Origin of the sequence: Paraburkholderia fungorum (genome assembly GCF_900099835.1) — a bacterium.
Taxonomy (GTDB): Bacteria; Pseudomonadota; Gammaproteobacteria; order Burkholderiales; family Burkholderiaceae; genus Paraburkholderia; species Paraburkholderia fungorum_A.
The window spans coordinates 922,745-1,038,087 of the sequence record NZ_FNKP01000003.1 but is presented as its reverse complement, the minus strand read 5'-3'; the positions used below and the strand labels follow the sequence as shown (position 1 = coordinate 1,038,087).

At 60.0% G+C, this 115,343-nt stretch carries 109 protein-coding genes and 1 pseudogene (2 of these 110 running past the window's edge); 62 read left to right on the top strand and 48 right to left on the bottom strand.

The features are described 5' to 3' along the window. Both BLS41_RS33845 and BLS41_RS33840 read right to left on the bottom strand, forming a co-directional pair. Positions 1–761, bottom strand: partial view of a TRAFs-binding domain-containing protein gene (locus BLS41_RS33845; RefSeq protein ID WP_074772250.1) — the 5' portion only. Its footprint begins 1,237 nt before the window's first position; 761 of the gene's 1,998 nt are visible here — the first part of the coding sequence; it begins with the start codon at positions 759–761; its stop codon lies off the left edge, out of view. Position 762: 1 nt separating this feature from the next. Then, positions 763–1,941, bottom strand: coding sequence for a patatin-like phospholipase family protein (locus BLS41_RS33840; RefSeq protein WP_074772248.1), 1,179 nt, complete (start codon positions 1,939–1,941; stop codon positions 763–765). Positions 1,942–2,153: 212 nt separating this feature from the next. On the opposite strand from BLS41_RS33840, the gene BLS41_RS33835 reads away from it, so the two are divergent. Further along, a complete protein-coding gene (locus tag BLS41_RS33835; RefSeq protein WP_074772246.1) occupies positions 2,154–2,384 on the top strand; it encodes a valine--tRNA ligase in 231 nt (76 codons plus the stop codon). A gap of 389 nt (positions 2,385–2,773) precedes the next feature. On the opposite strand, the gene BLS41_RS33830 is transcribed toward BLS41_RS33835, so the two are convergent. Then, positions 2,774–3,409 carry an SGNH/GDSL hydrolase family protein gene (locus BLS41_RS33830; protein WP_074772244.1) on the bottom strand — a complete coding sequence of 212 codons (636 nt, stop codon included), beginning with the start codon at positions 3,407–3,409 and terminating at the stop codon, positions 2,774–2,776. A 369-nt stretch (positions 3,410–3,778) separates the two neighbouring features. Between BLS41_RS33830 and BLS41_RS33825 the strand changes: the two genes are divergently transcribed. After that, positions 3,779–4,420, top strand: a complete 642-nt coding sequence (locus BLS41_RS33825; RefSeq protein ID WP_074773410.1) for an HAD family hydrolase — start codon at positions 3,779–3,781, stop codon at positions 4,418–4,420. A gap of 359 nt (positions 4,421–4,779) precedes the next feature. On the opposite strand, the gene BLS41_RS33820 is transcribed toward BLS41_RS33825, so the two are convergent. Both BLS41_RS33820 and BLS41_RS33815 read right to left on the bottom strand, forming a co-directional pair. Beyond that, positions 4,780–5,565 carry a metallophosphoesterase gene (locus BLS41_RS33820; RefSeq protein WP_074772242.1) on the bottom strand — a complete coding sequence of 262 codons (786 nt, stop codon included), beginning with the start codon at positions 5,563–5,565 and terminating at the stop codon, positions 4,780–4,782. Between the two features lie 128 nt (positions 5,566–5,693). Continuing rightward, positions 5,694–6,182 (bottom strand): hypothetical protein, encoded by a 489-nt coding sequence (locus BLS41_RS33815; protein ID WP_074772240.1) that lies wholly within the window; start codon positions 6,180–6,182, stop codon positions 5,694–5,696. 205 nt (positions 6,183–6,387) lie between these two features. Between BLS41_RS33815 and BLS41_RS33810 the strand changes: the two genes are divergently transcribed. The 6 genes from BLS41_RS33810 (at position 6,388) to BLS41_RS38725 (ending at position 12,123) form a co-directional block, all read left to right on the top strand. Then, on the top strand, positions 6,388–6,750 hold the full coding sequence (locus BLS41_RS33810) for a helix-turn-helix domain-containing protein (RefSeq protein ID WP_143026451.1): 363 nt from the start codon (positions 6,388–6,390) through the stop codon (positions 6,748–6,750). Positions 6,751–7,613: 863 nt separating this feature from the next. Then, on the top strand, positions 7,614–8,555 hold the full coding sequence (locus BLS41_RS33805; RefSeq protein WP_074772235.1) for a DNA-binding protein: 942 nt from the start codon (positions 7,614–7,616) through the stop codon (positions 8,553–8,555). Beyond that, complete coding sequence (locus BLS41_RS33800; protein WP_074772233.1) at positions 8,552–10,174, top strand: tyrosine-type recombinase/integrase; 1,623 nt, start codon at positions 8,552–8,554, stop codon at positions 10,172–10,174. The genes BLS41_RS33805 and BLS41_RS33800 overlap by 4 nt, the downstream gene beginning before the upstream one ends. A 322-nt stretch (positions 10,175–10,496) precedes the next feature. Beyond that, a complete protein-coding gene (locus tag BLS41_RS33795; protein WP_143026450.1) occupies positions 10,497–10,925 on the top strand; it encodes a hypothetical protein in 429 nt (142 codons plus the stop codon). 132 nt (positions 10,926–11,057) lie between these two features. After that, the gene (locus BLS41_RS33790; protein ID WP_074772229.1) at positions 11,058–11,813 is read left to right on the top strand and encodes a hypothetical protein; all 756 of its coding nucleotides are present in this window, start codon (positions 11,058–11,060) and stop codon (positions 11,811–11,813) included. Continuing rightward, complete coding sequence (locus BLS41_RS38725) at positions 11,806–12,123, top strand: hypothetical protein (protein WP_143026449.1); 318 nt, start codon at positions 11,806–11,808, stop codon at positions 12,121–12,123. Before BLS41_RS33790 ends, BLS41_RS38725 begins: the two co-directional genes overlap by 8 nt. 33 nt (positions 12,124–12,156) lie before the next feature. Here the strand turns inward: BLS41_RS38725 and BLS41_RS33785 are convergent, their stop codons facing one another. Further along, the gene (locus BLS41_RS33785) at positions 12,157–13,233 is read right to left on the bottom strand and encodes a hypothetical protein (RefSeq protein ID WP_074772227.1); all 1,077 of its coding nucleotides are present in this window, start codon (positions 13,231–13,233) and stop codon (positions 12,157–12,159) included. A gap of 679 nt (positions 13,234–13,912) precedes the next feature. On the opposite strand from BLS41_RS33785, the gene BLS41_RS33780 reads away from it, so the two are divergent. Genes BLS41_RS33780 through BLS41_RS38720 form a run of 3 tightly spaced genes read left to right on the top strand, consistent with a single transcriptional unit; the run spans position 13,913 to position 16,000 of the window. Next, entirely contained in the window at positions 13,913–15,211 is a 1,299-nt protein-coding gene (locus tag BLS41_RS33780; protein WP_074772225.1) for a hypothetical protein, read from the top strand. A 31-nt stretch (positions 15,212–15,242) separates the two neighbouring features. Beyond that, positions 15,243–15,692, top strand: a complete 450-nt coding sequence (locus tag BLS41_RS33775; RefSeq protein WP_074772223.1) for a hypothetical protein — start codon at positions 15,243–15,245, stop codon at positions 15,690–15,692. A 17-nt stretch (positions 15,693–15,709) separates the two neighbouring features. Then, entirely contained in the window at positions 15,710–16,000 is a 291-nt protein-coding gene (locus BLS41_RS38720; protein WP_074772221.1) for a hypothetical protein, read from the top strand. A 684-nt stretch (positions 16,001–16,684) separates the two neighbouring features. On the opposite strand, the gene BLS41_RS33765 is transcribed toward BLS41_RS38720, so the two are convergent. From BLS41_RS33765 to BLS41_RS33755, 3 genes are read right to left on the bottom strand one after another with little or no spacing between them, the layout of a single operon-like run. Then, a complete protein-coding gene (locus tag BLS41_RS33765) occupies positions 16,685–17,332 on the bottom strand; it encodes a Gfo/Idh/MocA family protein (protein WP_074772219.1) in 648 nt (215 codons plus the stop codon). 25 nt (positions 17,333–17,357) lie between these two features. Continuing rightward, a complete protein-coding gene (locus tag BLS41_RS33760) occupies positions 17,358–18,335 on the bottom strand; it encodes an ABC transporter permease (RefSeq protein ID WP_083380211.1) in 978 nt (325 codons plus the stop codon). A 4-nt stretch (positions 18,336–18,339) separates the two neighbouring features. Then, the gene (locus tag BLS41_RS33755) at positions 18,340–19,404 is read right to left on the bottom strand and encodes an ABC transporter substrate-binding protein (protein ID WP_171910373.1); all 1,065 of its coding nucleotides are present in this window, start codon (positions 19,402–19,404) and stop codon (positions 18,340–18,342) included. 333 nt (positions 19,405–19,737) lie between these two features. Between BLS41_RS33755 and BLS41_RS33750 the strand changes: the two genes are divergently transcribed. After that, complete coding sequence (locus tag BLS41_RS33750; protein WP_143026448.1) at positions 19,738–20,538, top strand: IclR family transcriptional regulator; 801 nt, start codon at positions 19,738–19,740, stop codon at positions 20,536–20,538. Between the two features lie 120 nt (positions 20,539–20,658). Here the strand turns inward: BLS41_RS33750 and BLS41_RS33745 are convergent, their stop codons facing one another. The 3 genes from BLS41_RS33745 to BLS41_RS33735 all read right to left on the bottom strand — a co-directional run bounded on the left by BLS41_RS33745 (position 20,659) and on the right by BLS41_RS33735 (position 23,256). Then, positions 20,659–21,021: a translation initiation factor Sui1 gene (locus BLS41_RS33745; RefSeq protein WP_074772213.1), complete on the bottom strand. Its 363-nt coding sequence runs from the start codon at positions 21,019–21,021 to the stop codon at positions 20,659–20,661. A 131-nt stretch (positions 21,022–21,152) separates the two neighbouring features. Further along, positions 21,153–22,394, bottom strand: a complete 1,242-nt coding sequence (locus BLS41_RS33740; protein WP_074772211.1) for an NAD(P)/FAD-dependent oxidoreductase — start codon at positions 22,392–22,394, stop codon at positions 21,153–21,155. A 73-nt stretch (positions 22,395–22,467) separates the two neighbouring features. Next, the gene (locus BLS41_RS33735; protein WP_074772209.1) at positions 22,468–23,256 is read right to left on the bottom strand and encodes an ABC transporter substrate-binding protein; all 789 of its coding nucleotides are present in this window, start codon (positions 23,254–23,256) and stop codon (positions 22,468–22,470) included. A 266-nt stretch (positions 23,257–23,522) separates the two neighbouring features. Here BLS41_RS33735 and BLS41_RS33730 point away from each other — a divergent pair, with 266 nt between their 5' ends. The 5 genes and pseudogenes from BLS41_RS33730 to BLS41_RS33710 form a co-directional block, all read left to right on the top strand. Further along, positions 23,523–24,497 (top strand): ornithine cyclodeaminase family protein, encoded by a 975-nt coding sequence (locus BLS41_RS33730; RefSeq protein WP_074772207.1) that lies wholly within the window; start codon positions 23,523–23,525, stop codon positions 24,495–24,497. Between the two features lie 148 nt (positions 24,498–24,645). Next, entirely contained in the window at positions 24,646–25,290 is a 645-nt protein-coding gene (locus tag BLS41_RS33725) for a helix-turn-helix transcriptional regulator (protein WP_074772205.1), read from the top strand. Between the two features lie 182 nt (positions 25,291–25,472). Then, on the top strand, positions 25,473–25,883 hold the full coding sequence (locus tag BLS41_RS33720; RefSeq protein WP_074772203.1) for a BON domain-containing protein: 411 nt from the start codon (positions 25,473–25,475) through the stop codon (positions 25,881–25,883). Positions 25,884–26,362: 479 nt separating this feature from the next. Next, on the top strand, positions 26,363–27,937 hold the full coding sequence (locus tag BLS41_RS33715) for a methyl-accepting chemotaxis protein (protein WP_074772201.1): 1,575 nt from the start codon (positions 26,363–26,365) through the stop codon (positions 27,935–27,937). 371 nt (positions 27,938–28,308) lie between these two features. Then, a pseudogene (locus tag BLS41_RS33710) lies at positions 28,309–28,494 on the top strand (MFS transporter); the annotation flags it as partial. 798 nt (positions 28,495–29,292) lie between these two features. Here BLS41_RS33710 and BLS41_RS39250 read toward each other — a convergent pair. Next, positions 29,293–29,709 carry a hypothetical protein gene (locus BLS41_RS39250; protein ID WP_171910372.1) on the bottom strand — a complete coding sequence of 139 codons (417 nt, stop codon included), beginning with the start codon at positions 29,707–29,709 and terminating at the stop codon, positions 29,293–29,295. A 239-nt stretch (positions 29,710–29,948) separates the two neighbouring features. Between BLS41_RS39250 and BLS41_RS38120 the strand changes: the two genes are divergently transcribed. From BLS41_RS38120 to BLS41_RS33670, 9 genes are all read left to right on the top strand, one after another. Next, the gene (locus tag BLS41_RS38120) at positions 29,949–30,509 is read left to right on the top strand and encodes a PAAR domain-containing protein (RefSeq protein ID WP_083380210.1); all 561 of its coding nucleotides are present in this window, start codon (positions 29,949–29,951) and stop codon (positions 30,507–30,509) included. A 2-nt stretch (positions 30,510–30,511) separates the two neighbouring features. Further along, the gene (locus BLS41_RS38115) at positions 30,512–31,024 is read left to right on the top strand and encodes a PAAR domain-containing protein (protein ID WP_083380209.1); all 513 of its coding nucleotides are present in this window, start codon (positions 30,512–30,514) and stop codon (positions 31,022–31,024) included. Further along, positions 31,024–31,602, top strand: coding sequence for a lysozyme (locus BLS41_RS33700; protein WP_171910371.1), 579 nt, complete (start codon positions 31,024–31,026; stop codon positions 31,600–31,602). Before BLS41_RS38115 ends, BLS41_RS33700 begins: the two co-directional genes overlap by 1 nt. After that, a complete protein-coding gene (locus tag BLS41_RS33695) occupies positions 31,589–31,999 on the top strand; it encodes a hypothetical protein (RefSeq protein ID WP_074772195.1) in 411 nt (136 codons plus the stop codon). The genes BLS41_RS33700 and BLS41_RS33695 overlap by 14 nt, the downstream gene beginning before the upstream one ends. Next, complete coding sequence (locus tag BLS41_RS33690) at positions 31,882–32,649, top strand: DUF7079 family protein (protein WP_436972071.1); 768 nt, start codon at positions 31,882–31,884, stop codon at positions 32,647–32,649. The genes BLS41_RS33695 and BLS41_RS33690 overlap by 118 nt, the downstream gene beginning before the upstream one ends. Then, the gene (locus BLS41_RS33685) at positions 32,642–33,154 is read left to right on the top strand and encodes a hypothetical protein (RefSeq protein WP_143026447.1); all 513 of its coding nucleotides are present in this window, start codon (positions 32,642–32,644) and stop codon (positions 33,152–33,154) included. The genes BLS41_RS33690 and BLS41_RS33685 overlap by 8 nt, the downstream gene beginning before the upstream one ends. 66 nt (positions 33,155–33,220) lie before the next feature. Then, positions 33,221–33,724: a lysozyme inhibitor LprI family protein gene (locus BLS41_RS33680; RefSeq protein ID WP_083380207.1), complete on the top strand. Its 504-nt coding sequence runs from the start codon at positions 33,221–33,223 to the stop codon at positions 33,722–33,724. 62 nt (positions 33,725–33,786) lie between these two features. Beyond that, the gene (locus BLS41_RS33675) at positions 33,787–34,260 is read left to right on the top strand and encodes a lysozyme inhibitor LprI family protein (RefSeq protein WP_074772189.1); all 474 of its coding nucleotides are present in this window, start codon (positions 33,787–33,789) and stop codon (positions 34,258–34,260) included. Positions 34,261–34,456: 196 nt separating this feature from the next. Continuing rightward, a complete protein-coding gene (locus tag BLS41_RS33670; RefSeq protein WP_074772187.1) occupies positions 34,457–34,990 on the top strand; it encodes a hypothetical protein in 534 nt (177 codons plus the stop codon). A gap of 96 nt (positions 34,991–35,086) precedes the next feature. Here BLS41_RS33670 and BLS41_RS33665 read toward each other — a convergent pair whose 3' ends face one another. Both BLS41_RS33665 and BLS41_RS33660 read right to left on the bottom strand, forming a co-directional pair. Further along, positions 35,087–35,395 carry a helix-turn-helix transcriptional regulator gene (locus BLS41_RS33665; protein ID WP_074772185.1) on the bottom strand — a complete coding sequence of 103 codons (309 nt, stop codon included), beginning with the start codon at positions 35,393–35,395 and terminating at the stop codon, positions 35,087–35,089. A gap of 2 nt (positions 35,396–35,397) precedes the next feature. Continuing rightward, complete coding sequence (locus BLS41_RS33660; RefSeq protein ID WP_143026445.1) at positions 35,398–35,607, bottom strand: hypothetical protein; 210 nt, start codon at positions 35,605–35,607, stop codon at positions 35,398–35,400. A gap of 449 nt (positions 35,608–36,056) precedes the next feature. Here BLS41_RS33660 and acpA point away from each other — a divergent pair, with 449 nt between their 5' ends. Further along, on the top strand, positions 36,057–37,820 hold the full coding sequence (gene acpA / locus BLS41_RS33655; RefSeq protein WP_074772181.1) for an acid phosphatase: 1,764 nt from the start codon (positions 36,057–36,059) through the stop codon (positions 37,818–37,820). A gap of 79 nt (positions 37,821–37,899) precedes the next feature. On the opposite strand, the gene BLS41_RS33650 is transcribed toward acpA, so the two are convergent. After that, positions 37,900–39,357 carry a DEAD/DEAH box helicase gene (locus tag BLS41_RS33650; protein WP_074772179.1) on the bottom strand — a complete coding sequence of 486 codons (1,458 nt, stop codon included), beginning with the start codon at positions 39,355–39,357 and terminating at the stop codon, positions 37,900–37,902. Between the two features lie 385 nt (positions 39,358–39,742). On the opposite strand from BLS41_RS33650, the gene BLS41_RS33645 reads away from it, so the two are divergent. Next, positions 39,743–40,363, top strand: a complete 621-nt coding sequence (locus tag BLS41_RS33645) for an NADPH-dependent F420 reductase (protein ID WP_074772177.1) — start codon at positions 39,743–39,745, stop codon at positions 40,361–40,363. A 54-nt stretch (positions 40,364–40,417) separates the two neighbouring features. Here the strand turns inward: BLS41_RS33645 and BLS41_RS33640 are convergent, their stop codons facing one another. From BLS41_RS33640 to BLS41_RS33590, 11 genes are all read right to left on the bottom strand, one after another. Beyond that, complete coding sequence (locus BLS41_RS33640) at positions 40,418–41,380, bottom strand: helix-turn-helix domain-containing protein (protein ID WP_171910370.1); 963 nt, start codon at positions 41,378–41,380, stop codon at positions 40,418–40,420. A 168-nt stretch (positions 41,381–41,548) separates the two neighbouring features. Then, positions 41,549–42,469, bottom strand: a complete 921-nt coding sequence (locus BLS41_RS33635; RefSeq protein ID WP_074772176.1) for a LysR family transcriptional regulator — start codon at positions 42,467–42,469, stop codon at positions 41,549–41,551. After that, positions 42,466–43,545 (bottom strand): acetamidase/formamidase family protein, encoded by a 1,080-nt coding sequence (locus BLS41_RS33630; protein ID WP_074772175.1) that lies wholly within the window; start codon positions 43,543–43,545, stop codon positions 42,466–42,468. The genes BLS41_RS33635 and BLS41_RS33630 overlap by 4 nt, the downstream gene beginning before the upstream one ends. 33 nt (positions 43,546–43,578) lie before the next feature. Then, the gene (locus BLS41_RS33625) at positions 43,579–44,547 is read right to left on the bottom strand and encodes a PDR/VanB family oxidoreductase (RefSeq protein WP_074772174.1); all 969 of its coding nucleotides are present in this window, start codon (positions 44,545–44,547) and stop codon (positions 43,579–43,581) included. Beyond that, positions 44,544–45,362 carry a 4,5-DOPA-extradiol-dioxygenase gene (gene ygiD / locus BLS41_RS33620; RefSeq protein ID WP_074772173.1) on the bottom strand — a complete coding sequence of 273 codons (819 nt, stop codon included), beginning with the start codon at positions 45,360–45,362 and terminating at the stop codon, positions 44,544–44,546. Before ygiD ends, BLS41_RS33625 begins: the two co-directional genes overlap by 4 nt. 4 nt (positions 45,363–45,366) lie before the next feature. After that, positions 45,367–47,208 (bottom strand): ABC transporter ATP-binding protein, encoded by a 1,842-nt coding sequence (locus BLS41_RS33615; protein ID WP_083380267.1) that lies wholly within the window; start codon positions 47,206–47,208, stop codon positions 45,367–45,369. Positions 47,209–47,213: 5 nt separating this feature from the next. Next, positions 47,214–48,128 carry an ABC transporter permease gene (locus tag BLS41_RS33610; protein WP_074772172.1) on the bottom strand — a complete coding sequence of 305 codons (915 nt, stop codon included), beginning with the start codon at positions 48,126–48,128 and terminating at the stop codon, positions 47,214–47,216. Then, a complete protein-coding gene (locus BLS41_RS33605; protein WP_171910369.1) occupies positions 48,125–49,189 on the bottom strand; it encodes an ABC transporter permease in 1,065 nt (354 codons plus the stop codon). Before BLS41_RS33605 ends, BLS41_RS33610 begins: the two co-directional genes overlap by 4 nt. A gap of 13 nt (positions 49,190–49,202) precedes the next feature. After that, positions 49,203–50,450, bottom strand: coding sequence for an aromatic ring-hydroxylating oxygenase subunit alpha (locus BLS41_RS33600; protein ID WP_074772170.1), 1,248 nt, complete (start codon positions 50,448–50,450; stop codon positions 49,203–49,205). A 39-nt stretch (positions 50,451–50,489) separates the two neighbouring features. Continuing rightward, on the bottom strand, positions 50,490–52,046 hold the full coding sequence (locus tag BLS41_RS33595) for an ABC transporter substrate-binding protein (protein WP_083380204.1): 1,557 nt from the start codon (positions 52,044–52,046) through the stop codon (positions 50,490–50,492). Positions 52,047–52,187: 141 nt separating this feature from the next. Beyond that, positions 52,188–53,303, bottom strand: a complete 1,116-nt coding sequence (locus tag BLS41_RS33590) for a porin (RefSeq protein WP_074772166.1) — start codon at positions 53,301–53,303, stop codon at positions 52,188–52,190. A 293-nt stretch (positions 53,304–53,596) separates the two neighbouring features. Between BLS41_RS33590 and BLS41_RS33585 the strand changes: the two genes are divergently transcribed. From BLS41_RS33585 to BLS41_RS33560, 6 genes are all read left to right on the top strand, one after another. Next, positions 53,597–54,322 carry an SDR family oxidoreductase gene (locus BLS41_RS33585; RefSeq protein ID WP_074772164.1) on the top strand — a complete coding sequence of 242 codons (726 nt, stop codon included), beginning with the start codon at positions 53,597–53,599 and terminating at the stop codon, positions 54,320–54,322. 20 nt (positions 54,323–54,342) lie between these two features. After that, on the top strand, positions 54,343–55,548 hold the full coding sequence (locus BLS41_RS33580) for a multidrug effflux MFS transporter (protein WP_074773390.1): 1,206 nt from the start codon (positions 54,343–54,345) through the stop codon (positions 55,546–55,548). Between the two features lie 107 nt (positions 55,549–55,655). Beyond that, positions 55,656–56,729, top strand: a complete 1,074-nt coding sequence (locus BLS41_RS33575) for a TauD/TfdA family dioxygenase (protein WP_074772162.1) — start codon at positions 55,656–55,658, stop codon at positions 56,727–56,729. Positions 56,730–56,783: 54 nt separating this feature from the next. Further along, on the top strand, positions 56,784–57,740 hold the full coding sequence (rbsK, locus tag BLS41_RS33570; RefSeq protein WP_074772160.1) for a ribokinase: 957 nt from the start codon (positions 56,784–56,786) through the stop codon (positions 57,738–57,740). A 165-nt stretch (positions 57,741–57,905) separates the two neighbouring features. Beyond that, on the top strand, positions 57,906–59,138 hold the full coding sequence (locus BLS41_RS33565) for a DUF1444 domain-containing protein (RefSeq protein ID WP_074772158.1): 1,233 nt from the start codon (positions 57,906–57,908) through the stop codon (positions 59,136–59,138). A gap of 851 nt (positions 59,139–59,989) precedes the next feature. Beyond that, a complete protein-coding gene (locus BLS41_RS33560) occupies positions 59,990–61,747 on the top strand; it encodes a M30 family zinc metallopeptidase (RefSeq protein ID WP_074772156.1) in 1,758 nt (585 codons plus the stop codon). A gap of 427 nt (positions 61,748–62,174) precedes the next feature. Here the strand turns inward: BLS41_RS33560 and BLS41_RS38715 are convergent, their stop codons facing one another. The 3 genes from BLS41_RS38715 to BLS41_RS33540 all read right to left on the bottom strand — a co-directional run bounded on the left by BLS41_RS38715 (position 62,175) and on the right by BLS41_RS33540 (position 63,997). Continuing rightward, positions 62,175–62,546: a class I SAM-dependent methyltransferase gene (locus BLS41_RS38715; protein WP_253189875.1), complete on the bottom strand. Its 372-nt coding sequence runs from the start codon at positions 62,544–62,546 to the stop codon at positions 62,175–62,177. A 109-nt stretch (positions 62,547–62,655) separates the two neighbouring features. After that, the gene (locus tag BLS41_RS33545) at positions 62,656–63,081 is read right to left on the bottom strand and encodes an OsmC family protein (RefSeq protein ID WP_253189874.1); all 426 of its coding nucleotides are present in this window, start codon (positions 63,079–63,081) and stop codon (positions 62,656–62,658) included. Positions 63,082–63,607: 526 nt separating this feature from the next. Continuing rightward, on the bottom strand, positions 63,608–63,997 hold the full coding sequence (locus tag BLS41_RS33540) for a hypothetical protein (protein WP_074772147.1): 390 nt from the start codon (positions 63,995–63,997) through the stop codon (positions 63,608–63,610). 516 nt (positions 63,998–64,513) lie between these two features. Here BLS41_RS33540 and oxlT point away from each other — a divergent pair. The 4 genes from oxlT to BLS41_RS33520 all read left to right on the top strand — a co-directional run bounded on the left by oxlT (position 64,514) and on the right by BLS41_RS33520 (position 69,462). Then, positions 64,514–65,845 carry an oxalate/formate MFS antiporter gene (gene oxlT, locus BLS41_RS33535; protein ID WP_074772145.1) on the top strand — a complete coding sequence of 444 codons (1,332 nt, stop codon included), beginning with the start codon at positions 64,514–64,516 and terminating at the stop codon, positions 65,843–65,845. Positions 65,846–65,909: 64 nt separating this feature from the next. Further along, positions 65,910–67,652: an oxalyl-CoA decarboxylase gene (gene oxc, locus BLS41_RS33530; RefSeq protein WP_074772143.1), complete on the top strand. Its 1,743-nt coding sequence runs from the start codon at positions 65,910–65,912 to the stop codon at positions 67,650–67,652. A 25-nt stretch (positions 67,653–67,677) separates the two neighbouring features. Then, positions 67,678–68,928: a formyl-CoA transferase gene (frc, locus tag BLS41_RS33525; protein WP_074772141.1), complete on the top strand. Its 1,251-nt coding sequence runs from the start codon at positions 67,678–67,680 to the stop codon at positions 68,926–68,928. Between the two features lie 102 nt (positions 68,929–69,030). Further along, complete coding sequence (locus BLS41_RS33520) at positions 69,031–69,462, top strand: PAS domain-containing protein (protein ID WP_074772139.1); 432 nt, start codon at positions 69,031–69,033, stop codon at positions 69,460–69,462. Between the two features lie 232 nt (positions 69,463–69,694). Here BLS41_RS33520 and BLS41_RS33515 read toward each other — a convergent pair whose 3' ends face one another. Together BLS41_RS33515 and BLS41_RS33510 are read right to left on the bottom strand one after the other, a co-directional pair. Then, the gene (locus BLS41_RS33515) at positions 69,695–70,000 is read right to left on the bottom strand and encodes a putative quinol monooxygenase (protein WP_074772137.1); all 306 of its coding nucleotides are present in this window, start codon (positions 69,998–70,000) and stop codon (positions 69,695–69,697) included. 210 nt (positions 70,001–70,210) lie between these two features. Then, positions 70,211–71,275, bottom strand: coding sequence for a DMT family transporter (locus BLS41_RS33510; protein WP_143026442.1), 1,065 nt, complete (start codon positions 71,273–71,275; stop codon positions 70,211–70,213). 77 nt (positions 71,276–71,352) lie between these two features. Between BLS41_RS33510 and BLS41_RS33505 the strand changes: the two genes are divergently transcribed. Then, entirely contained in the window at positions 71,353–72,258 is a 906-nt protein-coding gene (locus tag BLS41_RS33505; RefSeq protein ID WP_074772133.1) for a LysR family transcriptional regulator, read from the top strand. Between the two features lie 340 nt (positions 72,259–72,598). Here the strand turns inward: BLS41_RS33505 and BLS41_RS33500 are convergent, their stop codons facing one another. After that, positions 72,599–73,384 carry an AraC family transcriptional regulator gene (locus tag BLS41_RS33500; protein ID WP_074772131.1) on the bottom strand — a complete coding sequence of 262 codons (786 nt, stop codon included), beginning with the start codon at positions 73,382–73,384 and terminating at the stop codon, positions 72,599–72,601. Positions 73,385–73,754: 370 nt separating this feature from the next. Between BLS41_RS33500 and BLS41_RS33495 the strand changes: the two genes are divergently transcribed. From BLS41_RS33495 to BLS41_RS33475, 5 genes are all read left to right on the top strand, one after another. Next, positions 73,755–76,010, top strand: a complete 2,256-nt coding sequence (locus BLS41_RS33495) for a TonB-dependent siderophore receptor (RefSeq protein ID WP_074772129.1) — start codon at positions 73,755–73,757, stop codon at positions 76,008–76,010. A gap of 133 nt (positions 76,011–76,143) precedes the next feature. Then, positions 76,144–77,079, top strand: coding sequence for an ABC transporter substrate-binding protein (locus BLS41_RS33490; protein ID WP_074772127.1), 936 nt, complete (start codon positions 76,144–76,146; stop codon positions 77,077–77,079). Between the two features lie 8 nt (positions 77,080–77,087). After that, a complete protein-coding gene (gene fhuB / locus BLS41_RS33485; protein WP_171910368.1) occupies positions 77,088–79,085 on the top strand; it encodes a Fe(3+)-hydroxamate ABC transporter permease FhuB in 1,998 nt (665 codons plus the stop codon). Then, positions 79,082–79,918, top strand: a complete 837-nt coding sequence (locus BLS41_RS33480) for an ABC transporter ATP-binding protein (RefSeq protein ID WP_083380202.1) — start codon at positions 79,082–79,084, stop codon at positions 79,916–79,918. Before fhuB ends, BLS41_RS33480 begins: the two co-directional genes overlap by 4 nt. A 59-nt stretch (positions 79,919–79,977) precedes the next feature. Next, the gene (locus BLS41_RS33475) at positions 79,978–81,696 is read left to right on the top strand and encodes a cyclic peptide export ABC transporter (protein WP_074772123.1); all 1,719 of its coding nucleotides are present in this window, start codon (positions 79,978–79,980) and stop codon (positions 81,694–81,696) included. A 615-nt stretch (positions 81,697–82,311) separates the two neighbouring features. Here the strand turns inward: BLS41_RS33475 and BLS41_RS33470 are convergent. The 3 genes from BLS41_RS33470 to BLS41_RS33460 all read right to left on the bottom strand — a co-directional run bounded on the left by BLS41_RS33470 (position 82,312) and on the right by BLS41_RS33460 (position 85,369). Then, on the bottom strand, positions 82,312–83,298 hold the full coding sequence (locus tag BLS41_RS33470) for a hypothetical protein (RefSeq protein ID WP_074772122.1): 987 nt from the start codon (positions 83,296–83,298) through the stop codon (positions 82,312–82,314). A gap of 62 nt (positions 83,299–83,360) precedes the next feature. Next, complete coding sequence (locus tag BLS41_RS33465) at positions 83,361–84,038, bottom strand: carbonic anhydrase (protein WP_074772120.1); 678 nt, start codon at positions 84,036–84,038, stop codon at positions 83,361–83,363. A gap of 17 nt (positions 84,039–84,055) precedes the next feature. Next, positions 84,056–85,369, bottom strand: coding sequence for a DUF2254 domain-containing protein (locus BLS41_RS33460; protein WP_074772118.1), 1,314 nt, complete (start codon positions 85,367–85,369; stop codon positions 84,056–84,058). 411 nt (positions 85,370–85,780) lie between these two features. On the opposite strand from BLS41_RS33460, the gene BLS41_RS33455 reads away from it, so the two are divergent. Next, positions 85,781–86,749 (top strand): PDR/VanB family oxidoreductase, encoded by a 969-nt coding sequence (locus tag BLS41_RS33455; RefSeq protein ID WP_074772116.1) that lies wholly within the window; start codon positions 85,781–85,783, stop codon positions 86,747–86,749. A gap of 3 nt (positions 86,750–86,752) precedes the next feature. Here BLS41_RS33455 and BLS41_RS33450 read toward each other — a convergent pair whose 3' ends face one another. Beyond that, positions 86,753–87,676, bottom strand: a complete 924-nt coding sequence (locus BLS41_RS33450) for a LysR family transcriptional regulator (protein ID WP_074772114.1) — start codon at positions 87,674–87,676, stop codon at positions 86,753–86,755. 178 nt (positions 87,677–87,854) lie between these two features. Between BLS41_RS33450 and BLS41_RS33445 the strand changes: the two genes are divergently transcribed. The 3 genes from BLS41_RS33445 (at position 87,855) to BLS41_RS33435 (ending at position 90,078) form a co-directional block, all read left to right on the top strand. Then, positions 87,855–89,138, top strand: a complete 1,284-nt coding sequence (locus tag BLS41_RS33445; protein WP_074772112.1) for an aromatic ring-hydroxylating oxygenase subunit alpha — start codon at positions 87,855–87,857, stop codon at positions 89,136–89,138. After that, on the top strand, positions 89,135–89,635 hold the full coding sequence (locus tag BLS41_RS33440; protein ID WP_074772110.1) for an aromatic-ring-hydroxylating dioxygenase subunit beta: 501 nt from the start codon (positions 89,135–89,137) through the stop codon (positions 89,633–89,635). The genes BLS41_RS33445 and BLS41_RS33440 overlap by 4 nt, the downstream gene beginning before the upstream one ends. Positions 89,636–89,703: 68 nt before the next feature. Beyond that, positions 89,704–90,078 (top strand): tautomerase family protein, encoded by a 375-nt coding sequence (locus BLS41_RS33435; RefSeq protein WP_074772108.1) that lies wholly within the window; start codon positions 89,704–89,706, stop codon positions 90,076–90,078. Between the two features lie 19 nt (positions 90,079–90,097). Here the strand turns inward: BLS41_RS33435 and BLS41_RS33430 are convergent, their stop codons facing one another. Then, positions 90,098–91,576 (bottom strand): two-component system sensor histidine kinase NtrB, encoded by a 1,479-nt coding sequence (locus BLS41_RS33430; RefSeq protein ID WP_083380201.1) that lies wholly within the window; start codon positions 91,574–91,576, stop codon positions 90,098–90,100. Between the two features lie 242 nt (positions 91,577–91,818). On the opposite strand from BLS41_RS33430, the gene BLS41_RS33425 reads away from it, so the two are divergent. From BLS41_RS33425 to BLS41_RS33405, 5 genes are all read left to right on the top strand, one after another. Next, positions 91,819–92,988 carry an acyl-CoA dehydrogenase family protein gene (locus BLS41_RS33425; RefSeq protein WP_074772106.1) on the top strand — a complete coding sequence of 390 codons (1,170 nt, stop codon included), beginning with the start codon at positions 91,819–91,821 and terminating at the stop codon, positions 92,986–92,988. A gap of 38 nt (positions 92,989–93,026) precedes the next feature. Beyond that, on the top strand, positions 93,027–93,422 hold the full coding sequence (locus BLS41_RS33420) for a hypothetical protein (RefSeq protein ID WP_074772104.1): 396 nt from the start codon (positions 93,027–93,029) through the stop codon (positions 93,420–93,422). Positions 93,423–93,427: 5 nt separating this feature from the next. Continuing rightward, positions 93,428–93,967 carry a nuclear transport factor 2 family protein gene (locus BLS41_RS33415; RefSeq protein ID WP_074772102.1) on the top strand — a complete coding sequence of 180 codons (540 nt, stop codon included), beginning with the start codon at positions 93,428–93,430 and terminating at the stop codon, positions 93,965–93,967. Then, positions 93,964–95,100, top strand: coding sequence for an amidase (locus BLS41_RS33410; RefSeq protein ID WP_074772100.1), 1,137 nt, complete (start codon positions 93,964–93,966; stop codon positions 95,098–95,100). The genes BLS41_RS33415 and BLS41_RS33410 overlap by 4 nt, the downstream gene beginning before the upstream one ends. A 66-nt stretch (positions 95,101–95,166) precedes the next feature. Next, positions 95,167–95,910 (top strand): SDR family NAD(P)-dependent oxidoreductase, encoded by a 744-nt coding sequence (locus BLS41_RS33405; RefSeq protein ID WP_074772098.1) that lies wholly within the window; start codon positions 95,167–95,169, stop codon positions 95,908–95,910. Here BLS41_RS33405 and BLS41_RS33400 read toward each other — a convergent pair. Then, positions 95,907–96,539: a response regulator transcription factor gene (locus BLS41_RS33400; protein WP_074773381.1), complete on the bottom strand. Its 633-nt coding sequence runs from the start codon at positions 96,537–96,539 to the stop codon at positions 95,907–95,909. The genes BLS41_RS33405 and BLS41_RS33400 overlap by 4 nt on opposite strands. A 259-nt stretch (positions 96,540–96,798) precedes the next feature. On the opposite strand from BLS41_RS33400, the gene hpaC reads away from it, so the two are divergent. Continuing rightward, positions 96,799–97,335 (top strand): 4-hydroxyphenylacetate 3-monooxygenase, reductase component, encoded by a 537-nt coding sequence (gene hpaC, locus BLS41_RS33395; RefSeq protein ID WP_074772096.1) that lies wholly within the window; start codon positions 96,799–96,801, stop codon positions 97,333–97,335. Between the two features lie 97 nt (positions 97,336–97,432). Here hpaC and BLS41_RS33390 read toward each other — a convergent pair whose 3' ends face one another. Both BLS41_RS33390 and BLS41_RS33385 read right to left on the bottom strand, forming a co-directional pair. Beyond that, the gene (locus BLS41_RS33390; protein WP_074772094.1) at positions 97,433–97,708 is read right to left on the bottom strand and encodes a DUF2164 domain-containing protein; all 276 of its coding nucleotides are present in this window, start codon (positions 97,706–97,708) and stop codon (positions 97,433–97,435) included. A 123-nt stretch (positions 97,709–97,831) separates the two neighbouring features. Continuing rightward, positions 97,832–98,125 carry a DUF4148 domain-containing protein gene (locus tag BLS41_RS33385; protein WP_074772092.1) on the bottom strand — a complete coding sequence of 98 codons (294 nt, stop codon included), beginning with the start codon at positions 98,123–98,125 and terminating at the stop codon, positions 97,832–97,834. Positions 98,126–98,312: 187 nt separating this feature from the next. Here BLS41_RS33385 and BLS41_RS33380 point away from each other — a divergent pair, with 187 nt between their 5' ends. The 3 genes from BLS41_RS33380 (at position 98,313) to BLS41_RS33370 (ending at position 100,965) form a co-directional block, all read left to right on the top strand. Then, positions 98,313–99,287: an alpha/beta hydrolase family protein gene (locus BLS41_RS33380; RefSeq protein ID WP_074772090.1), complete on the top strand. Its 975-nt coding sequence runs from the start codon at positions 98,313–98,315 to the stop codon at positions 99,285–99,287. A 241-nt stretch (positions 99,288–99,528) separates the two neighbouring features. Then, entirely contained in the window at positions 99,529–99,960 is a 432-nt protein-coding gene (locus BLS41_RS33375) for a hypothetical protein (protein WP_074772088.1), read from the top strand. 63 nt (positions 99,961–100,023) lie between these two features. After that, positions 100,024–100,965: an alpha/beta hydrolase family protein gene (locus BLS41_RS33370; RefSeq protein WP_083380200.1), complete on the top strand. Its 942-nt coding sequence runs from the start codon at positions 100,024–100,026 to the stop codon at positions 100,963–100,965. A 40-nt stretch (positions 100,966–101,005) separates the two neighbouring features. Here the strand turns inward: BLS41_RS33370 and BLS41_RS33365 are convergent, their stop codons facing one another. The 6 genes from BLS41_RS33365 to BLS41_RS33340 form a co-directional block, all read right to left on the bottom strand. Then, a complete protein-coding gene (locus BLS41_RS33365; RefSeq protein ID WP_074772084.1) occupies positions 101,006–101,293 on the bottom strand; it encodes a hypothetical protein in 288 nt (95 codons plus the stop codon). Positions 101,294–101,477: 184 nt separating this feature from the next. Further along, a complete protein-coding gene (locus BLS41_RS33360; protein ID WP_074772082.1) occupies positions 101,478–102,668 on the bottom strand; it encodes a YncE family protein in 1,191 nt (396 codons plus the stop codon). A gap of 31 nt (positions 102,669–102,699) precedes the next feature. After that, entirely contained in the window at positions 102,700–103,233 is a 534-nt protein-coding gene (locus tag BLS41_RS33355) for a GlcG/HbpS family heme-binding protein (protein ID WP_074772080.1), read from the bottom strand. A gap of 55 nt (positions 103,234–103,288) precedes the next feature. Next, positions 103,289–104,827 (bottom strand): cytochrome c, encoded by a 1,539-nt coding sequence (locus BLS41_RS33350; protein ID WP_253189873.1) that lies wholly within the window; start codon positions 104,825–104,827, stop codon positions 103,289–103,291. A gap of 1 nt (position 104,828) precedes the next feature. Continuing rightward, entirely contained in the window at positions 104,829–106,481 is a 1,653-nt protein-coding gene (locus BLS41_RS33345) for a GMC family oxidoreductase (protein ID WP_074772079.1), read from the bottom strand. A 2-nt stretch (positions 106,482–106,483) separates the two neighbouring features. Next, a complete protein-coding gene (locus BLS41_RS33340; protein WP_074772077.1) occupies positions 106,484–107,110 on the bottom strand; it encodes a sugar dehydrogenase complex small subunit in 627 nt (208 codons plus the stop codon). 509 nt (positions 107,111–107,619) lie between these two features. On the opposite strand from BLS41_RS33340, the gene BLS41_RS33335 reads away from it, so the two are divergent. The 4 genes from BLS41_RS33335 to BLS41_RS33320 all read left to right on the top strand — a co-directional run bounded on the left by BLS41_RS33335 (position 107,620) and on the right by BLS41_RS33320 (position 112,885). Continuing rightward, on the top strand, positions 107,620–108,360 hold the full coding sequence (locus BLS41_RS33335) for a gluconate 2-dehydrogenase subunit 3 family protein (RefSeq protein WP_074772075.1): 741 nt from the start codon (positions 107,620–107,622) through the stop codon (positions 108,358–108,360). Further along, positions 108,360–110,138 (top strand): GMC family oxidoreductase, encoded by a 1,779-nt coding sequence (locus BLS41_RS33330; RefSeq protein ID WP_074772073.1) that lies wholly within the window; start codon positions 108,360–108,362, stop codon positions 110,136–110,138. Before BLS41_RS33335 ends, BLS41_RS33330 begins: the two co-directional genes overlap by 1 nt. Before the next feature lie 2 nt (positions 110,139–110,140). Next, complete coding sequence (locus BLS41_RS33325; RefSeq protein WP_436972075.1) at positions 110,141–111,502, top strand: c-type cytochrome; 1,362 nt, start codon at positions 110,141–110,143, stop codon at positions 111,500–111,502. 189 nt (positions 111,503–111,691) lie between these two features. Continuing rightward, a complete protein-coding gene (locus BLS41_RS33320) occupies positions 111,692–112,885 on the top strand; it encodes a porin (RefSeq protein ID WP_074773374.1) in 1,194 nt (397 codons plus the stop codon). Positions 112,886–112,907: 22 nt separating this feature from the next. Here the strand turns inward: BLS41_RS33320 and BLS41_RS33315 are convergent, their stop codons facing one another. Continuing rightward, on the bottom strand, positions 112,908–114,302 hold the full coding sequence (locus tag BLS41_RS33315; RefSeq protein ID WP_074772069.1) for an aminotransferase-like domain-containing protein: 1,395 nt from the start codon (positions 114,300–114,302) through the stop codon (positions 112,908–112,910). 221 nt (positions 114,303–114,523) lie between these two features. Here BLS41_RS33315 and cyoA point away from each other — a divergent pair, with 221 nt between their 5' ends. Continuing rightward, positions 114,524–115,343, top strand: partial view of a ubiquinol oxidase subunit II gene (gene cyoA, locus BLS41_RS33310; RefSeq protein WP_083380199.1) — the 5' portion only. It continues 182 nt past the right edge of the window; only the first 820 of its 1,002 coding nucleotides appear in the window; it begins with the start codon at positions 114,524–114,526; its stop codon lies off the right edge, out of view.

Sequence of the window (115,343 nt, the reverse complement as noted above, 5' to 3'; positions counted from 1 at the left end):
AGCAAAATGCCTTTCTCCTGACGACTTTCGAGATCATCCGGTGCGACTGCGAGTGCATGCTCAATCTGTTCGAGCGCAAAACTATGCTGCTCGGTACGTCGCAACGCTTTTGCTGCAGTGCGGTAGGCTTCGAGTCTCAGACCCTGGATTGGTGCTTCTTCGGCGAGAACCAGAATGTCGCCGGGCCGCTGCTTGCGCCGCGCGACGTTCACGCGCGATTCCCACTCCTTTTGCAGATTCCAGAACTCTTCTGAGCCGCCGACGATCAGCGTTTTCCAGTTGGGCTCTTGCAGGTAGGGCAGCAGCGAGTACACGGGGCTGACGACACGCCCGTGCCACGCTGCCACCGTCTCGCGAGCCATCTCGGCGAGAGCTGCCCGATCAGACTCCAATTTCGCCGCATCAGGGACACCGTCCTTCAAGTGATAGCGCAGCTTGCGGTCAGTGACGATATCAAACGGCGAAGCGCCTTCTCTTGCGCTCAGCAGAATCACTCCACGCTTGCGCAACGCATGCCGGACACCAAGTTCGTACCACGCGTTAGGATTGTCGATCGTCAGATCGGCGACCACGATATCTGCCAGCAGGAGCTCCTGAAACATATCGCGGCGAATGTCACCAGCGCGCTTTTCCTCGTCCGCGCGGAACACTGTGAAATCGTGGCCCAGCAAGGCAGGGCGGATCAGCGCGTCGTAGACGCTATCGAAGTCGATCCCTTGCTTGATACCAAATGGCATTGCGACGAAGACATGGTGACCCATCTTATCTTTCTCCGAGGAAGCCCCTGAAGTGGTCGAGACGCACTTGCTGCTCGGCCACGGCTACTCCAATGCGTCTCAGCGCGTCCTTGTGCGCTGTTGAGTCGAGCTTCTGGACGTCGTGTGGCTCGATATCGGGAAGTCCAAGCGCGTCCAGCCCCTGCCTTGTGAGCTCGGCGTTGTATCGAAGATAGGTGAAAAGTTTGGGATCAACCGGGCCACCGCTACCGTGCGCGCCTTTGCCATGCACCATGCTTCCCAACTCGCGGTCTAGCACGTCGCCGACCAGACACTTTCCGAACAGCCTGCAAAGCAGGTCCTGCTCGTTCAGCGATGCGAACATGAGGGCGGAAGGGATTTGTGTAGCGTTGAATAGCAGATTCATGTCTTCCGGCGCGAGCGTTCCGTTTTGGTACGGGCTGGTTCCTGTGCCAATCGAAACGAGCAACATATCTTCTGGTCGCTTCGTCTTCCAGCCAAGTCGATAGGGCTCTGCGGTCGACATAATGAACAACTGGAAGGCGGGATTGTTGTAGGGCGTAATGCCGCCGTCGACGAACACGAACTGCTTCCCTCCGATAGTAATCTGCTCTGGTGGAAAGTACGTGGGTGCGGCCGTGCTTCCTCGCATGACTTGCCACAGCGGTAGGTGCAGATTGGTGTCGGGACGTTCGGGAGTGGGGTTGTATTTCGCTCGCGGGTTGTTGCTTAGCGGCCAGGGAGAATCTGTGCTCGCGTTGCGTAGTACCATCATCAAGAGTGTCTTGAGACCGGAGGAGCCAAGGGACGGCTCCGCTTCGCCCGTTTTGCGGGAAAGGACTTCCTGAAGTTTGCGAGCGAGTGGCTCATCATCATACTTGTAGCGCAGACGCTGCAGGATAGACGCCCGGTCGAACATCAGATCGGCGCTCTCCAGATACATTTTGCGGATTTCTTCGACCCGCATGCCGAGAGACACACAGGTAGCAATCACCGCGCCAGTGCTTGTCCCCGCGACATAGTCAAAAAAATCCGCGAGCACTAGCGGCTTGCCAGGTTGCAGTGCCGACTCCAGTAGTGCCTCAATCTGGGCAAGCACTTCAATGGTGACAAGTCCGCGAATGCCGCCTCCATCAAGCGCGAGAAGTCGATACGGCGGGGCCTTGCCAACGATCGCGTCGAACGTTAATGCCTCGGATAACATGACACGCTCCTCATCGGTGTTTAGGATCAGGGCACTCCGGATTGTTGTTGTCCTGAATCTTGCCCCTGGATAGGGCAGCGTAATACATACAGTCAGGATCGAGTGCCATATGAAAAGACAGTTGTTGCGTTAAGACGGGATAGTCGCGCCCGCGCGGTCGCCGAATACCTATGCCAAGATTTGAGGATCAGTCTGCGATTCGCGTGCGCCCTATGAACCCGATCTTCGGGCACTGGATGCAGTGCCCAAGCAACGCGCAGCGTTCAAAGAATCAGCCGCCGCATTTCATCGAACTGTGCCTCCGATTGACCGCTATCGACGAGGCCGCGTTTCGCGAGTTGTTTGTGCGCCTCGGGGTGATTGTACTTTCTGTGCGTTTTCTAGCGGTTTTCGCGAAAAGTCGCTTTCAAATCAACGAATTGCAGATCCGACGGGTGGCATAGGGATGCGAGATCGCACAGCCTTGCTACAAGCGGCTTCTCACGCCGTTACCGCCAGAAAATGCACGGAAAGTACGATCACCCCAATGCGCTCGACATGCGCCCACTGACCAAACAGATCGGCAAGCGCGCTGCGATGACGCGACGAGTGACATCGTAGCCGCAGTGTCCCTTAACTGAGTGAAACGGACTTTCCAACGTCCGCCTGGGCGTGCAGTCGACCGGCCGAAACTGGCCGGAAGTACTCGGTCGCAGTAGCAGCGTGGAAGCAGCTATTGATATCCTAAGCGGCTGCAATCCGCTCGACGAACCGGTGCTGTCGGCCAGATGCAATCGGCGACGCCAACGACACGAGTATCGGCCAGCTCTGATGAGTGGGCCGAACCCGCCTCTTATTGCGGATTCGACTTGAGCGCCTCCTGAATAAGCTTTTCGACAAAAGGACGCACCTGTTCTGCCAGCTTTTGATAGCCCTCCGGAGTCAAATGCTGACCGTCGGCCTGCTTCATGTCTTCGAGCCCTGCGCTGATCTTCCCGTAGTACATCGCGCCATACTTGGCGCTTTCTTCCTCGAGCACACCGAAATGACAACCTCCGTCCATGGCAAGTACCAGTAGATGATGCGCTTGCATCCAGCTGAGCGCGGCATCGATGCCTTCCCGGAAGTCCGATTGGCTGATGTGACTCCGCTTCCCGCAGTCGTTTGTCCCAGGCTGATATAAAACGATACGTGTGGTCGGCGGAAGTGCCGTCTCTAATCTGCGGGCTTCGTCGGCGAGCCTGTCACCACTCACGCCTTGATTTTCGACCGTGACGTCAAAGCCGTCGTTCTGAAGCAAAACCGCGAGGCGGGCGGGATAGGCATCATCAGGAGCCACGCCCTTTCCGGCTGTCTGACTTGCTCCGAATGCTACGATCTTCAGCGGAGTCGGGCTGCTTTGCGCTGTCGCAACGCTAGGTGTCACTGCGACCAGGAGAAACGCGCTGCAGATTGACGCAAAAGAAATCAACGGTCGATTTGCTTTCATATTATTTGATTTATACGTTCGTTTTACCTTGCACCCCGAACAGACGCCTGCTGCATGACGTTGCTCTCGAAATTCAGAAAAATCTCGAATCGCGAGCCGGGTACGTCCCCCGCTTGATCATACTTGAGATCTGTGTACGATCCCCCTCCTGAATTGAGGTGCCCACTGGATTGGCATGAGTTCTTTCGCTGGAACGTGGCTTGGCGCTTCGAGGCGCGCTCGTGTCTCAACACAATCCGATTCCCGGCGTAGTGAAACGCGCCGGCAGTCAACCCGAATGGAGCGGACGCGGCCAGCGCCGTTGGCCTCAGAATGATTGTACTGGGTTGAGGATCATCTTCTTTCCAACACCTATTGACCAAGGCTGTCGTGAAAAATACCGAACGACTTCCCGATGCTGAAGATAACTCGCGCCCCGCTTTTTCGGCCGTCGTTTTCGACGTGTTCGGCACGCTGGTACAGATCGGCGATCGCCGCTCGCCATACCGCATGCTGATGCATTGGATGCGCGACGCGGGACGACGGCCCCGCCCTGAAGATGCGGCGCGGCTCATGTCCCAACCGGTGCCGCTCAGCGCTGTTGGCCCACTTTTCGGCGTCGCGCTGCCGGACGACCTGCTGGCAACAGCGCAGCGGGCTCTGGACGACGAGGTCAGGTCGCTACGCCTATTCCCTGACGCGACGACAACCATCGCGCGTCTGCGGGACGCCGATGTGCGCGTGGGCCTCTGTTCGAATCTCGCGTCTCCCTATGGCGACGCCGTGAAGGGTATGCTGCCCGTGCTCGACGGGTACGCGTGGAGCTACGAAGCCGGTGCGGTCAAACCGAACCCAGCAATCTATCAGTACATTCTTGACCAGTTAGGCTGTCCAGTTCAGGAAGTCCTGTTCATTGGCGACACGCCCGCAGCAGACGTCGATGGACCTCGGGCTTTCGGCATGAACGCAAGACTCATCGATAGAAAGGCCGGCCAATCGCTGGATGCGCTGCTAACGGATCTTCTTTATTGACGGGTGTCCGTCCATCAGTCCTGGACGACGCCTACACAGTTGTCCTGCCGAATCCCGTCTGCGGGGCCAGCATTTCGAGGACAAATTTTTCCTGGAATTCAGCGAGCACGATCGGAGCGCTTACGCCGAGCACCGGATGGGTGTGGATCAGCCGGGTGCGTCAACACGCAGGCCACTCTTTCATCATCGTCGAGCGCGAACCACACGGCCGGTTGGCAACGCTGGACGTCGACTAGGATCTGCATGCCGCTTGGCCATTGAGAAACTGTTAAATACGCGAACCCAACTGATTGACGGCACGATGCGAAGATTCGCGTATCTGTTGCGAACTCAACACGACAGCAAGATTGCACCTTCGCTTAGACATCAATGACCAGCGCCGGATCGAACGTCGGGTTTTCCCATTTTAGGTCCCCCGGCGCACCTGCCATCATCCGGTTTCTGGCATAACCGCGCGGGTTGGCGATCACGCGAGCGCGACCCACCCGGTAGTCAAACGAATCGTGGACATGTCCATGAATCCACAGATCCGCACTTTCCAGCAGAGGCCGCAGGTCGCTCACAAATGCCGCGTTGACGGGATCATTACCGTACCGCGGATGCACCGATGATGGCGCCACGCCGTGATGGGTCACGACGATAGTTTTCCCATCAAACGGCGTCGCTAGCTGCTTTTGCAACCAGTGGATCGAGGCTTCGTGTTCAGCGAGCGCATGCGCCGGTAGAAACCAGCCATCGCAGCCTTTTCGGATCACTGTGTGGTCATACATGTGGCGGCCAGCCATCTTCATACTGCGCTCACGATCGCCGAGCAGCGCATAGTCCGTCCACAAACAGCAACCCAGGAATCGGACGTCATCGATAACCAGTGTGTCCCTCTCAAGGTAGCGCACTGCGGTGCCGGCAGCGCGCGCCCCAAGCATCCGGGCAAGCGTTCCATACTCCATGCCGTACGCTTCGTGATTGCCGTGCACATAGATGACAGGGACCGGCCAGTGCGCGAACAGGTCGACAGCGTCCCCGCCGTTTGCGATATCGCCAGCCAGCACCAATACATCCGCATCGGACGGCCCGACCGGGTTGTAGTCAGGAAAACTCCGTTGGAGCATTTCGAGATGCAGGTCAGAAGCGATCTGAATACGCATGGTCGGGAGAAAACTTCTGGTCCGGTTTCAGTCGCGAACGCGCTGCCGGCAAACGATACGTGGATCTTTGACTAGGCTTGCTGCCGCTGTTCAGCTTGAAACTCCGGTACTGACAATTGCCCCTTCGTTCAGGCTGTAGTTCCAGCGTCCGCAAAATCCTGCTTCCCTCGCCGCACAGACCGCTCACGGTAGATCCGTCTGCCACGCGAGGCCTTCTCGGCCAAGGCAAACGGCACTGAAAACTGACGACCGGCCGAGGTGGTGAACTGGGTCACCTGCAACAGACGACCATCCGGTCCGTCAGTTTCTGTCGCCCCGATCCGGATCTCGCGAACCGTTTCAAATGAAAACCGCTCAGACTTCCCTCGGGGCGTCACGCGCAGCACGGCAGCATCCCGAAGCACCACCCCGTCCGATACGAACTGCTCAAGCGAATTTGCGCTCGATACCAGGTCCATCATCACCGTTCGCGGCAGTCCACGATCGCCGGACTTTGAAAACTGCACAACCAAAGCATCGCCGCCTGTCCACATTTCCGTGACGGCCCAAACCGTTCCATTCTTCCCGGCAAGCCCTGACTGAAACGGCAAGCGGTGCTGATCACAAGTCAAAAACATAAAACACCAACCAATATCACTAGCTCACTGTCGCGAGCAAATTGTCGAAAATCTTCAACGGTCCGTTGCAGATCGTGCAGTAACCACCTCATTCGGACCGGCAACTAGTCATTTAATGCCTACCCACTAGGCATCCCATGATGTTACCAGAAGCATCCGTTACAGACACGATTCGTCTTGGTATGCAACATGAGGTGACTAAAGGGTGGCAGCTACTGACCAAGCGAAATTTGCAAGGATGCTCGGGCGAGCTTTAGCAAAGGCGCGAATTGAATCAGGTCGAACGCAAGAACAGGTTGCGAACCACTTGGGCGTCGATACACAGACCATCAGCCGGCAGGAGCGCGGCACCAACTGGCCAACTCTCTCGCGACTTATTGAATTCTCAGACCTCTATGAGATACCCGTTGTGACATTGCTGACGCCACCGTCGCCGGAGACAGGCTTGATTGGCAAGCTAAATGAGCAGTTGAACAACCTCGATAAAGAAGATCGAACATTGGCGCTGCACTTGATGTCTGATGTCTGCGCCCGACTAGTGAAGGCTCGCACCCAGCGCAAACGCTAGTCAGTTTGGTTGACCACACACCCACGCCCCCCAGCAGTTAAGAACGCTCTTGTCGCGCCATCTCCCGAGAACGGCGACGTCAATTCATTTCCGATGAGATGAGACGCGACGCATCGGTTCTTACGATAATCTTCGATTGCAACCGTCATGACAGCTATCGCGAGCACGCCGTCCCATGCATTTACGTCATGGCTGATGGGCATCAACCTACCGGGGTAAAGGCTCGGCGAAGCACGCTGACATCCCTTGACCAGCGAAAGCGACCTCTTCAGGCTCGAATCTCAAACGATCGCATAACTGAGTCGTCGCCGCGCCTGAAGAGACTGCTCGAACTAGCCGATATCTATGAGGTGTCTGTCAGCCGTCTACTGCGCCGAGGCTCGTCCCGCTCAAGCGATGCTGCAGAAGAACCTGCACACAAGCTGAGACAGCTAACGGACGTTGACCGAGCATGGTATTCGTCAGTGGCTAAACGAACTGTGCAAGCGACTTCGACACAGCGCTGCAGCCACGCGCGGCGGGAAAAAGTCGTCAGCTAATGCTGCGGCGTCCAAGCCACAACGACATGCCCGAGCGGCAGGCCAAACAAAAGCGTGTCTGCCTGAGCCGGTCGGGCCGTCAGCTATCCTGGATGCGCTCGAGTATTAACTTGGGAAGAACGCAACTCCCGTTTTGCCGCGATAAGGGCAGTTATCGCGGCTTTGTCCTTTTTAATCGTGCCCAATCCGGTTTCCTTGCGTTAGACCCGTGCGCGATCCAGACTGGAATTTCGCATCCGCGTCGCCCGCACGTGCCCTGCCCCCGAACGATCCCGGGGACCGCGCCCCACCCGGCACCTCTGCCCGACGCGCAGGAGAAGCGCCATGCCGCGTCCCGCCGCCGTCACCCGCGATACCCTCCGTTCTGCCGTGCTCGCGATGCTCGCCGAGGCCGGCGATCCCGATCCGCCGTCCGGGGCGCGCTTCCGCCAGGTTGTGTCGGTGCGCAAGCTGCGCGCACGTCTGGGCGCGGGCGATCCGGCCACGCTGTCCCGGATGCTCAACGACGTCGAGACGGAACTCGTGCGTACGGGGCTCGCCCGCGTGGCCATCCCCGGACTGCCTGATGACATCGCGGACCACATGCGCGTACTGTGGCAGGCTGCCGTCACCGTCCAGCTTGACGAGGTGGTAGCACTCCGGAGTGAGGCGGCACAGGCGAAGGACGCCGCGGACACGGCGCGCCGTGATGCTGACCTGCGGGTCGAACTGCTCCGTGTCGAACTCGTGGCCCTGCGGGAGCAGATCTCACAACGCGACTCGGAGCTGGCCACCGTCCAGGCGGACTACCGCGCCGCGGCCGAACAGACGAAAGCCGCACAGGCGGCCTCCGCGGAACTGCGAACGGCACTGGTGTCCGCCAGCGCGACAATCGACACCGCACGGACCGGCCACGCGGCCGAGGTTGCCGCCATTCACGCCCGTTACGAAGGCCTGTCGCGACAACTGCTGCTGGAGACGGAACACCAGCGGCATGCGCTCGCCGCTGAACGGGAGCGACTGACCGGTGACGTGAATCACGCACAGGAGCGCGTAGCCGCACTCGAGGGACTGCGCGAGCGCCTGCTCTCGGACCTCGCCGCTGAGCGCGACGCCCGCCAGCGGGCCGTCGCCGAAGCGGCCGCGCTCACCACGCTCGTCGCCGAACAGCGGGCGCTCCTGCAGCGCGTCAATGCCCGGACAGGCACCGGCCGCGTCCCTCGCCACAGGAAGACGCCGACAGCATCGCCGACGCCGGCCGCCAGCACCCGGCGTCGTCCGGAATGACCGGGGACACGAACCTGACCGGGTGGGTCGATACGGCGACAGCGCCGCCCCGGCGCCTGCCCGACGATCTCGATGCAGCCCTCGCGTATGTGACCGATGCGATCGGCCATCCGGTCTATACGCGCTGGACGCTGACGTTACTGAAGCGCGGCTGCCCTTCGCTGGCCGACGCGAAACGCGACCATCCGGTGGTGTTCGCGCTGCTGCTCGATCAGGATGCGGCCGTCGAGTACTGGGAGCGGGGACGGCTCAGGGTGGCGGCCCCGGATCAGGCGCCGACACCTGTCACGGTGCTGCTCCGGCTGCTCAGACAGCACCGGCGATTCCGGTTTGCGCCTGACGGGCCAGCGACGTCATCAACGTCATCGAGAATTGCGGCGGAGCCGGCATCGGGCGCCAGCCCGGCCACGACCGCGGTTGCAGTCCCGGACCTCACTCCCCCTGTTGGCCACCCTGTCGACCCGCCGTCCGGCGCCGCCGTCTGGCTGGCGACGCTGGCGCCTGCACCGGACCCGGCGGGTCGCGCATGGCTCGCGCGAGCCGGCCGCTTTGCCAATCTATCGTCGGTGACCAATACCCTGGGCGTGGCGGACGACGCCCAGGCCGTCACCCTCTTTCTGCGCGAGCGCGCGAGCCGCTCGCCCCACACCCTGCGTGCGTACCTCGCGGAACTCCGGCGCCTGATCCAGTGGTGTGATTGTTACCAGCTCGGACCACTGTCGGACCTGACCCGCGAGAATCTGCTCACCTACCGGACGGCGCTCGAACGCCTCCCCCGCACCACACCGGCCAGAGACACGTCACAGGACGCGCCACGGAACCCGCCAGCCGGTCTGCAGGCGACCACCCGCGCACGCGCGCTGGCCGTGGTGTCGAGCCTGTTCCGGTACTGGCTGCGAACCGGCTACGTGATCGCCAATCCCGCCGCCGAACTGTCCGGGGGTGCCCCCACCCGTGACAGCTGGACGCCGTCGCGGATCATGCCGGCCGCCGTGCTGGCGCTGTGCGATGCGGTGATCTGCGACGCGGCGCCCGGCACCGTGTCGAAACTGGTCTGGGCGCGACGCCGCGCAATCTGGTCGCTGTACCGCTACGCTGGGGTACGACTCGCAGAACTGGAGTGGTCTGACGCGGAGGGATTGCCGCGTCTGGACGTCGACGCGCAGGACCAGTGGACACTTCACGTGCTGGGTAAAGGCAACAAACGCCGCGCCATTCCGCTACCGTCGGTCTGCATCCCGGTGCTGCCCGCCTACCGTCTCGCGCGGGGCCTGCCGGAACGTCCGTCACCGTTTGAGCGGATCGCGCTGATCCACAGCGGCAAGCGCGACGCGCTGGGTCACAGCGGCCTCTATGATGAGGTCAAGGCCGTGCTGCTCGCAGCCGAAGCCCGGGTCACGCCCGGAGACGCAGCGGCCCTGACGCTGCTGCGGGCCGCTTCCACGCACTGGCTCCGGCACGGCTATGCGCGCACTCTGGTGGTCGATCACGCGGTCCCGCTGCCGGTCGCGCAGACGCTGCTGGGTCACGCATCGGTGCAGACGACCGCCGCGTACGCGAAGACCGATCTGGCGCAGACGCGTGCGTTTGTGGAGGGAAGTTTTCCACAACCGAAATAGCTGCCGATTTGGCAGTGCATCGGCCTTAGCGGACGATCACCGTTCAGCCGCCGAGCGGCTGCAACGCGCCGCTTTGCTGTCATTCTGATGCGGCGCAGGCAAACGTCGGGTTCCAAAAAGGGCGAATGAGTCTTGACGACCCCTTCCCGACCGGTCAGGTCATTGGAGTTGTAAATGCCGCGCTCAAATAATAAAGCGGTCAGTCGGCGTCGCTTCACTCGGTTGACCAGCGCTGCAGCTTGCGCGACATGCGATACTGATACCATCAAACGCCATCTCCCTAACATGAGTCATCACGCTCGAACTACCACTTGATGGCCGCATGGCGGATATTCATCATTTGACCGACCGCGTTAGGCAACACGGCCTCACTGCAATCTCAGCACGGCCATTGATGGGCAAGACCTGTACACTGACGGCGGTGGAGCGCCTGCTGCTTGAGGAGAATCGATTCTTGGTCGGCTATCACGAATCGAAGGGGCAGAGCGGCCATTTGCTGTACGCAGTATCGGATTTGTATGCTCGTTGGCTTGAGGAAGCCTCCATGCGAAACCAGGCGATAAGTCTGTGGGAGCGAAACAAAGGTAATGCCATACCCAACATCGGTCAGATGGTGGGCGTACTGTTGGAAAAGCTGGTTGGGAAACAGCTACCCGTTGCTGGAGCGCTCCTCGCGGCCTTCGATTGGTTGGCCGAAGCCTCACGTCGTTGCCACCTACGGCGTACAGGAGCATACGCAGTTCGACTATGAACATCCTGAGCCACGCGGTTAAGCGCGGTCAGATGCCGAGAGATACTCAGTCAGATTGGCTTAATTCTCCGATTTCCGAAGGATTCCCCCCCCTTCCTCTCCGACCCGAATGCCAATCTGCACGTAGCCTGGATGCTCATTGAAGCCGTCAACGTGAAGCTCGAACGGGTCATTCCGGAAGAAATGAAGCCTTTCACCACGAATCGGCAAGTTTTGGCGTTTGTCATGCGCTTTGCAAACGAGCAGGTGGGAGCATTTCGATCACCGCGACATCTCTCCTCCCTCGCGAATGCGATTCATACTGCATTCATCCACTGTCACACGAATCAGTGTTCAATCGCGAACGTAGAACTCGCGCGACGCAATGCCATTGAGGAATACAGGCGAGGCGCATATCAGGCGGGCGTTGCTTCGATTACAAGCGCCTTCCAAAGCAGGATGGCAGCACAGAAGTTCAATCGGGCCAAGCTACTCAACATTGACATCGATCGTCACTATCCGTGGGGAGCGTTGACTGAGCCTCCTCGTCGCGCAAAAGATATGCTCGCGGATTTAGCGGTGCTGATCTCAATGGACCGAGAGTGGTATAAAAAATGGAGACCTGAAAACTTGAAGATCGCACTTCCGGATACTTCTGCGGACCAATTCATAGCCCGCAGCCTTTGGATCAATCGGCGGGTTACGCCGCGATCCGCGAGCGGCCCCATGTACTTTTCCAGCGAACGCTCCGATATTGCAATCAATGGCATGCCGCTCCAGAAACAGCTTGCCATGGTGCTTCCGTATGATCGGCCGTTCCCGGAATTGGACCAAGCACTGTCCCGATTTGAAAAGTACCTCGAGCGACGGGCTGCCGAGTATCGCTTCGAACTGCAAGACGATGGCTGACGCGAATCAGCGACGCACGCACGCACGCGCGAAAAACGTGATTCCCGATCCGAAGGTCCAGCGTGTTATTCTTGAAACTTTGCGTAGCATTCCTACTCACCTTGCTGCTCTGAGGGCCTTCGAACCCAACAACCCATCCGAACAGCGAAAGCCCCCAACAACGCTCTACGTCAATATCCTTGGCGAATTTGAGGAATACGGATTCGTTATTAGCCGGGAAACGATTCGCGGAGCCTTGCAAAACCAGTGCAAATATCGAGAAGACACGCTTCAGAAATTGAACAACTGGGCGGGGCCATCTAGTGTGTGAATCGGCGCCCCCAAAGCCGACACCCGGTGACATCTAACACTTCTCTATCAGTTCACTCACAAATACTATCGTTTCGCTTACCGACAGATCGTCGATAATCTCCACATTTTTCCGTTCGGATTTGGAGCATTTTTCAACCCGTTCGATTGTATAAGATTCACTTCTCGCAACTCTCACAGACGTTTCGCGCTTCCGGTCTTTCTGGTTTAGCTCCTTGACGAGATCCGTTAGCGCCCTGCGCTCTCTCAGGTAGCGCACCATTGAATGGTCGAGGGTAGAGAGCTGTTCTGCCGAAATCTTGTAGCTATTCCGTACATACATCCTCAATGCACCTAATTGCTTGGTCTTCGGCAACTGAAGGATTTCCAGAGCGCTTCTGTCTCTCAGTTTGATGTACGATACTACGTCGCCGATCTGCAGATCACACGCTTCGTTAATAACATTCGCAAAATATTTGATCGATCTCGTAAAAATACAGAAATCGGCGAACGAAAGATCGTCCTTGTCGTTCGGAGCATCCAATCCATAAGTACTGCGGAAGTACTTCCCGTGCTTCTCTTCAAGCTTTTTATATGCTGAGGCGGATCTCCTTATCGTCTCTTCGTTTTGGTGGACGATGCTTACTCGGAGTAGCCGGTAGTATTCCAGAAGTTCAAACTCAGGTGTCGTGCGCAACAATTTACCAGCGGCCGCTGGCAGGTTCTCGGCGAGGGCTTCGGCGGGGGAATATGTTTCACCATTGTTGTCTACTGATTTCCACCGCTCGTCGATCCATTTATGCGCCCTCAATTCTTGAGAAAGTTGCTTAAGAACTTTCTCGATGGTGCCATAGGTTTGAACGATATACGACTGATGCGAGAACCGGGCCAGATGCACAAGGTCATGTGTGCCGTGCGGTATGCTCCGGGCATTAAACTCCCGAGCAAGGAAATCGCCGATTCCGAAATCAGACGCGACCGCCTGCTCACCCAGAATTCGCGCTGCTAGCTCTGCAAGCTGTATAGCGGAGTCCTGAAATCCAAGTTCCTCGTTCAGGATGTTAAGGGCAGGAAAAAGTATTTTGCTGGTTGTGTATCCGGGAGGCGGTACTTTTTGACTATTGTTACGCATCTTGTGGGTGATATAGGTTTGACTACGACTACACTGCGCGACGGTTCTCGCTGCTAAAAATCTCAGTTAACGAGCTAGAAGGGGCATTGGTTCGCTTGCCTCGTAATGGTCACTTCGACGATGAAAGCTGGAGGGCGCAGACATCAGGTACCCTGGACAGCTACGGCATCACGACACCTTAACGGCAACCTCCGAGAAAAACTTGATTCCGAATTTGAACTTTCGCGCTCGCTGAACTGACGAGAGAACCCAGTGTCGGTTATGCAATATGACGCGTCATCGATGTAAGTCGACACGCGATCCCAGCGAACATCGAATGCATGTCCAGAATCGGTTGTGTAGAAAGAAGTGGTTTGCGCTTCCGACGTAGTACATCATTATCCCGGGTGAGTAGCCATGTCGAATTACCGCAGTGAGTCCCAATCCCCCGACCACTTGGCCGTTTCGGGAATTCGTTCATGAGACGGGCACAAATTCGGCCATTGCGGTCATTGAAGACGACACGATTCTACGTCTGCTATGTGGTGGGCTGCCGCCATTGGATTGGTGGCTGTCTGATCGCGCGAGACCGTCGCACCAGCATTGAAAGTTAGCGTAGACTTGTCAAATTCAGAAAATAATGCGGCGCATGAATTAGCCGTTTTGCATAAAGACTAATATCGAGAATTCCGGGGAAATTGTGGCAACAAATACACCGCAGGCGGACAGCCTCCGTGATGCAAAAGCAAAGTGGGACGATCTTTTTCCGAGCCTTCCTGAGACTGTTCCAGTCCAAGGCAATGTACAGGTACCCAAATCCGTTCTGTCTGACTGGTTCGGGTTAGCCATCGCGGGCGTTGAGCGGGTAGAACGAGGGACGCCCGATCCAATACTAAAAGCAATCTATTGGCAAGGCGTCGTCAACGCCGTTCCCCAAGTGGTCAGTCACATGAACTCCGCGGCGGCGAACGGTGCGAACTGGCTTCAGCAGACTTCACCCCAATTGCAGGGTTTCCTCTGGGCGATTCGATCATCTCTTACGTGGTTGATCGCGGTTCCTGACGACTTCATGGTGGGTGATCGCGCGCCCCGCGTTGCGGAACTAGCCGCACAGGCTGACGAAATTATCGCTATCGCCAGCAGAGTTAGCGATTCTGAGCGTCAACTAAACGCGAGGCTAGCCGAGGCGGAATCTATACAAGCAGAGATGTCCGTCTATTCTGAAAAGACGATTGGTTACGAGCGTGCAGCAGCCACAGCAAATACGAACGCGACGACCAGCGCCGCAGCGGCAGAACTAGAGAGACAAAAAGTTGACGCCCATGTTGCAGAGTTGAGCGCTGCAGTTGCTAAACAGCAAGATTTATTCAAACACTTTGAGGATCAGCGCTCCGTGGTCGAGGCCACCCTCCAAGGTGCTAGCCGCGTAGCCCTTGCTAAGTCGTTCGAAGATCGGCGCGCATCGCTGACCACCTTGCAATATGTGTGGGCCGGTTTATTCGTTGTCGGAATATTGGGCCTGACGGGGGCCGGTATCTATCTTGGCGCTGCAGTCCTAGCCGAAGGTAAGGCCGCCGCGATTCCGCTTGCTGCCGCGGCCGCTTCAGGCGCATCCGCGGTTGCCGAAGTGAAGATGAGCCAATCAAATCTAGTGTTCGCGTTATTGCGATTTCTTGTCTTAGCGCCCGTAGTGTGGTTCACATGGTTCGCTGCGCGTCAGTACGGTCACTGCCAGCGGCTGGGTGAGGACTATGCATTCAAGTCATCAGCCGCACATGCCTTTGTCGGATACCGTGACGAAATGGGTGACGATGCCGAGATGCTCAAATTATTACGTGAATACGCTATAAACAATTTTGGCGCCAACCCGATTCGCGTGTTAGCTCGCAGCGAGCCAGTTTCTCCGCTGAACGATGTTTTCGATAAAGCTCTTGAGAAAATCAGTCCGGATAAGTTTGTTGACCTCATCAAGGAAGCGATATCGAAAGTTAAAAGTTAAGTCTCCAATTCCATCAGCTAGGGGAGATACGATGCCGGACATTACAACAATCGCCACCGTTCTGACCAGTCTCAAAACCGCGACAGATATAGCGAAGTTTCTGCGCGAAAGTGATCTATCCATCGAACGCGCCGAACTGAAATTGAAGCTTGCGGACCTCATAGGTGCGCTTGCCGAAACAAAGATGGAACTTGCTGAACTGCAAGACACAATCTCTGGAAAGGACAAACGCATCGCGGAGCTAGAAGATGCCTTCCAAATGAAAGACGCTCTTGTACGACGCGGCGACGCAATGTACACAAAGGGGGCCAACGGTGAAGCTGTAGGCGTAGCGTACTGCTTGCGTTGCTGGGAATCCGATCACAAGCAACGACAACTCATCGCAGGCCACGGGTTGGGCAGGGTAGAGAACGTCTGCACTTCATGCGGCCAAAAATACAACCAGGGTGCTAGCTACGAGATAGCGCCCCGACAACCCTAAAATCAACCCGACCCGCAATGAACCCTACCATTTGCTCCGCCATCAAGGACAGACAACTACTTGAACTTCGTTACCATGGCTTTTCACGGGTAGTGGAACCATACGCCTACGGTCGCGACAAGAACGGAGACGCCATCCTCCGCTGCTTTCAGATTTCAGGCGGCAGCGAGAGCGGGCAAACTACCGGTTGGAAAATACTAAAGGTTGCAGCAGTTTTTGCAATCAATGAGCAACAGGCTACTTTCACACCGCGCACAGAGTATCGGCGCGGCGACAAAGCGATTGCGTTCATGTTTTGCCAGCTATGATTTCAAAAGAACGGATCAGATGATGCTCACGTGCGACAGGCAACGGAAGACTGAGGTATTTCTGGAATTGGCGGCAGACCGCGCATCGGCGAACAATGGCGTGATTGAGCCTTTCACGAACGCCGTTTGACGGCAACTTCGTGAGCTTTGAACAGAATCACCGAGTGTATCTCAGCGTTTTGCATCCGCGCCGGAAGGCCGAAGCGTGGAAGTTCGGATTGTTTGAAGGAATGCGGCTATCGACCAGCCACCTGACCTTTCCGACTCGCATCGGTTTGAGCGCTACATGAGCGGGCACTTGCATGCGCATCTCGAATTGGTGGAGCAGGGCGCGACGTGAATTCTAGGGAATAGCACGTTAGCAAAATTACCGGGCGGCAAAGGCTGGCCGTCGCGTTCAGTGACGGGCTCGCCGCTTTCCACAGGCGTGAGTTGCGTTCGCCCTCCGCCGCAAACTATTTGCACCTGCCGGCGGCAGGTGTCAGCCGTGCCGCGTCGGGTCTACCGAATGTCAAACGGCCGAGGTGGGTCATGAGTACTCGTTCATTTGCGTCGACACCCTTACATCCGAGGCTTCGAAGGCACGAATGGCGGCAAAGCACCTATCAACCGCCTCACAGTGGCTGACACTCCAATGTCAGCTTCGGCCGAACACCAGACTTTAAAGCCGACCAGATAGTTCACCTAGTCCTTGGGGTTGCCGATCGCTGGATCGTCAACCTGGTCCATGGACGAATAAAGCCGAAAGTTGCTTGCAAATTGCCTCAATTGGACATTTCCATGGACATTGCTCAATTCACTGAAGCCCTTCCCAGGCAAGCCTTTCCGGCATGTCCACACCCCGTCAACTAACGGGTGTTTTGAATAGACCGAGCGGAATGCATGCACGTCGCCGATAAAATCTGCGTCGATCAATTGCTTCGCAATCTGCACCTGGCTCCAGAAGCGCTGATTGAAACCAACCTGCAGCACGACGCCGGCCTCTTTCGCAGCATTCACGATGCGCGTCGCCGATTGAATGTCGATGGCGAGCGGCTTCTCGCAGAGAATATGCTTGCCCGCTTTCGCTGCGGCCACCGCTGCTTCCTCGTGACGATTGTTCGGCGTCGCGATGATCACCGCGTCGATCTCGCTCGAATCGAGCAACGCGTCGAGCGTTTCGAAGCTGCGGCTGCCGCTCGATTCCGCCAACGCATCGGCGCGTTCGCGGCTGGGATCGTAGATGCCCACCAGCTTCGCGATGCCCGACTTCATCACCGTGGGGATGTGGCTCAATCGCATGATCGCGCCCGCGCCGATCAGCCCGATTCCCAGTTGCTTCTCTTGTGCCATGTTCATTCCTGAATGGATAAGTCAGCTATTTGATGATGCGAATCTTGCCGCGACGGATCGACACCAGCACCGACACGATCAGCACCGCGCCCGTCAATACCGTCTGCACATTGGTCGATACGCCGAGAATCACGAGGCCGTTGGCCAGCGCGGTCATCACGAGACTGCCGACCACGGTGCCGACGATCGAGCCCATACCGCCCGTCAAAGGCGTGCCGCCGATCACGACCGCCGAGATCGCCATCAACTCGAAACCGATGCCGGTGGTCGGACTGCCCGAACCAATCTGCGCGGTGAGAATGCCGCCGCCCGTTCCCGCCATCACGCCGGCGAGAATGAACATCGCGAACTTCACGCCGCGAATCGGCACGCCCAGAATGCGGGTCTTTTCTTCATCGCCGCCGATCGCGAACACGTAGCGGCCGAAGGTGGTGAACTTGAGCAACAGGGCCGTCAAGGTCGCCGCCACCAGCATGAACAGAAACGGCACAGGCGGGTTGCCGAGCGAGTTGTAGGGGCTCGTTAGCGAGATCGACACGGGCGTGCCCTGCGTCAGCATGACGGTTACGCCTCGCGCCATCGACAACATGCCCAGCGTCACGACGAACGACGGAATGCGGCCCCACACGAACAACGCGCCGTTGATGGCCCCGATCGCGCCGCCCACCAGCATCGCGATCGGGAAGGCCCACACGCCCAGTTGCGGCGTGAAATACGCGGCGCACACACCCGCGAGCGCCATCGCCGAACCCACGCTCAGATCGATACTTCCGCCGATGATCACGAACGTCAGCCCAATCGCGACCAGGCACAGCACCGCGCCGTTCTGCAGCACGGTGCCGAGATTGGCGAGCGTCAGGAAACGATCCGGCGCGAGCACGCCGAACACCAGCACCACCAGTACGAGCGCGAGATACGCGATGTAATGCGCGACGAACTCGCTGTAGTCGAAGCGCTTTTTGGAGGGCTGCACTGCGGGTAACGAGTGGTTCGTCGTGGACATTGATTTACTCTTTGATCTTCAGCGGGAAGGTTTGACTCTTCGCCTGCGGGTTGTATGTCAGCGAGTAATCCTTCACGTTATACGGCGGCTGCGAATCGATGAACTGCTGCTTGAATTTCGCAAACGAAGCGGAGTCGACATCGAGCAGGCTCAGGCGAATATTCCGGTCGATCGGATCGTGACCGTTCACTTTGTCGTAAGCGATCATCACGGCAAAGCCAAGTTGCAGCCAGTGGCCGCCAGTCGAGAAGATGTAGTTGGTTTTCTGCGAGATCAGGTCGAGCGCCTGCGGCACGAGGTCCATGCCCGCAATCTTTATTTCGTCGGAACGGCCTGCTTGCCGGATCGCACGGAATGCGCCGAGACACAGCGCGTCGTTGTAGCACCACACGCCGTCGATCTGGCCTTTGCCATGCGCTGCGAGCATGTTCTGCATCGCCTTGTAGCCGAGGTCTTCCGATTCGCCCACGCCGAGGTATTGCACGAGCTTCACGCCGGGATGCGCCTTGACGGCTTCGTTCAACCCGTTCTGACGCCCTTCCGCCACCGACGAACCCGGCAGGCCGCCCAGCGCGGCCAGGTTCTTCGCGCCGGCCGCAATCAGATGACTGGCGATGGAGCGGCCCGCATACACGTCGTCCGGCCCGATGAAGCCGAGATAAGGCGCGTCTTTATTGTCGGCCGCAAAGCCGGGATAGCGGTCGACGATCATGATCGGCAGATTCGCGCGATTGGCGATGCGGATCAGACCCGGCGCGCTCGCCGTCGATTGCGGCGTGACGACCAGCGCCTGGACGCCGCGCGAAATCAGCGATTGCACGTCGCTAATCTGTTTCTCCTCGCGATTCTCCGCGCCGACTACGACCAGCTTGGCGTTCAGTTGGGTCGCGACATACTGCGCGAACGACACCGCGCGAACCCAGAACGGATTGTCGAGCGTGGGAATCGACACGCCGATCGTGACCTCCTTCGACTGCGCGGCGGCCGGCACCGCGTAACTCGCCGCGCACGACAGCAGCACGGCCCCCAAGACGCGCAACAGCGCGCCACGCCTTGATACGCTAAACATGGTTGTCTCCTGTTCGAGGGGTTCGAAGCCCCATTTAGCTGCGTCAATCGGGTCCATGTGATGCCGGACGAATTAAATATAGGATCGTGTTTCACTATCGTCAACGCTGTTGCGTGTTTTAGATGGCTAGAGCTAACCCTGGTTCTTCAGATAATTGTCTGTTAGCTAGCCGGATGGGGTTTCCTCTCCGTAGTATCGTCATCCAATCGTTCGATTAGCCTATATCGTTGCGCTATACACAACTCAAGATCATCTGATGGCACAAATCCATGTTGATCGCTATCATGGAGAACAGCGAGTCGCATCGGCGGCCATTTCGAATGAGAGGCAACAGTGGAAATCCGATCTGTCACCAAGGCCATCCGCGTCATGGAAGCACTGGCAGATGCCGACGGCCCCGTCGGCGTCACCGAGTTGGCGCGTCAAGTGGATATGGACAAAAGTTCGGTGTCGCGCATGCTGCGCACACTGGAGAGCGCGGGTTATGTGTCGCAAGACCCGGTCAGCAAGAGTTATCTGCTCGGCCTGACGCTGGTTCACCTGGGGCAGAAGGTGCTCAGGCGGCTCAATCTGCGCAATGCGGCGCGTAGTTCGCTGGAATCGCTCGCGAGCCGCTCGGGCGAGTGCGCGCATATTGCGGTGCTGGTCGGCGGCCGCGCGCTTTATATCGACCAGGCCGCGCCGCTACGCGGCGTGAGCATCGACGCACCCATCGGCACGCTTGCGCCATTGCATTGCACCGCCCTCGGCAAGAGCCTGCTGGCGTTTCAACCGCAAGGGGTGATCGACGCGTTGCTGCCGTCGCTCAATCTCGAAGCATTCACGCGACGCACGCTCACCGATATCGGTTCGGTCACACGCGATCTGACCCAGGTGCGCGAGCGCCGCGTTTCGTTCGATGACGAAGAGTTCAGCGTAGGCGTGCGCTGCATCGCCACGCCGATTTTCAAACACGACAATTCGGTGGCGGCGGCGATTGGTTTGTCCGGGCCGAGTCCGCGTGTGACCGACGAGCGCCTGCGCGAGTGGGAATCGATCCTTCAGGAAGAAGCGATTGCGGTTTCGATGCAGTTGGGATGGGAGCCGCCCCCGGGCATGGAGCGTGGAAAGGTCGAGACGATCGTGAATGGTTGAAGTTCGGCGCGCAGAACAGAACGCCGCTGGATTGCCGGCGGCCAACGCGCTCATATCGAGTGATTGCTTCCCAACGCATTTACCCCGCCGCGCTTCTCGCGCGGGGCTTTTTTCAGGCGCCTAGCCGCCCGCCCGCTTCGCGCTGTGGCCATGCTTTTTTAGCGCGTCGATGATTCGTTCGCAATGGTCGCCCTGCACTTCGATCACGCCGTCCTTGACCGTTCCGCCGGAACCGCAGGCCGTGCGCAACTCTTTGCCCAGCAACGCCAGCGCGACAGGATCGAGCGCGAGGCCTTTGACAATCGTCACGCTCTTGCCGCCACGGCCTTTGGTTTCGCGACTCACGCGCACCGCACCATCACCGGCCGGTCGTGTTTTTGCAGCTGTTTTGCAGATGCATTCCGTGATCGGGCGCCGGCATTCGGGGCACATCCGGCCGCTTTCGGTGGAATAGACAAGGCCGCTTTTCGAACTACTCTTCATGGTTAGCTGGTTGCCCGCAGGCATTGATGCTGGAAACCGGCCGAGTTTATCAGGCGTCACGGCCGGATTCCGATGCTCCTTTACGATCCAGGCAAGCGACAGTCATGGCGCGAGACTGCCCGTGAAGATGGCTAGCGGAACCGCTCGGGCCTGAACGGAGCGGCGTCGGCGAAAGGCTGTTCGCCAGTCATCATTTCCGCCAGCAGACGCCCGCTCACCGGGCCTAGCGTCAATCCGTGATGGGCGTGTCCAAACGAAAACCAGAGTCCCTTGTGACGCGGTGCGCGGCCAATCACCGGCCGCATGTCGGGCGTGCAAGGGCGCAAACCGAGCCACGGGCGCTCGTCGAGCCGCGCACCCAGGCCGAACGTCGGCGTTGCCGTACGTTCAGCGCGCGCCAGTTGAACGCCCGTGGGCCTGGCATCGCGAAGGGCGATTTCGACGCCGGTGGTGAGGCGCAGACGGCCTTCCATCGGCGCGATCACGTAACCATGTTGCGTGTCCACAATCGGCATGGACAACAGCGGTTTCGTGGGCGCGTAGTGCATGTGATAACCGCGCTTGGCACGAAGCGGAATGCGATATCCGAGCGGCGCGAATATCCGGTCCGACCACGGCCCCAGCGCCACGACAACGTCCTTCGCGCTGATTTTTCCGGATGATGTCTGCACGCTCCACGCGTCGCCTTCCGCCTTCAATGTGGTGGCCTCGCCGCTCAGCAACGCGCCGCCGCCCTCTTCGAACAGACGTGCATAGCCTTTCGTCAACGCGCCGGGATTGACGACGCTTTTCGGGTCCAGCCAGTGCAGCGCCCCGCGAAATCCATCGGCGAGGCCGGGCTCACGCGCGCTCAACGCGGCGGCGTCGAGCGGCGTCATATGCAGCCCGTAGGTACGCGCCGTTTGCGTCGCGGCTTTCACCTGCCGCTCGAATTCCGGCTCGCTGCGGAATGCCTCGATCCAGCCGCTGTTCTTCGTCAGGTTCGCAAGGCCTGCGCGGGCGATCAGAAGATCGTGCTCGGCCACGCATCGGCGAATCAGCGGCAACATGTCGTGCGCAGCACTGAGTAACCGCTCGGGCGACGACTCCCACCAGAATCGCGCGAGCCAGCCCGCAAACGAAGGCAATGCGCGATAGTCCCAGTACAGGTCAGTCGACCGGTTGCGTGCATAGCGCAGCAGCGTGCCCAGATCGCGCGGAAATGCATAAGGAACCACCGACGAACTTTCGACCAGCCCCGCGTTGCCGAAACTGGTCTCTTCGCCCGGACCGCGCCGGTCGACCAGCGCCACGCGCCGCCCGCGATCCTGCAAATGCAGCGCGGACGACACGCCGACAATTCCGGCACCCAGCACGATCACGTCGAAGTCCATAAATTCGCTCTGCTTTCCTTATCGATTACCGCCGATGTGCGCACGGCAGCATACGCACCGGTTCCGCAACCCGTTACTTCGCGATGATGTCACGGCCGAAGTATTTCTGCGAAAGCGCGCTGAGCGTGCCGTCTTTCTTCAGCGCAACAAGCGCCGCGTCGATCTTCGCGGCCAGCGCCTTGTCGCCCTTGCGCATGCCGAAGCCCGTGCCTTCGCCGAGCGTGGCTGGGTCGCTGAGCGGCTGGCCGGTAATCACGTAGTCGTGCCCGGACGGCTTTTTGAGGAACCCGTCTTCGACCGTTTGCGTTTCCTGAACCGCGGCGTCGAGCCGACCCGCGACGAGGTCGGCGTAGACCTGGTCCTGGTCGGCGTAAGAGACGACCGTTACGCCTGCATTTGCCCAATGGCGTTTCAGGAAATCTTCTTGCGACGATCCTTGCAGCACACCTACGCGTTTGCCCTGCAGGTTCTTGACATCGGGCAACAGACCGGAGCCGCGCTTCGCCACCATCACGATCGGCACGACGTAGATGGGCGGCGTGAAGTCGATGGTCTGCTTACGCTTTTCGGTGATGTTCATCGCCGAGTTGATCGCGTCGAATTTACGAGCCTGCAACGCGGGAATCAGTCCGTCGAACGCATTCTCCACCCACTCGCATTTCACGCCCATCTTCGCGCAGACCGCATTGCCGACATCGATGTCGAAACCCTGCAATTGCCCCGTCGGCGACTTGCTTTCGAACGGCGGATACGCGGCCTCGACGCCGAAACGCAAGGTGTTTTGAGTCTCCGCGCTGACGATCCCGACCGAACCGGACAACGCGACAGCGACGAGCAGTGAAAGTGGAAGCTTCTGAAGCATGGGAGGTCCCCTGTGTGGTTGGTCAGCGGGAATGCAACAACGCGGGCATTCGAGGCACGGACAGCCGCTGGCAATGCGGCTGCGAGAGAGCGAGGAAACACAACGGCACCGCGTCGCATTGGCGCCCGCTCTGGAACAACAGTCTATTCTGGACTCTGATAAAAGAAAACAAATTTTCAAAATAAAAGTCCAGTCTGGACTTTTTGACTTTAGAATTGTTTTCACATCAGACGCCGGATGCCGGCAACGTAATGGAGAGCAGTTCAATGAGCACCCCGGAAAAAGCGCGCCCCCTCGTCGTCGATCAGGAAACCGTGCGCGATGCGCTGCCGCATCTCGACGTGCGCGGTGCGCTCAGGCAGATGTTTCGCTCGCTCGGCAGCGACGCCGCCGTGCAACCGCCGCAAACGCTGACGCTGTTCCCGGGCGGCGCGGGCGACTTCATCACGTATCTCGGCGCGATGACGCCCGCAAAGGTATTCGGCGCCAAGTTGTCGCCGTACCTCGTCACCGGGTCCAGGCCGATCATTACCGCGTGGAGCGCGCTGATGTCGATGGAAACCGGACAGCCTTTGATGTTCTGCGATTCGGGACTGCTCACGACCGAACGCACTGCGGGCGCAACCGCGCTAGCCGTGGATGAACTCGCCGCGTCCGACGCCGCCACGCTCGCGATTGTCGGCTCGGGCGCGGTGGGCCGGGCTCATTTGCGACATCTGGCCTCGGTACGGCCGTGGCGCTCGATTCGGGTGTTTTCGCCTGCGCTTCAGAGCGACGCAGCGGCCTGCGCCGAAATCGCCGCGCTCGACGGGCGCGTCATCCTCTGCTCGCGAATCGAAGAATGCGTTGACGATGCCGACGTGGTGGCCTTGTGCACGTCGTCGGGCACACCTGTCTTGCAGGACGGCATGTTGAGCAAACCCGCGCTCGTCACGTCGATCAGCACCAACGTCGCGAACGCCCACGAAATTCCGCCCGCTTGGCTACCCGCCATGGATGTCTATTGCGATTATCGGCAGACGACGCCGCTCAGCGCGGGCGAGATGACGCTGGCCGCGCAACGGCATGGCTGGTCGCCCGACCATGTGCGGGGCGATCTGCCCGAACTCGTGCTCGGCACGGCTGAAAAACCGTCGTACAGCAAGCACGCGTTTTTTCGTTCGATCGGACTTGGACTCGAAGACGTCGCCATTGCACTGGAGCTTTTCAGGCACCTGAACGCGCAGCAGAACGACGCGTAGAGCGGTGCCGACCGGCGCGTCCACAGGGCCGCCCCGGCGTGCTTGAGCGCGTTTCTGTCATGGCAGAATGGCGCATGACAAACGGACGCGCAGCACGGTGAAGCAACACGCTGCGGCCTCTCCGGACACTGAAACCCCACTTATTCCTATGCGAAAGCCCAAGACAACAGCCGCGCGCCGACTACTTCTGGAACGATACAGCCGTGTCGCCGACGGTATCGCGCTGCTGTTTTTCCCGTACGTCGAAATCGTCATTCACGACCTGCAAAGCCAGACCGTTGCCTATATCGCCAACAATCTGTCCAAGCGCGAACTGGGCGACGAATCCGCGCTGGAAGAGATCGACCACACCGCCGAATCGGGCACTATCGGCCCGTACGAAAAAATCAACTGGGACGGAAGACGGATGCGCTGCGTGAGCACCGTGCTGTTCGACGACGCGGGCGCGGCCGTCGGCGTGATGTGCGTGAACTACAACATTGCGGTATTCGAGGACATGAAGCACGTCATCGACCGGGTGATTTCCGGCGCCGGTGTCGTCAAACAACCCGAAGAACTGTTCAAGGACGACTGGCAGGAACGGATCAACACGTTCCTTCACACGTGGCTCCAGGAGCGTCAACTGGCGCTGAACTCGCTGACTCGCGACCATCGCCGCGAACTGGTCGAAGCGCTGTGGGCCGAGGGAGCCTTCAAGGGAAAAAGCGCGGCGAACTATGTGGCGAACGTGCTGGGAATGGGACGCGCGACGGTCTATCAGCACATCCGGGATTTGCGCGGCACCGCTGCATAGCAGCAATGTCGGCCGCAGAAGTTGCGTCAAGAAATTTGCGTCAGATACAAAAAACACGCCATCTTCGAACGGCGTGCACTACGCTTTTATGTACAGCGAGCCGCAGGCGGCCCGACTTCTTGCGCAGCACAGGCTCACGCAGGCGTCACACGATCCTTAAGTCCGAACCCGAAGGGGACAGCATGACCAGAAATGATGCGGGCAGGAAGTTCAGCGCGACGTTGATTGCTGTCATCGCGAGTTTCGCGGCTTGTGCGAATGCGCAGACAGCAGGCGGCGCCTCAACCATCACGGCGTCGCCGATGGTGCAGGTATCGACGTCGCCACCGGGAAGCCGTTCCGACGATGCAATTATTCTCGACGTTCGCCGCGCCATCCGGCGCGTACCGGATATGGTCGATTCGGCGATCCACATCCGCGCGCATCGTGGTGTCGTCACGCTCACGGGCTGGGTGCCGGAGAGCTGGCAGATTTCGCGCGCCGGCAACGCAGCGCGATCGGTACGCGGCGTGAGGGGGGTGTCGAACCGGTTGACGGCGAAAAAACATCACGTCGCGGCGATCGAGCAACCTCTCGCGCCATCGCAAGGATAAGCGCGCTGAAAGCTGCCGCTGACGAAATTCGCGTCATCCGCATATGGAAAGAACGCGTGCGGCGCGGGTCGCCTGATTGCTGAGGCACGTGCGTCGCCGCTGCGCGGTTCTCTCGGGAATGCGAAGCGCGATACCTCGATACCTTGATATGCCCGCCACGGTCTGCGAGATTCCGAGTCCTGATAGTTCGGGCTCTGGAATTCTCGTGCACGATCGATACGCTCCCCCGCCCTTCGCCCAATCCTGAACGGACCAAAACCGCACGCCCGGCGACCCACCGCCCCCGATCAAAAAATAAAAATGCCTCGCAAACCTTTGCGCGCCTGCTGAAACACATTGCGGCCTAATGAAATCCTTCGCGATGCCGTTATGCGCCATACATAGACGGTTCTTGAGGGCTGAATTTCTTGTCTGAGCATGTCTTTGGAAACCGGCGATAGATCGGGCTCTATCCGACGTATCTTCAACGGGACCACAACATGAAGAAGTTGTCAGTCAAGGCCAGACTCACGGCCGCTTTTGCAGTGCTTGCCGCAATGGTATTGCTTGTCTCGGGTCTTTCATTGAAAGCGCTCGGCGATTCGCACGAGCGCTTCGCCGGTTTTGTCGCGGGCGCAAACGCCCGCACCCTCGCGGCGCAGGCGGTTCGAACCGCCGTCGACCGGCGCGCGATTGCCGCTCGCGACATGGCGCTCGTCACCACGCCCGCCGATTTCGAACTGGAAAGAGTTGCGGAAGCCCAGGCGCAACACGACGTCCAGACACGTCTCGCGACGCTCAACGAGATGATCGCCAGCAGCACCGATGCGTCCGATCAGGCGCGCAGTCTCGTGAGCGACATCAACCGGATCGAGGCCGCTTACACGCCGGTTGCGCAGGCCATCGTCGCCTTCGCAGTCGCCAACAAGCGCGACGACGCCGTGCGAACGATCGACGAACAATGCCGGCCCTTGCTCGCGGCGCTGATCAAGGCGACCAATGCGTATGGCGACTATGCGCATACTCGCGCTGACGAACTGGTTCAGCAGTCGGCGGAACATTACGCCACCCAGCGCGACATTCTGATCGCCGTTTGCCTGGCGTCACTAGTCATCGCCGTTGTGGCCGGATCGCTGATTACGCGCAGCCTGTTGCGCGCGCTCGGCGCCGAGCCCAGCGCACTCGGCGAAGTGTCGCAGCGCGTTGCGTCCGGCGATCTCACACCCGTGCCGGGCGCCGCCGATGCCCCGGCGGGGAGCGTGCTCGCTTCGATGGGCGAAATGCAGGCGAGCCTGGTTCGCCTGATCGGCCAGGTTCGCGTCGCCGCGGACAGCATTGCCACAGGCTCCAGCCAGATCGCGTCGGGCAACGTCGATCTGTCGTCGCGCACGGAACAGCAGGCGGCGTCGTTGCAGGAAACGGCGTCGAGCATGGAGGAGCTGACGTCGACGGTCAGACAGAACGCCGAGAATGCCCAGCAGGCCAGTTCGCTGTCGAACCGTGCGTCCGAAGTGGCGGACAAGGGCAATGCGGTCGTGGGGCAGGTGGTCAACACCATGGGCGAGATCAGCGCCAGTTCCACGAAGATCGCGGACATCACCGGCATTATCGAAGGCATCGCTTTTCAGACCAACATCCTCGCGCTGAACGCCGCCGTGGAAGCCGCGCGCGCCGGCGAACAGGGGCGCGGCTTCGCGGTGGTCGCGAGCGAGGTGCGCAATCTCGCGCAGCGCTCGTCCAGCGCAGCCAAGGAAATCAAGGATCTGATCGGCGCATCCGTTCAGAAAATCCAGGACGGTTCATCGCTCGCGGATCAGGCCGGAAAAACCATGTCGGAGGTGACACGGGCGGTGGCACGCGTGACGGACATCATGGGCGAAATCGCGGCGGCATCGACGGAACAGAGCCGCGGCATCGAGCAGGTCAACCTCGCCATCACGCAGATGGACCAGGCGACCCAGCAGAATGCAGCGCTCGTCGAGGAAGCAGCGGCGGCGGCGAAGTCGCTGGAAGATCAGGGGCAACAGTTGAATCAGTCCATCGCGTTCTTCAAGGTCGATTCGACGACGGCTTGAGCGGCAGGCCGGCTCGCTTTGATGGTCGAGCGTGCGAGCTGATGGCGTCGCGGAAGACCGAGGTTGCCGGAAAGCGGGACGCGTTCTCCCTGTTGTCTGCGAACGGTCCAGGCGCGCTGGACCTGTCGTCGTGATGCAAGCGTGTGCTGTCTGATGGTGGATAGGGACGCCTCCGGTTTGGCAATCGGGTGCATCCGTAAAGACCGACAGGCGCCGGGACGGTCCATACACGCGTCCGGCGCACATCCGCCGAACTGATAACACCGCTTCTTTTCGGCCGATTTGACGCGGATATCTGTCGCCTCGACACTGCCTCCCATGCAAAGCCTTTGAAAAGGCTGCACGTCTCCACCTCCCTGATGCGAGCAGACATGGCCTCCGTTCAATCCTCCAGTCCGACGGAGAGCGCTACCGCGACTCCCGAGCGTGCCCTTCGTCGAATCGTCATCGCGTCCGTTGCCGGCAATGCGATGGAGTGGTACGACTTTTTTGTCTACGGTACGGCGGCCGCGCTCGTCTTCGGTCAACTGTTTCTCCCGCCGAATGCCGATCCGCTGGAAACACCGGCTCCGGGCCTGCAAACCTGGTCACGCTGAACCCCGAACATCCGCAAGGGTGTGCGGCTATCTCTGCACGTCTATTGATTCTGTCAATGGGCGGACCGTGAGAGGGAAACCTTCGGGTTCGCCGGTTTGGTTCAGCGCCGGATTTGCAGCCCTGTCATGCGCCCGCTCACCCTTCCTCTATCCGTGATCGCGGGCCGTTCTAAAGCTCAATTGCCGGAGACAGACGGGGTATGAATTTCCACTACTCAACCGGGTTCATGTAGAACGCGGTAGCGGCCATTGTCTGGGCCGTTTTCCTTGTGCTCGTAAGGCATGCGTGCAAACGCGCCCCTCGTCGTTTCTGAGGCGCGACGGATTATGCCAACAGAAACCCCAAGCTTTCCCCGCAAGGCCGGATCGTTGTTCTGCAAGAACTGATCGCATTTTATTACGAGCGGAATCTGAAGGACGTCGGTGAAATTCTGGAAGCCGTGGCGTATCCTGGCGGTGCAAACCGGCCTGACCTTGCCGACGCAGCATTGCGAGAACGAGTTGCCCAAGCTTGTGCGAGCCTTACGCGGCTTGCGCACGAACTGGCAATCGCCAATCTTGATTGCGATGAAACACAGGCTGCGTTAAAGCGTTCGCCGTTCCTCGCATCTCATCCGGCGTTCCTGTCATGAGCGGTGCAAGTCGCCCGACGCGCCGAAGGCCACTCTCAGCCGCCGAACTGATGCGGTCATCTGTAGGTCAGTGCGAACCGTCTTGCGTGGAGCGCAATTTCGACCATCTGCAATTCGCCAGAATCCGTCAAACGTCAATTCTTGAAAAATCAATCTTGCGCGCATGAATAGAGGCATTTTTCGGATTTAGATGAACTGCGGATTGGAGCGAATTGACGAAGATATAGCGGCCTCCAGCAATGCTTATTCCCTCGTTGGCATCGTCGCCTTTTTTAACCAGCGCCGCTGGCGCCTTTACTGTTGAGAACTCCTGCAAATGTCCGAACAGAAAGATAGAGGAACGCTCCACCTCTTCGCTACGCTTGCTGCGCTCACAGAGCGCGGTGGCCGGGTCAGCACTACATCGGAATTCAAACTCTGTGGCCTGGGCGTTGCTCGCGTTGGCGACGTTGTGACATATCCCGATGGAAGCGAAGCGATCATCGTGGATGGCGCAGGTTACGGCTGCCTTATTGACAATCGCGCCGCTGCGCTGGTCGCACAAAAGACGCGCAACCCGTCGCCGTTCCCGCGACCGCTGGCGCGAAAGCTAGCCAGTATGACGAGCAGTTCACCCTTCGCGATGCAACGGGCCGTTCCTTGCGCGAAACGTATTACACGCTCCGCTTGCCGTCCGGTTCTGTTGTCCATGGCATAACCGATCAAACGGCCCGTACCGAGCGATATACCACCAGAGGCACGCAACGCCTGCGCATTTATCTTGGGCAAAGGGAGGGAGCGTAAATGTCCGTCATCTACTATGCAGCGGTCGAAGATGATCCGCTGACAAGCGGCAATGGTAGCCGCGTGTTTGCAATGAAACAGGGCGCAACAATTCAGGGCGAAGACGGCAAGCGTCGCAGTCTGGCCTTCATCGGGGACGATGCGTATTGTCCGGCCTGCAATACCACTGGTGTCATTACGTATGGCGCTGGCGTGGGCGACAGGCGTCGCCTCCTTGATCGTGTCAATAATCGTCGTCAAGCAGTCGGCGGCGATATCGTTCTTTGCAAGTGCGCACAACATCCCCGCATCATCGCCTTATACGGACGTAAATGGAGAATCACTGACCGAGACAACGAAGCGCGTGCATCCTTCGCTAAAGGGCCGTTGCAAAGCCTCGTCTACGACGAACAGTTCACGCTGACCGATGCCTCAGGAAAAGCGCTCCTGAATACCTACTACACCGTTCGATTGCCATCGGGTGAACTGCAACACGGACTTACCGACTCATCTGGCAGAACAACTCGCTATATCACGGACGCGGCGCAACACCTGCGTATTTATCTTGGGCATAGGGAGTAAGCATGTTTGATCGACTCGTTGCGGACCGGGACCGCACCACCACGGATGGGGAAGTAACTGGCCGCAGTGACTTCTATAACGAAGATGGCAAGATGTACGCACGCAAAAAGAATAAAGCGACGTGCGGAAACTGCAAAGGTGCATGGCCGATCTACGGCACCCGTAGTGATTGGATGGACGGCGGTGAACCTATGGTCAAGGACTTGGATTGGGTCATGTGTCCGTGCCGAAAGAATCGGGTATTCGCCTCGGCAGGCTCCAACGCTTTTTACTCTGATAGCGGCGAAAGTACTCGAAGTGAAGAATTCACAACACCGCTCAGTGCCACATATGACGAACAGTTCACTGTTGACCGATGCAAACGGAATCCCCTCGCGGACACTTATTACACGGCTCGCATGCCGTCTGGTGAATTGCGACACGGCATAACTGATTCATCGGGACGCACTAAGCGCTATGAAACACGAGCCGCCGAGTCCATTCGAATTTACCTTGGTCATAAACAGGAGATATGATGCCTGACGCACTCGCTACCGCAGTTACAAATACAAATCCGAATTCATGTACGACAGCCTACTGTGAACGGCTAGGAAAGCCGTGGACAGTGTCCAACGACGGTCTTTTGTTCATTGCAGTATGGGAATCTGGTACCTTAAATGGTACAAACTTTCAAGGACACTTCGTTACGGACGGTTTTATCCTGAAAGCGTACAGAGATAACGTTGGCATCCCAACAGTTGGATGCGGTCATCGAATCCTTCCCGCCGACAATATTCAGGTAAGTCAGACGATCTCGTTGGAACGTGCGCGTGAATTCAAGAAGCGAGATATTGAGAAAGCACAGAGACGATTGAATAGCGATGTACACGTGCCACTATTTCAGTTTGAATACGATGCTCTAGTTAGTGTTGTATATAACTGTGGCGCAGGTGATGGCGCTACGGCAATCATCGACAAAACTAACCGAGGGGAATACGGCTCCATGTTCGATTACATTCGTACCTATCGCGTCGGCAGCAATCCGGGTCTACCACCGAGACGTTTCACAGAGGCTCGTCTTTTTTCGACCGGGGTCTACGATGCCTCTCACTAAGAAATGGATCGTTGCCTTCTTTGCATTTGCAAGCACTTATGGCGCGGCCTCCGCGCAGTCCAATGCGGACTGTTTAAAGCATCTCGGCGGCGGCTACGGAGACACGTTATGTTACGGCCAGTTGAGTTCCGATCTGGTCAAAAAGAATAAAGAAATCTACACCACCTTACGCGCGGGAATACCGAAGGGCAATCCACATGCAACGCTGCTGCACGCGTATATGGTTGCGCAGGACAAAGCATTGAAGTTCTGTGAGTTGCAGCGCGACGCGGGCGCAGGATGGGGAAAAAGTCCAGATGGCTCCATGTATCCTGCGCTTTACGCAGGATGTGTATACCAAGTGCGAAAGTCGCAGAATTCGTTCCTTTCGGATCTGCTAAAAATGTCCCAATGGTGAAAAGCCCCGCCCGTGGTGCAGATCGCCGGGCCGCGCCAAGCTTGTCTCCCGAAGACTTAGCACGCCGACGACCGGTCTGGGCGGCAATGAGTGACATATTTCTCGATACCGAAGTCCGCTGGTCTGTGCCATACATTGCCAATTGCTGCGCCAAATCGGGTTATGACGATGGAACATTGGAACGGATCTTCTGGATCGAGGTATTTCCCGAGGCGACTCCCAATCTGCTGTCCATTTTTAGCCAATGGGCCGGACTCGATCTTGACGAAGCCGCGTTAATCAGGCGCGCAAGCGCGAGCAAGATGCCTTGGCTGCGGCGGCGCCTAAACGGATGGATGGTCGAATCAAGCTGGCGTAGCGTATGCGCGGTAACGCAATGGTTACGTCCCCTGGACGATTCTCTGCGTTTGCAGTTTGTAAAGGCATTCCATATTTGTGGCCTCCGCTATTTCGAAGCAGCGAATGAAACAATTTCTAGCATCTCTCGAGGGGAAATTGAGGGGATGCAAGAGATAATTGGTGATGTCTGGCAGCGCTACGAGCCTGTTTGTCGTTCGATGTTGCTAAAGAGCGAAGCGTCAACGCACGAAACGCGGTCGGCCGCCGTGCGAAGGTTTTGTATAAATCATCTGGGAAGCGCCGATGTTTGATCCGTCGCACGGCGTCGCCAGCGCGAGGCACACCCGTTCGCCACGGGCGTCTATGATGCAGCTTACTAAAGTTTCCCTCGCGCTGCTCCTAGCGTGCGCTAGTTGCGCTACATACGCGGACGCCAATTGTGAAGCAAAGGCGAAAACGCACGATGATTTCTTGGCCTGTACTAGTGCGGACACGAAAAACATCCTGAACGACGCTGAAAAATTCTATCAAAATCTCCACGCCAAGCTGAAGGGAGACAACCTCGCAGAGCTTGAAAAGAATCACGATTTATGGAGCGAAAAACTTCAGTCCGATTGCAAGTTATTTGGAATGGCCTTCAGTGACTGGACAGGCAATTACATGCCTGATACAGATTTTCAAGTTGCAGCCTGTCGGCAAGATACCGCTAAACAGAAACTCGAATTCTATAAATGGTTGACTTGCTCAGACGACATGGAGTCGTCAGAGCATCCAGAGTGTTCAAAGGTCAATAGAATTCTCGGACGCACAAAATGATGCCGGAAACGAGCCGCCGCAGGCTGTCGCCAGCGTGAGGCACGCCTGTTCGACGAGCGAGTATTGATGCGAATCGCTAAATTTCTTTGCACGTGGATCTTCGGCTCTTCTCTCTGCGGGGCCAGTGCTTCCATTGCGCACTCGGCTTCGATCTATGGAAGCACGTTCGACTACAGGAAAACGGAACCCGCGATCAGTCAGTTCCAGGGAAAGACTAGCCAACAGATCGCAGAACTGTGCAAAAGCGAGTCTTTGGGAACGATGGAACTGACAACATGCGCCCAGTTCAAGTTTGAGTCTGCCAAGGCAACGCTCACCAAAGCGGTCGAAGCCACCGAAAGGGAAATCGATCAAAGCGACATAGAGCTTCGAAAGCGCCATAACCCGATTGCTTTGCCATATTTCAAACAGGCACAAAGCCACTGGCAGAACTACAGAGACAGTCAGTGCTACGCCAACGTGTACGAAATCGGAGAGGCGTCCATCCGTTTCATTGATTTTTGGACTTGTATGGAAATCATCACGAAGACGAGGATCGATGAACTTTCGAAGCCTGACGCAACACAGTAATCCTTTCGCAGTCGCGCTTCCTACGCGGCCTTCTCGTATCTACGGTCGAACATGAAACTCCCTTGCAGCACATTCGCGCTTTTGTCACTCGCTATTGCAGCGCCTGCATTGGCAAAGACCGATATTCCGGCGTGTTCGACTATCGCGAATTCGTGCCATCTGCTGCTTACTTCTCCGGGCACACGCGGGTGGAAATTGACCTCCTGTGCAACACAGGCAAGAATGCCTCTACCTCTGATTTAGAGGTTTGCGGTGAAAGACGATTCGAGCAGACATCTGCGGAACTGGAAGTAACGGTCAAGTCTATAGAGAAGGCATACAGGAACGGCGATGTGGCACTGAAGGCCGACGATGACCCGATAGCATCGGCTTACTTTGTAAAAGCGCAGAAGGCCTGGCAGGATTATCGCGAAAATCAATGCTACGTTGAAACCTATTCCTTAGCAGTGGCGTCGATGCGCTATATGACGTTTTGGGATTGTATGGCGCGCATCGCAAAGGAACGAATCATCGATTTGCAGAGTATCGGTAACTAACGGCGATGTCGCGCACCCGGGGTGCGCGGGGTACACCTTTCATACACACAGCCGTTTTGACGTCTCGGTGCCTATCGTTCTGATCCTGAGTGACTCGCCTTACGTGGCGGCTGGGGTGTCGGCTCCTTGCCGGTCTCAGAATGACGGTGTGCAATCAACATTCGTTATCATGGCGTGCCTACCCGCGAAGACCATTATGAAAAAAGCTACCGAATTCGCTGACCTGTTTTTGAAATTCCTGTCGTGTGTCGCAATAGTCTGCGCTGGCATATGGGCGCTTTATACGTTCAGACTCGGCGGCTCAACCGACTGGCAGGACAACATCACGCTCGAAACACAGATACTTCCTTATCGCGGCGATCTGCGCTTGCTTGTGGTTCACGCGAAGTCAAAGAACCCTCGCAACACGACCTTCGAACTCAATAGCGCTCTAGGTGACACCTATCAGTTGCGCATACGCAAGCTCACTCCCGACGCAAAAGCCGGAACGGTATTTCATGAAGATGAAGGCGACCTCATCGCGAGTGTCGATCTGCTAAAACTGGCGGGAGACAGTTACGAATTCCTGCCGAATGCCGAAATGGACGATATGCAAACAATCGTTCTACCGGTGGACAGCACAGTGCAGGTAATCACCGAGATGAAGATTCACACAGGTACGACTGACAAGAACGGACAGCCTGACATTGACGAGAACTCGACCTCGGCAGTCGTCCATATCGGACCCTAGGACGATCGGCAACCATGCGGCAGTTGGGATTTCACGGAAGCAACATCCCAAGGAAAATACGCAGCGAAGCGAACTGCGGACCGATAGTGCCTAGGGTTATGCCTCTGGTCCGGTGGGTTTTGCCTGTCGTGGCGGCTGGGGTGTCGGCCCCTTGCCGGTTTCGGAATGACGGTGTGCATCCGCTGCAATGCAGTCGGCTATCCATTGATCCACCTCGCTTTCACGCCAGCGAACTGCCGTGGCGCCGACCTTGATAGGTCGTGGAAACTGACCCTGCGCGACCTTCAGATAGATTGTGGAATTGGACAGGCCGACGCGCTGCGCCACCTCCGGCATGCGCAGCAGGCGTTCGCTCACCCTGCGTTCAACATCCGTGCGCGCTGCGTTCTTCGTCCGTGAGTTCATAGCTACTCCGTATCCCTGTATGGCTTGCCGGGTTCCCAGCCGGGCGGCAACGAGCCACCTTCGACATCGAACATGTTGACCATCAGAACCAGCAACGGCAGTTCGTTGGGTTCAAGGTAAATCTCGGCACGCGTCACGCCTCCTACAATCTCGCCGTCGCACAGGATAGAAGGCCGGTCGCCGCTCAGGTCCACCTTAAGTTTCCTGTTCATCGCACACCTCACCACTTGTCAGAGTCGCTGGCCGTCGCGGTGCCGAACGTGTGAGGGCCGCACATGCGGGAGTGGTACACGACGCGGCCAGACTGCAACCCGGTCACGCATGGCGACTTACCGGCACGGTCCTGCCGGTGGATGGCGGTGTCATGGCGGGCCGTCAGGCCTGAGCCGGCCTAGCTTCATCTCGACGCGGGGAGATGCGCGGGTTAAGGACAACAGCGGCGTCGCCAGGCAGGCGACTTCGGTGCCACGAAGCATTCACGATTGAGGGGAGCGTGCCCGCCCCGCCGAATCCATGAGAAATGCACCGCAGCTTGCATCAAAACCCCGCCCCACGCGGTTGCACATTTTCCTCTGTCATGGGAATGTCACGAACGGTACGCAAAGATAGGGCCCCGCCCGGCGCAAGCTTCGTGCAATCTTTCCTCATCCCTGGACATCAGATGAAAAACCAAGAACCGCCCGCCTCGTCCCCCGACAACGAACAACCTGACAGCGCAACCGACAGCAATAGCCCGCAGGCACCGCAGCGTCCGGGGCGTCGCCACTTTCTCGGCGGCGTCGCCGCGGTGGCGGTGGGCGGCGGACTGGCCGGTTGCGCGCAGCCTGCCTCGCGCGCGTCGGCGGTAACCGGCGTTGCGGCGGGACCGCAGTTCGATCGCGCGCTGCGCTCCAAGGTGAAGACGGTCGTCGTGATCTATGCCGAAAATCGCAGCTTCAATAACCTGTTCGCCGATTTCCCCGGCGTCGAACGCCCGCTTTCCAGCCTGAAGCCGGAAGATTATCGGCAACTCGACCGCGACGGCTCGACCGTGTTGCCGCAACTGCCCGTCGTGCCTGGCGGCTGGCTGACCAAAGATCAGACCGTCGACGGCGTCACCTACAAAGCCGGCCAGCAATACCAGACCAATCTGCCGAACGCGCCCTTCGCGCTGAAAGGCCCGAATGGCGAGAATCTGCCGCTGTCGCTCGTCACGCACGATTTGTGGCACGTGTTCTATCAGAACCAGATGCAGATCAACGGCGGCAAGAACGATATGTTCGTCGCGTGGGCGGACTCGGCGGCCTTCACGATGGGCCACTACGCGAACACCAGCTACGACCTGCGGCTATGGGATCTCGCCGGCGAATTCGTGCTGTGCGACAACTTCTTCCAGGGCGCATTCGGTGGCTCGTTCATGAACCACCAGTATCTGATCGCCGCGACGCCGCCGGTCTACCCCGATCCCGCGCAGAGCATCGCGAAATTCCAGATTGCGGAAACCGTCAGCGGACGTCCCGACGATCCCAATCTGAAGCCGCTCGCGACGTCGCCGAAAAGTGCGATGGAGGGCATCCCCAAGTTCGGCCCGAGCGCACTGACGCCGCCCGAAACGCTGGCAAACGGCCGCACCGTCAGCTACGCCGTCAACACGATGATGCCGCCGTTCGCGCCCACGCCCTACAAGGTCGGCGCGAACGGCGTGGTCGACTTCACGCTGGACAGCAACGCGATGGCCGTGCCGCCGCAGGTGCACGAGAACATCGGTGACAAGCTGGACAAGCGCAGGATCAGCTGGGCGTGGTACGCGGGCGCATTCCAGCAGACGCTCGACATGCGCGGCAAGAACACGAACGACGGCACGCCGCTGATCCCGAACTTCCAGTATCACCATCAGCCGTTCAACTACTTTGCAAACCTGGGACCGGGCACGGCCGCGCGCGCGCAACATCTGCGCGACGGCGGACTCGGCGACGACGAAAGCACCAACCGCTTCCTCGCCGATGCCCGCGCGGGCAAGCTCCCGGCCGTCACGTTCTACAAGCCGCAGGGCAATCTGAACATGCACGCGGGCTACGCGGATGTCGCGTCGGGCGACCGCCATATCGTGCACGCGGTGAAAGCGCTGCGTGCCAGCCCGCAATGGGAAAACATGGTGGTGGTGATCACCGTCGACGAAAACGGCGGATGGTGGGATCACGTCGCGCCGCCCAAAGGCGACCGCTGGGGACCGGGCACGCGCGTGCCCGCGCTGGTGGTCTCGCCGTTCGCGAAGAAGGGCTACGTGGATCACACGGTGTACGACACGGCGTCGATCCTGCGGCTGATTACACGCGTATTCGACCTCGAAACGCTCGACGGCATCCGCATGCGCGACGACGCGATGGCCGGGCGCGGGCAACCGGGGATGGGCGACCTGACTAACGCACTGGACCTGTCGTCGTGATGTAAGCGGGTGTTTCGAGCATCCGCCGTTCGCAAACCGCCAGCCTTGTTGCAGGGCTGGCGTTACCCGTTTCCACCAATCAGGGTTGGCGTTTGCCGCGGCCGCCAGCGGATTTGCCGGCCGGCTTATGTGAACCCGCAGCCGTCTTGCTGGCGGGTTTGCCTCGCGGCTTTTGCACGCTGAACGGGCTACCGCTGGAAAAGTTTGTGCCTTTACCTGCGGCGACGGCATGTTGTGCCGCAGGCTTGGATTTGTTTTTTTCGCCACTTTGCGGGCGCGGCTTTTTGCTGGGCACTTGCGCGGCGCTCTGCGCAGCCTGCGGCACCTTCGACACTTTCGGCTTCTTGGGCTTTTTGGGTTTCTTGATGATCTCGCCCGTCGCGCTGGTTTGCGGCACGCGGTGTTCGGCTTCAAAACCCGGCTCTTCTTCACGGCGTAGCGTCTGCCGGATCAGCGCCTCGATCGCGGCCAGTTGCGGCGCTTCATCGGCACAGACGAGGGACACCGCCACACCGCTCGCGCCCGCGCGGCCGGTACGGCCGATACGGTGCACATAGTCTTGCGCGACGATCGGCAGATCGACGTTGATCACCAGCGGCAGGTCGTCGATATCCAGACCGCGCGCCGCCACATCGGTGGCGACCAGCATACTGACCTCGCCCGTCTTGAAGCGCTCCAGCGCACGCAGACGTGCGGGTTGCGGTTTGTCGCCGTGGATCGTGTCGACGGCATAGCCCGCGTCATCCAGCATGGCTGCGAGGTAATCCACGCCGACGCGGGTTTTGACGAACACCAGCGCGTGCTCCCAGTTGTTCTCAGCCACCAGGTGCATGAAGAGGTCGGGCTTGTTCTTTTTATCCACCGTCACCACCCACTGCCTGATCTTGCTAGCCGTGGCATTGGGCGGGCTGACGCTGATATTCACCGGGTCGCGCAGAATGCCAGCGGCCATCGCGCGAATTTCATCGCTGAACGTGGCGGAGAACAACAGGGTCTGCCGCTGGGCAGGCAACACAGCAAAGACAGCGTTGAGTTCGCGCGAAAAGCCGAGATCCAGCATGCGGTCGGCTTCATCCAGCACCAGCGTTTGCACCTGATCGAACTGCACTGCGTTCTGGCGATGCAGATCCAGCAAACGGCCCGGCGTGGCGACGAGCACGTCCACGCCTTTGCGCAGTTTCATCATCTGCGGATTGATGCTCACGCCGCCGTAGGCAGCGAGGAATCGCAGGTCGAGGCCTTTACCGTAATCGACGAAGCTTTGCAGCACCTGTTCGGCCAGCTCACGCGTGGGCACGAGCAGCAGAACGCGCGCGCGGTTGCTCGACACCGCCGGGCCGTGCTGCACCAACCGTTGCAGCAGCGGCAGCGCAAAACCCGCTGTTTTGCCGGTGCCGGTCTGTGCGGCAGCCATGACGTCCTTGCCGCTGAGCACAGCAGGAATCGCCTTGGCCTGCACCGGCGTAGGTGTCTGGTAATTGAGATCCTGCAGATTACGCAGCAACGGATCGATCAGGCCAAGCGAGGCAAAAGACATGGGGGTGTTCCGGGCTAAAACTGCAATTCTAGCGGTTGTGGGGTGATTGCATTGGGTGGGGCGGGGTGTTGGAGGGATCGATCGGCAGGAGACAAACATCAGCATGGCGATCTGCCGCCATTTGCTGGCACGAGCGCCCGACGGTTCGATCGGCTGGCCAAACACGTGCTCCAGTCTCAGAAAACCGAAAATGACGAAATGAGGAACCCGTAATAATCGAGTTTGTCGGCGAGGTCTTAGCGACGCCTTTTCCCGATGGCATAGGCGTAGTTGCGTTCCACCCAACCAGCCCCATCCCTCAACACACTGTCAACCTCCCCGGCATTTATCGCTCCAACCACTTCCCGTACATTCGTCCTCACTCAACTCAGGACGGAGAAGTGACATGAAAGTAACGGTAGTCGGATACGGCAACGTGGGCGCGGCGATGGTCAAGCAACTGAGCGCGGCGGGACACCAGGTGGAAGTAACGGGCCGCAAGCTCGAAGGCGTCGAGAAAGTCGCCGCGCAATTCGGCGCGAACAGCGCACCGCTGTCGGCGGCGGCGAAAAATGCCGACGTCGTGCTGCTCGCCGTGCCGTATAACAACGCGGCCGCCGCGCTGGGCGAACTCGGTTCGCTGAAAGGCAAAGTGCTCGTCGACGTGACCAACCCGCTCACCGACGATTACATGGGCCTGACCATCGGCCACACCACATCAGCGGCCGAGGAAATCGCGAAGCTGACCGACGCGTCGGTCGTGAAGGCGTTCAACACGCTGTTCGCGCAAGTGGTGGATGGCGGCGCAACGTATCCTTCGCAAGCGGCATCGGTTTTTGCCGCGGGTGACGATCAGGATGCGAAGCAGAAAACCGTTGCGCTGGCGGAATCGATGGGCTTCGGCACCATCGACGCCGGTGGCCTCAAGAATGCCCGCTATCTCGAAGCCGTGGCCGGTTTGAACATCTATCTGGGCTACGGCGCAGGTCTCGGCGTGCAGATCTCGCCTACGTGGATCAAGCGCTAAACCACGCACGCTTCGCTAACAGCCGCTTCCGCCTGCCCGGCGGAAGCGGCTTTTTTACGCCTCCACCAGGTTCGCGCCGCCGATCTTGCGGCACTCGCGCGGCGTCATATCGAACTTCGCGCGGAAGCTGCGGCTGAAATGCGCGGCATCGTTAAAGCCCCAGCGAAAGCAGATTTCCGATACCGACAACGCGTGATGCGCGGGACTGGTCAGCTCCTGGCGGCATCGCTCGAGACGGCGGTCGCGCAGGTAGCCTGAGAAGCTCGTGCCCGCCTCCTCGAAGAGCTTCTGCACATAGCGTGACGAGACCCGCTGCTGCTCGGTGATCGTGTTCAGCGACAGTTCCGCATCGCCGAGTTGCTGATCGATCGACTGACAGATACGCAGAAAATGCTCGGAGCGTTTGCGGTCGCCGAACGTCAGCGCCGCATGATGGCTCGCGAGACTCGCAATCAGGAACTCCGACAACGCCACTTCGATCGGATGAATGTGCTCGATATCGAGATATTCCAGTTCGTCGCCCACTGCGCGCAACATCGCCGCCAGCACGCGCGTGAGGCTCGAATTCGCGGGCAGGATGCCGCAACTCAGACGGCGTGGATCGACGAGGCCCGCGTGCAGCAGGTTCGTCGGCACACGCACGTACAGCAGACGGAAATCCGCGCATAGCTCCAGCGTCGAATCCCTGCCGCATGGCCCGTACAGCATGTCGCCGCGCTCGACGGACACGCGCTCGCCCGAGCCGAGAAACACCGAACGTCCATCGAGCAGCAACGCAATCCACAGCGCAGCCTGCTGATGACGGAAACTGCCGGAAATGGTGAGCGGCGTCGCACGCATCCGTGAGAACTCGATGCCGGTCGGCGAAACGATCCCGCAGACGTCGCCCTCGAATCCGTCGCCGAGGGGCGCGGCGTCATGCGGAAGGCAGGCGGCGTTCATCGCGTTGCGCCAGACCTGCGGGCGCTGCTCCGTCGAACTTTCCTGCGTGGAAAAGTACCAGGACTTCAGCGACATAAGCTTGCTCTCCAGCATCCATTGATCTGCGTCAATGGTATGCAAGTCCCGCACCAACTCGTCATGCCGCGTTCCACGCGCACGGGACGCCCGCCCTGCCCAATACTCGACGTGCGCTGACTCGAAGCTGTGCGCGCTGCACCAGTGTGGTCTTCATCGGCGGGAAGGTCAGGCCCGCACCGGCGCAACCGCCCATGGCGCGTCGCGCCACTGCTCGGCCAGATAGTCGACCGTGACGCGGGTTTTCGCGGGCAGTTGCGCGCGGCTCGGATAGACCGCGTAGACGCCGATGGGTGGCGGCGTGAAGTTCTCGAGCACCGGCACGAGGCGGCCGCGCGCGAGACTATCCATCACCAGAAACAGCGGTTGCAGCACGAGGCCGACGCCCGCTTCCGCCGCCGCGACGCAGGTTTCACCATTGTTGGCGCTCATCACGGCTCGGGTCCGGCCGACATGTTCGGTGCCGGTCGCGCGCTCGCAGAGCCGCCAGTCGTGCCGCTCGCTGAAGTACCCATATGCGACCGACTGATGCGCGGACAACTCCGCCGGAGTCGCCGGTTCGCCGTGACGCTCCAGATAGGAAGGCGACGCGCACATCACCAGCGGCGTGCTCGCGAGCCGCCGATGCACGAGCGACGACTCCGCCGGTCGCGCAATCCGTATCGCCAGGTCGAAGCCTTCGGCGACGATATCGACGAGCGCGTCCGACAGTGCGATCACCGGCCGCACATCGGGCGCACGCGCAAGCAACCCGGCCCACAGCGGCGCAAGATGCGCAATGCCGAAACTGACCGGCGCGCTGATCCGCAAATCGCCCGACGCACGACCCCGTTCGCCCTGCGCCGCGAGTTCCGCCGAATCGAGTTGTTCGAGAATCTCGCAGCACGAGCGGTAGTAAGCGTCCCCCGCCGCCGTCAACGCGATCTTGCGCGTCGTGCGATGCAGAAGCCGCGCACCCAGGCGCGTTTCGAGCGCCTGAATGGTTCTCGACATCAGCGCACGCGACACCCCGTTCGCGTCGGCCGCCGCCGCGAAACCGCCTGCATCGACGACACTGACGAACGACTCGATCTCGCGCAGCCGGTTCACTTCTGGCCGAGCTTCGGGAAGATGCCGCGCGGCAGTCGCACGTGTGCACCGAGCGTCGCATCGACCACCTGCGTAATGCCGACATCGCCCGCGACGCTCATCAGCGAATACGCGTCGTTACGCGACAGACCGAGGTGCTCTTCCAGCAGTTGCATCGTATCGAGCGACGCGTTGCGCAACGCCTGATCGAGCCGCTGATCGAAACCATGCACGATCCAGCTATCGGCGGTTTCGAGCAACGGCGTCGGGAACTGGAAATCCTTGCGCAAAACGATCTGCATCGTCACGTTCAGCGACGACTCGATGGCCGTCCCGCTGATCTCGCCGTCGCCTTGAGAAACATGCGGATCGCCGATCGAAAACAGCGCGCCGTCCACCTGCACCGGGTAATACATCGTCGCGCCCGCGCCGATGCGCCAGTTGTCGATATTGCCGCCATGACGTCCCGGCGGAATCGTGCTCACCCGGCCGTCGACTGCCGGCGCTACGCCAGCCGTGCCCAGGTGAGGACGCGCGGGAATGCGCACGCCGTCGAGCGCGGGCTGCCGGTCGCAAACCGGACAATCGGTGATCGTGCCCGGCGTCAGATACTTGCCCTCGAAGTCGTACGCATACAACGCGGACGCGTGGTTTGCGCCTTCATCGAGTTCATAGATCGTGACGCGCTCTTTTTCGCCCATCTCCTTGTACAGATAACCCCAGTTCGCCGCGAGGTTCGACCCGTAGCGGCAGCGCGGCGTCATCTGCAGATAGCGCACTTCGAGCATGTCGCCGGGCTTTGCGCCTTCGACATGAATCGGTCCGGTCATGATGTGCACGCCCGGATTGCGGTCGTGCTCGGGAATCGCGCGCCACAATGCGTGCAACGCGTCGTCCATCATCAGATCGGGCGCGTCGCCCGCGTGGTGCGTGACGGCCTCGGCATACACCAGATCGCCGCTTTTCACCTTCAACGCCGGAGCGAGCGATGCGTCGAAATAACCCCAGTGCACGTTCTCACGGGTTGCGCGCAAACGGTGGAGAGCGCCGGGTTCGATAGCGGCACGCGCGGTGCCTTCGGTCGGAATCAATGCCATGAAAGTGCTCGCAGAAAATCAGCGGTTGAAAAATCAGAGATCGAGGACAAGAACGGGCGTTTTCGATCGCGAGCAGCACGGCGTAAATACCTTGCCGGATGATTGCTCCTCTGTGCTCAGAATCCAGTCGCGATGATCGGGAACGCCGTCGAGCACGCGCGTGATGCACGAGCCGCACACGCCCTGCTCGCAGGACATCGGCACGTGCACGCCGACGTCGGCGAGCGCGGCACAGACGCTCTGCCCGAGCGCCACGCTCACGCGTTGCCCTGTCGAGGCCAGTTCGACTTCGAACGGGATGTCGGCTTGCGTTGCCGTGTCGGCAGAAACTGGCGACGGCGCGGCGAAGCGCTCGCAATGCAGATGATCCTCAGGCCAGCCACGCAGACGCGCGGCGTCGAGCACCGCGTCGATCATCGCGAACGGCCCGCAGACATACAGATGCCGCCCCGCTTCGAAGCCGCCGACCAGCCTGCCGAAATCGCTGCACGCACCGAGATGACGGGTCACGCTCGCGCACCACGGCGCGTGCGCGATTTCATCGACGAACGCCTGGCGCTCGGCTGCCGACGCAAAGTCATGCATGTCGAACGGCGTGCCGGCCGCGTACAGCGTCGACGCCATCGCGAGCATCGGTGTGATGCCGATTCCGCCGGACACCAGCAACGCCGACGTCTGCGAAACGTTCATCGGAAAATGATTGCGCGGTCCCGCTGCGTCGAGCGCATCGCCAACCTGTACGCGTTCGCACATGAAGCGCGAGCCGCCGCGCCCCTGCGTTTCGAGTTGCACGGCGATCCGGTAGCGCATCGGGTCGGCGGGATCGCTGCACAGCGAATACTGACGCGCCACACCGTCGCAATCGATCTCGATGTGCGCGCCCGCGTCGAACGCGGGCAACGGCAAGTAGTCGGCGGCTTCCAGATCGAACGCGACGATGTTCGCCGCCACCTCCCGGCGCTCGACCACCCGCAGTTTCAGCGGCGCTTCGTAGTGGCTCACGCGGCCTCCTGCAAACCCGAGCCGCTGCGCTTGCCGAGAATAAAGCTCAGCATGCTCAGCGAGCCATACTCGAGGAAGTTGCTTTCGAAGCTCACGTCGTCGTCATCGTGACGCGCGCCGAGCGCGTACAGCACCGGCCAGTAGTGATCGGGCGTCGGCACCGAATGGAGCGCGATCGCGCCCGCCTTTTCGTAGTCGATGACTTCATCGGGCCGGTTCCCGGCAATGGCATTCGCGATCCGGTCGTGAAACGTCTGCGCCCACGCGTAGCCCGAATCGGGCTTGCTCCAGTCCATCGCGGGCAGGTTGTGCACGATGTTGCCGCTCGCCGCGATCAACACGCCTTCGTCGCGCAGCGGTCTGAGCGCGCGGCCCAACTCGTAGTGGCAACGGGCGTCGCAACTGCGATTCATGCCGACCTGCACGACCGGAATACGCGCATCGGGAAAGGCCTTGCCGAGGACCGACCACGTCCCGTGATCGAAGCCCCATCGGTCGTCGAGCGTGACCGGCAGCGGCGCGAGCAGTTCGGCGACGCGGCTCGCCAGCGCGGGGTCTCCCGGCGCCGGATATTGCTGCGCAAATAGCGCCGGCGGGAAAGCACCGAAGTCGTGGATGGTGCGCGGCTGGCTCATCGCGGTGACGGCCGTGCCGCGCGTGAGCCAATGCGCGGAGATCATCAGGATCGCGCGCGGTGTGCCCGCCGCCGCGCCCATCGACGCCCACGCGCGGGTCGCGCGATTGTCTTCGAGCGCATTCATGGGACTGCCGTGGCCGAAGAACATCACCGGCATACGTGTGTGATTGGTGGACATGTGCTTATGCGTTCAATGCGGTAAGGGAATCGGGTTGCGCGACATGCGGCGCCGCGTCGATCAGGCTTTGCGTATACGGATGTTGCGGATTCGCCAGCACCGCTTCGGTCGCGCCCGCCTCGACGACCACGCCGCGCTGCATCACGATGACTCTCGAACACAGATAGCGGACCACGGCGAGATCGTGCGAGATCAGCATCAGCGCGATCTTGTGGGACTCGCGCAACGCGAGCAGCAGTTCCATGATCTGAGCCTGCATCGACACGTCGAGACCGGAGACGATTTCATCGGCGACGAGCAGACGCGGCACGTCGCACAACGCGCGTGCGATATTCACGCGCTGCCGCTGTCCGCCCGACAACTGGGACGGAAAGCGTGCCGCATAGGCGGGCGCGAGACCGACTTCGTCGAGCAGATCGAGCGCGCGGCGTGCGCGGTCCACCAGCAGATGCGAACGGCTTTCCATGGGCTGCGTGACGATGCTGGCGAGTCGCCGCCGTGGATTCAGCGCGGCGCGCGCGTCCTGAAAGATCATCTGGATCGCGTCGATACGCTTGTGCCACATCGCGCGGCTGGCATCGAGTTGCTGGCCGTCGAGCAGAATCCGCCCTTCGCTGGGCGTTTCGAGCCCCATCACCAGTCGCCCGAGCGTGCTCTTGCCACTGCCGCTCTCTCCGACTATGCCGACGAACTCTCCCGGCGCAATCGTCAGATCGAGCGGCTGCAACGCGCGCACCGACGACTTGTCATAACGCTTGCCGACGCCGCGCAATTCGAGAAACGGCGTCGCCGCCATCGCATTGCGAGCCGCGAGCGGCACCCGAGCAGGCGCTTCCGGCAACGCGTCCACCCGCAGGCACCGCACCGCGCGCCCTTCGCTCGTACGAATTGCAATGGGCGCGCTGCCGCAGGCGGGCGTGACGTCGGCGCAGCGCGCGGCGAACCGGCAGCCGTGCAAGGTGCCCAGTTCCTCGAAGCCCGGCATGTGGCCGTTCAGCGGTTCGACACGCACGCGCTCGCCCTTCAGCACCGGATTGGCGCGCAACAGCGCGCGCGTATAGGGATGACGCGGCGAATTCACCAGCTCGCGGGCCGGACCGGACTCGACCAGATCGCCCGCATAAAGCACGGCGATGTCGTCGCACGCGTGCAGCGCGAGACCGATGTCGTGCGTGACGAAAATCACGCTGGTGCCGCGCCGCACCTGCATCTCACGCATCAGCTCGACGACATGGCGTTGCGTGGTGACATCGAGCGCGGTGGTCGCTTCGTCGGAGATCACCAGATCCGGATTGCTCGCGAACGCCATCGCGATGCAAACGCGCTGGCACATGCCGCCCGACAGTTCGAACGGATAACGCGCCAGCAGGTTCGCCGGATCGGGCAACAGCACTTCCGCTAACGCTTCGATGCTGCGCTGTTTGCGCTCGTGCGCCGCCACGCCCAGCCGCGCGAGATGAAGGGCGAACTGCTTGCCGACCGGCAGAGTCGGATCGAGCGCGCTCATCGGCTCCTGCGGAATGTAGGCGATGCGCTTGCCGAGCAACGCGCGTTGCTGCGTCGCGCTCGCACTCAACAGATCGATGCCGGCAAATCGCAGTTCGTCGGCGCGTAGTTCGAAGCCGCGCGGCAGGCTGCGCGCGAGCACCCTGCCGAGCATGCTCTTGCCCGCCCCTGACTCGCCGACGAGTCCGAGCGTGCGGCCGCGCCGCACCGACAACGCGATATCGCGCAGCAACGCCACGCCATCGCGCTCGACGTTGAGCGCCGCGAGCGTGAGCAGCTCGTCGCCGGTTCCGTGCGCGGTGGCCGCGAGCGCCACGGCTGGCGCCGGAGTTTTGAACATGCCCATCATGCGCGCCGCTCCGAACGTTCGAGAAGTCGTGAATCCGTCGTGCGGCGCAGGCCTTCGCCGAGGAAGGTCGTGGCCAGAACGGAGAGAACCAGACAGGCGATCGGCAGAATCAGCCCCCACGGCGACGTGAATACGTTGGCGAGGCCGTCGGACACCATGGTTCCCCAGCTCGGCTGGCTCGCATCGGCGGACAGACCGACGAACGACAGACTGCACTCGGCGACAATCGCAATGCCGACTTCGAGACTCATCAGCGTGATGAGCGTGGGCATCAGCGCTGGCAACACGTCGCGCAGGATCGTCGCCAGCGGACCGGCGCCTGCAATGCGCGCCGCCGCCACATAATCGCGCCGCCGGATCACAATGACCTCGGCACGCAGCACGCGGCAAAAACGCGTCCAGTCGACGAAGACGAGCGCGACGATCACGTTGGCGATACTCGGCGACATCGCGACGACCAGCACGAGCGCCAGCACGACGGCGGGAAACGACATCCACACTTCGACCACGCGCAGCACCAGCCAGTCCACCTTGCCGCCGAACCAGCCGGCGAGCACTGCCAACACGCCGCCGATCAACGCTGTGCCGAGCGGCGCGATGAATCCGACCAGCACGGCAATGCGCGCGCCGTAGATCGCGAGGCTCAGCACGTCCCGGCCAAGCGAATCGGTGCCGAACCAGTGCTGCGCGGTGCCGCCGGGCGCCCACGCGGGCGGCAGCAAGGTGGAAAGCAGATCCTGATCGTCGGGCCGGTACGGCGCGATAGCGGGTGCGCAGAGCGCGACGATCACGAGCAGCAGCAGTACGCCCGCGCCGAACAGCACACGCGGCTCGCGTGCAATCCGCCACAGCGCGGCGTGAACGGGCGATGGGGGCCGGGTCGTCGCGGTGGAAACAAGCGGTGTATTCATACTCGCCTCAGACGCGGGTTGAGCAACACTTCGAGCGCATCGACAGCCGCATTCGAAAACTGGACAACGACGGCGTAAATCAGCGCGAGCGCTTCGATTACCGGCAGGTCGCGGGCACCAATCGCGTTGATCATCAGCGTGCCGATACCCGGCATGCCGAAGACCTTCTCGACCAGCAACGTGCCGCCGATCAGCAGACTCACCTGCATCGCGAGAATATTCAGCGTCGGCAGCGCGGCGTTGCGCCAGCCGTGCCGCCGCAGAATCTGCGCTTCGGTGAGGCCGCGCAGCCGCGCCGCGTGGATGTATTCCTCGGCATAGGTATCGAGCAGGCTCGAACGGAGAATGCGCATCAGCGGCGGCGCGATGCCCATGCCGAGCGCGACGCAGGGCAGCACGAGGTGCAGCAGTGCATTGCCGAAGGCGGCGATTTGTCCGTCGATCAGTGTGTCGACCAGCAGGAAGCCGGTGTGCCGCGCGACCGTGTAGGTGTTGTCGATCGGACCGAGAAACGGCAGCCATCGAAGTGCAATGCCGAACAGCAGCACGAGCAGAATGCCCCACAGAAAATCGGGCACGGCCATCGCGATCCCGTTGAGCATCTCGCAGAGTCGTTCGGCCAGCGTGTCGCGCCGGCTGAACGCGTAGACGGCGCTCGCCACGCCTGCGATCACGCCGAGCAGCAGACCGCCCGCCAGCAGTTGCAGCGTGGTCGGCAGCGCAGCCGCGATCAAGCCGCAGACCGGCTGGCCGTTCTGCAACGAATGACCAAAATCGCCGTGCAGCATGTTCGCGAGCCAGCGCAAATACTGCACGGCAATCGGCTGATCGAGCCCGAGTCCGTGCCGCACTTCGGCGATCTGCGCGACACTCGCGTTCGGCGGCAGCAGCAGCGCCGCCGGGTCCGAGTGCAACAGGCGCAGCGCACCGAAGATCACGACCGACACCGCGATCAGAATGGCGACACGCCGGGCACCGCGCAGTACGAACTTCATGACGCGCCGCCCCGCGCCTGAAGCCATTCCGCGCGAAGCCGCTCCCACTTCGATGGACGTGCTCATGAGCGTGCCTTCGTCAATCTGCGACGACGACATCGATGGCGGCCAGCCTGCCCTTCGCGCTCGCGGCCGTCTCGCTCATGCGTTGATAGGTCGTCTGGTAGCGCGGCACGAGCCACGCATTCAGTTCCTGCTGTGCGCGCTCCTGCCACGAATATCGTCCGCGTACTGCATAGCGCGACTGCAGACCGACCTGCACCATTTCGTCCACATGCAGATCCTGCGCGATGATGTCCGACACCGCGCTCATGCTCATCTCGACGCGCTTCTCGAACAGCGGGTCTTTCATCGCGCCGGGGGCGTACAGCACGCCCTGATCGAGATAATGCGTGCCCGCCGAATCCGCGCGCAGGATCATGAAAATCACGCTGTCGACGGATACGACCAGCGATAGCGTCGGCGGCAGATTCGCGAACAGCATGCGGTTGCGTTCTTCGTCGGTCAGTTTCGGGAAGACCGGGAACAAAGCCCGCTGGGTCGGATTGAATGCCGCGTCGGCGTGCAGCGTGCCGTTGGTCCGGTAATAACCGGCTGTGTTCTCGGGCAATTCCGTCGGGAAGCGCGCCAGCGAACTCGGCACGAAATCGTGCAACGGGCCATGATGCAGCCGGTTCGCGTGATACCCGTCGTTGTTGTTCTCGAACATCACCTTCCAGTTCCACTGAAAATGGAACGGCTGCTCCGGGCGCGGACCTTCGGCGCTTTTCAGGTCGAAGTTTTCGAGCACAGCATCGAGTGCCGTGAGACGCGGGCCGAGCGGCGCGGCGGCGTGATCGAAATTGATGAAGATGAAACCCTGCCAGCATTCGACCTGCATCGTCGGCAGACAAAAATCTTTCTTGTCGAAGCCCTCGGTTTCCTCCATCGCGGGCGCGGCGATCAGTTCGCCGTCGAGCGAGTAGGCCCAATGGTGATACGGACACAGCAGCGCGCGTGCATTGCCGAAGCCTTCGGCAACCACCATCGCGCGATGCTGGCAGACCGACGACATCGCCTTGATTTCGCGCTTTGCATTGCGCGTGATGACGAGCGGCTCGCCGACGATCGACGTCGTGAAATAGTCGCCCGGATTGCGGATCCAGTCTTCGCGGCCCACGCACAGCCATTCGTGGTTGAACAGCGCTTCCTTTTCGAACTCGAAGAAATCGGCATCCGTGTAGCACGCGGGCGGCAGCGTCTCGGCCTGGCTGACATGCGCCGCGGACCGGTCCAGTGCGGCAAAGAATTCAGCGTCGAACTTCGGATGAAGGGGTTTATTGATCATTGCAGGTTCTCTGGTTGTCTCACTCGTTGCGCGGCGTTATCACGCGCTCCAGTAATCGGGCAGCATCCAGCCGCTCAAAAACGGCGTGTACTGCACGCCTTTCCTGTACGACGCGGTGGCGATGCCTTGCATCAGCGGCAGCGCATAGCCCTCGCCGACCGCCCAGCGATGAAAGTCCTTGTAGCCCGCGATGCGCTTCGTTTCATCCAGTTCGGCGAGCAGCGGATCGAGTCGCGGCGACACGTCGGCGCTGCGCCAGACCGAAAAGCCCGTCTTCGGATTAAGATACGAACCCGCCGACAGTTCCGGGTCGCCGCTGCCGTTCTGCCACATCCACAAGGTCGGTCCGGGCAGCGTGCCGGCCACCGCCTGCGAGAAGAACTGCGCCGTTTCGATCGGGCTCAGTTCGGCCTCGATGCCCACCTTTTTCCACATCTGCTGGATCGCGCGCGCCATGTCGTAGTCGCTCGGATAGACGCCGTTGGTCGCGAGGAATTTGACGCGCACGGGCTTGTCGGTCGAATAGCCGCTTTTGGCGAGCAGCGCCTTCGCCTGCGCGGGGTCGAACGCAAATTTGAAGTCGGGGTCGAAGGCCGGTGTGCCGGGCGCGGCCGGGGTGGCCATCGGCGCGGGCACGTTGTTGAAGAACGCACGCGCAAGCGCCTGCTTGTCGATCGCGTGATGCATCGCCAGACGCACATTTTTGTCCTGCGTCGGGCCGCCGTTCACCATATGGATCAGATACGAATCGATGGTCGGCGTGATCCTGCTTTCGTGCGTGCCGCCTTGCGCAAGGCGCATTGCCTCACGCAGCGGCAACATGCCGGAGACGTCCGCCTGCGATGCCTGCACCGCCGCCACGCGCGCGGTCGGGTCCTTCACGACCTGAAACACCACGTCGCGGATTTTCGGGGTGCCGCGCCAGTGTTTGTCGAACGCGGCCAGGGTCATCCGCGAATCGCGCTCGTAGGCGACCAGCTTGTACGGCCCGGAGCCGACGGGCTTGGCGATGAAGCCCTGCGCGCCGACCTGCTCGAAGTACTTGCGCGGCAGAATGTAGCTGCCCATATAGCCGAGGAATGCGGGCGCGGTAATCATCGGCGCCTTGAAATGCATGACGGCGCGCGTGGGCGACGGCGTTTCGATGCCTTCGAGCGCCCACCAGATGCCGCCGACCTGCAGCGATTTATCGGCCTGGAGCCGGTCGAACAGCGTGAATTTGAAATCGTCGGAAGTGAGCTTGTCGCCGTTGTGAAATAGCACGTCATTGCGGAAGTCCAGTTCCAGCACCTTGCCCGCCGTGTCTTTCCAGCGCCACGCGGTGACCACACCCGCGCCAAGCTTGCCTTTCGCGTCGATGTCGAGCGCGGCGTCGAACACACTGCGGTAGATCGAAATCGGATTCGGTGCGACGCGCACGAGCGGGTCCCACGAAGGCACGTCGGTCGGAAAGGCGATCGTCAGCGGGCCGTTGGCGGCGTCGGCACTCGTGCTCACGCCGAGCGCACCCAACGCGCCGAGCGCGCCCGCTGCGGGGCCCGTCAGGCCCGCGAGCGTGCCGCCCAGCATCTGAATGAAGTTTCTGCGAGTAGTCATGGGGATAAGTTCTTTGCGCGAAGCGCCTCGTTGCGGCCATGAGGTAAAACCGGCACGACATGGCTTCAGATTAAAAGGACAAAACCGCACTGTCTTGTCCGCGCGCGCACGCTTTCCTGCCTCCGGCGCGCGCGAAACGGGCTAGAACTGGTGAATGATCGCGATGCGGGACGTGAGCTGCGTGTTCGTACTCGACGGCAGCGAGTAGAAGCCCGCGCCCTGGTTCGCATTGACGCCCGGCTGCGCGTGCAGATACGACACGTTCACGTAGAAGCTGGTCCGCTTCGACAGGTAGTACTGCGCGCCGAGCGTCGGCTGATGCCAGTGCGTGTGATCCCACGTCGTGTACTGGTAGCCGCCGAGCACCGCGATGTCGGGCGCGACGAAATACATCGCGCCGGCTTCGTAGACGTTCATGGTGTCGCTGCCGGTCGACGCTTCGAGGTGCGTCGACGTGAAGTTGGCCGCCAGCGTCAGCTTGCCGCGCGTATAGCTCGCGCCGATGCCGAACTCGGACTGCGTGTCGACGAGAAACGGCGACGAATAGAACAGATCGTTGACGCTGCCGTCGGCGTTGTGCGTCGCGACTGTCTGTCCGAGGAAATTGAACACGCCGAATTGCGCGTACGGGTAGATTTCGACGTCGTGAATGCGCTCGTAAATCGCCGCCGTATTGAAGCCGCCGTTCTTGTAGCTCAGGCCGAGACTGTATGCGCTGTCCTGTCTGAAGTTGCCCGCCACATTGCCGAAGCTCCACATGCCGCCGAAGCTCAGACCGCCGAACGTCGGGCTCTGATACTTGACCGAGTTCGGCAGTTCGACGGCGGAGATCCGGTCGATGTCGCCCATGTGGCCCGCGTACACGCTGGCATAACCGTTGAGGTTGAACGGCGTGATGTAGTCCGCGATGAAGTCATACTGATTGCCCATCGTCAGCGTGCCGTAGTTGCTTTGCAGAGCGACAAAAGCCTGGCGGCCGAACAGCGCGCCGTTGTTTCGCAACTGACCGGTTCCGAGCGAGAAACCGTTTTCAAGCTGGAAAACGGCCTTCAGTCCACCGCCGAGATCTTCGCTGCCCTTGAAGCCGAAGCGGTTGCCGAAATTCGCGCCGTCCTGAAACTCGTAGAGCTTCCCGCCGCCCTGATTGTTGATGTACGTGAAGCCGGCGTCGATAAGGCCATATAGCGTGACCGAGCTTTGCGCATGCGCGCTACTCACTGCAATCAGCATGGCAAAGCCCGTCAGATACTTTTTCATTAGCGTGGTCCTGAATAGAGGGAACGTGATTTCTTCGATACGAATGGCCGCCCCTGCGCGCGACAGGCAGCGAAATTCGGTACGTTCAACGCTATCCAGGCAATATCGGCAATTCTTGACCAAATGCGCGTGGGGAATTGATTAATACCCCGTCAAAAAACTTCGTGTCCCCGCGTCAAAAAGATGCGCCCGTCAACAAGCTTTCGCGCGCTTCCAGACAAGCACCGCGGGCGTTGCGCGCTTAAGCTCGCAACGCTGCCGTCGAGGCTTACCTACCTGAAAGAGGAAAGAAGATGTCGAAAGGTCTTGTCATCATTACGGGCGCCAGTTCGGGCATTGGTGAAGCTACCGCGCGGCTGTTCTCGCAACGGGGTTATCCGCTGCTTCTGCTCGCGCGCCGGCTCGGCCGGCTCGAATCGCTGGAACTGCCCGACACGCTGTGCCGTCAGGTCGACGTGACCGATCGCGCGGCGCTGGTCGCCGCTGTCAGCGAGGCCGAAGCGAAGTTCGGCCCCGCCGATGCGATCATCAACAACGCCGGTGTGATGCTGCTCGGCGACATGACTCAGCAGCCGCCGGAAGAATGGGAACGGATGCTCGATGTCAACGTGAAGGGCGTGCTCAACGGCGTGCATGCGGTGCTTGGAGGCATGGTCGCGCGGCGGCGCGGCACGATCGTCAATGTCAGTTCGACCTCGGGCCGCAAGACGTATCCGCAGCATGTCGCTTATGTCGGCACGAAGCACGCGGTGCATGCGCTATCGGAGAATCTGCGCGAGGAAGTGTCGCCGCACAACGTGCGCGTGGTGCTGATCGCGCCCGGCGCCTGCAACACCGAACTGCAGACGATCACCACCAACGACTCGATCAAGCAGGGCTTCCAGGAATGGAAGGAATCGATCGGCGGCGTGATTCTGGAGCCGGACGAAGTCGCCGAAGCGATCCGTTTCGCGTATGAAATGCCGCAAAACGTTTGCATCCGCGAAATCATGCTCGCGGCGACGAACCAGACCGTCTGACCACCGTGCCCGATCTTCCGATGAAGTCCCGCCGGCTCACGCTGCTGCTCGCCGCTCTTTCGATGCTAGGCCCGTTCGCAACCGACAGCTATTTGCCCGCGCTGTCCGCAGTGGGACGGCAATTCGCGATCAGCGCGGAGATGGCGCAGATGACACTGAGCGTTTATCTGTTCTGCTATGCGGTCATGACGCTGTTCTACGGCATGCTGTCCGATTCGTTCGGCCGGCGCCGCGTGATGATCGCCGCGTTGACGATGTTCACGGCCGCATCGGTAGGCGCCACTTTCGCGCCCACCTTCTCCGCGCTGCTCGCGTTCCGGGGGCTGCAGGGGCTGTCGGCGGGCGCGGGCATGGTGATCGGCCAGGCCATCGTGCGCGACACGATGAGCGGCGCGGCCGTGCAGCGCACGCTCGCGAACATCATGATGGTGTTTGCGCTCGCGCCCGCCGTCGCGCCGATACTCGGCGGCCAGCTGAATGCACTGTTCGGCTGGCGTGCGATCTTCGGCCTGCTCGCGGTGTTCTCGTTGACGTTGCTCGTGGTCTGCCGGCGCTGGCTACCGGAGAGCCTGCCGCTTTCGGCGCGGCATCCATTCCGTCTGCCCACGATCATGCGTAATTACGGCGACGCGCTTCGCCACCGGCGTTTCGTATTCGGCGTGCTGGCGAACGGCTGCGCATTCGGCGGCTTCGCGCTGTACATCTCGTGCGCGGCCAACTTCGTGATGCACATCCTGCATCAGCCGGACACGGCATTCGGCTGGCTATTCGTGCCGCTGATTGCCGGCGTGATCGCCGGTTCGGCGCTCAGCGCGCGTTTCGCCGACCGCTACGGCAATCGCGTGACGGTACGCGCGGGCCTCGGCGCGACCGCGCTCGCGGCCGTGCTGAACCTCGCCTACAACGCGACGCACGTGGCCGCGCTGCCGTGGGCGATCATGCCGCTCGCGCTCTACGCCTTCGGTATGGCGCTCGCGATGCCCGCAATGTCGTCGATCACCCAGGCCCATCTGCCGACGACGCGCGGCATGGCCGCGTCGCTGCAAAACTTCGTGCAGATGTTCATCTTCGCGCTGATTTCCGGCTGCGCGCCGCCGTTCGTATTCGACAGCGCGTTGCGCATGGCCGACGGCCTGGCGCTGGCCGTCGCGAGCGGTATTGTCTGCTGGCTGGCGAGCACGATGCGCACGCCTCGGCGGCTGCCTGCTGCGTCTTACGAGGGTTGAACATCAAGCGGCTGTACGCGTGCGGACAAGAAAGCCCACGCAAATTTGGCCATGATACGTTTGTGATCGACGATCACGCTTCTTAACGACTAATCCCCAACACCATCATGACGACCTCTGTAGCGCTGTCCCCCGTCACCAGCGCCGCTGCGTGGCGCGGCGACACACTCCTCGACAGGCAGAACTGGATCTACTATCTGAACGAAGATCAGATCGGCGAACTGGAAGCGCTCGGACGGCGCTTTGTCGAAGACGACCCTGATCTGCGCTTCGTCAAGGCGTCGGATTATCCGCTCTCCGCCTGCGCCGCCGCTGTCGACGAATGGTGCAAGGACATTGACGAAGGCTGCGGTTTCGTACTCGCGCGCGGGCTGCGTACGCATCTGTATTCCGATGCGCTGTCGGCGGCGATTTACTACATTCTCGGCCTGCACATGGGCGATCCGATCCGTCAGAACGAACTCGGCGATCTGCTCGATCACGTCTACGCGACCTCCGACAAGATGCTCGACGACCCCGATGCACTGTCCGCCAAAATTCGCGATCTTCTGCCGTTTCACTCGGACAGCTCGGACGTCGTCGCGCTGATGTGCCTGCGTCCGGCACTCGAAGGCGGCGCGTCGTGCATCGTCTCAGGCGCGGAAATCTACAACGAAATTCTGAAACGACGCCCCGACCTCGCGCCTCTGCTGCTGGAGCCGTTTCATTGGGACTGGCGTCGCCAGGATCACAATGCGCCGGAAAACACGTACGTTTCGCCGATCGTGAGTTTTGTCGACGGCACCTTCAGCATGTACGCAGGCTCGCTGTATATCCTGACCGCGCAGGACTACCCGGAAGTGCCGCGCCTCACGCCCGAGCAGAAGGAAGTGCTGGAGTTGTTCGAGACCATCACCTACGAGCCCGGCATGTCGCTCGCGATGGATTTCCGCCCCGGCGATATTCAATGGCTGTCGAACTACGCGGCGCTGCATTCGCGTACACGTTTCACCGACTTCCCGGAGCCGCAACGTCGCCGGCATCTGTTGCGCCTGTGGCTGCGCCGCAGTTCCCCGCGCTCGCTGATTCCCGGCTTCGGCAAGAACGGGGTGGTGCAGCAGCGCTACGAGGCGCGCGATCAGGAAAGCGACGATACGCGCGGCAACTTCAGGATCGGCGTCGCGGCGGTACCGCGTCTGTAAAACTAAGGCGCACGGCGCGCATCGGTTGCGCTGTGCGCTATCGGGGAATGGAACATGGCTGTATCAGGTGAAGCGGGACGCGTGCTGGTCGTCGGCAGTATCAATACCGACCTCGTCGCGCGCACGCAGCGTTTGCCGTTAGCCGGCGAGACGGTATTGTCCGGCAGCCTCGAAACGGTCGCCGGTGGCAAAGGCGCGAATCAGGCGGTGGCGGCCGCGCGCATGGGGGCCACGGTCTCGATGATCGCCTTCGTCGGCAATGACGCGTATGGCAAGCAGCGGCTCGACGGACTCGCGGCGGATGGTATCGATTGCGCGGGCATCGAAGTTTCGGAAGACCAGCCGACCGGCCTGGCGTTGATCACTGTTTCGGCGGCGGGCGAGAACAGCATCGTCGTCGTGTTGGGCAGCAACGGCGTGCTGTCGCCCGCGAGCATTCACGCGAATGAAGAGCGCTTCCGGCAATGCGACGTCCTCGTTTGCCAGTTGGAAACACCGCCGGAAACCGTGTACGCGGCGCTCGTGATGGCACGCCGTCATGCCAGGCTGACCGTGCTGAATCCCGGGCCGGCCACGCAGCCCTTGCCAGAACATTGGTATGCGCTGATCGACTATCTGGTGCCGAACCAGTTCGAAGCATCGATCCTCGCAGAATGTCCTACGGACTCTGCGGAAGGAGTGGCGACTGCGGCGATGAAACTGCATCAGAAAGGCGCGCGCAACGTCATCGTGACGCTCGGCGGCCAAGGCGTGCACGTTCTCGGCGACGGCACGCCCGGCACGCATTATCCGGCGCTCGAAGTGCACGCAGTCGATACGACCGCGGCAGGCGACACGTTTGTCGGTGCGCTCGCGACGAAACTTGCCACGCGTCATGCGCTCGTCGATGCGGTGAAGCACGCGCAGATTGCTGCGAGCCTGTGCGTTCAGCGTCATGGCGCGCAACCTTCGATTCCGGGCCTCGTGGATGTCGAGGCCTGTGAGGACAGGCTTGCGGTTGCCGGGGAATAGAGAGGGAGTCAAGGCGTCTTCTGAAGTTGAAACCGGCCAACGAACGTTCTGCGCCGCGCCCATCGCAAACCTTCAGAATTCTCGAAAAGTGCCGTTCACTGTTGGGATAAACCATGTCACCCATGGTTATCGACTATTCCACTCCAGAACAACACTAATCCGACCATGGGCTTTCTCGACCGGTTTCGCAAATCTTCCCCACCGCAGCCTCCCTCCCAGCCTGAATATGCCGAATGGTTCATGTCGGCATTGCGCGACGCCGGCGATACACGCACCTGGACATACGAACAGGAACGAGGACGCCTCGTTGAGACAGGGCTGGCGGCCGGTGCCGCGTCCGGCATCATCAATCTCGTGAACATGCACCAGGACTACGTGAACGCCGGGCCAGAGGGCCGTCCGGATTGCATGCGGCGTCAGGTCGCTGGAATGATGCAACAGTTCGTTCCGCCCAACTTCGCTGACGCGAAGACAAAGTTGAGGCCCGTGATCCGGAGTACCACGGAAAGAGGTGTCATCAAGCTTCAAGGCTTCGGCAATGGGCCGAAAGTTGAAATGGCATACCGGGCGTTGTGTGAAAACATCGAGATAGGAATCGCCTATGATGGCGAATTCAATGTCATGCGATTAAGCAAAGCGACCTTTGAACAATGGGGCATTACGTTCGACGACGCGTTTGATATTGCCGTCGACAACCTCCGTGCGGAATCGTCGAAGCCATGGCTTGCGATGCAGAATGGCGTGTTCCTGTCCCAGTTCGGCGACTTCTACGACGCATCGCGGCTGCTGCTGACGGATTTGCTGTATCGGCAACCCATCATGGGGGCGCCCGTTGTCATGGCACCGAACCGGACCGTTCTGCTTCTAACCGGTGACCGGAATGATGCGGGCTTGCAAACACTCGTTGATGTCGCCGAACAGGCACTTGCGCAGACGCGTTCACTTCCGCCGCTGATGCTGAGGTGGTCCGGGGCGGCATGGGAACGATTCGTTCCTGAATCGCTTGCGGAAAAATTGCATCGATTACGACTACGCGAACTGACCGTTGACTATCAAGATCAGCAGGCAACGCTCAATGATGCTCACAAGCAGAAAGGTCACGACGTGTTCGTGGCAGAGCACACGATCCTGCAACGCGCAGACGGCGAACAGCGCAGTATCTGCGTCTGGTCGGAGGGAGTACATTCGTTATTGCCAGACACCGATTTTATTGCTCTCTACCGGCCATCCACGAATCAGACCGCATTCGTCCCAAGAAACGAATTCAGGCAGCAATTCGCAGATATTGCAAACCCGACGGAGCATCTCCCGATCCGTTACGAGGTCAAGGCATTTCCTGACGAAGAAACCTTCGTTGGATTGACCGGGAGATACGGAAAACTTCCCGGCCATTCTTGACTGCCGGCGCTTCTGACACTGACCTCCCGAACCAATTCCCGGCTCATCCCGGGGACCTGGCTCGCCGAAGATTCGCGCACCAGGTCGATCGCTGAACGGACGTTCGTGGTCGACCACTGCCTCTCTCGATGCCCCACAGTCCCCACTCGCCTCACCGAAGATTCGGAGGTGAACATCAATCAATAACAACCACCATTTCTCACAGCGCTGTCGAGCCTATACAGAGCTGCTAGCCAATTAATCCATCAATACTCGCCAACGCTTTATATCCATTTCGCATCTTTTCCACGCTAATCGAGTGTGGGCTCTAAAAAAACTACGCAGAAGATTTCATGGCATTCGCTCCGGCGCAGAGCCCGTGGCTTGCCCTATTCAGACCCATTCCCGCCTTCCAGCACTGACTCGCGCTAACGCAGGCAACCATGTTGCCCTAAAGATTGTCGCCACTCGTCCGTAATAATTGTTAAGGGTTTGCTGAAAATGCGCTCCGCCGCACGCGCGCGCATTGCCTGCACCTGACACCAGACATCGTTAAAAGCGTGCCGCGCCCGCAGAACTGTTCGTCTCAACAGCAATTAGAAAAGAGAACTTCCTGCAGTCTCTCAGCGCGGCAGCTTCACCTTCGCAAAGGACATTCGACACGACTTAAAACTCAGACTAATAAAGCAGAACACGGAAAGCTGACAATAAAGCTCACGTGCATCCGGGGATAACCTGACAAAGATTCAGGACATTCCAATAGACCACTCTTCGGGATCCGTTGTTCACATTGCCAGGGCGGCAAAGCGAGGATTTCCTGAAGACGGCAGAGACACTCACAAATCGGCAAAGAACCGATTACCGGGAAAAGTATGCGTAACCAGCGTTTTAATGCGGTATTTGCAGTCACCACGACAATCGCGCTCGCAGTGGCGCTCGCAGCTTGCGGTGGCGGCGGCAGTAGTGGCGACACATCGAATACCAATAAAACATCGACACCTTCGACGAACACCCCCGCCAGCACCACGACGAGCACAAACACGCCCACCACCCCCGTTACGGTCGCGACGACGCCGTCGACAGATGGTGTGCTGCATGCGGCCTGCACGAGCTGTGGCGCGACAGACGACCAGAGCTATTCGGGCAGCGGCGTCGGCATCTGGCAGGCTTCCAATACGACCACGCAGACTGACAGCGTGACCGTTGCGCTCAAGAATGTGACGGGCAAGAACGTGTCCCTCGTTTTCACCAACGAAGGAGCGATTCCGCAGGTCATACAGCCGGTTTCCGTGACCGAGAACATGCCTGGCGGCCCCAACACGAGCCTGGTGGCCAACGCGCAGCAGAGCGCAGCCAGCACAGCGGGATCGACGCAGATGAAGGCGATTCAGGCGTTCAACCAGAACGGCTGGACAAGCCTCACTACCCGCCAGTCCGGCCTCGCCGTACAACGCAACATGGTCAGCGCTGCGCCCTCACAAGACGTGGTCGTGGGCACGACCACACGGCCGTTCTGGCTGGCCGACGGCACCACCCGCGCAACGACGCTCGAGGCACAGTCGCAGACGGCCGACGGTACGACGGTCAACATCTGGGTCGAAACCAGCGAATACACGACCTCGAAGGTGACGCCGCAAATCGTCGCGCAGTTGATGCAGAAATACGCGGGTGCAAATGGTGTCTACGACGTCGACACGAGCATCGGCGGTCCGTTCTGGGGCGCGAACCAGCAAACCGGCACGATTCCTTCGACGGGCCAGCCTATCGACCTCGTGCTGGTGAACCTGACACCCGACGGACAACCCTACGGCCTGGTCGGTTATTACTACTCGCTCAATAACTTCACGAACCTGGGCACTGGTGTTACGTCGACCAGTAACGAGGACCTGTCGCTCTATCTGGACTCGGAAACGCTATATCTTGGCGGGGCCGCCGGCGTTCAGGCTATGCAGACGACCATGGCGCACGAGAGTCTGCATATGCAGAACTTTTACCGCCGCGGCATGCTGATGGGCCAACCGTACATGTACGCAACGTGGCTCGAAGAAATGACCGCCATGATGATGGAAGACTGGGCAAGCTTCAAACTCGACCCGACATACAACTCGGTGCGCGACAACCGCTTCCCGGAATATCAGACCTATAACAACCACGGTAGCAATCTGTGCGGGCTGACCACGTGGGACGCGATGGACATAGGATGCGACAGCTATTCGACCAATGGCTCGTTCGGCGGCTTCCTGAATCGGCAACTGGGCCTGAGTTTCTACAAGGCACTGCTGAACGATAAAAGCTCGACGGACTCGCTGACGATGCTCAACGACGCGATCAGTCAGTACCGCTCGGGATCGAGTGTTCAACAGGAGTTTCGTCACTTTGCAGCGGCTGCGGGTTCGAGAATTCCGCTCGGCGCGAACATTGCCGAGTATTCGTTCCCGGCTCGGACCGACAGTGGCTTCACGCTGCCCGCCGTCGACCCCTCGCTTGTTGCGCAATACTTTCCGGCGACGTCGCCGAGTGTGTTGCTGGGTCTCTCCAGCTTGCCGCTTTTCCGCTATCACGTGCTGGGCACGTATCAGGAGACGGTAGCAGTGCCTCCAGGGACGACGCTGACGGTTGTCGTTCAGTAAGTCTATTGAAGCTTCGACCTTGAGCCGCCTCGTCGCCGAGGCGGCTTTATTCATGCACTATTAAAGTAATGGCCCGTTAATCTATTGGGCCATACCGTCAGAAATTTATCCGAACCATCGTGCTGAAGAAAACTGCTTTCATCACCGCGTTGCTATCTGCCTGCACTGTTCTCGCGGGAAGCGTCCATCCGGGCGATACGATTGAGCTTCATGGCCGGCTCGTTTTGCGCGGCAACGAACCTTTCGTCTACGCGGTCGTTTACGACGATACGAGAGGCGTTTGGACGCTCAAAGGCATTAGCCGGAACGACGCTGCGAAGCTTCAGAACCTTAGGGTGAGAGTGACGGCAACGGTGACTTCCGGGGATCCTTCCGGGCCTGCGGCGCAGGTTCAGTCTGTTTTCGTTGACGAGTCCAGGTAGTCACTTTATTCCTGCGATATCGCGACTACTCTGACTGAGTTATTCAAAGCCAGGGTTTGCGGAGAAAGGTGGGATACGCATTTCCGATTTGCAGATTCATCGCTACTGAAGGCCTGATTTGATTGCAGATGCTTCATAGACTGGATGATGACGTCAGCGCCAAAGATATATGGGCCTTTGGCAACAGGATCCAGCGCGGGAAGCGCAGCGCGCCTGAAAACCAGCGACGGAAAGTCTGTTGCAGCTTGGGCTGGCATTTCCTCGGAGGCGTCGTAACCAACAGCGCGAAAGCCATGGTCATTGAGCCATGCGACGTTGCGGCCGGCGCAGCAACCGATGTCTGCGGTTTTGCCTCCCGGGGTGAAGTAACGCTGCAATAGCGCGTACAGGTCAGCCGGCAGGGGCTGGTTTCGCCGTTCAGCCGCGAAGCGGCTCGCGGCTGTCGACTATGTTTCGACGATCTGTTCGTCCACGGCAAATACCCGGTCAAGTCGTGATGATCTCGGCCGACCGAATCGTAATCGGCTTGCCAAGCGTGCACGCAACGGGCGACGTTCGCACTGCCTCGCTAACCAATGCCTCCTGTTCCGAAGACGGTACTGTCGCGAAGTACAACGACACATCAAATGCGGTTTGGCGGTCTTGCCGGTCAATGATCACTTGCACTGTGACGGCGGGAAGTGCGACGCCCGCCCGTTCGACAGCCATGTCGATTGACATGCAGATGCACGCCGCAAGCGCGCTTTCCAATAGTTCATGTGGTCGCATGCCCGCGTGTCCACCTTTACCTTCCTTCCGCGTATCCGAGAGCACAAGATCGTGCCCGTTACTCACCTGAACGCAATAAGGTTCGCCGAGTCGCGTTGCCGTGACCATGCGGGCCTCCTGTTGAGCAAAATTGGCAGTTTCCATTAATGCGCGTTGGTGAGGAAGGCAAGTGGCCATTCCGGTATGACTTGTGACAGGCTCCTTCACACTCGATGATCTGTGTGATTTCACTGCCGATCCGCGAAAACTGAGTCCCAACCTGCGCGGACAGGCAAAGGGCGGGTTGGCGTAGTCAAGCGGTCGGTCAGTAGCGTGAGCGTTTGCCCAGTCGATCGTCAGGTATCGGCCGGTGACAGTCCAATGCCGATTACATAGTTGCTCGGCAGACAATCGACTCGCGTCAGACCGGAGTCGCCCCCTGAACGGCCCTTCCAGTTTTTCAACAACGGCCGTTCAAACCGCGGCCAACTCAGGAAGCACTTCCCCTCCACAGCAGTTCATCCGCGAAGCCCATTAGTGCTTCGCCGGGCAATTACCTGCGCGTGAGAGCCTTCGATTCGAGGGCCAGCAGTATCACTGTCGATATCGCTTTCATGATCCGCTTCGCGGCGCTTGCAAAAAGCCCATAGCGGCCATGCCAATCCCCATGTAAGCCGCAGCGACGCGCAATCTACACGCCAACCAGCGCTGGCAACTCCAATTCATCCGATGCACGCCCGTACCGGCGGTTCACTTGCGGTAAAGGCATCACGTTGGCTGGATGCGTCGCACTGTCGACGCGCCCCTGAAAGCGAGACGGATAGCGGGCTTTTTTCCTGTCGAGGATCGCCACACTCAAAAACTCAGTGCTATACGCCTTCAGTAAGTGCGCATGATGCGCCTGGACGTACGCGGCGATCTGCTCATGTTCGTCGTGAATCGTTGCCAGCGACGTCAGCGTGCGCTCATCCCAACGGAAGCGCAGGCCGAGTTCTTCAAAAGCGGCGTTGTAGGCACAAAGTTGCGCCTCGACTTCAGCATCATGAGCGCTGTCGCGCGTATGAAATTGAGAGGTGTTCATCGTCGTCTCCTTCCGGCAAATGGCACGACCAAGAATAGAAGGGAGATTAGATAAACAATAATTAAAGTTTTTTGGAAAAATTATAGATCTTTACTTATACCTGTAATCTTCCGCCTCGCAATTTCAATGCGAAAAACCCTCGTTTTCGCGGCGCGCTACCCAGCAATTGAGCATCAGGAGAAGTCCGACTACGTCCAGCGATCAGAAAACACGGGCGCAGAGGCTCGCCGTCGGAAGCGGCGGACTCTGGTATTACGGATACCTAATGCAAACCATAAAATATTTTAACTTTCACTTATCGTCGTTCTCGCGCAGCATCCCCTCACACCCGCCGAACGTCCAATAGATTTCAGCCCCACTGTTGTTCGTTCGACGAGTAAGAGCTTTCGTTAGTGCGCTTTTCTCTGGCCGACCATTGGCGCTTCCTTGCTCGCAGACAAACCAGCGACGAAGCGATTCGATCACGTAAGTCCAACGCGCCGTTCGAGCGCGACGGAAAGTACAGGAGACGGAGACATGGGACATTCCAATGTGGCGGAGACTGGCCGGCCAGCGTTCTGGCATCAACGGTGGATACAACTCGCGATCGGCGTGGTGTGCATGGGACTGGTCGCGAACCTGCAATACGCGTGGACGTTATTCGTCGTTCCAATAGACAACGCTCATCACTGGGGACAAGCGGCGATTCAGACCGCATTCACCACCTTCGTCGTCACCGAAACCTGGCTCGTTCCCGTAGAAGGCTGGCTCGTCGACAAGTTCGGACCGCGCCCGGTGGTGATCGGCGGTGCGCTCTGCGCGGCTGTCGGCTGGATGATTAACGCTCATGCAGGCAGTCTTACTGAACTCTACATCGCGGCAGTCATTGCCGGTATCGGCGCGGGATGTGTGTACGGCACCTGCGTCGGGATGGCACTCAAATGGTTCCCGGACAAACGCGGTCTCGCAGCAGGGTTGACGGCGGCGGGCTTCGGCGCCGGCGCGGCGGTAACGGTGATTCCCATCGCCAACATGATCCAGCGTTCGGGCTACGAGTACACGTTCATGTTCTTCGGCATTTTCCAGGGCGTCTGCATCCTGCTGCTCGCCACCTTGCTGGTACGGCCTAAACCGCCTGCCTACGCGGTCGCGCCTAAACGTATTGTTGCAAGCAAGGTCGACTACACGTCCCGCGAGATGATCCGTTCGCCGCTGTTCTGGGTGCTCTATCTGATGTTCGTATTCGTCGCGGCCGGCGGCATCATTGCAACCGCTCAGCTAGGACCGATCGCGAAGGAATACGGCTTCGCCAGAATGCCGGTCAACCTGCTGGGCATCACGCTGCCGCTCCTCACGATGACGCTGTCCATCGACAATCTGTGCAACGGTTTCACTCGCCCTCTGTGCGGCTTTCTATCGGACCGCATTGGCCGTGAAAACACCATGTTCATGATCTTTCTCGGCGAAGGCGTCGCGCTGCTCGGACTGATGCAGTTCGGCCATAACCCGTACGCGTTCATGTTCTTCGCCGCCGCCATCTTCCTTTGTTGGGGCGAAATCTTCTCGATCTTCCCGGCGACCTGTGCGGACACGTTCGGCAGCAAATACGCCGCAGCGAATGCGGGGACGCTCTACACCGCGAAAGGGACTGCCGCGATGCTGGTGCCGGTTGCATCGGTGCTGTCTGCGAACGGTGGCTGGAACACCGTGTTTATCTCAGCGGCCGTGATATCGATCGCGGCCGCCGTCTCCGCGAAATTCATTCTCGCCCCTATGAGAAAGCGCTGGATCGAAAACTCAGGCGCGTCAGCCGGCGTAGCCATCACCGAGGCACGGTTGCAACCGTCGTCCGGCGGCTCGTCTGAATGAATGCCCCCGTGAGCCCGTCGCTCACGATCCAACTCATCACGCCCCGCTACCCAGGAGAGATGTCATGGCAGAAGCCGACCAGCTCACAACAGGCACTACGTCACAACAACAGGCGAGTGAAACGACCGATGGATTCCATCTCGTCATCGACGCGCTGAAACTGAACGACATCAATACCATCTTCGGACTGGTGGGCATTCCCATCACCGACCTCGCGCGGCTTGCACAAGCGGAGGGGATGCGTTTCATCGGCTTCCGTCATGAACAGCACGCAGGCAACGCGGCGGCGATTTCCGGCTACATCACGCAGAAGCCGGGCATCTGTCTGACCGTGTCGGCACCGGGCTTTCTCAACGGCTTGACAGCCCTCGCCAACGCGACCACGAACTGTTTCCCGATGATCCTGATCAGCGGGTCGAGCGAACGCGAAATCGTCGATCTGCAGCAGGGAGATTACGAAGAAATGGATCAATTGAACGCCGCCAGGCCTTACGCCAAGGCAGCGTACCGCGTGCTCCATGCGGAGGACATCGGCATCGGCGTGGCACGTGCGATCCGTGCAGCGGTCTCTGGCCGGCCGGGTGGCGTCTATCTGGACCTGCCGGCCAGGCTGCTCGCGCAAACGCTGGACACCGTCAAGGCGCAGCAGTCGCTGGTGAAAGTGGTCGACGCCGCGCCGCGTCAATTGCCCGCGCCGGAATCGGTCAAGCGTGCGCTTGACGTGCTGAAAAGCGCAAAACGTCCGCTGATTCTGCTAGGCAAGGGGGCCGCGTATGCCCAGGCTGACGCGGAAATCCGCGCCTTCGTCGAGCAAAGCGGCATTCCGTATCTGCCGATGTCGATGGCCAAGGGCTTGTTGCCCGACACGCACGAGCAATCCGCATCGGCAGCGCGTTCGTTTGTGCTGCAGGAAGCCGACGTTGTCGTTCTGATTGGCGCGCGTCTGAACTGGCTGCTGTCGCATGGCAAGGGCAACACGTGGGGCACGGCGCCAAAAAAGTTCGTGCAGGTCGATATCTCTCCGACTGAAATCGACAGCAATGTCGCGATTGCGGCGCCGGTAATCGGTGACATCGGCTCGTGCGTGGCGGCGCTTCGCGCCGGCCTCGATGAGAACTTCCCCAGGCCGGCGGGCGAATGGACCGGTGCGATCGCCGAGCGCAAGAGCCGGAATCTCACGAAGATGGCCGCGATGCTCGACAAGAACCCATCTCCGATGAATTTCCACAGTGCTTTGCGTGCGATTCGCGACGTGCTGAAGACCCGCCCGGACATCAACGTCGTCAACGAAGGCGCCAATACGCTCGACTACGCGCGCAGCATTATCGACATGGCCGAGCCGCGCAAGCGCTTTGATTCCGGCACGTGGGGAATCATGGGTATCGGGATGGGCTTCGCCATCGGCGCGGCGGTAACGACAGGCAAGCCGGTGGTCGCGATCGAAGGCGACAGCGCTTTCGGATTCAGCGGCATGGAACTCGAAACGATCTGTCGTTACGAGTTGCCGGTTTGCACGATCGTATTCAATAACAACGGTGTTTATCGCGGCACCGACGTGAACCCGACGGGCGGTAAGGACGTTGCGCCTACTGTGTTCGTGAAGGGTGCGCGCTACGACAGGATGATCGAGGCATTCGGCGGCATCGGCTACCACGCGAGCACGCCGGAAGAACTGACGAAGGCACTCGTCGAGGCAATCGCATCGGGCAAACCTAGCTTGATCAATGCAGTAATCGACGAAGCGGCCGGCACCGAAAGCGGCCGCCTGACGAATCTGAATCCGCAAAGCGCGGCAATGAAAAAGTAATTGTATTAACCAAGGAGATACCAACATGACCAAACCTCTCGAAGGCATCAAGATCATCGACTTCACTCATGTTCAGGCCGGTCCCGCGTGCACCCAGTTGCTCGCCTGGTTCGGTGCTGACGTGATCAAGGTCGAAAGGCCAGGGTCGGGCGACGTCACGCGCAGCCAATTGCGCGACATCCCGGATGCCGACGCGCTGTACTTCACGATGCTCAACAGCAACAAGAAGTCGCTGACACTCGACACGAAGAAGCCAGAAGGCAAGGAAGTGCTCGAAAAACTGATCCGCGAATCCGATGTTCTGGTCGAGAATTTCGGACCGGGTGCGTTGGACCGGATGGGTTTTTCGTGGGAGCGTCTGAACGAACTCAACCCCAAGATGATCGTCGCCTCGGTGAAGGGTTTCAGCGACGGTCACCACTACGACGACCTCAAGGTCTACGAAAACGTTGCGCAATGCGCAGGGGGAGCGGCCTCCACCACCGGCTTCTGGGACGGTCCGCCGACAATCAGCGCCGCGGCGCTTGGCGACAGCAACACAGGCATGCATCTCGCGATCGGCATTCTGACTGCACTGCTCGGGCGCGACAAAACAGGCAAGGGCCAGAAGGTCGCTGTATCGATGCAGGACAGCGTGCTGAACCTGTGCCGTGTGAAGCTCCGCGATCAGCAGCGACTGGAGCGAGTGGGATATCTCGAAGAATATCCGCAATATCCGCACGGTGAGTTCGGCGATGTAGTGCCGCGCGGCGGTAATGCGGGCGGCGGTGGGCAGCCGGGCTGGGTGCTCAAATGCAAGGGCTGGGAAACGGATTCGAATGCCTACATCTATTTCACGATCCAGGGCCATGCATGGGAGCCGATCTGCAAAGCGCTCGGCAAGACAGAGTGGATCGATGACCCGGCCTATAAAACCGCTGAGGCGCGTCAACCGCATATCTTTGAGATCTTCAAAACCATCGAAGCGTGGCTCGCCGACAAGACCAAATTCGAAGCGGTCGACATCTTGCGCAAATTCGACATTCCATGTGCGCCAGTGCTGACGATGAAGGAACTGGCCAACGATCCTTCATTGCGGGCGAGCGGTACGATCGTCGAAGTACCGCACAAGAAACGCGGCTCGTATCTGACCGTCGGCAGCCCGATCAAATTCTCGGACATGAAGCCGGAGGTCACGGCATCTCCTCTGCTCGGGGAGCATACCGACGAAGTGCTGGCGGGCCTTGGTTACAGCAACCAGGAGATCTTCAATCTGCGCGAAGTCAAAGCGGTTTGACGGCGCCACGCAGACCGGTGAATCTGGCTCTGACGTGAAGATGAGGCGCCTCCGACGGCGCCGCATTTTGTCCAAATCCGCATTTTTCCCTGGAGGAGCGCCGTGCAAACTCCCATCGACTTCCAGCAACTTGCCAACGCAATCGGCGACGCGATCATCATCTCCGATGCCGGCGGCAGCATCACCTTCTGGAACCCCGCAGCCGAACGGATGTTCGGCTTTACGCAAAGCGAGGCGTTCGGCAATTCACTGGACCTGATCATTCCGGAACGCTTGCGCGGCCGACACTGGGACGGCTATCACAAGACCATGGCAACGGGCGAAACCCGTTACGGCAATGATGTTCTGCGTGTCCCCGCCGTGCATAAGGACGGACGGTCAATGTCGATCGCCTTTACAGTTGCATTGCTGCATTCGCCGCAAAATGAACTCAACGGTATCGTCGCAGTGATTCGCGATGAAACCGCCCGTTTCAAAGAGGATCGCTTGTTGCGCCAGCGTCTTGCGGAGCTGGAAGCATCCGCGGGCGCGTGAGCGGTGGGATGACAGCGCAGTCCCCGTTGCCGTCTACGGCCGGGGCGGCAGCATTGGGCTACGCTGGTGCATTTTTACGGATCGTCGGCGATCGTGGGAAGGTCGTCGAATGACCGGTGATGGCCGCGGGCACGGTCCCATACTGACTCGTCAAGCGTTTCGCCACCCATCAACTTACGTGCGGCTCAGAGTCCGTCGGGATCGCCGCCGTTTGGTCACACGCAACGGCGTTTCATTCCGGTGCAGCCGAATAAGGGTGGGCCGCGATACGCGTCGGCGGCTCAGCCAGAAGTTCCAGAATCTCGTCCCGGAGTTCGTCAGCTAGCGGGCTATTCTCATAGTAATCCTTTGCCTCTTCAGATGTGAATACCTCGATGTTCCAAAGCACATCAGGGTCGTCATCCTCACGCAGAATGATAAAGCGATTGGATGCACCTGACTTAGCCATGCCGGCGGTAGCAAGTTCGAACAGCTTGTCCCCGCTTCCGGGCTTGGCGCGCATTCTGATGATGTAGGCTGGCTGGTTCTGCAGGCGCATGGTCGCTCTCACTCTTTGCAACGTTCTGAAGGGTGTCGATGTTATGTCACCTTGGGGCTTCGAGACTGGGGCCACGTGGCTTCCGCGAAATGTCGACGATTTGGTTGCCAGTTTCGGACGAGCGCTCGTGGCTGGCTAGCGCCATATGCGATGGGCAAATCTCGACCCGCAGCGTATATAAGCCATTGCCGCACGACCGACCGCTTTTGGTCAATCCTTGCGCATTCGTTCGACCTGCAACTGTGTGGTGTGTAGCCGCGATTTTCGGCGTATATCTGAGCGCAGATAGAAATTGTTCAGGACGATTGCCGACGCCGTACAAGCGACGCCGACGATTTGCGCGCTCACCGGCACTACGCCCTCACATGCTGAAATAGCGAAGGCCGTTGCCGGTATCACGTCCATGAAGAGAACGCCATTAACGGGCGTCACGATTCTCACACCCAAATTCCAGCACAACACGCCGATAACGCCCGGAACACAGGCGGTGTACAGGAGGTAAGGCGACACTCTTTCCAACTGCGAAACATCTGGAGGAGCAACGCTCCCAGCAGCGAAGAGGACGACGTTAATGGCTAGCAGGCTGAGCACGCCAAAAAGCGTCGTGAGCGTCGTATAGCGATACGGCGACCAGCCATTGAAGAACGTACTACCAATCGTGTATATCACCCAGCACAGCGCGCCTGCGACGATGATCGACGCTGCGCCAAGATGCTCCGCGGACTTCGCCGCGTCATTGATGGCACCCTTTGTCACGACCAGCAACACACCCGTCAACGACAGCAGAATGAAACAGAACGAGAGCGGCCGGGGCGGAATGCGCCGGATTGCCCAGTTCGCGAGCAAACTCAGCATCGGCTGGGTCGCCATCATCACGGATGCAATCAGCGCCCCTTCAACTCCAGCCATGCGTTGCCCGATGAACACCAGCAAACCGAAGCCGGCGAATCCGAGCGTACCCATGAGCCACGTGAGCAGACCGCGCCCCTCTATGGAAAAGGCCTGCCTGCCCTCGCGTCGCCACAGGAGGGCGGCAAAAAACACAGCGGCAATGCCGAATCGCAGAGTCGTGAAAGTGAAAGGGTCGAGAATGCGCAGAGCTTCTGTCATGACGGGGAACAGGCTGCCCCATGACACCGTGGCGAGAAGGCACAAAATCACGCCTTTCCCGAAACCAGCTTTCGCCATCATATGTGTCGTGACTTCTGCGCTTGACTTCACGTTTGCTTCCTCGTGGTTGAGATACGAGAAATTGTGATGACGGGGTTGATGCACAGTCCATTCACTTGTTTGGAAACCCGGTTTCGCATTTTCAATAAAGCAACAGCGCAAGCCTGGTGCAAAATCACGTCATGGAGCTATATCAACTCAAGGCGTTCGTCGCCGTCTCGCAAGAAGGCAGCCTCACCAGGGCGGCCGAACGACTCTATCTAAGCGTTCCCGCGGCAAGCGCGCAGATCAAAGCTCTTGAAGAGGAGCTAGGCGTCCAGTTGTTTGAGCGAACGCCCAAAGGAATGTTCGTCACGGCGACCGGGCGCAAACTGCTCGCCGAAGCCGAGCAAACTCTCCAGGCAGCCAGCCGCGTGAAACGTGTCGCTGCCGAAGAACGAGGGCAATTGTCGGCCGAACTCAGGGTGGGGACTTTGAGCGACTCGGTACCGTTGCGAGTCGGTGACGCGCTGCTCGCGCTTGGATTGCGTCATCCGAACATTCGGGTGACGCTTCACCAGGCCGTGTCGGGCGAGGTAGTGGAACGCGTCCGCGGCGGTGAGCTGGACGGCGGTTTCACACTGGCCGACATTTGTGCGCCCACTCTGTCGGTTGACCGGTTGAGCGAAATCGATCTTGTCGTCGCTTTGCCACCAAGTTTCGCGTCGCAAGTCTATGACCTAAGCCTGGCGGATATCGCTCGCCTGCCATGGATCGTGAGCGTGCCCGAGTGCGCGCTCCACTCCGCCGCGCTCGATCTGTTTCGGGATACGGGCCACGTACCCGACGCGCGATACGTGGCAGACAGCGACGGCGTGTTGCGCAGCATGATCAGCAGCGGGATCGGTGCCGGCATTCTTCGTCGCACCGAGGCGACGGCCGGAGCGCTAGCCGGCGAATTGGCAATCTGGCCACATTGGATGGGAAAAAGCTGGTTGTCCTGGATACAAGGTGCGGCCAACGCCTGCCCGGCCGCTGCAGCACTGCGAGAAACTGTTCTGGAAAGCTGGCGAGCTTCCTCCACCGATCAGTCCGGTGCCGAGCTTTAAACGGCCAGTACCCCAAAGTGCTGCAAGCGGCCGCTCTTGAACGACACTTGCCCAACGCGGCGGACCGTCATCGAGCAACAATTGTCATTCAACACAATAACGCTTGATGTTAGCAACTTGACTATAACGGTCACTCGCAGGGGTACGTCTGCGGACATGTTTGCCCACTACAGTTGCCGCAGCGCGGTCGCTATCCACCGATCTTTTTCGCGCGCCGTTTTATGCACCCTAAAAAACACAAATTTTTATTCGTATCCGGTGGAGTGGTAACTAAACCCGGCTATCAATCCACCGCCACAAGTCAGTGACAAATCGATGCCTTCATCGCGAGCAGCTCGACTTACTTAGGCACAAGATAATGCTGAGGAGAGTCCCCAGTCGCTTGCCGGAACATGGCGATAAAAGCGCTGGATGTACTGTAGCCAAGGTCGGTTGCCACTTTCGCGACAGTCTGCCCGTTCGCAAGCCGGGTGATGGCCTCCGCGACCCTCAACTGCCGCTGCCACAGACCATACGTCAGCCCAGTTTCCTCGCGAAAACGGTTCGCTAGCGTGCGCCCGGTGGCGCCGAATTTCTCGCCCCACACATCGAGCGATTGATTGCTGGCTGGATCGTTCAGCAAGTGCGCGCAGATTTCCAGCAGACGCTCGTCGCGGGGGAGCGGAATTCCGCTTTCGGGCAGCGCAGGCTGCTCAGCGAGGATTTCAAGTAGTAACGATGCAGCACGAGCCGCGCGACTGTCCGGACTGTACTCTCCCCCGCCCTCACTCACCAGAATTGCCAACTCGCGCAATAGCGGGGTAATTGCAATGATGGTCGGCTTTGTCCAGGACCATGGGAACAACTCAGGTTCGATATATACATTGCAAAGCTCGGACTTTCCCACTGCGTGCAATTCGTGGTCGACATAGGACGGAAGCCAGATCGCACGCGACGGCGGCAACGTCCACGTGCGTGTCGGCGTCAGCATCCGCACGACACCGCGAATCGAAAACGCCAACTGGCCGTAGGAATGCTGATGCCAGACCGAAACGTCCTTATGTTCATAGCGGGAAACCGCAGCAAATACGGGCCGCGAGATGCGCTCCCGGCTTCTTGGATACTGCCTTACAAGGAACTCTTTCACGGTTTATTCCGCTTGGCCGACAAAATTCGCTATGGTAGCTCAAAATGGAATAAATGCTTCGAAAACTCACTACTTCATTTCAACCTATCGGGACCGCGAGCCGCTATCCTCTCGTACGGTCGCCAAGGCGCCATGGTCGCCTCAATAGTTAATGGTTCTCATTACATATCTGTGCGCCAATCATGGTGTCAAGTCGGCATAGCGTACGAAGGCGGCTTGAGGCCTTCTCCGTCGTCATGCGAGGTAGCGGGGCGTCGGGGCTGAGCCCATCGATAAAAACAAGATTGTTCCTACAAACAAAGCTCGTTTCAGTGGAGGGTCGTCGCAATGAGCCGACTCATTTTGATATTGAAAATCTGTAGGACGGGGAATGAAAAACAGGAAAGTTGGGCAATCGCGGGGCAATAAGGGCAGGCGGTATGGGCTGACGGCGAGCGCGCTCGCGGCAGGCATCGCGTTCACGGCAGCAGCTCACGCGCAATCGGGTGATACGTCGACCACGCCAGCCTCGCAGGCGGCACAGCCAGCGGCGGCAACATCGGCTCAGGCTTCGGCCGCCCCTACCCTGCCGGCCATCAAAGTGAGCGCGGATCAGGACAAGCTCGCGCAGGCGGTCAATCCGGCGACCACGGTCGGTTCGAAAATCCCGTTGAGTCAGCGCGAAATCCCGCAGTCAGTCACGGTGATTCCCCAGGAGCAGATCCAGCAGCAAAGCATGCGCACGCTCGACGACGCGATGACCTATGCGCCCGGCGTCACCGTCTTTCATGGCGACTCCGACCGGTCGAACTATTACGCTCGCGGATTCCCGATCGACACCTGGCTGCTGGATGGCGTGCCGACCACGCAGAACCTGGCATCGATTGCCCCCAGCCTCGTGATGTATGACCGCGTCGAGGTGCTGACCGGTCCGGATGGCCTGCTGAACGGTTTCGGCAGTCCCGGCGGCTCGATCAACCTGGTGCGCAAGCGCGCGCCGTCGACGTTCAGCGCCAACGCGGAACTCTATGGCGGTACCAGTAGCCATCTGGGTGCGGATGTCGATATTGGCGGTCCCATCAATGCAGCGGGAACCTTGCGCGGCCGGGTCGTGGCCAGCGAAAATTATCAGGACCTGTTGCAGGACTCGACCTGGCAGCGCAACAAATCGGTGTACGGCACGCTCGAAGCGGACCTCACGCGCGACACGACGGTTCGGGTCGGCGCGAGTTACGACCGGACCGACAAGAAAGCGTCCTGGAACGGCGATCCGGTCTATGACAACTACTCGCCCGTGCCAGTGTCCCGTTCTGCCTATTTCGGTGCGCCATGGAATCACGCCTCGTCGGATATCGTCACGGCATTCGCCGGCGTCGAGCAAAAGCTCGGCGGCGGCTGGAAAGCGAATCTCGACTTCAACTATCTCGAGAACCGCTACTCGCTGATCAACGAGACCTTGCTCACCACTGTCAGTCCGGACAACCAGGTGACGTTCAGTTCGGACAAGTTCAGGTTCGACGATCAACAGGAGTCGATCAACCTGATGGCGAACGGGCCGTTCACGCTGTTCGGACGCGAGCACCATTTGACGGTCGGCGCCAGTTATGAAAGAGAGAGCCTGAAGCAGACCAATTACTATTGTGGCGACAGCGACAACGCGCTGCTCGGCAGCTCGGGGAATTTCTGCGAGTTCACCGGCAGCCTCTATTCGGATCTCTCCGCCGAGCCGGCATTCGATGGTCCTGTCTATGGACGCACCACGGTGACGAATCAGTATGGTCTCTATGGCAACGCGCGCATCAGCCTGCTCGATCCGTTGACGCTGGTGCTCGGTCTGCGCGGAACGTGGTGGAACGAAACCTACACGCCCAACGCATCGGAGAATCCGTTTGGCGATACCGTCACGCATAGCAGCATTACGGGCAAGATCACGCCTTACGCGGGGCTGATCTACGACATCGACGATCACCACTCGGTCTACGCGAGCTACACGTCGATCTTCGTCCCGCAAACGGAAACGGATGCATCGGGAAACATTATCAAGCCGATCGAAGGCGAACAATATGAAGTCGGCGTGAAGGGTGACTATATGCACGGTCGCCTGAACACTTCGCTGGCCCTGTTCCAGTTGACGGAGAGAAACCGCGGCATGGCTGATCCGCGTTACCCGGATCAAGGTTTCTATATCGCAACGGGCAAGGCGCGCAGCCGTGGCGTCGAAATGACGGCAACCGGCTATGTCACGCCGAACTGGTCGGTATTCGCGGGGTACACCTATACGGATACCTATTACATGGACTCCAGCTCCAACCCCGACTACATCGGTTTCTCGGCCATTTCACCAAAGCATCTGCTGAAGCTGTGGACCAACTATCGTCTGCCGGGCGAGTTCAACAAGTTCTCGGTAGGCGGCGGGACGATGGTGTCGAGTGGCATTAGCGCGACGGACGGTACGGGAACGGTTGCCCAGGGCGGACACGCAACGGTGGATCTGCGGCTTGGCTATCAGATCAACAAGAACCTGTCCGCGGCGATCAACGTGACGAATCTTTTCGACCGCCGCTATTACGAATCCATCGCGAGTACCGGGAGTCTTTTCTACGGCGATCGCCGCCAGGTGTTGTTTACTTTGCGGGCCGCCCTGTGATGCAAGCTTGAGTCCAGGGCAGCGTGGATGTACTGGCTGAACCCGTCGTATCGCTTTGCCCTGCCTGATGCGCAACCAGGCAGGGCTTTTCTGCTTGATTGACTGCATGGCGTGAGTGGACATCGAATCGTAGATGAAGTGCATCAATGAAATGGGAGTCCTGAAATTGACGAGGCGCGATGTATTGCGCGCGCTGATGCTGTCGGCGGCATCACCTGGCGTCTGGGCTATGCCGCCGGCACGGCCGGCCGCTGCGGGCATTCGTGTCGCGACGCCCGACCGGATCGGCACCGAGACGTTGCTGTCGCTCGGCGTCTCGCCGGTAGCGGTCGGCTCGCAGGGAATTTATGCCGCTATCGGTGGAACGCCGGCGCTACCGCCTGGCGTGATGGATGTGGGCTACCCTTTCGAGCCCAATCTGGAGATACTCCGCGAGCTTCGGCCCGAGCTGATCGTTATCGAAGCAATGAGCGCGAGTCTTAAGGGCGTACTCGAACAGGTCGCGCCAGTGTTGGTGATGGAGATTTACACCGGCAGCGGCCGTGCGGATTTTGTCGAACACGCCAGCGCAGAGATGTTTCGCGTGGCGCAGCGTATCGGACGAATCGACGCCGCGCGGAAGTACCGGCAATGGACAGACAAGCGCCTCGAAACTATCCGCGACCGGATGCGTGGCGACGCGAAGCGACCCGTGCTGATCGCACAACTCGATCCGTCGGGACGAAGCATTCTGCTGTATGCGCGTAACAGCGTGTCCAGTGACGTGTTGCAGCGGATCGGCTTCGAGAATGCGTGGACGGGGCACACGAACGCCTACGGTTGCGCGCAGATCGGACTTGATCGTCTGGCGACCGTGCCCGAGGCCGACCTGCTGTTTATCGACTACGGCGAACAGACTCAGGCCGCTATGGCGCAACTGTCACAAAGCCCAATCTGGACCCGCCTACCGATGGTGCGCGAGCGCCGCGTCTATCCGATCGCGCTTTTCGACCCGATGGGCGCATTGCCGACAGCGGTCCAGTTCGCCGAGCACTTTCAGGCTGCGATGCTCGCACGGGGGCACGCATGATGAGCGCTATGACTGGAAGCCGATACGCTGCTGCGCGCTTGCTACGACCCGCTTATGTCGTCCTGATTCTGATGACGCTCGCCGCGTGGGTCGCAGCCGCCGATCTTGCGCGTAACGTACCTGTCGCGCAGTGGGCCACGCTGTTCGCGTTTAAAGAGGCAGACGACCTGCGCGTGCTGACAGCGCAGTATTCGTTCCTCCCGCGCTGCGTCGTCTGCCTGATCGGCGGCGGCATGCTCGGGCTGGCCGGCGCGATCCTTCAGCACGTGCTGCGCAATCCGCTCGCCGACCCGACGACGCTGGGCGTATCGGCAGGGGCTAGCCTGTCGCTCGTCATCGTCTCGCTGTGGTTTCCCGCGCTGCTCGTCCATGGACAGGAAGGGGTGGCGCTGATCGGTGCACTGACGGGTCTCGGTATCGTGATGTCGATTGCGTGGCGGCACGCGTTCTCGTCGATCGGCGTCATCCTGGGCGGATTGCTGGTCACGCTGACGGCGGGCGCAGCCACTTCCGTGCTGATGCTGTTCTTCGGCGAAGACCTCGTGTCCGTTTTCCTCTGGCAAAGCGGCAGTCTGTACCAGAGCGGCTGGACGACAGCCGCCCATCTCCTCAAGGAGTGGATGGTGGGCGTCCTCGTCGTGGCTTTGATCAGCCGTCCTCTCGCCGTACTGGAACTGGGAGACGAAAGCGCGCGCAGCATCGGACTATCGCCCCGCCTGATTCGCGTGGCGGCGCTGGTAGTAGCGTCTGCGCTGGCTGGCGCTGTCGTGAGTTCGGTCGGGATGATCGGCTTCGTCGGCCTGACCGGACCGTGGCTTGCGCGGCTCAGCGGCGCGAGGAGATTGCGGCAGCGACTGGTCTGGGCGTCCCTCGTCTCGGCCGCGCTGCTCTGGCTGGCCGATGGCTGCGTGCAAATGTGGAGCACGCCCGGCAATGAACTTCCGACTGGCTCGGTGACGGCTCTCATCGGCGCGCCGCTGCTGCTTGTCATGATGCGTAGCCTGCGTGAAACCGCGCCGTCGTCGGCCGGCCCAATGCCGTCGTCGCGCATCGTGCGGCGGCACGGCGGAATCTGGGCCATCGCGGGCGTCGGCACGCTGATCGCGCTGATCGTGACGGCTGCGTCGTTCAATCGCAGCGTGAGCGGCTGGGGCTGGGACACCTGGTCACACGTCCGCTTCATGTTTCCTTTGCGCGGTCCGCGGATCGGTGGGGCAGCAGCGGCGGGCGGCCTGCTGGGTCTCGCAGGCGTGCTGATGCAGCGCATGACTGGCAATCCGATGGCGAGCCCGGAGATCATCGGTGTGTCGTCCGGCGCGTCGCTCGGCATGATCGTGCTGATGTTCGTCATGCCAGGCTCCGCTCAAGGAATGCAGATTGCCGCCGCCAGTTGCGGCGCAGCGCTGGCGACTGCCGCCGTGTTCGCGGTGGCCTGGCGTCGCGCGCTGTCGCCCGAACGGCTGCTGCTGACCGGCGTGATGACAACGACCGTGCTCGGCGGCATCGTGTCCGTGCTGATGGCAAGCGGCGATCCCCGTACCTTGTTTCTCACTGCATGGATGTCCGGCTCGACCTATCCCGTGCAGGCGCAGGCCGCGTTGCTTGCGCTGGCCCTGCTTCTGTTTGTCGCTGCGTCGATTCCGTTTATCGCGCGGCCCATGGACATACTGATGGTGGGCGAGCCGGCGGCGCTTTCCGTTGGCGTCGATGTCCGCCGCTACCGGGCATGGATGCTCGCGCTATGTGCAGTCACGACCGGCGCGGCCACGGTGATCGTCGGCCCCATTTCGTTTATCGGCCTGATGGCGCCACACATGGCAAGGATGGCCGGTTTCAGACACAGCGCGACCCAGGCATGGGGCGCGGCGCTGCTCGGCTCCGCATTACTGGTTCTCGCCGACTGGCTGGGCCGGAACCTGCTGTTTCCGAACCAGGTGCCGGCGGGACTGCTGGCCATGTTTGTCGGCGGTCCCTATTTCCTGATCCTCTTATGGAAGCAGAAATGATCTCCGCTGCCTATGATCTTCCGCTCGACGCCGACGTTGAGCGCCGCTTGCCCACGGACCACGCCGTATTCGCGCTCGATAATGTCGGGTTCTCAATACAAGGGCGTCCGCTGGTCGAGAGGCTTTCGTTGTCGTTGTATGCGCGGCGCGTGACGGGACTGATTGGACACAACGGATCGGGCAAGTCCACGCTGGTCCGGATGCTGGCCCGGCAACTGCGTCCCACGCACGGCGCGATCCATTTCTGTGGACGCCCGCTGGAAAACTGGTCCATCCGTGAGCTCGCACGTAGGCTCGCGTATCTTCCGCAAACACCGCCTCCCGCAGGCGGGATGCTGGTTCGCGAGCTGGTCGCGTTTGGCCGGTATCCGTGGCGTGGGCCGTTAGGCCGGTTTAGCGTGACAGACTGGAACAAAGTGGACGACGCGATGCACGCCACCGATGTCTGCCGTTTCGCCGATCAGCAGGTGGACACGCTGTCCGGCGGCGAGCGGCAGCGCGTCTGGCTCGCGATGCTGATCGCTCAGGATGCCGAGTGCCTGCTGCTGGACGAGCCGACCTCGGCGCTGGACGTGGCGCATCAGGTCGACGTGCTGTCCCTCATCAGGACACTCGCGACGGAACGCGGGCTCGGCGTGATCGTGGTGCTGCACGATATCAACATGGCCGCGCGCTACTGTGACGAACTCGTCGCCCTGCGCAACGGGCGGCTGATTGCACAAGGCACGCCTCAGCAAATCGTCACGGCCGGGCAGTTGCACACCATTTATGGCGTCACGATGGGCGTGATGCCGCACCCGGACACCGGCGAGCCATTGAGTTTCGTCCGCTAAGACCGCCGGGGCCGCGTCGACACTTCATACCAATCACAAAAAAATCGTCAGGAATCTCGATGAGAGAAGATCAGGCTTCAATGCCGTCCCCCAGCTTTGCAAGCGAGACATTCCGGCTGCTGCGTCCGTTCTGGCCCATCATGCTGCTGGCGACCACGCTCGGCGTGGTCGGCGGACTCTGCACCGCATGGCTGCTGGCTGTCGTCAATGACGGCCTGCACGCGCCAGGCGTCATCAGCCCCAAAATGATCGCGACGTACGCGGGCCTGTGCGTCGTCACGCTGTCGTGCAATGCTACCGCCGGCATCGTGAACAGCATGATCGGACAGAAGATCATCGCCGCGCTGCGCAAGGACATCTCGGCGCGGATCGTCTGCGCGCCCATCGCCGCGATCGAGCGCTACCGTATCCACCGGCTGCTCTCCACGCTCAACAGCGATGTCGAAACAGTCAGCGCAGTGACGTTCAGTTTTCCCAGCTATGCCGTCGCTTTCGCGGTCACGCTCGGCTGTGTCGTCTACATGATCGCGCTGTCGCCCGTGCTATCCACTCTCGCGGCGGCGGCGATTATTGCGGGCACGCTGATCAACCAGTACGCAATCACGAAATGGCAGCAGCACTACAAGGGCGTGCGCACCGCACAGGATGAACTCCAGAAGCAATACCAGGCGATCACGGAAGGTGCGAAGGAACTGCGACTTAACCGCGAGCGCCGCCTGAGCGTGTATGGCGCGCGTCTTTCTGGCGCCGCCGACCGGGTCGCCGATCTGAAGATTCGCGCAATGCGTCTGTTTTATGGCGCCAACTCCACAAGCGCGACGCTGTTTTTTATCGTCATCGGACTAATCCTTTTGTGTCAGCAGCGACTCGGGTCGCCGGCCAGCGTGGTCAGCGGCTTCGTGATCGTGCTGTTGTACGTGCGCGGGCCGGTCGAAGTCCTCGCAGGCAGTCTGCCGCTGTTGAGTCAGGCGAAAATCTCCTTTCAGCGCGTCGCCGAATTGAGTGCGCAGTTCACCAACCGCGAGACACGTCTGCTGGAAAGCACCGCGGCCAAACCACTGCCCGAGATCCGGACAATCGAACTGGACGGCGCGACGTGGGCCTTTCCGCAAGCCGAGGGACAACCCCTTTTTCAACTGGGGCCGCTGGATCTGCAAATCCAAAAAGGCGAGACGCTGTTTGTGATCGGCGAGAACGGCAGCGGCAAGACTACGCTAATCAAGCTGCTTCTGGGCCTGTATGCGCCCGAACAGGGTCAGTTGCTTCTGAACGGTGAGCCGGTGCAGGCCGACGCGATGGATGACTACCGGCAGCTTTTCTCAGCCGTGTTTTCCGACTATTACCTGTTCGATGATCTGGTCGTGCAAGACCCGGCCTTGCTGGCGCGCGCCTCGACGTACCTCGAACAGTTCGAGATTGCTCACAAGGTTCAGATCAAGGATAAGGCGTTCTCGACCGTCGATCTGTCGACTGGGCAGCGCAAGCGTCTTGCGCTTATTCACGCGATGCTGGAACAACGGCCTGTCATGATGTTCGATGAATGGGCCGCCGATCAGGACCCGACCTTCCGGCGCGTGTTTTATACCGAGTTCCTGCCGGAGTTGAAAAGGCAAGGCAAGACGCTAATTGTTGTGTCTCACGATGACCGCTACTTTGATATGGCGGACAGGCTAATTCGCCTCGAAAACGGGAGAATTGCGCAGCTGCCTGAAGCGCCATTGCACTCTTATGCAGATCGCGCCGGGCGTGGCGGCAGGTGGGCTGATGTCGGCGAATAACATCTAACCCCTTTTGCATTTTATGAGGCCGGGTTGGTATGGCGGTATTTCAGCGCTAATCGGCGATCTGGTGACATACAAGGTCTCGGAAACTTATATTTTGAGTTCCAACACTGGCACCGCAAGTCTCGTATCGCATGAGCCGCCCTCGCTCGCACATCAACTTTCCAGCCGCTAATATCATGCGACGTCCGATTGAGAACTCAAAGCGGATGTCTGAATGTCGATTCATGCCGAATGCTGAGCGGCCGCTGATGGCTGAACGTTGCCCGGCGCGGCGGCCCATCATCGACCCGCGACTGCCGTTCGACTCGCTTTAGAAACTATGACTGGTCGCGAGAGCGGAACGGCCATTCGTCCGGCACCTTGCCTGACAAGTTGTCCTGAGGTTTTCTCGCATGCGCTGCCAAGCGCTTGCGAACCTTCGGACACAGGCTGGCGTCGAACAAGTCTCAAAAGGCGTCGCCGCTTGCTCAGTCTGTAGGCCGATACGTATTCGGTGGTCGGGGCAACACGTTAAGGCTTTTGGAGTATTCCCCGCCTTGCGAAGTAACGGCCAGGCGCTACGATGTGGTACCCGAAAACCGGCCTATGAACACTGACTGTGCGAAAGAGCTAGAAACTCATCGCAAAGCCAAATGACACGCCATGCACGTTATGCCCGAACACGTATCGAACCATCGCGCGCGTACGCGTGATGATAATGGGGTACTTGCTGCTATCGAGTTCAAGTCCGACTCCCAACGACATCAGGTCGTTAAACCCCAGCACGCCAGCACTGTCGCCAAAATAGTGTGAATACGCGGCTTCCAGCACATAGCGGACTGGCCGGTCCAGCGCGTGCCAGCCGGTAGGCGCTCTCCAGCGTGTCCACAGGCTCACTTGCTGTGCCATCGCCGATCCCTGAACTGCCTCCGATGAACCGCCGAAGCTGCGCAGATAGATATCGGTGGCCCGCAATTCGGCATCGATTTCGTAGTTTTCGCGGTAGTGCTCGTAGTCGAGCATTAGTGAGCCACCGTATCCGTACGCGTCCAGTGAGCCATTCTCCAGGAACTGCAGGTTGCTATCGGTGACGTGATTGAAGAGTGTCTGTCCCACCTTCAGATCGCTCGAGACCCGTCCAATCGTACCGTTCAGGATCGGACGGAATACCAGTTCATCCGTGATCCGGAAATCCCAGCCGACGCCCACCGTGCCGCTGAACGTGTTCCATTTTGTCGGGACCTCGCGCTGCTGGGCGCCGTCCGTAGCGACAAAGATCGGATCGTAACGGCTGTAGGCGAGCGTGCCCTCCAGGTACAGCGGGAAGGATCGACTGATAGTGAAGCCCCCGCCAAACTGCGACTGACCGAAACCGGGATTGCCGGTGGTGCCACTATTGACCGACAGGTTACTGGTCGTAACGTCGGGGACTGTCGTGTAGGTCATGATCGCGAGCACGGCGTTGGCATGCTGCTTCACGTTGCCGCCGACCACAGTATTGCTGGTCAATGGGACCGGCTCGGTCTGCGCATTCGACAGGCAAGGCAGCGCGGCGAACGCCAGAGCGGCACACACCCAGGATGCGCGGCGGGCCCAGCGTACGCGGAGCGCAGGCATGATGGCATCTTGTGCATCCTCAACCCGAGAATGCGTTTTATGTACCGGAGCTTCGGTCACCTTCACCGCGCCCGCGCGGCAAGCCGCGCAATGATCCCATCCGCCATCGCGCGGTCGATGATTTCGAATGAGCGACTCGCGCGCAGGTAGGCATACATGTCGCCAGTTGCGATGTCGAACCACCAGCCACTCAATACCAGCGCCCCGGCGGTGACCTGCCGACGCACAATGGGATAGGTCATGAGATGCTCGAGTTGCACAAGTACGTTGAGTTGCGACAATTGATCGTGCGGTTTCAACCTGCCATCGAGTGGACCTTCCTGTTCGAGGCGAAATGCTGCGTTGCTGGCGTGCGACAGCCATCTATCCAGGTTCGGCGTTTTCAGCTTGGCTTTGCGTGTAGAGACGGCTTTCATCGCACCACACTCGGAATGCCCGCATACAACAATATTCGCGACTTTCAACACCAGCAATGCGTACTCGATCGCGCTTGCCTCAGAGAAGTCTCCGGTAGAAACCCCCTCCGCAGTCGCCGGCGGAATCAGGTTGCCGACGTTACGCATCGTGAACAGATCGCCCGGATGGGTCGAGGCAAGCAGATCAGGGACAACCCGGCTGTCCGCGCACGTGATGAAGAGCGCGTCAGGCGCTTGCGAGAGTGCCAGTTTGCTGAACTGTTTCGCGTATTGCGGCAGCATTTTCTCGCGGAATTCGACGATGCCCATAATGAGTTTGCGCATGGCTTGCTCCCAGAAAGCTAGTTGTTTGCCGTCGAGACCGCGGAACCTCCCAGCCCTTGGGAGTCGGGAATGCGGGCCAACGCCAGGTCCTCCGGGAACGGATGCTTCGAGGTAATCGCACGATCGAGCAGCGCCAACTCGGCACGCAATGCGTCGTGGCGATGCTCCGGCAGGCTCTGGATGAGGTTCTCGATCGCTGCGCGCATACGCCGCGCGATCTGGATGCTGCCCGCGCCGCACTGTCGTATCTCGCGGAAACTTATGTGCACGAAGTCTTCCCAATTCGGCGTCCGTAAGATCACGCGCACCCGTCCCGCCCCATCCATTATTTCTTCGGTGTGCAAAGACCGTTTGCCCACCATGCGCAATAGCCGGTGCAACTGGTCGATTGCAAGCACTGCAGTGGTGGGATCGTTGATCGCTGCCGATAGCGCTTTCAGTGCAATATCCACCAGAATGCGAAACGCGAACATGGGATCCTGCTCCATCGTGCGTTCCGTTCCAAAAGCGACTAGCGTGCGCAGCCTGATCTCGTCGATTGCGCCGGAGTTCCCGTACAGGTAAAACAAGGGCTCGTCCACCGCGACAAAATCACCGACCTGCGGCACGAATTCGATAACTACGTCAGCACGCTGCGCTCGGGCCACGAGCCTTTCCAGATTCACGGCCAGAACGATGCGGGATTTGCCCCGCTGGAGAACAATGCGATCAGGTGCGCCTCGCTCTTTGTCATGTTCCGTCGAGGTTGCTACGCCCGTAGCCGGGGCGGGGTAAACATGCTCGATGGCCGTGATGCCTTGCTCTCCAACGCGAGCCACCAGGCTGACGGGCCGCAGGAATTTCGCGGCGTAGTCAATGAGGAACAGGAAAGCGACGACGGACGCAAATCCGAATAGCGCCGTAATAAACACCTGAAGCTGATGTACCTCGCTCTCACCCATCCAGCTCTGCGTTCTGTCGGCGAACAGCAGTGTGAAGACGAATAGTCCCGAGATGCTACGGATGGTGTTATCGCGCAGCAGTGTCGTCGCGATGATTCGCGGAGTGTACTGGCCGCCGGCGACCTGGATTGCGACGAGCAGTGAACCGAACGTAAATACCAGAAACGCCATGTCGGCAGAAACGATATCACCGAGCAGCGACCGCGCCCCGGTCATGGACAACCCAAGAAATCCGGTTTTCGGATCAAGGGTTCCCTGGCTGATCATCCACCTTCCCACCACTTCAGTCACAGGCTTCACAACGGCATAGATCACGACTGCAATGACCGGCACAGTCCACAGCGAAGACCTTAAGTAGCTCTTCAAACTGTACCAACGGTTCCAGTCCATGCCGGCATTCTCCCTACGATTCATATTGCAGCGGACACCCACGACATTCGCGGTTCGCCAGCCGACAGCCAGACGGGGCTAGCCGGAGACGCGCACCTCTATCCCTGCCTCACGGCATCCTTCGGTCGTCGGCTTGATGGCCCGTCGGTGTTCAGACCACCTCCGCCGGGAGTTCCAGACTCTTTCTTTTCCGCAATGCAGGATCTGCCGGCAGGCGAACTCTCTCAACACAATATGATCTCCGGAGTTCTGGCAGGTCAATGAGACCTTAGGCCGATACCAAACGCCACACAAACCACTCGAACAAATAATCCCCATTGATATCCACACCAATTTTTAATCTATTTGGCTTATAGAAAGCATGTCGCTAACCTCAGCGCATCGTCCCCTATCAATGCAACGGAAGGCATCATGCAAGCTCCCACCCTGAAAGTCCGGGTAGACGCGCTGCGCGAGGAAGCGCACGGCGTGCGGTCGTTCAGCATCTCGCGCGTCGACGGCCTTCCCTTCGACGGCTACGACGCGGGCGCGCATATCGACGTCACGAGTCCGTCCGGTATCACGCGTCAATACTCGCTTTGCGGCGACCCCGCCTGCGTCGATTCCCATTTATTCGCCGTAAAAAAGGAAGATCAATCGCGCGGCGGTTCGCGCTCGCTGCATGAAGAAGTGACGGTCGGCACTGAATTGTCAGTAGGCGCACCGCGCAATCTCTTCCGGCTCGAAGAAAACGCGGACGAACACATTCTGATCGGCGCGGGTATCGGCATTACGCCGTTGCTTTCGATGGCGTATCGCCTTGTCGAGCGGAATGCTCGTTTTACGCTGCACTATTTTGCGCGCAGCGAAACGCATGCTGCGTTCATGACGCTGCTCACACGCGCGCCCTTCGATAAGCATGTGAAGCTACATTTCGGCGTAGAGCGCGAAAATCTTGTTGCCGAACTCGATGCGTGCGTGCGCGATACCGGACCAAATGCGCACGTCTATACCTGCGGCCCGGCGCCGTTCATGGATCGGGTCGTCGAGACTGCACAAACGCGCTTGCCCGCCGGTTCGATCCACCTCGAACGCTTCAAAGCTGAACCTCCAACCCCCGGCGAAGCATCGCTCGACAGCTTCGATGTACGTCTTGCAAGCTCAGGACAAACCGTGCGAGTAAATGAAAAAACCTCCATCGTGGAAGCACTCGCATCGATAGGCATCGAAGTGGATACCTCGTGCGGCGAGGGTGTCTGCGGCACCTGCATGGTCGACGTGGTGAGCGGCGAGCCCGAGCATCGGGACCATTGTCTGAGCAAAGCGGAGCGCGCGAGCAATAGCGTGATCTGCTGTTGCATTTCACGCTCGCGCTCTCCCGTATTGGTACTCGACCTTTAAGGCTCAGATCTTTTTCTGGAAGTTCGCAAGGATGTCGGTCATCAAACCGCGCATCCATGCAATGCCTTCATCTTCGTGAAAATGCTCGTGCCAGTGCATCGTGACGGCCGCCTTCGGCAGTTGCACAGGCAATGTATAGATTCGAAACGCGTCGCCACGATTGAGGATATGCGCGAGCCTTTCCGGCAGTGTCGCGATGAGATCGGTGACGGCGAGCACACCCGGCACCGCTACAAAGTGCGGCAACGCCAGCGATATATTGCGTCCGACTCTTTGCGCGCGCAACGCATCGTCGAGTTCATGATGGCTGTGTTCGAGTGAACGCACCTGCACATGTGACGCTTCGAGAAACTGCTCGAGCTTCAAGGTACTCCCTGCCGGTAGCCCTTTGCGCTTGCGTGTCATGCACACGTAGGCTTCTTCGAACAGCAACGCATGCCGCGTGCGCGGCAGTAGCGAAGGCAGATTGCCGATCGCGAAGTCGAGTCGGCTCGAACGAAGCGCCTCTTCGATTTCTTCAACTGGCAACGGTTCGACCAGCAATTTCACGCGCGGCGCGACGTCGTGCAATGCCGCGCAAATAGCCGGCAAATACGCCATTTCCCCTGCATCTGAAAGCGAAAGACGAAACGTTCGGGTACTCGTCGCCGGATCGAAACGCTCCGCGTAACGCAGCGCCTGGCGCACGGTGTCGAGCGCACGTCCGACGATTTCAGCAAGCTCCAGCGCCACCGGCGTGGGCTGCATACCCGCACGTGTGCGCACGAACAACGGATCGTCGAATAGCGTACGCAAGCGCCCCAGCGAATAGCTGACCGCGGGTTGCGACAACGCGAGGCGGTCCCCCGCTTTCGTCAGGCTGCGCTCCTCGACGATTGCATGAAACACGCGCAACAGATTGAGATCGACGTGGTCGATGGATGTCATGGGAACCTCAAGATATAGATCGGACTTATTCCCCGACCGCTTTTTAATCGATTTGACGCATGATCTTCGGAAAGAGAGACTGATGTCAACGAGAGGATGTGCTGATTTGCATGAATGCTCCGCCATCCTCGTTGTTAGTCGCTCAATCAACTAACCCACTCTTCCCACAGCGAATACGATGAGCACGCCGACCTATCAAACCATCGACACAAGCGCGTTAGCGAAACGCGCCGAAAGCGATCGCATTGCGCCTTCCCTCTATTACGATGCCGATCTGTTCGAAGCAGAACTTGAGCGCATCTTCTACAAGACGTGGATCTGGGTCGCGCACGAAAGCGAATTGCCGAAACCAGGCGATTTCGTCACAACGACGATCGGCCGGCAGCCCGTCATCGTGGTTCGCGACAAGAGCGGTGCGGTACACGTGTTGCAGAACCGCTGCCGTCATCGCGGCGCGACCGTCTGCGAAGAGCACAAAGGCAATGCCAAAGGCTTTACCTGCCCCTACCATAGCTGGTCCTACGCGCTCGACGGCACGTTGCGCGCGCTGCCCTATGGCGACGGCTACGAAGGCGTCTGCGAAAAGGGCGACTTGCCGTTGAAGAAGCTGCGTGTGGGCATCTATCAAGGCTTGATCTTCGCGAGCTTCAACGAAACGATCGAACCGCTGGAAGACTTTCTCGGCGGGGCGAAGCCGTGGATCGATCTGTTCATGAAACAGGGCGCGGGTTATCCGATCAAGGGGAACGGCGAACACAAATTCAAGTTCAAGGGCAACTGGAAAATCCAGCTTGAGAATACGACCGACCTCTACCATTTTCCGGTCGTACACAAGTCGTGGATGAAGTCGATCGACGACGAAACCGCTGCTGCAATCACCAGCTTCATGACAAGCGACCAGGCATTTTGCCGCTCGCTGGGCAACGGTCACAGTCTCGCGGTGCTGGTGCCTGAAATCGTCGATCTCGATCAGGACGACGGCGCGCCTTTGCCCGAACGCTTCGGCGAACTCGCGGCGCAACTCGCAGAAAAGCACTCGCCAGAAGAAGTTCGCCGCATAGTGCGTTCGCTGATGGGCGTCGGCTTCAATCTCAACCTCTTTCCGAACCTCGCGCTGTCGATGGCATTTTTTCGCGTACTGCGCCCGATTTCGGCCGAAGAGACCGAGATTCGCCACGTCGCCCTTGCAATGGATGGCGGCCCCGACGAAGCGAATCGCGTGCGCCTGCGTATTCACGAACATTTCCAGGGCCCATTCGGTTTCGGCAGTCCCGACGACGCCGAAGCATGGGAGCGCGTACAGCGCGGCTCGCACGCAGGGCCGGATGTACCGATCCTCGTCAATCGCGGGCTGAACCGCGAAACCACGTCTGCGAACGGAGAAAAAACCGCCCACGCCACCGATGAAACCGGCATGCGCGAAGCCTACAAGCAATGGCGCGTAATGATGGAGCAAGCATGATGGATGACCGCAACGCACTCTTTACCCAGCAGACTTTCTCGCGCGCCATCGAATTCATCTGGCGCGAAGCCGAATTGCTCGATCACCGCGACTATCACGCATGGCTGGAATTGTGGGATTCGAAAGGCCACTACGTGGTGCCGATCGATCCAGACGCAACCGACTACGCGGCCACGCTGAACTACGCCTATGACGATCAGGACATGCGTGAGAAACGCGTGCAGCGAATGACCTCCGGTTACTCGGCATCCGCATCCGACGCGGCTCGTACAGTGCGTACGGTATCGCGCTTCACGCTGTCGAGCGACAGCGCCGATGTGATCGAAGTGAACTCATCGCAAGTGGTAATCGCATACAAGCGCGGGGTGTCGACCATTTTCGCCGCCAATCTCACGCATAAGATCAGCATGGCGAGTGGCGAGCCGCGACTCGTCGAAAAGGTTATCCGCCTGATCGATTCCACCGACGCGCTCAGCGCCATCGGCTTCCTGCTCTGATTTTCAATCGCGCGTCGATGCATGTTTGCGTCGGCGCGCACTCTTCTTCAGGTTGAGACGCCATCGCCATGCCGACACTCGAAGTCTATCTGCCACAAGGTCACGCGGACGAACGTAAAGCATCTTTAATCGACGCACTTACGCAAGCCACCGTCGATGCAATCAGTGCGCCCGCAGAGTCCGTTCGCGTGCTGCTCTCCGAATTGCCCGCTGCGAATATCGGCCTCGGTGGCAAAGCTACCGTCGCCGCTTTGCCTGTGATCGTTGCGATTCTGATTGCGGGGCGAACCGATGTGCAAAAGCAGGCGCTCATTGCGCAGTTATCGGAGACAACCGCCGCTTTGCTCGATGCACCGCTGCAATCCACTCGCGTGATGATCAAGGACATTCCGAACACGGACTTCGGCATTGGCGGCCAAACCGCGCGCGCATTAGGCCGCTAGATCCAGGCTCGCCATGCTTTTACGCGCACGGCAACAATGGCAACGCAAAGCGGCAATCGAGTCCGCCCGACGCCGAACGCTGCGCCCAGATGCGTCCGTCATGACGCGAGACGATGTTCTTGCACAACGACAGCCCAATGCCGTTCCCACCCGCTTTAGACGACGAAAAGCCGTCGAACAGACGGCCCAATGCTTCAGCAGGTACACCGGGGCCATTGTCGATGACGTGAAGCTCCGCCGCCCCGTCGTGTGCGGACGTGGCGAGCGTCACAGTGCCAGCAGCTTGCTTTGCATCCGTCAACGCTTCAACGGCATTGAAGGCCAGATTGAGAATCACCTGACCGATCAGCACGCGCTCGCAGCGTATCGGCAGCGGCGTATCGTGTTGCTCGATCATCACGGTGACACCCACATCGCGCGCTCGAAGCTGGATGAAATACGCGACCTCCGCGAGTACATCGCGAAGGTCTGCCTGCGTCTCGACCGGCTCGCGCTTCACGACAAACTCACGCACGCTTTTGATAATGTGCGCGGCGCGCTCCGCTTGCCGGTCTGCGGCACGCAAACCCCAGATTGCGTCCGCTGTTGCGTCGAGTGGACTCAACCGCTGAATCGCGCCTTCGACAAAATTGCGTACTGCCGCGAGCGGTTGGCTCAATTCGTGCGCGATCGCCGTCGCCATTTCGCCCATTGCGTTATATCGGCCCGCGTATTCGAGCATTCGCGCCTCGATACGGCGCGCTTCTTCCGTTGCCACTTCTTCGCTGATGTCGCGAAAGTGCAGCAGCACGCCGTTCAAGTCATCGTCGATATTGACGCGCCGGCACGTAATGCGCAGCCAGCGTTCAACACCATCGCGACGTACGATGCGATAGCGCTGCGCCGCAGTAGACCGCCGCTTCGTCGCGCCGCGCAATTGCGCTATCAGTCGTTCGCGATCAACGGGCATGCAGTAATCGAGCGCCGCCTTTTCGAGCAACGCATCAGGTGCGATTCCCAGCACGCGCCGCCCCGATTCGCTGAGATACGCAACCTTTCCGCGGGGCGTGATCACCGCCACGCCCTCGCCGAGATCCTGCATATATTCGCGCAGACGCATCTCATAGCTGCGCAGTTTCTGACGCATCGCCTCTTCCGCGCTGATGTCGCGGAACTGCACCATGACCACCGCACGCTCGCGCAACGGCACATAAGTGGCGATTGCTTCCGACAGCATGTCGACACCCGCTCGCGAGCGATAGCACCACTCGTATGCCTGCGGCCCGTTCGCAACCGAACGGTCCATCGCGTCGACGGCGATCTCGCGCCGGTACTTGAGGTCATCGCGTGTCATGTCATGCGCTTTCAGCGGCAGCAGTTCTTCCACCGAAAAACCGAGCGCGACACACGCTGCACGATTGGCCCAGACGATGGCTTTCGTCCGCGCATCGTGCAACAGCACGCATTGGGTCAGTGCATCGAGCAGGAGGCGGAAATCTTCTTCGGCAAGCGAATCCATGGAGCACATTTCCAATGCGGAGAGCGGCAATCGAACGACAGTTTTGGCGAGCTTCAACCATACCACCGGCGCCCTCAGCCGACCTCTAAAGATTTCTTTAGCGGACCCGGTGAATCACCGTATGCCGCACGGTCTCTTCCCAATTGTTCGCGATTTTTTGTGTTCCTAGACTGGCATCACCGTGTGCGGCCTGCACACCTTCCCCACTTTATCCTCAACTACTAAAAGGTTCGGAGACGCTCATGTCGCTCACCGCTGCCGTAAAGAAGGAAGACCTCGTCGATCAGACGGATGAACTCACACTAGACGACGTGATCGCGGAAATCGCTCAACGACGCGAAGAATTCGAACGGCTCTCACACGTACCACGCGATGTAATCGACAAGCTGAAACGTGTGGGCATTTATCGTGCGGCCACACCGAAGCGCTTTGGCGGTGACGCGCGCGCGCCTGACGAATTCCTGCAGATGATCGAGCGCATTGCAGCGGCCGACGGTTCGGCCGCGTGGGTTGCCAGCTTCGGCTCGGCGAACGTGTATCTCGCCGCGCTGCCGCTCGCCACGCAAGCCGCAATCTACGCGAACGGGCCGGACCAGGTGTTCGCGGGCGGTCTCTTTCCGGTTCAGAACGCGACACCTGCCGCGGGCGGGTATCGCGTGAACGGGTTGTGGAAGTTTGCGAGCGGTTGCAAGGGCGCGGACTGGCTCGGCGTAGGGATCAGCACGGGCAACGCAGGCAGCGCACCTGGCAAGCCGCAAACGGCTGTGTTCCGTGCGGAACAGGTGGAGATCGTCGAGAACTGGAACGTGGTCGGCATGCAGGGCACCGGCAGCCACGATTTACGCGTAACCGACCAGTTCGTCGCACAAGACTGGACCTTCGTGCGTGGTGGCGCACCGACCGTCGACGAGCCGCTCTATCGCTATCCGACCATCGCCTACGCGGCGCAAGTGCTGGCGGTCGTGAACCTGGGTCTCGCACGGGCCGCACTCGATGTCGCGAACAACATGGCGGGCGGCCGCAAGACTACGACCGGTGCGCCACAACTCGCAGACCGCGCTTACTACCGGATCGAGCTTGCAAAAGCCGAAGCGCAACTGCGCTCGGCGCGCGCGTTCTTCTACGAATCGACGGATAGCGTGTGGCAATCGATTCTTGCAGGCAACGAAGTGACGCCTGACCAGGTCAGTCTGTTGCGTTTGTCGGCTACTCAGATTGCGCGCGAAGGCGCTGACGTGGTGAACCGCGCGTACCGGCTCGGCGGCACGATGGCGATCTATCGCACGCATCCGCTGCAAAGGTTGATGCGCGACTCGATGGTCGTCACGCAACACGCGTTTCTCGGCGAAGGCAACTATGACGGCGCGGGTGCGGTGTTCGTCGGCGTGCCGCCGATTCCGGGCTATCTCTGACACGCTTTATTCGACATTCAACATAAGGAAACCTCACCATGACCGACACTCGAAACCTGCCCTTGCGTGTACTTTTCTGCTGCGGCGTCACGCAGAATTTCTTCGACTTGCCGCGCGAGCAAATAGGTGAGGTGTGGCAGGCCTACGGCAAGATGCTGAGCGCCGTCGAGTCGATGGAAAACGTGCGCGTCCTCGGCATCATGGACGACGACCGGCTGGTGGTCGGCCAGGCCGACAGCGCGCCGTGGACGTTCTACATCATGGCCGATGTCGCCGATTTCGACACGGCTGTCGCCGTCTGCAATCTGTATCGAACCACGCAAGTGGGCGAGTACAACCTGTGGCGCTACGGCAAGATCGAGGCGCGTGTCGGCCGCGCGCTGGCTGTTCCGCCTGCTGTTGCCGCAGCAACTTCGGCAACGAACAACGGCTGACGTTCATGACCGAATCGACATTCGACACGACGGCATTGCGCGCGTTGCAGGCGCGATTGATCGCACTTGAAGCGCAGAACTCGGTGCGCAAAGCCATCGCGCGTTACATGGCGTTGTGCGACGTTCCCACGCAGGCACAAGACGGCGAATCGCTCGCCGCGCTCTTTTCAGAAGACGCCGTGTGGGAAGGTATCGGCTCGCCATACGCAAACAAGTTCGGATGTCTGCACGGACGCGCGCAGATCGCCGCGATGCTGCAACGATATCTGCCGCCCACGCCGCATTTTTCGACCAACGTGCATTTCCTGACCTCGGAACATATCGAAGTGGCTGACGATGCCGATAAAGCCAGGGGACGCTGGATCATGTTGCAGGCATCCGGCTATATCGATGGGCAAGCGGAGTTGATCGCGGCGCGCCTTGAAGTGGACTTCGTGCCCTCGCGTCACGATCGAGGACTGACGTGGCTGATTCAACACTTTCGCACTGAACGTCTTTTCGATGCACCGTGGCAAGTCAATCCGCGTAACGGAGTTCCCGTATGAGCGCATTTCTCAAACAGTTCCACCTCGCAACGTCTGGCGACGCGAATGCGCCCTCAGTCGCGATCAAGGACAGCATCGACATTGCCGGCTATCCGACGACCGCCGCGAGTCGTGCATTGGCCGATGCACCACCTGCTTCCACGCATTCCGAAGTCGTGCAGCGTCTGCTCGATGCAGGATGGCGAGTCACGGGCAAAACGAACATGCACGAGTTGGCATTCGGCATGACCGGCATTAACGATCTGCATGGAACGCCACCGAATCCACAGGACCCGGCGCGCATTCCGGGCGGTTCGTCGAGTGGCTCTGCTTCCGCAGTGGGACAACACCTCGTGGATGCCGCTCTCGGCACCGACACCGGCGGCTCGATTCGCGGACCCGCTGCGTGTTGTGGCGTGATCGGACTCAAACCAACGTTCGGCCGTGTTTCGCGCAACGGTATCGCGCCCCGCGTAACGACGCTCGATTGCGTCGGACCGTTTGCGCGTGACATGGACACGATCATTCGCCTGATGTCGGCGATCGACCCATCATTCAATGCGGGCGATGCGCGTCGCGATGCCACCGGTGTACGTGTAGGCATCGTCACCGTGGAGGCAGACACCGACATAACGCAAGCGATTGAAGCCGCCCTACAACGCGCGGAATTAGCTTCGCACCGTGTCGAATTCGAACTCATGAGCGCCGCATTTTCGGCTGGACTCGCCGTTATCAACGCGGAAACCTGGCAGGCATTCGGCCATTTAGTGGAAACCGGCAAGCTCGGACCCGATATCGAATCCCGATTGCGCGCCGCTGCCAACACGACGCCCGCTGACCTGGAAGCAGCCGAAAGCGTGCGACGTAGCTTTACCGATGAAGTCAATCGCGCGCTGGAAGACGCCGACATCCTCGTGCTCCCGACCATGCCCACGCTGCCCATTACCGTCGAAGCTGCACGCGCGGGAACATCGGTCATCGGCATGTCGTCGTTGATTCGTCCTTTCAACCTCAGCGGACATCCCGCGCTCACGCTTCCTGTCCCTCTGAAAAACTCGCCGTTAAAAGCGGGTTTGCAGATCGTCGGACGCAAAGGGGCGGACGAAATGGTATGTGCCGTTGCGGCGCATATCGAGGCGATTCTCACTCGCTAAAAACAGCGAATCCGCCATGACACAAGTGTTCCGCTGCTTAATGCGTACTCAAAGGAAAGTTTCGACATGTCGAACAGAACAGTAATCGTCACCGGTGCTGCGCGTGGACTGGGTGCAGTGGTCGCGCGCCGCTTCCACGCAGCGGGCTACAACGTCGCATTGGCCGATATCGCGGTCGAACCGACGCAAGCGCTCGCGCGAGAGTTAAGTGAAGACGGATCGAGCGCGTGCGCGCTCAGACTTGACGTTTCATCGAAAGCCGATTTCGAGGCCGCACGCGATGCGCTGATCGAACGCTGGGGTTCGATCGATGCGCTCGTCAATAACGCGGGCGCATCGAAAGTCGTGCCTGTGATGGAGATCACAGCAGAGCAGTTCGATCAGGTGATCGACATCAATCTGCGTAGCGTGTTGTTCGGTTGCCAGGTATTCGGCCAGTACTTCGCGGATCGTGGCGCGGGACGCATTGTGAATATCGCTTCGCTAGCGGGTCAAAACGGCGGATCAGCGACCGGCGCGCATTATGCGGCAGCGAAGGGCGGCGCAATCACGTTGACCAAAGTTTTCGCGCGCGACCTCGCCGCGCATGGCGTGACCGTTAACGCGATCTCGCCGGGTCCACTGGATTTGCCCATCGTCCACGAAAGCGTTCCCGCTGACAAACTCGCCACAGTGATCGCGGGCATTCCAGTAGGAAGGCTCGGCTCCGCTGCATATGTTGCGGATGTCGCCGTATTGCTTGCATCGGCAGAGGCCTATTTCGCCAACGGCGCGTGTTGGGACGTGAACGGCGGCCTCTACATGCGCTAGTCGCGTTGCTCGCCCGGCGGACTCCACACTTCGAGCACGTCGCGCACGAGCGTTGCTATCGACACCGCACCCAGCTTTTCCTTGATGCTCGAACGATGCACGTCCACCGTTTTCACGCTGATCGACATATCCGACGCGATGCGCTTGCTGGGTTTGCCTTCTATCAGCCCGCGCAGCACTTCTTTCTCGCGGGTGGTGAGCGAGTTCACGCGCTCGCGCAATTCGCGCAGACGCACGTCTTTCGCGTGACGCTGCGTGGCGAGTTTTATCGCACGTTGCACGCGCTCGAGCATTTGCTGCGAGTTGTACGGCTTCTCGACGAAATCGATTGCGCCTTGCTGAAGCGCACGCACCGACATTGGAATATCGCCATGCCCGCTAACGAAAATGATCGGCAACGTCGCGCCGCGACGGTTCAATTCTTCCTGCACGTCGAAGCCGCTCGTTTCCGGCATGCGGACGTCCAGCACGAGACAGGCCGGCACTTTTGCATCGAACGCGACAAAGAAATCCGCCGCGCTGACAAATCCCTGCGAACGGATGCCGACCGATTCGAGCAGCCACGCAAGCGACGTACGCATACCGTTGTCGTCGTCGACGATATAAACCAGCGGAGACACTTCGTTCATGGACATTCAGTCTCGTTGCGAACTGCGGGGGGTTGGCGGATCTATATGCGCAGCGAAAACAACTCCATGCCCGCACAGCCAGTTCTTGTCATGGATCAATGATAACCGGCCAATTCCCGCTCGCAAATACGCACTCTCACTACCTCGCCAATTCGCGCGACATCACTTCAGGCGCTAGCGATAACCGTGTTCGTGCATTGCCTTCCGTTCAATCCGACACCATCCGATAACCCTTCTACAACTAATAGGGGACGTCCACATGTCCAATGCTCAAAGAGTGGCCAGTACCGAAGTCGATCCCGTTCGCCAGCAATTCCGCCAGGCCATGGCGCACCTCGGCGCAGCGGTCAACGTCATTACCACGGCGGGTCCACACGGCCGCTGCGGAATCACCGCGAGTGCCGTTTGCTCCGTCACGGATGCGCCGCCCACGCTGCTCGTTTGCCTGAACCGGTCCAGTGCGATGCATGCCGTTTTTAACGGCAACAGGAACGTGTGTATCAACGTCATTCCGGCCAGTCTCGAAGGCGTTGCACGTCACTTTGCGGGCATGACCGGTTTGTCGATGGAAGAGCGCTTCAAGTTGCCGGTGTGGGACGAAGGTATAGATGGCGTGCCAGTACTACGCGGAGCACTCGCGAGCCTGCAAGGGACGATTGTCGAAGCGAAGGAGGTTGGATCGCATTCGGTCATGTTCGTGGAGACGACCGAGATTCGCGTACGCAACGACGGCGATAGTCTGATCTATTTCGACAGGTATTTTCATCGCGTTCCTCGGGCGTGGAAAGCGCAGTGAGTCGGTTTCGATGATCCACTGTATCTCGCCGAGCCGTTGTGATGCGACTACATCGACGCACGGCGATTGACGAAAATCGCACTAGTCGAAGCCACGCTCATTTCCGTGGCTTCGATTTGACTTCATATTTCTTCCAGTACTGGAACTCGTCTTCGTGCACGTCGAAATCGAGTTCAGAGATACGCTGCTGGAGTCGCTCCTGCACATCGGCCACGGCTTTGTTGTAAATGGTAGGTCCAATTTCTTCGAGGAAGAAACCAAGGAGCGCGCCCGCACCGATATTGCCTATCGGCTCCTCCATATTTTTTTCGAAATAACGCTGAATGGAGGCGATCGCGTCGGCTCGTAGTTCTTTAGTCAGTTCAATGGTCATGGTGGCTGTGGGTGGCAACGATCTGTTCAGCGGGGGCCCAGTCAAGCGCGAGGTCGCCGCACCGAATTCCAGAACACTGGCTGAAGTCCGGGCGGTACGCAGATTATGAGAGGGGGTTCTCGCTCACCTGCATTGCGCGTCGTACCAGAGATCGACCTGTTGCTGCGCCGCCTGCAAATCATCCGGGTAATGTGGATCGAACCGTAGCCCCGGGTCGTAGCCCGCTTTTCTCAGGGCCGCCAGTTCGCTGCGGCTTCGCTCGGGTGTCACAGGCGCGTTGTGTCTAAGCGCGCCCAGATCGGCGCATTGCGCGGCGCTCAACACCGGCTGGTTCTGTGACACGCCGCCGGTCGAGCAGCCCGCGAGCGAGAGCATCAACACAGAAAGCGCGGGCCAGATTCTGGACGTGTTCTTCATGGCTCAATTCACTCCAATTCCAATTCAACGATGTAATTCGATCGACATCGACTATTGTCCTTCGAATCGGGCCTACTGTCTTTCTGCAGTCGATTAATTTGCCGCACTGCGCCATTCGCTGGGCTAACGCGAATGCGTGTACCGTTCGGTTTGTGCGACGACAGTAACGGAGGCCACGGTGAGGTTGATGGTCATTGTCATTTTCCTTTTAGGTCTGGCCCCGGTCGCCGCCTTCGCCACCGATGTCGGCTTTGAGGAGGTCAGGATATCGAACGGCGCGGAGCCGCCACTCATCGTGGGCATCTGGTATCCGACCGATTCGCCGGCGACTTCGAGCGCGTTGGGCGATGTCACCCAGACAGTGGCGCGCGGCGCTCCGCTGGCGGGTAATAGACTGCCACTCGTGGTGATGTCTCACGGCGGCGCAGGCTGGTACGGCAGCCACTACGACACGGCGCTGGCGTTGGCGCATGCGGGCTTCGTCGCGGCGGCGGTCAGTCACGCGGGAGACACTTTCGATGACCAGAGCCGCGTCCTGCAACTTTGGCGCCGTCCCGCCCAGCTTCACCGGCTGATCGACTACATGCTCGACGATTGGCATGGACACGCGCAACTGGATGCGACTCGCGTCGGCGCATTTGGCTTCTCCAACGGCGGATTCACCGTGCTGGTGGCTGCGGGCGCAATCCCGGACCTCTCGACAATCGGTCCGTTTTGCCAGACTCACGCGGATCAGGATCTGTGCGAAGCGCTACGGCATTTCGGCGTCGATGTGCATTCCATTGCGAACGTACCTACTGACGCCTGGGTCCACGATCCGCGTATTGGAGCGCTTGTCATCGCCGCGCCTTCGTTCGGGTTTGCGTTCGGTCGTACAGGGTTAAGTGGCGTTCACGCGCCGGTGCAACTCTGGAGTGCCGCCGATGATCGTCACCAGCCGCACCCCGACTACGATGAGCCGGTACGTGACCACTTGCCCCGCGCGCCCGACTTTCACATGGTTGCCAACGCCGGTCATTACGATTTCCTGCCGCCCTGCGATGCACGTCTTTCGCGACTTCGGCCGGAGATCTGCATTAGTCTTCCGGGTTTCGACCGGGCGGCGTTTCACGAGCAGTTCAACGTCAATGTGGTGGATTTTTTCAAACGAATGTTGCGATAGAAGCGTCTCGCCACACATGGACAACGAGAGCTAGTGATCCCGGCGCTCGATTTCTGACGACCGCAATGATCCGGCCAAAGACATTGAAAATATATTCGTCGGACACGTCGGGCTTCTCCTGTCACTTGAGTGCAATAACATCTGTCGAAGTGCATAGCGGTCGTTTGACGAGAAGGATAGTGCAATGGACAATCGGCAATCATGCATCCAGCCGTGACCAGACAGGAAATTGAAAAGCAATATGAAACGACTGTTCCTCGCCACTCTCACCGCTCTCTCCGTCATAAGCTGCGCCCACGCACAAAGCAGCGCGTCCAACTCGCTCGCGACGCGCTCCGGCACGCTGCAATTTACGCACGTCGATCGCGGTTTCGAAGCCACGCTCGATCAGCAATCTTTCGATCGCTTTACGTCAAACACGCTGACGCATTTCGACGATATCGACAGCAAGCATGACACGATCTCCCGCATGCTCGTGCAAACCGATTCCGGCCCGGTGCTCTACGACTTTCAGCGCCGCCCGCCCACCGTCCAACATGCCAACCAGCGCATGACAATCAAACGCGTCTTCTGGCAAGACGATGAAGTCGTGATGCAAGGTTCACAAGGCTGGTTCAGATTCAGGCATGGCGAGTTTTCCAAACTGCAATCTTCAAAGACGATCTATCACTGATTGCATTGCTTCCATCGCGTAAGAAAAAATGCAGCGTCGCAGAAATCAACTAAAAGAGCACCTATGAGACCGACTATTCGCCGCACGCGGAAGCTCCCTCTTTTGACGGGATTCATGATTTCAGCCGCGTTGATCGCGTCGGTCACCGGCACCGCGCTGGCTGCCGACGAAAACGCACCCATCGCAACCGATCTGCACGAAACGGTCGTCAAGGTGCCGATGACCGAGCACGGTTTATTCGGCGATCACGAACGCGACATCGTGGCGACCACCTACATGCCTGACGGTCCCGGCCCGTTTCCGCTGATCGTGTTGAGCCACGGCAGCCCGCCCGATCCGCTGAACCGGCCGAAGGTCGGCCGCTATCGCGAACTGCCGCAGATCCGCACGTTCGTCCAGCTTGGCTTCGCGGTCATCGTGCCGATCCGCCGGGGCTTCGGCGCGACCGGCGGCGCCTATGCCGAAGACGGTGGCTCATGCAAGCATCCCGACTATACGACCGCGGGCAAGCAGGCCGCGCAGGACGTGCTGGCGGCGCTCGCCTATGCCGACACCTTGCCTCAGGTCGATCGGGATCATGTCGTGCTGGTGGGACAGTCAGCGGGCGGATTCGCGTCGCTGGCGGCGGCGAGCTTTGCGCCGAAGGGGTTGGTGGCGGTGGTGAACTTCTCGGGCGGCCGCGGCGGGAATCCGTCGAAGCATCCGGGCATGCCTTGCGGCCCGGAAGAGATGGCCGGCACGATCGGGAAATTCGCGTCGACAACACACGTTCCCGTACTCTGGCACTACGTTCAAAACGATATGTTCTTCGAACCCGATGTCGTTGCGACATGGTTCGCCGCGTTTCAGGCGGCAGGCGGCCAGGGGCAATTGATCGTCGAACCGCCGTTCGGCAGGAACGGCCACGGAATGTTCGCGGTCGAGAATTCCATGCCTATCTGGTTACCGCACTTCGAGCAGTTTCTCGCACCGCTGGTGTCGATGAAAACGCTCAAGCCTTCGTGACGGGAGCCGCTTCCGTTCTATTGCGCTCGCGCCGCCACGTCTACGAAAACAGCGGCAGAGACTCGACCACGGCACGCCGCCCGCGTTGGGCCGAAGCCCTTCGCTTCGCCCGTGTTGGCGGCCTGTCTGTCAGGTCAGTGCCGAGTCGGCGGTTCAGGTCGAACAGCGCCTTGCACACTGGCTTTCGAGGCGACGAATCCGCGAGCGCCAACTCGAGCTGATCCAGCAATTCCACCAGACCACCAGCCGCCGCACTCACGTTCGCGAGCTTGCGCATCTGCATAAGACCCTCCCTGATTCCGTCGACGACACGAATGACCGCCGACATCACCACAAGTCTCCGGGACCCCGCTACGCATGCCAATTCGCATACGCTTCCAGGAGCCCGGCCGGATACATCTTTTCTTGCCAGGGAGAGTTTTAGCACATCAATATGAAACACCGCAGCCACATCAACCCTTAGAGAAAATCCGACGCGTGGCGGACTTCTCCGGGTGGTCGCCAGCGGGCTATCAGCGCGGTGCGGAACGGATCGACGACGGGCCGCCGGTCAACGCCATTCTCTTGCCGACCTCATGCAGATGTCCGCCATCCACGGCAAAGAAAGCGAGTTGCTTCTCGACGTTGAATTGCACGATCAGGTACTTGCTGTCAGCGGTAAACACGATTCCTTGCGACGCCTCACCGCCCTCCACTTCGGAAACCTTCACTGCCTGCCCGTCGCGAATCGCGAACAGGACCAGCTTGCCGTGCGTGCGCCGACCCGGATTGTCCGGCGTGAGATTCGAGCCGTCCATTGCCTGCACACCGATCCACTTACCGTCCGGCGAAATCGCGACACCTTCCGGCAGCGACGGAACCGTCATGTGCTGAACCGCGCGGAACGGTTCGTGCGATACGTCGATCAGCGTGATGGTATCGGCATCGCCCGCGAGCGTGCCCGCGTACGACGGCAATCCGGCGAGGCCCACGTCGCTGACTACGGCCCACTTGCCGTCGCTCGACACGTCGATGGTGTAAGGCGCTACGCCGCTCGACAAACGCAGACCACTGTCGCTCACCTGACCGTCGGCGACGTTGAGCACGGCGACACCCTGTTCGTCGCGCAAAGCGACCAGCGCGTGCCGCCCGTCATGCGTAAAACTCACACCTGCAAGACGTTTCTGTCCGATATGCAAACGTCCTGCAACGCTCACGCGATTACCGTCGATATGAAGCTCCACCACGCTACCGTCGACGCAGGCAACAAGCGCAAGCCGCCCCGCCCGGTCAATCGCAATTCCCTGAGGATGACTACCAATATCGATCCGGCTCACGACAGGCACCGGCACATTCAGATCGACGACCTGGACGAACGAATCCATCAGCAGCTTGTTGTTCGCGTGGTCGTAGCGCGTCGGCGCGCCGATCAGTGCGAGGCCGCCGTCCGGCGTAATTGCCACGGCTTGCGGCGGTCCCTGAATGCCGTTCTCGACCTCGACTTGCGCCTTCACCAGCGGCGGGAAATGACTCGCATCGAGAACAGTCAGCGTGTCCGGCTTCGGATTGTCGGGATACGTATCGCGCCCTTCGACACGCTGATACTTTCCGTCATTGCCCGATACGATCCAGTCCGCGCCATACGACGTGCACGCGGTGGCGGCGGTAGCCAGCGCAGCCAGTGCTTGCGCACAGAGGCTAAGCCTCAAAGAAACAAATGGCATTTCAGTGTCTCCCTAACGGTTCTCGATGAAATTATTTTGCGGCCGCCGACACCGCTGCCGCGCCCGCCTCGGCGATAACAGAATCCTGAACACCCGCTCCGCCGCTCGCGCCCACTGCTCCCACGAGCTTGCCTTCGACGACAATCGGCATCCCGCCCTCGCCCGCGAGAATGCCCGGAATGCTGAGCAAAGCCGTCGCGCCATTGCTCACCGTGTCCTGCATCACCTTGGTCGCGCGACGAAATTGCGCGGACGCACGCGCTTTGGCTTCGGCAATCGCCAGCGCGGACAATTGCGTATCGTCCATCTTGTCACACGACAAAAGATTGCCCGAGCTATCGACCACCGCAACCGCGTATTGCCAATGACGTCGACGAGCTTCAGCTTCGGCGGCATCGATAATCTTGCGGGCCTGCGCCAGCGTCAGCGGAGGACCGTACGGAATGTCGTACGGCAATTTGTCAGGCACCGAAGCCGTGGCGATAAGCGGAGGCTGCGCTTGCGCAACACCGACCACGCTGAATGCGACAGCCGTCAGCAGAAACGAAACAGCGAGCTTGCTCATCAATGTGTTTTCCTTTCACAAGCGATGCGCACATCAGCGCATCCGCTCAAAACGGTTAGCCCGCGTTCTGTCCGGCAATGGAATTCGCACGCTGCGCACGTCGTTTCCAGACCGCGAACACCGCAAACAGCAACGCAAGTACACCGACGCCAGCCGCCGGCAAGATATACGGCTGAATCCACGCGAGCAGCGGCAATTGCCCACCTTGCCGCGCGACGGCGACATCGGCGGCAGTCACTGTCGTTGCCGGATTGCCGAAGCGCTGCAACACGTAGTTCGAAATTGTCGCGATCTGTTCGTCGGTCAGCGGCTGCACGTAGGAGTCGTCACCGAAATTCGGCATCAGCACATGCTTGTCGCCTACCTTGCGGTCCACGCCATGAAGAATCGTCGCAATCAGATTCGATGGATTTGCGCCGCCCGTCGCCGTGTTATGGAACAACGACGGATAGCTCAGATCGCCGCTGCCCGACCCATCCGCGCGATGGCAGCTTGCGCAATAGCCGCTAAAAAGCGCCGCGCCGGAAGTCGGCGGCACGATACTGTTTTCACTCGACATACCCCGCAGCGACGCTTCTTCGCTGTCGTGTCCGTCGTAGGCGAATGCGGGCTTGCTTTCCCCCGGCGTGCGAATCGGCGCAGTGCTGCGAAGATAGACGGCGATCGATTTCAGATCGTCGTTCGACAGAAACTGCAAGCTGTTCTGCACTGCTTCGGCCATGCCGCCGGCCGCCTGGTTCTTACCGTCCACGTGGCCGGTTTTCAGATACGCGACCAGTTCGTCATCGCTCCAGGCGCCGATTCCGCTGACCGGATCGGACGTGATATTCGGCGCATACCATGGCCCGAGTTGCGCGCCGCTGAAGCCGCGATCCAGATCCTCGGCCATCATGAAGTTGCGCGGCGTATGGCACGCGCTGCAATGCGCGAGCACGTTCGTCAGATACGCGCCGCGATTCCACTCGACGCTTTTATTCGGATCGACGGTGAAGCGCTGATTCTTCAGAAACAGCAGGTTCCACGCGATCATCGACTGGCGAATGCTGAACGGAAACGGCAGCGCGGTTTGCGGCGGCACGTCGTCGACGGGGTCGACGCCCTTCATGAAATACGTGTAAAGCGCGTGAACATCCTTATCCGTCATGCCGACATACGACGTGTACGGCATCGCCGGATAAAGATGTGCGCCGTCGGCGCGCACGCCTTCGCGCAACGCGCGAGCGAACTGCGCCTCGGTGTAGTTGCCGATGCCCGACTTCTTTGACGGCGTGATGTTGGTCGAGTAGATCGTGCCCATCGGCGACACGATGCCGTAGCCGCCCGCGAACGCCTTGCCCTTGTCCGCGACCGTGTGGCATGCCATGCAGTCGGACGCGATGGCCAACAGATGACCTTGATGGATCAACGCGGCTTCGGTGTCGGGTGCGGCAGCAGGTGTTACGGAGTTCGCGACGCTTTGAGCAAACGCGCTGCCGGAAATTCCAACGCTCAAAACGCCGCCGACACCCAGTGCAACGATTGCCGCCAACGTGGCACGGCTACGCTTCGCGGCCGCATCCATCATGCGGCGCGCGTTAAAGAATCGGTCGATCATCTCAGGCCCGCCGCAGAGTTTTTTCGATCGAATCGGCGGCCTTGATACCGAGCGCGGCCATCGACAACGTCGTATTCACCACCGACGCCGACACCATCGCGCCGCCACCCGGCAACCACAGATTCGCGTGATCGTGCGCGCGGCAATCGCCGTCGACAACCGAATCTTTCGCACTCGCGCCCATGATCGTGCCGCCCATGATGTGGTTATTCGCGTTCAGGCTCGTCGTGATCTTGAACTCGACCGCGCCGAACAACTGCCCGATATGTTCGAGTTGCGCATGCGCGGCAGTCGCGCCGTCGCGAACATAATCGCCGACGTCGTAATAGATATCGGGGCACGCGAGCCCATGCGGATCACGCCGCGTTTTGCTCAACGTAAGACGGTTCTTCGGATCAGGCAGCGGCTCGAGACTGATCGACAGATCGACGCCGAAAATTGCGCGCCGCCGGATTTCATCGTCGAGTTCCTTGCCGGCGAGTCCGAGCTTCAACGCCTGTTCCGTAGCAGGCGCGACTCGCGAGATATTGTTCAGAATCATCTTGTTCGACGAATACTTCGAGCGGAACGCGCCATCTCGCGGGCCGACGATGCAACTGCTTTGCGCCGGTCCGCGACCCAGCCACAACGGTTCGTTTGCAAGGAATGTGCAGTGAAAACCGGAGTGATCCATCATGTTCCGGCCAACCTGGTCGGAACTGTTCGCGATACCGTTCGGATTACGTGCGTTTGCCGCGAGCAGCAGCAAACGTGGTGTCTCGATACCGTTGCACGCGAGCACGAATGTGCGCCCTTTCGCCGTGTGCGACTGGTGATTCGCGTCGTAGAAATGAACGGCGGTGATGTTGTTCTGGTCGTCGGTATCGATCTTGTAAACCACCGACTCTGCCAGCACTTTCGCGCCCTTCTTCTCGGCGCTCTGAATCGTGTGAATGCCGTTGTACATCGCGCCGATCGGGCAGATCGGCTGGCAATTGTTATTGCCGCAGCACGTCGGACGACCGTTCCACGGACGCGTGCTGCGGCCCTGCGGAATCGGAATCGATCGATAGCCATGCGCATTGACGACTTCGGCGAAACGCATGTCGCCGTAAGCCCACGGCACCATGTCCATCGGATACGGACGGCTGCGCTCGGACGGCGATTGCCGCGCGGGATCGTTCGGACCGGCGACGCCGAGCGCGTCTTCCGCGCGGCAATAGTAGGGTTCGAGATCGTCGTATGAGATCGGCCAGTCGCGGCCCACGCCATACGTCGATCGCATCTTGAAGTCCACTGGCAGATGCCGCCAGCACGACGCCGCCCAGTGCCAGGTCGTGCCGCCGACCGTGCGCAGATAGCCCTGCTTGAAACTGCCCGCGCTCGGACCGCTCAGCGCAACGTAGTCGTTCGGCGGGAAGTACAGCGGCGCAGGCGCAGCCTTCGCTTGCGGATACAAGCCCTGAAAATCCGAGCCGACGCGATTCGGGAACGGCATGTTGCGCCAGTTTTCGACGGCAGTGGCGCGGTCGATCCGCAAGCCCGCTTCGAGAATCACCACCGAATGGCCAAGTCCTGCCAGTTGATCGGCGATCAATGCGCCGACCACGCCGGAGCCGACGATAACGACGTCCGCGACGACATCGCCGCTAGATGAAATTGTGGGCGATGCCATGTTCAAGCCTGTTTGTTCGTGATGGGCGCGGGCGCGGCGAGACGCGCTCTAGCGGCTTCGGCGGGGGTCGACACGCCGGCGGCGGGCGGCGGCCGTTGCCACCAGAGCGGACCGTCCGCGCAATAGGTCGGCGGGCTCAGACCATCGGCGACGGTTGCGTACATCAGCGAGTCGGCGTAAGCGACCAGCTTCGAATGATGATCGCGCGTGACAGTGCCGGTGTACCAGCCCGCGACGATGGCCAGCGCGACATCGTGCAAGCCAGCCGCGTTGGCCGCCGCGAGCAACTGCTGCGGGGTCTGCCCTGCGCGCATCTGATGCGCGAGCGCTGCTGCACGAGTGGCAAAGCTGTTGTCACTGGCGCTGAGCGTCGCGAAGAGCCGTGTGCCGAAAGTCGTATTCATCGACGCATGGCCGGTCAGCGCTTTCGACAGTTGCAGGAAGCCCGGCGCGTCCAGTGACGGTGCGGTCGAGGCAAGCGGCGCTGCTGGCGACGAACTCTGCGCAAGCGCGGCCACCGGCGATAAAAACGCAAGTTGAGTCGCTACCGCGAGGGTCTTCAACGCATGACGCCGCAACAGATTCGGCGTGCCCGGATCACCGTCCGGACTGATTTTTTCTTTGAGCATTCGAGGCTTGCTGGAACGGTCTACGGGCGTGCCGCCACGCTCGACGATGAGTGAGTCATTCGTCGAGAAAACGGGCAAATCACGGTCGTATTCGATGACGCCTTTGGCGAAATTTGGCCGAATATTATCTTGGAACCGGTTCCATGTAAAAATAAATTACGGAAAGGTTGGTTGCAAAATTCGCAACAATCGATCGGAACGGCTTTCGGCATATCCGCGCAGCCTGTGAGGCCCATAAATCGGCCGCCGCCGTTGGTTGTCGAAAATATGCAACACCTAAAACACGCTGCCACGGCGGGTTCTATCCATTCGTCCAGGCCCTGTGACCGCCGCCAGAACAAGGCTGCGGCGCGGCAAAACACCCTCGCCGGTCCCATTTCGCCAGATTTCGCAACGACATTTTGCGAAATAATCGCGTGCTTATGGAACCGGTTCCAAATATTATCCGTCCCGCGGCAAAATGTCGTCGTGGACGCAATTGCGCGTCCCACACATGGTGAATCGAGAACATGCCTGAATTCCCCCTTACCTCCCGCCGAGGCTTCCTGCGCTCGGCTATCGCGCTCGTTCCGGCCGGCACGCTCGCGGGTTGCGACGCACAGCACAACGCGTCGAATCCTGCGGCGTCCGCGTCGAATCCGAATGGGCAGGACAACGCCAGCACGCCTCGCGCCGACTACAAGCCGCGCTTCTTCGACGCGAAGGAATGGTCGTTCGTCAACGCGGCCGTCGATCGTCTGATTCCCGCCGACAGCGAAGGCCCCGGCGCGATTGAAGCGGGCGTGCCCGAATTCATCGACCGTCAGATGGACACGCCGTACGCGCATGGCGCGCTCTGGTACATGCAGGGCCCGTTCAGGCAAGGCGCGCCCGAACTCGGCTACCAGTTGAAGCTGGTGCCGCGCGACCTGTACCGGCTCGGCATTGCGTCGGTCAATGCGTACTGCACGAAGACCTACGCGAAGCCGTTCGACGCGCTCGATGCCGCCACCCGCGACACCGTGCTCGGCGCGCTCGAAAAAGGCAGCATCGATCTCGCCGAAGTGCCCGCCAACGTGTTCTTCGCGCAACTGCTGCAGAACACCCGCGAAGGCTATTTCTGCGATCCGATTCACGGCGGCAATCGCGACATGGGCGGTTGGAAAATGATCGGCTTCCCCGGCGCGCGCGCGGATTTCATGGACTTCGTCAACCAGAACGGCGAGGCCTATCCGTATGGTCCCGTGTCGATTGAAGGAAAACGCACCTGATGACTACCAACAGCAAACCGCATGTCGACGCGGTCATCGTCGGCTTCGGCTGGACCGGCGCGATTCTCGCGAAAGAACTCACCGAAGCGGGCCTGAAAGTCGTTGCGCTCGAACGCGGCGAGTATCGCGATACGTATCCGGACGGCGCGTACCCGAATACGATCGACGAACTCACGTACAACGTCCGCAAGAAACTGTTCCTCGATCTGTCGAAGACCACGGTGTCGATCCGTCACAACGTGATGGAAACCGCGCTGCCCTATCGTCAACTCGCGGCTTTTCTACCGGGTGAAGGTGTGGGCGGCGCAGGGCTGCACTGGTCGGGCGTGCATTTCCGCATTACGCCGGAGGAGTTGCGTCTGCGCAGCCACTACGAAGAACGCTATGGCAAGAAGTTCATTCCCGAAGGGATGACGATTCAGGACTACGGCGTCAGCTACGACGAACTCGAACCGCATTTCGACTTCGCGGAAAAAGTGTTCGGCACCTCGGGCCAGGCGTATAAGGTCAACGGCAAGATCGTCGGCGACGGCAATGTTTTCGAAGCGCCGCGCAGCGATAACTTTCCGCTGCCCGCGCAATTGAACACCTATTCCGCCGAGCGTTTCGGCAAAGCCGCGAAAGAACTCGGGCTGCATCCGTATCGTTTGCCTTCGGCGAATACGTCGGGTCCGTACACGAATCCGTATGGCGCGCAAATGGGGCCGTGCAACTTCTGCGGCTTCTGCAGCGGTTACGCGTGCTACATGTATTCGAAGGCATCGCCGAACGTCAACATCCTGCCCGCGCTGAAGCAGTCGCCGCATTTCGAATTGCGCTCGCGTTGCCACGTGCTGCGCGTCGAACTCGACGATTCGAAAAAGCTCGCGAAAGGCGTGACCTACGTCGATCCGTCGGGTCAGGAAGTTTTCCAGCCCGCCGATCTCGTCATCGTCGCGGCCTTCCAGTATCACAACGTTCATCTGTTGCTGCTGTCGGGCATCGGCAAGCCGTACGATCCGATCTCCGGTGAAGGCGTGGTCGGCCGCAATTTCGCGTATCAGAACCTGTCGACCATTACCGCGTTCTTCGACAAGGACACGTACACCAATCCGTTCATCGGTGCGGGCGGCAACGGCGTGGCGGTCGACGATTTCAACGCGGACAACTTCGATCACGGTCCACTCGGCTTTGTCGGCGGCTCGCCGTTGTGGGTGAATCAGGCGGGCACCAAGCCGATCAGCGGCATTGCGACGCCGGCCGGCACGCCGAACTGGGGCAGCACGTGGAAGAAGTCGGTGAAGGATCACTACGCGCACACCGTCTCGATGGACGCGCACGGTTCGAACATGTCATACCGTGATGTGTTCCTCGACCTCGACCCGACTTACCGCGATTCGTACGGCCAGCCGTTGTTGCGAATGACGTTCGACTGGAAAGACAACGACATCGCGATGGCACGCTACGTCACGGGCCAGATGCACAAGATCGCCGAGCAAATGGGCCCGAAAGCGATCAACGTGTATACGCGCGAATACGGCGCGCATTTCGATTCGCGTCGCTACCAGACCACTCACCTCGTGGGTGGCGCGGTGATGGGCACCGATCCGAAGACGAGCGTGCTGAATCGCTATCTGCAAAGCTGGGACGTGCATAACGTGTTCGTGATGGGTGCGTCGGCGTTTCCGCAGGGCATTGGCTACAACCCGACGGGTCTCGTCGCCGCGCTCGCCTACTGGTCCGCGCGTGCAATCCGCACGCAGTATCTGAAGAACCCTGGTCCGCTGGTGAGCGTATGAGCATGCGTATGACGATGAATATTTCGAAGCGCGTGCGCAGCGCGGCGTGGGCATTGGGTGCTTGCGCAGCGTTGTTCGGGCCGCTGACGGCCGACGCCGCACAAAGCTCGCCGGACAACACAGGCGACGCCGCGCTCATCGCGCACGGCGAATATCTCGCACGTGCGGGCGATTGCATCGCATGTCACTCCGCGCCATCGGGCAAACCGTTCGCGGGCGGGCTGAAATTCGACACGCCGATCGGCGCGATCTACTCGACCAATATCACGCCGGATCGCAGCACCGGTATCGGTTCGTGGACCTTCGCGCAATTCGATCGCGCGGTGCGCGAGGGCGTGCGTCCGAACGGCGACACGCTATATCCGGCGATGCCGTACCCATCGTATGCGCGTCTTAGCGACGACGACATGCACGCGCTGTACGCGTATTTCACGCACGGCGTCGCGCCGGTCGCGCAAAACAATCGTCCTGTCGATATCGTGTGGCCTTTGTCGATGCGGTGGCCGCTCGGCATCTGGCGTCATCTGTTCGCGCCGAATCCGCAGGCATTCGATGCTGCTCACTACAGCGACCCGGTTCTCGCACGCGGCGCGTATCTGGTTCAGGGACTCGGCCACTGCGGCGCATGCCACACGCCGCGTAGCGTGACGATGCAGGAACTCGCGCTCGACGATCTCGACGGACCGAGCTATCTGTCCGGCGGCGCACCGATCGACGGCTGGGTGCCATCGAGCTTGCGCGGCAATCCGCGCACCGGCGTCGGTGCATGGAGCGAAGCCGATCTCGTGCAATTTCTGAAGACTGGCCGCACCGCGCACGCCGCCGCGTTCGGCGGAATGACGGATGTCGTGCAGCACAGCGCGCAATACATGAGCGACGCCGACGTAACCGCCATGGCTCGCTACATCAAGACGCTTCCATCCAGCGATCCCGCCGAAAAGCCTTACGTCTACGACGACACCGCCGCTCATGCGCTGCGAACCGGTGACGCCAGCGCGCCAGGCGCAGCGGTCTATCGCGACAACTGCACGTCCTGCCACCGCAGCGACGGACGAGGCTACACCGGCGTGTTCCCGGCGCTCGGCGGCAATCCCGTATTGCAGGGCAAGGACGCGACATCGGTGATTCACGTGCTGCTGTCGGGCAGCGCGCTGCAGGGCACGAAAACCGCGCCGTCGACGTTCACGATGCCGGCCTTCGGCTGGCGTCTGAGCGACGCGGAAGTCGCCGACGTGACCAACTTCGTGCGCACGAGCTGGGGCAATACCGGCTCGACAGTGACTGCGTCCGACGTTGCGAAGGTCCGCAAGACAGTGCCCGTCGCCGCGCCCGAGCTGCCGCCAGGCGCGATCCGCAGCCATTGATTCACAACCCGCGCGCGGGCTGATGTAGCACTCGTTGCAGTGCGCGTCAGCCCACCTTCACCGCGCCGCCCATTCCCGCTTGACGTCGACCGGCCTCACTGCCCGAGGCGGGCCGGCGTTCGCGCGAAACAAACAGAGATCGCCGCTCAGGCGACCCGAGATCCACGCCTTATCTAACACATGACAACGATGAAAAAACATTGGTTTGCCACGCCCCTCCTGCTGTCCTTCGCGGGCATCGCATCTGCGCAGAGTTCGGTGACGCTCTACGGCATCGTCGACGCGGGCATCAGCTATCGCAGCAACGAACGTGTCGGTTCGACAGGCGCGTACAGCGGCCATTCGAATGTCGCCGCTACGAGCGGGAATCTGTCCGGCAGCCGCTGGGGCATCAAGGGCAACGAGCAGCTCGGTGGCGGCTGGACCGCGCTGTTCCAGCTCGAAGACGGCTTCGACATCACGAATGGCAAGAGCGGGCAGAACGGCGGCCTTTTCGGCCGCCAGGCTTATGTGGGGATCGGCAGCAGGCAATACGGCACGATCACGATGGGACGGCAATACACGTCGCTCAACGACTTCGTGGGCCCGGTCGCGGCAGTGTCGCTGGTCGGAGGCTACGGCGCGCATCCGGGCGATATCGATGACCTCGACCAGACCGCGCGCGTCAACAATTCGCTCAAGTACACGAGCTCGGCTTACGCAGGATTCACGTTCGGCGCGATGTACGGTTTCGGCGGCCAGCCGGGCAGCCTGAAACAGCAGAATACGTGGAGCGTCGGCGCGTCGTATGCGAACGGGCCGGTGCACGTCGGTGTCGGTTATGAACGTTCGGACAACAGCAAGAGCGGCGCCAGCGACACGACAACCGGCAAATGGAGCGGCACCGACGACGGTTTGTTCAACTCGTCGATCAACGAAGGTTATGCAAGCGCTCAGTCGCAGCAGATCGTCGCGGCAGGCGCCACTTATGACTTCGGGCCGGCGCTTGTCGGTGTGAATTACAGCAATGTGCAATATCGTTCAGGCGCGGATTCGCTGTTCAACGGCCGCGCCACGCTCAATATTGCAGGCGTGTTCGCGCAGTGGAATCTGCGGCCCGAGGTTCAACTGTTCGCGGGTTACAGCTACACGCGAGGCGGCGAAGTGGATGGCGTCGACGATCGCGCGCAATATCACACCGTCTCGCTCGGTGCGCAATACAACCTGTCGACGCGTTCGACGGTGTATCTGATGGGCGGCTATCAGCACGCTTCAGGCACGACGCTCGACGCGTTGGGCAACCCGGTCGCCGCGACTGCGTCGGTGACGGATAAGGGCAACGGTCACTCGTCGGCGGCTCAATCGCAGGCGATTGTCAGCATCGGCGTGCGGCACCGGTTCTGACGCGTCGTCACAGATCGCACTGCTAGATCACCAGTTCGTGGCTCACCGGCGGCTTCTGCGCGAGCAAGCCGGAGAGCTTCCGCAACGCCGCATCGAGTTGCTCGCGCCCCCGGCATCCGCCGAGTGAAATACGAATGGCATTCGGCGGATTGTGTCCGCGATAGAACGCGGACGAAGGCGCGACCACCAGTCCTTCACCACGCGCGGCGGCGCAAAGATCCACCGCTCTCCAATAGCTCGGCAACGTGAGCCACACGTGGATGCCGTGATTGACCGTCCCGCTGGTTGCGCCCGACAACATTCCGGTCGCCATTCGCTGACGCGCCCGCGATTCAGCCTGCACTCCCGCCAGCAGCAAAGCCGCCGAGCCGTCGTGAATCCATTGCGTGACCAGCGTCTTCGTCAATGGCGAGGTTAAAGAAAACGTCCTTAATGCAGAGAGAAACGCGTGCTCGCTTTCCATGTTCGGAAAGGCCACGAACGCGGTGCGCAACCCGGGCGACAAACATTTCGACAGCGTCGAAATATAAAAAACCTGCTCCGGGATCAGACGTGCAAAGGGCGGCGGCGCGTCGTTTGCGAGCAGCCAGTACGGATCGTCCTCGATGATCTTCACATTCATGCGAGCCGCTACTTTAGCGATTTCGAGCCGCCGCTTCTCCGGCATCGTATGCGTGGTCGGATTCTGAAGCGTCGGGTTCAGATAGACGACTCGTGCGTTGTATCGCTGACACGCGCTTTCCAGTGAATCCGGGCGCATGCCATGTTCGTCGGCGGCCACGGCTTCGATCCTTCGCCCCAATTGCTCTGCCGCCATCGGCATGCCGGGATAGCCGAGCGACTCCATCAGGATCACGTCGCCGGGTTGCGTCAGCGCGAGAATCAACGCGGCGAGCGCGGATTGCGCACCGGGACACGCCACCACGCGTTCGGGATCGACATGCCCGAGCATCGGCCGCAACCATTGCGCGCCCGCGTTGCGGTCGGCGCTGCTGCCGCCGCCCAGGTGATACGTCATCAGCAGGTCCGTATCGGTGCGCATCAGTACCTGCGACATACCCTGGCGCAACAGCACTTCCATGTCGACCTCCGCTGGCGGCGGCGGAATGTTCATGCTCAGGTCGATGCTTTGCGTCAACTCCACCCTGGGCGCGGCGACAAACGTTCCCAGCGTGCCGCGCGCCTCGATCAACTGACGACGGCGTGCCTCGGCAAAGCCGCGCGTCACCGTGGTCAGATCGATGTCGAGCAGTTCGGCGAGACGCCGTTGCGCGGGAAGCCGGTCGCCCGCGCGCATCGATCCGCTCGCTATCGCGCGTTCGAGAAATTTGACGATCTGAAGGTAGCGCGGGCCTTCGCCGTGGGTGAAACCGGAGGCCCAAAGCGCCTCCTTGTATGGATCATGCATGGATGTCATTCGGCGTCATTCTGTCGCAGTTGTATGGATATTGTCTCACACTACGATCCCGGCACGGGACGAAAATCCATACACCGCGCCACCTGTACGGACCTGTACGGACCTGTACGGACGGCGCGGAAGCACCATAAAACGAAGCACTTTTGCGTGATTCGGCCGGGTGTGCCGAAGCGCTGACCGGATGCATGTATGGATGGTGTCGCCGACAACCAGGACATGACATGCGGAATCCAAGATTGTTTAGAAGAAGGCCCGCCAGCGGGTTAAGTGCGTCGATCCGGTCCCGGCCAGGCAGCGGCTTCTGTTCCGCTGCGGCTCGGGCCGCCGCGCTCGGGGCATCCGGCCTGCTCGGCGGGTGCAGCATGGCGCTGTTCGACCCCAAGGGCGACATCGGTATGCAGGAAAAGCACCTGATCCTGCTTGCATTAGGTTTGATGCTGCTGGTGGTCGTGCCGGTCATCCTGTTGACCTTGTACTTCGCGTGGCGCTATCGCGAGTCGAATACAAGCGCGACGTATGCGCCGAAATGGGCGCATTCCACCGCGATCGAAGTGGTGGTGTGGGCCATTCCGTGCGTGATCGTGAGCATTCTGGCGCTGGTGATCTGGCGCACCACGCACAGCCTCGATCCATCCCAGCCCATCGAATCGCAGACCCAACCGGTCCGCGTCGAAGTCGTCGCGCTGAACTGGAAGTGGCTGTTCATCTACCCGGATTACGGCGTGGCCTCGGTCAATCAACTCGCCATTCCTGTCGACACGCCGATCTCATTCGACATCACCGCCGAATCGCTGATGAACTCGTTCTTCATCCCGCAACTCGGCAGCCAGATTTACGCGATGTCCGGCATGCGCACGCAATTGAACCTGATCGCCAATACGCCTGGCGTCTACGCGGGCCAGTCGTCGGCCTTCAGCGGCCCCGGCTTCTCGGACATGCACTTCGACACGGTGGCAACCAGCCGCGCAGATTTCGATGCATGGATCGCCCACGCAAAACAGTCGCCGCTGTCGCTCGACAAGGCGACTTACGATGCGCTGG

Coding starts and splice junctions, on each gene's coding strand:
- BLS41_RS33840 (WP_074772248.1), bottom strand. CDS start 1,941: ATGTTATCCGAGGCATTAACGTTCGACGCGATCGTTGGCAAGGCCCCG.
- BLS41_RS33835 (WP_074772246.1), top strand. CDS start 2,154: ATGAACCCGATCTTCGGGCACTGGATGCAGTGCCCAAGCAACGCGCAG.
- BLS41_RS33830 (WP_074772244.1), bottom strand. CDS start 3,409: ATGAAAGCAAATCGACCGTTGATTTCTTTTGCGTCAATCTGCAGCGCG.
- BLS41_RS33820 (WP_074772242.1), bottom strand. CDS start 5,565: ATGCGTATTCAGATCGCTTCTGACCTGCATCTCGAAATGCTCCAACGG.
- BLS41_RS33815 (WP_074772240.1), bottom strand. CDS start 6,182: ATGTTTTTGACTTGTGATCAGCACCGCTTGCCGTTTCAGTCAGGGCTT.
- BLS41_RS33805 (WP_074772235.1), top strand. CDS start 7,614: ATGCCGCGTCCCGCCGCCGTCACCCGCGATACCCTCCGTTCTGCCGTG.
- BLS41_RS33800 (WP_074772233.1), top strand. CDS start 8,552: ATGACCGGGGACACGAACCTGACCGGGTGGGTCGATACGGCGACAGCG.
- BLS41_RS33795 (WP_143026450.1), top strand. CDS start 10,497: ATGGCGGATATTCATCATTTGACCGACCGCGTTAGGCAACACGGCCTC.
- BLS41_RS33790 (WP_074772229.1), top strand. CDS start 11,058: ATGCTCATTGAAGCCGTCAACGTGAAGCTCGAACGGGTCATTCCGGAA.
- BLS41_RS38725 (WP_143026449.1), top strand. CDS start 11,806: ATGGCTGACGCGAATCAGCGACGCACGCACGCACGCGCGAAAAACGTG.
- BLS41_RS33785 (WP_074772227.1), bottom strand. CDS start 13,233: ATGCGTAACAATAGTCAAAAAGTACCGCCTCCCGGATACACAACCAGC.
- BLS41_RS33775 (WP_074772223.1), top strand. CDS start 15,243: ATGCCGGACATTACAACAATCGCCACCGTTCTGACCAGTCTCAAAACC.
- BLS41_RS38720 (WP_074772221.1), top strand. CDS start 15,710: ATGAACCCTACCATTTGCTCCGCCATCAAGGACAGACAACTACTTGAA.
- BLS41_RS33765 (WP_074772219.1), bottom strand. CDS start 17,332: ATGGCACAAGAGAAGCAACTGGGAATCGGGCTGATCGGCGCGGGCGCG.
- BLS41_RS33760 (WP_083380211.1), bottom strand. CDS start 18,335: ATGTCCACGACGAACCACTCGTTACCCGCAGTGCAGCCCTCCAAAAAG.
- BLS41_RS33755 (WP_171910373.1), bottom strand. CDS start 19,404: ATGTTTAGCGTATCAAGGCGTGGCGCGCTGTTGCGCGTCTTGGGGGCC.
- BLS41_RS33745 (WP_074772213.1), bottom strand. CDS start 21,021: ATGAAGAGTAGTTCGAAAAGCGGCCTTGTCTATTCCACCGAAAGCGGC.
- BLS41_RS33740 (WP_074772211.1), bottom strand. CDS start 22,394: ATGGACTTCGACGTGATCGTGCTGGGTGCCGGAATTGTCGGCGTGTCG.
- BLS41_RS33735 (WP_074772209.1), bottom strand. CDS start 23,256: ATGCTTCAGAAGCTTCCACTTTCACTGCTCGTCGCTGTCGCGTTGTCC.
- BLS41_RS33730 (WP_074772207.1), top strand. CDS start 23,523: ATGAGCACCCCGGAAAAAGCGCGCCCCCTCGTCGTCGATCAGGAAACC.
- BLS41_RS33725 (WP_074772205.1), top strand. CDS start 24,646: ATGCGAAAGCCCAAGACAACAGCCGCGCGCCGACTACTTCTGGAACGA.
- BLS41_RS33720 (WP_074772203.1), top strand. CDS start 25,473: ATGACCAGAAATGATGCGGGCAGGAAGTTCAGCGCGACGTTGATTGCT.
- BLS41_RS33715 (WP_074772201.1), top strand. CDS start 26,363: ATGAAGAAGTTGTCAGTCAAGGCCAGACTCACGGCCGCTTTTGCAGTG.
- BLS41_RS38120 (WP_083380210.1), top strand. CDS start 29,949: ATGTCCGTCATCTACTATGCAGCGGTCGAAGATGATCCGCTGACAAGC.
- BLS41_RS38115 (WP_083380209.1), top strand. CDS start 30,512: ATGTTTGATCGACTCGTTGCGGACCGGGACCGCACCACCACGGATGGG.
- BLS41_RS33700 (WP_171910371.1), top strand. CDS start 31,024: ATGCCTGACGCACTCGCTACCGCAGTTACAAATACAAATCCGAATTCA.
- BLS41_RS33695 (WP_074772195.1), top strand. CDS start 31,589: ATGCCTCTCACTAAGAAATGGATCGTTGCCTTCTTTGCATTTGCAAGC.
- BLS41_RS33690 (WP_436972071.1), top strand. CDS start 31,882: ATGGGGAAAAAGTCCAGATGGCTCCATGTATCCTGCGCTTTACGCAGG.
- BLS41_RS33685 (WP_143026447.1), top strand. CDS start 32,642: ATGTTTGATCCGTCGCACGGCGTCGCCAGCGCGAGGCACACCCGTTCG.
- BLS41_RS33680 (WP_083380207.1), top strand. CDS start 33,221: ATGCGAATCGCTAAATTTCTTTGCACGTGGATCTTCGGCTCTTCTCTC.
- BLS41_RS33670 (WP_074772187.1), top strand. CDS start 34,457: ATGAAAAAAGCTACCGAATTCGCTGACCTGTTTTTGAAATTCCTGTCG.
- BLS41_RS33665 (WP_074772185.1), bottom strand. CDS start 35,395: ATGAACTCACGGACGAAGAACGCAGCGCGCACGGATGTTGAACGCAGG.
- BLS41_RS33660 (WP_143026445.1), bottom strand. CDS start 35,607: ATGAACAGGAAACTTAAGGTGGACCTGAGCGGCGACCGGCCTTCTATC.
- acpA (WP_074772181.1), top strand. CDS start 36,057: ATGAAAAACCAAGAACCGCCCGCCTCGTCCCCCGACAACGAACAACCT.
- BLS41_RS33650 (WP_074772179.1), bottom strand. CDS start 39,357: ATGTCTTTTGCCTCGCTTGGCCTGATCGATCCGTTGCTGCGTAATCTG.
- BLS41_RS33645 (WP_074772177.1), top strand. CDS start 39,743: ATGAAAGTAACGGTAGTCGGATACGGCAACGTGGGCGCGGCGATGGTC.
- BLS41_RS33640 (WP_171910370.1), bottom strand. CDS start 41,380: ATGTCGCTGAAGTCCTGGTACTTTTCCACGCAGGAAAGTTCGACGGAG.
- BLS41_RS33630 (WP_074772175.1), bottom strand. CDS start 43,545: ATGGCATTGATTCCGACCGAAGGCACCGCGCGTGCCGCTATCGAACCC.
- ygiD (WP_074772173.1), bottom strand. CDS start 45,362: ATGTCCACCAATCACACACGTATGCCGGTGATGTTCTTCGGCCACGGC.
- BLS41_RS33615 (WP_083380267.1), bottom strand. CDS start 47,208: ATGTTCAAAACTCCGGCGCCAGCCGTGGCGCTCGCGGCCACCGCGCAC.
- BLS41_RS33610 (WP_074772172.1), bottom strand. CDS start 48,128: ATGAATACACCGCTTGTTTCCACCGCGACGACCCGGCCCCCATCGCCC.
- BLS41_RS33605 (WP_171910369.1), bottom strand. CDS start 49,189: ATGAGCACGTCCATCGAAGTGGGAGCGGCTTCGCGCGGAATGGCTTCA.
- BLS41_RS33600 (WP_074772170.1), bottom strand. CDS start 50,450: ATGATCAATAAACCCCTTCATCCGAAGTTCGACGCTGAATTCTTTGCC.
- BLS41_RS33595 (WP_083380204.1), bottom strand. CDS start 52,046: ATGACTACTCGCAGAAACTTCATTCAGATGCTGGGCGGCACGCTCGCG.
- BLS41_RS33590 (WP_074772166.1), bottom strand. CDS start 53,303: ATGAAAAAGTATCTGACGGGCTTTGCCATGCTGATTGCAGTGAGTAGC.
- BLS41_RS33585 (WP_074772164.1), top strand. CDS start 53,597: ATGTCGAAAGGTCTTGTCATCATTACGGGCGCCAGTTCGGGCATTGGT.
- BLS41_RS33580 (WP_074773390.1), top strand. CDS start 54,343: ATGAAGTCCCGCCGGCTCACGCTGCTGCTCGCCGCTCTTTCGATGCTA.
- BLS41_RS33575 (WP_074772162.1), top strand. CDS start 55,656: ATGACGACCTCTGTAGCGCTGTCCCCCGTCACCAGCGCCGCTGCGTGG.
- rbsK (WP_074772160.1), top strand. CDS start 56,784: ATGGCTGTATCAGGTGAAGCGGGACGCGTGCTGGTCGTCGGCAGTATC.
- BLS41_RS33565 (WP_074772158.1), top strand. CDS start 57,906: ATGGGCTTTCTCGACCGGTTTCGCAAATCTTCCCCACCGCAGCCTCCC.
- BLS41_RS33560 (WP_074772156.1), top strand. CDS start 59,990: ATGCGTAACCAGCGTTTTAATGCGGTATTTGCAGTCACCACGACAATC.
- BLS41_RS33545 (WP_253189874.1), bottom strand. CDS start 63,081: ATGGAAACTGCCAATTTTGCTCAACAGGAGGCCCGCATGGTCACGGCA.
- BLS41_RS33540 (WP_074772147.1), bottom strand. CDS start 63,997: ATGAACACCTCTCAATTTCATACGCGCGACAGCGCTCATGATGCTGAA.
- oxlT (WP_074772145.1), top strand. CDS start 64,514: ATGGGACATTCCAATGTGGCGGAGACTGGCCGGCCAGCGTTCTGGCAT.
- oxc (WP_074772143.1), top strand. CDS start 65,910: ATGGCAGAAGCCGACCAGCTCACAACAGGCACTACGTCACAACAACAG.
- frc (WP_074772141.1), top strand. CDS start 67,678: ATGACCAAACCTCTCGAAGGCATCAAGATCATCGACTTCACTCATGTT.
- BLS41_RS33515 (WP_074772137.1), bottom strand. CDS start 70,000: ATGCGCCTGCAGAACCAGCCAGCCTACATCATCAGAATGCGCGCCAAG.
- BLS41_RS33505 (WP_074772133.1), top strand. CDS start 71,353: ATGGAGCTATATCAACTCAAGGCGTTCGTCGCCGTCTCGCAAGAAGGC.
- BLS41_RS33495 (WP_074772129.1), top strand. CDS start 73,755: ATGAAAAACAGGAAAGTTGGGCAATCGCGGGGCAATAAGGGCAGGCGG.
- BLS41_RS33490 (WP_074772127.1), top strand. CDS start 76,144: ATGAAGTGCATCAATGAAATGGGAGTCCTGAAATTGACGAGGCGCGAT.
- fhuB (WP_171910368.1), top strand. CDS start 77,088: ATGACTGGAAGCCGATACGCTGCTGCGCGCTTGCTACGACCCGCTTAT.
- BLS41_RS33480 (WP_083380202.1), top strand. CDS start 79,082: ATGATCTCCGCTGCCTATGATCTTCCGCTCGACGCCGACGTTGAGCGC.
- BLS41_RS33475 (WP_074772123.1), top strand. CDS start 79,978: ATGAGAGAAGATCAGGCTTCAATGCCGTCCCCCAGCTTTGCAAGCGAG.
- BLS41_RS33470 (WP_074772122.1), bottom strand. CDS start 83,298: ATGCCTGCGCTCCGCGTACGCTGGGCCCGCCGCGCATCCTGGGTGTGT.
- BLS41_RS33465 (WP_074772120.1), bottom strand. CDS start 84,038: ATGCGCAAACTCATTATGGGCATCGTCGAATTCCGCGAGAAAATGCTG.
- BLS41_RS33460 (WP_074772118.1), bottom strand. CDS start 85,369: ATGGACTGGAACCGTTGGTACAGTTTGAAGAGCTACTTAAGGTCTTCG.
- BLS41_RS33455 (WP_074772116.1), top strand. CDS start 85,781: ATGCAAGCTCCCACCCTGAAAGTCCGGGTAGACGCGCTGCGCGAGGAA.
- BLS41_RS33450 (WP_074772114.1), bottom strand. CDS start 87,676: ATGACATCCATCGACCACGTCGATCTCAATCTGTTGCGCGTGTTTCAT.
- BLS41_RS33445 (WP_074772112.1), top strand. CDS start 87,855: ATGAGCACGCCGACCTATCAAACCATCGACACAAGCGCGTTAGCGAAA.
- BLS41_RS33440 (WP_074772110.1), top strand. CDS start 89,135: ATGATGGATGACCGCAACGCACTCTTTACCCAGCAGACTTTCTCGCGC.
- BLS41_RS33435 (WP_074772108.1), top strand. CDS start 89,704: ATGCCGACACTCGAAGTCTATCTGCCACAAGGTCACGCGGACGAACGT.
- BLS41_RS33430 (WP_083380201.1), bottom strand. CDS start 91,576: ATGGATTCGCTTGCCGAAGAAGATTTCCGCCTCCTGCTCGATGCACTG.
- BLS41_RS33425 (WP_074772106.1), top strand. CDS start 91,819: ATGTCGCTCACCGCTGCCGTAAAGAAGGAAGACCTCGTCGATCAGACG.
- BLS41_RS33420 (WP_074772104.1), top strand. CDS start 93,027: ATGACCGACACTCGAAACCTGCCCTTGCGTGTACTTTTCTGCTGCGGC.
- BLS41_RS33415 (WP_074772102.1), top strand. CDS start 93,428: ATGACCGAATCGACATTCGACACGACGGCATTGCGCGCGTTGCAGGCG.
- BLS41_RS33410 (WP_074772100.1), top strand. CDS start 93,964: ATGAGCGCATTTCTCAAACAGTTCCACCTCGCAACGTCTGGCGACGCG.
- BLS41_RS33405 (WP_074772098.1), top strand. CDS start 95,167: ATGTCGAACAGAACAGTAATCGTCACCGGTGCTGCGCGTGGACTGGGT.
- BLS41_RS33400 (WP_074773381.1), bottom strand. CDS start 96,539: ATGAACGAAGTGTCTCCGCTGGTTTATATCGTCGACGACGACAACGGT.
- hpaC (WP_074772096.1), top strand. CDS start 96,799: ATGTCCAATGCTCAAAGAGTGGCCAGTACCGAAGTCGATCCCGTTCGC.
- BLS41_RS33390 (WP_074772094.1), bottom strand. CDS start 97,708: ATGACCATTGAACTGACTAAAGAACTACGAGCCGACGCGATCGCCTCC.
- BLS41_RS33385 (WP_074772092.1), bottom strand. CDS start 98,125: ATGAAGAACACGTCCAGAATCTGGCCCGCGCTTTCTGTGTTGATGCTC.
- BLS41_RS33380 (WP_074772090.1), top strand. CDS start 98,313: ATGGTCATTGTCATTTTCCTTTTAGGTCTGGCCCCGGTCGCCGCCTTC.
- BLS41_RS33375 (WP_074772088.1), top strand. CDS start 99,529: ATGAAACGACTGTTCCTCGCCACTCTCACCGCTCTCTCCGTCATAAGC.
- BLS41_RS33370 (WP_083380200.1), top strand. CDS start 100,024: ATGAGACCGACTATTCGCCGCACGCGGAAGCTCCCTCTTTTGACGGGA.
- BLS41_RS33365 (WP_074772084.1), bottom strand. CDS start 101,293: ATGTCGGCGGTCATTCGTGTCGTCGACGGAATCAGGGAGGGTCTTATG.
- BLS41_RS33360 (WP_074772082.1), bottom strand. CDS start 102,668: ATGCCATTTGTTTCTTTGAGGCTTAGCCTCTGTGCGCAAGCACTGGCT.
- BLS41_RS33355 (WP_074772080.1), bottom strand. CDS start 103,233: ATGAGCAAGCTCGCTGTTTCGTTTCTGCTGACGGCTGTCGCATTCAGC.
- BLS41_RS33350 (WP_253189873.1), bottom strand. CDS start 104,827: ATGATCGACCGATTCTTTAACGCGCGCCGCATGATGGATGCGGCCGCG.
- BLS41_RS33345 (WP_074772079.1), bottom strand. CDS start 106,481: ATGGCATCGCCCACAATTTCATCTAGCGGCGATGTCGTCGCGGACGTC.
- BLS41_RS33340 (WP_074772077.1), bottom strand. CDS start 107,110: ATGCTCAAAGAAAAAATCAGTCCGGACGGTGATCCGGGCACGCCGAAT.
- BLS41_RS33335 (WP_074772075.1), top strand. CDS start 107,620: ATGCCTGAATTCCCCCTTACCTCCCGCCGAGGCTTCCTGCGCTCGGCT.
- BLS41_RS33330 (WP_074772073.1), top strand. CDS start 108,360: ATGACTACCAACAGCAAACCGCATGTCGACGCGGTCATCGTCGGCTTC.
- BLS41_RS33325 (WP_436972075.1), top strand. CDS start 110,141: ATGCGTATGACGATGAATATTTCGAAGCGCGTGCGCAGCGCGGCGTGG.
- BLS41_RS33320 (WP_074773374.1), top strand. CDS start 111,692: ATGAAAAAACATTGGTTTGCCACGCCCCTCCTGCTGTCCTTCGCGGGC.
- BLS41_RS33315 (WP_074772069.1), bottom strand. CDS start 114,302: ATGACATCCATGCATGATCCATACAAGGAGGCGCTTTGGGCCTCCGGT.